The following is an 81,063-nucleotide window of genomic DNA, read 5'->3' as shown; positions in this document are numbered from 1 at the left end:
TTTGTGCAGTCTGACTGCTTGCTTGCGCCGTTCGAATTGGGCTTCGGCTGCAAGTTTTCTTCCGTCTTCTTTTTCCATTGGGGAGAAATGGGGATCAATGTTGAAATTTCAATATTTAATTGCCGAATCTATAGCTTGCCCGACTAATACTCTTTCACTCAGAAAGGATACAAAATGAAAAAATATCTGGCCGAATGTTTCGGCACCTTCTGGCTGGTGTTCGGCGGCTGCGGCAGTGCCGTGCTGGCGGCGGCCTACCCTGAGCTGGGCATCGGCTTTGCCGGGGTGGCACTGGCTTTCGGCCTTACCGTGCTCACCATGGCCTATGCCGTGGGGCATATTTCCGGCGGCCACTTTAATCCGGCGGTATCGGTGGGTTTGTTTATCGGCGGCCGTTTTGAAGGCAAAGAATTGCTGCCTTACATTTTTGCGCAAGTAATCGGTGCCATCTTAGCCGCCGCCGTACTGTATTTCGTGGCCACCGGCAAAGCCGAATTCGACATTGCCGCCAGCGGCTTGGCCAGCAACGGCTATGGCGAGCATTCACCCGGCGGCTACAGCATGGCCGCAGCTTTAACGATTGAAATCGTGTTAACAGCATTTTTCCTGATTATCATCATGGGCAGCACCGATGCACGCGCACCCAAAGGCTTTGCGCCGATTGCCATCGGCTTGGCCTTAACCCTGATTCACTTAATCAGCATTCCGGTGACCAACACCTCCGTTAACCCCGCACGCTCCACCGGCGTGGCCTTGTTCGAAGGCGGCGGTGCGCTGGGCCAATTGTGGCTTTTCTGGCTGGCTCCGCTTATCGGCGGTGCCATCGGTGCCGGCATTTACCGCTGCCTGCTGAGTGGCGACAACAAATAATCTTTTGATACAGCACAGGCCGTCTGAAAGCTTTCAGACGGCCTGTTTATTTGCCCGCCCAATAATGCATATAACAAAATCGCATTTGATGATAACCAAGCATTCTTTCCTTTTTTCAGACGGCCTCTATACAGTATCGCTCATCAAACAACCATCATAAGGACGCGCCATGAGCCACCCTTCCGACCCCCGCGCCAAGCTACCCGATGCGCCGCCGGCCGACAACGAGCGCCTCAAGGGCGAGAGCCATTATCTCGAGGGCAGCATCAGCAACGATCTCGTCGACGGCCTCTCAGGCGGCTTTCGCGGCGACAATTTCCAGCTTATCCGCTTTCACGGCATGTATGAGCAAGACGATCGCGACATCCGCGCCGAGCGTGTGGCGCAAAAGCTCGAGCCGCTCAAAAACGTGATGCTGCGCTGCCGTCTGCCCGGTGGCATTATCCAACCCAAACAATGGCTGGGCATCGACCAATTTGCCGGCGCGCAAACCCTGTATGGCTCCATCCGCCTCACCAACCGCCAAACCTTTCAATTTCACGGCGTGCTCAAAGACCACATCAAGCCCATGCATCAATGGCTCAACGAATTGGGGCTCGATTCCATCGCTACCGCCGGCGATGTCAACCGCAACGTGTTGTGCACCAGCAATCCCGTGGAATCTTCGCTGCACCGCGAAGCTTATGAGTGGGCGAAAAAAATCAGCGAGCATCTGTTGCCCAAAACGCTGGCCTACGCCGAAATCTGGCTCGATGGCGAAAAGCTGCATTCCACCGAGCAATTCGCCGAAGCCGTCCCGCTGAAAGAAAGCGTGAAAAGCGGCGACGCCACCGAGCCTGTGCTCGGCAAAAACTATCTGCCGCGCAAATTCAAAACCACCGTGGTGATTCCGCCGCACAACGATGTGGATTTGCACGCCAACGATTTGAATTTTGTGGCGATTGAAGAACACGGCTGCCTCGCCGGCTTCAACGTGCTGGTGGGCGGCGGCCTCTCGATGGAGCACGGCAACCACGCCACCTACCCCAACACCGCGCGCGAATTCGGCTTTATCGGGCTGGATAAAGTGCTCGATTGCGCCGCCGCCGTGGTTTCCGTGCAGCGCGACTGGGGCGACCGCAGCAACCGCAAAGCCGCCAAAACACGCTACACCCTCGAGCGCGTGGGCACAAAAACCTTTATCGAAGAAGTGGAAAACCGCATGGGCGCCGAATTTCAGCCCATCCGCCCCTATCAATTCACCTCGCGCGGCGACCGCATCGGCTGGGTGCAGGGCGAAGACGGCCGCTGGCACCTCACCCTTTTTATCGAAAACGGCCGCATCCTCGATTATCCCGGCCGCGCGCTCAAAACCGGCATGCGCGAAATCGCCCAAGTGCACCAAGGCGATTTCCGCCTCACCGCCAACCAAAACCTGATTGTCGCCAACGTGCCTGAAGCACAAAAAAGCGAAATCGAGCAAATCGCCCGCGCCCACGGCCTCATCAGCGATGCCGTTTCCCCGCAACGCGAAAACTCGATGGCCTGCGTGTCCTACCCCACCTGCCCCTTGGCCATGGCCGAAGCCGAGCGCTTTTTGCCGCAATTTGCCGACAAAATCGATGCCTTGTTTGCCAAACACAGCCTTGCAGAAGAACACATCGTGCTGCGCATCACCGGCTGCCCCAACGGCTGCGGCCGCGCCATGCTGGCCGAAATCGGCCTGGTGGGCAAAGCGCTGGGACGCTACAACCTGCACACCGGCGGCAACCGCGAAGGCACCCGCATTCCGCGCCTGTTTCAAGAAAACATCACCGAAGCAGAAATCTTGCAGATTCTCGACGGCTGGTTTGCCGATTGGGCGGCACACCGCCAAGCCGGCGAAGGCTTCGGCGATTTTGCCGTGCGCACAGGCATTGTGAAACCTGTGCTGGACGCGCCGAGAGATTTTTGGGTGGCGTAAAAGTCGGATGCATATGGCAAAAATCAAACAGGCCGTCTGAAAAAATTTTCAGACGGCCTGTTTGATTTTGCTTTGTTTAAGATTATTTTTTGGACAAGTATTTGCAGCAACAAGTCCGCATTACCGCGCATTTTTACACAGGCCGTCTGAAGCTTGGTTTCAGACGGCCTCACCAATCACGCGTTAAAAATTCATCCGCCGCCTGCACCAAGGCTTGCGCCACCGGCGCATCAAAAGCCGAATGGCCGCCCTGCACGATGCGCAAATCTGCATCGGGTAAGGCTTGTTTTAACTCCCAAGCGCTTTGGGTGGGCGTGCACATATCGTAGCGGCCTTGCACGATAATGGTGGGAATATGGCGGATTTTGTGGGCATTGGCCAAGAGCGCGCGCTCGCCTTCGAGCCAGCCCGAATGGGTGAAATAATGGTTTTCCAGGCGGGCGATGGCCAGCGCGTCATGGCCGTCGCCATCCACCGGCTGCGGCTCAAACTGAATCAGATAGCTCTCCCAATCCGACCACGCCTTGGCTGCCTGCTCGCGCACGGCATCGTTGTCGCCAAACAATAATTCGTGATAAGCCTGCACCAGCGCGCCGCGCTTTTCGGGCGCGATCGGCGCAATATAGCGCTGCCATTGCTCGGGATACACTTGGCTCACGCCACCCTCTTCGCTCAACCAGCGGATTTCACTCTCACGGCACAGAAAAATGCCGCGCAAAATCAACCCCGCCACGCGCTCGGGGTGGCTTTGGGCGTAAGCCAGCGCCAATGTGCTGCCCCAAGAGCCGCCAAACACCAGCCAGCGCTCGATGCCGAGCATTTCGCGCACGGCTTCGATATCGGCCACCAAATCCCAAGTGCTGTTTTCTTTGACGCAAGCCAGCGGCGTGGAGCGGCCGCAGCCGCGCTGGTCGATGATAATGATGCGGTAGGCTTCGGGGTTGAAAAAGCCGCGGCAGGCCGCCGATGCGCCGGCACCGGGGCCGCCGTGCAGAAAAATCACCGGCCGCCCCTGCGGGTTGCCCGATTCTTCCCAATAAATCCGATGCAGCGGCGACACCGACAACATGCCGCTGCGCGTGGGCTCTGTGATGGGATGCATAATCAATCCTTATTTATTTAAATATTTGAATTTAAAATCATTTTAATAATAAGGCCGTCTGAAAGCCAACTTTCAGACGGCCTCGCTCAAACACACATCGCAGCCTACACCACCGCTGCTTCCGCCATTTTTTTGGCCGCCGGCTTTTTAAACTGCAACACCACTTCTGCGTTTTTCACATCCCAATCGATGCGCACATAGCCGCCATCGGTGAGCCTGCCAAACAGCAATTCATCGGCCAGCGCCTTGCGGATTTGGTCTTGAATCAGGCGGTGCATCGGCCGCGCGCCCATTTGCGGATCGAAACCTTTTTCAGCCAGCCAGGCGCGCAGCGCGGGGGTGAATTCGGCTTCCACTTTTTTCTCCAGCAGCTGCTGCTCGAGCTGCAACAGAAATTTATCCACCACTTTGGCGATAATCGGCGCGGTGAGCGGCGCAAACGGAATCATCGCATCAAGGCGGTTGCGGAATTCAGGCGTGAAAAGCTTGTTGATTGCCTGCATTTCATCACCGCGCTCACGCTTATTGGTAAAGCCCACGGTCGGCCGGCTCAGGCTTTCCGCGCCCGCATTGGTGGTCATGATGATAATCACATTGCGAAAATCCGCACTTTTGCCGTTATTATCGGTGAGCTTGCCGTGATCCATCACTTGCAGCAACACATTGAAAATATCGGGGTGCGCTTTTTCGATTTCATCGAGCAAAAGCACGCAATAAGGCTGCTTGTTCACCGCCTCGGTGAGCAAGCCGCCCTGCTCGAAGCCCACATAGCCCGGCGGCGAGCCGATCAGGCGCGACACGGCATGGCGCTCCATATATTCCGACATATCAAAGCGTTGCAGCGGCACGCCGAGCGAGAAAGCCAATTGCCGCGCCACTTCGGTTTTGCCCACGCCGGTGGGGCCGGAAAAGAGAAAGCTGCCGATGGGTTTGTCGGGCAAACCCAAGCCCGAGCGCGCCATTTTCACGGCGGCCACCAAGGCTTCGATGGCGCCGTCTTGGCCAAACACCATGTTTTTCAGATCGCGGCCGAGATATTGCAGCACTTGCTTGTCGTCGTGCGACACGGTTTTTTCAGGAATGCGCGCCACTTTGGCAATCACCGCCTCGATTTGCGCCTTACCGATCACTTTTTTCTGCTTAGATTTGGGCAAAATGCGCTGCGCCGCGCCGGCTTCATCCATCACATCAATGGCTTTGTCGGGCAAAAAGCGCTCATTGATATAGCGCGCCGACAATTCCGCCGCTGCTTCCAGCGCCGCTTGCGTGTAGCGCACTTCGTGAAAGCTTTCAAACATCGGCTTGAGGCCGCGCAAAATCTGCACCGTTTCGGCCACGCTGGGCTCGGCAATGTCGATTTTCTGAAAACGGCGGCTCAGCGCGTGGTCTTTGTCGAAAATGGTGCGGTATTCATCATAAGTGGTGGCACCGATGCAGCGCAGCTGCCCCTTGGCCAGCGCCGGCTTGAGCAGATTGGAAGCATCCATGGTGCCGCCCGACACGCTGCCCGCGCCGATAATGGTGTGGATTTCGTCCACAAACAACACCGCATTCGGAATGGTGGCCAATTGCTTCAACACCGCTTTCACACGCGCTTCGAAATCGCCGCGGTATTTGGTGCCCGCCAGCAATGCGCCCATGTCGAGCGAAAACACCGCCGCGCCTTTCAAAGTGTCCGGCACTTGGCCGTTGACAATTTGATGTGCCAAGCCCTCGGCCAGCGCGGTTTTGCCCACACCGGCTTCACCCACCAGCAAAGGATTGTTTTTGCGGCGGCGGCACAACACCTGCACCAGCCGCTCCATTTCGTGCTTGCGGCCGATTAAAGGGTCGATACGCCCCGCGAACACTTCGGCATTGAGGTTCACCGTGTAGCTGCCCAGCGCATCATTGGGCTCGGCGTTTTTGTCTTGTGTGCTCTGGTTTTGAAAATCGGCACCTTCGTCACCCTTGCCCTCATCCGGGCCGTGAGCGATGGCGCGCAAAACATCATAACGGCTCACCGATTGCAGGCTGAGAAAATACACCGCCGGGCTATCGGTTTCGCTCATCAGCGCCACCAACACGTCCAAAGGGAACACCTCGCGCTTGTCGGCCTGCTGCACATGCACAATGGCGCGCTGCAACACGCGTTGGAAGCCTATAGTGGGCTGGGTTTCTGTGTCGGCCAGCAAATGATCGGGCAGCAAGGGTGTGTTTTCCACCACGCTGCTGATAAGCTGCTCCGACAAAATATTGCACTCCACTCCGCATTGTTGCAGCAATTCGCGCACGTCATCGCTTTGCTCGAGCAGCACCAGCAATAAGTGCTCCAGCCCGATCAATTCATATTTGCGCGCCCGCGCATCGGCATACACATGCTGCAAAATCCGCTCTAATTCTGCTGAAATCATTTACATCTCCTCTACGGTGCACTGCAAGGGATGCCCTTCGCGCCGGGCGCGCTGCATCACCTGCTGCTGTTTGGTTTGCGCAATATCGCGGGTGTATACGCCGCACAAGCCTTTTTGCTCGTGATGCACCATCAGCATCACCGCCACGGCTTTTTCTTCGGGCAGCAAAAAAATCTCTTCAAGCACAGCCACCACAAAATCCATCGGGGTGTAATCGTCATTCAGTAAAAACACGCCGTATTGCTTGGGCGGCGTGATTTTGCTGCGCCCGGCCTGCTCGGCCGCGCCGGTTTTTCGGGTGGTTTTGATATTGCCCATAATAATTCTTTTTTCGCTTTTGGAAAGGGTTTATGTTGTATTTTGTGCCATTTTAATAAATTTCGAGCTTTTTCTGAAACATTACTTGACTACCAACCTTAACATAGGTAAAAAGCAGATTAGCAAGTTTGGCAGCAGTATAAGCATAATGGTTTGGGAGAAACTCATATCTTTTGGTTTTACCACGTTGCCCTTTTGCTGTTTTGTTTAATTTTTTTAGTATAGGAAGTATCTAATGGCAACCGGTATTGTTAAATGGTTTAACGACGCTAAGGGTTTTGGTTTCATCACTCCGGATGAAGGCGGCGAAGATTTGTTTGCTCACTTCTCTGCAATCAACATGGATGGTTTCAAAACTTTGAAAGAAGGCCAACGCGTGTCTTTTGAAGTAACCACCGGCCCCAAGGGCAAACAAGCTGCTAATATCCAAGCTGCTTAATTAATATTGAGTCGGCTTTGCCGATTGCAATCATCATGGCGGGTTTTTTTTAACCTGCCATTTGTTTTTTCAGACGGCCTATTGCCCGATTACCGAATCCGGCGTAAAAGCAGTCCGCATCAGTTAACACATGAATCCGGCCTATCAACGTGCCTTGGCTCAGCTCGATGAGCTGATGGCCGACATCCGCAAGCAGGCAGCAGCAAGCTGCAGCACCGCCGAGCAGGAAGACCTCACGCTCACCCGCTTGAATGCGCTCAAACACAGCCTGCGCCCCGAGCACAGCCGCGCCATTGCCGATATCGACCGCTACCACCAACGCCATTTCCACACACATGAACACCATTAAACCGGGCATCTACCGCCACTACAAAGGCAAGCTTTACGAAGTGAGCGGCATTGCACGCCACTCCGAAACCGAAGAAGCACTGGTGGTTTACCGCGCGCTTTATGGCGATTACGGCCTATGGGTGCGCCCCTCCGAGATGTTTGCCGAATGCGTGGAAATCAACGGCCAAAGCCTGCCGCGCTTTGAATGCATCAAAGCATTCGAATAAGCTGTTTTATCCGCCATGATGTTTCAGACGGCCTATTCTGTTAGAATGGCCGTCTGAAACTTTACTATCTGCAATATTATGAGCATAGCCAATAATAAAAAAGCCTTTCACGATTATTTTATCGAGGATCAAATCGAAGCCGGTTTGGTGCTTGACGGTTGGGAAGTCAAAGCCATCCGCGCCGGCCGCGTGCAGCTGAAAGAAGCCTATATCCACTGGAAACACGGTGCGTTTTATCTGGTGGGCTGCCACATCACCGCCCTGCCCACCGCCTCCACCCATGTGAAACCCGACCCCATCCGTCCGCGCAAACTTTTGCTGAAAGAAGCCGAAATCAACAAATTAATCGGCAAAACCGAGCGCGCGGGCTACACCATCGTGCCGCTCAATCTGCATTACCACCGCGGCTTTATCAAAATGGACATCGGCCTGGCCAAAGGCAAAAAGCAGCATGACAAACGCCAAAGCCTGAAAGAAGCCGATTGGAAGCGCGAAAAGCAGCGTTTGATAAAAAGTACGCGCTGACTTGATAACGCTTAAAAATAAAGAATTTAAAAATAAAAAATAAAGCGCACAGTCTTTATTCATCCATTATAAAAAGGAAAACCCAATGAAACACCCAATCTTACTCATTACTGCCAGCATCGTATTGTTGGCTGCCTGCCAAAGCAGCCAACCGGCTCTCGGCCCCAATGGCGCAGAACAATTAAGCAGCATTCACCACCTCTGCATCTTGGAAAACGCCAAAAAATCCAATCCAACACTCAACCAGCAAATTGCCCAATCTCTGACAAAATACGGCATCAGCAGCGAAACCGTAGATGTAACATCCAACCGCAAACGCCTGTACGAGCCGGAGTGTCGTTATAATCTGCGCTACAACACTCAAGGCAGCAAGGACAACATCAATTACATTTCATTGCTCATCCGCACGCCCGAGCACCCGGTTGCCAGCCTTCGTGCCAACCCGAATTTTCAACGTGCTCAAAGCCAACAAGCAGAAATCGACCGTATCATCGCTCAATTGCTGAATAAATAAACACGCCGATTCAGACGGCCTCTGCATCATCAGGCCGTCTGAACAGATAATCACTAAAGCACACTACTGTTTATCCGGTCGACAACAAAGTAAAATATAATTGAATCAGCGCGACTTCCTTGCGTAAAAACATGCAACAATCGTGCGCCCGCCCTTTTCAGACGGCCTTGTCATCCCAATAATGAGGCCGTCTGAAACCATTTGGAAGCCTCATGCCCCAACCCTCTCTTTTTCTGCCGCTGTTTTTAATTATCGCCGGCGCCGTGTGGTTTCTCAAAACCACCGGCATTCTGCCCGCCACCGCCACTTTGGTGTCGATTGCCTTGGCCGTAGCCGGCATTGTGGTGTTGGTGATGGACGGCATCAACAAGCAATCGGTGGTGGCCGGCCCTTTGCTGGTTTACATCGGCGCGGCGGTGTATTTGAAAAGCCAATATCTGCTCGGCTATTCTCCTTTAGTGGCGCTGGGCATGATGGTGCTCGGCTGCCTGCTGCTGCTCTCGCGCAGCAGCCTTGTGCCTTATAAAATGCCCAAGCTGCCCGAAGGCTGAGTATCGTTTCCCCGCCATCATCAGGCCGTCTGAAACACCTTTCAGACGGCCTTTTATGATACAATTGCGCCCTTATCCGATTCCTTCTTTTGCGCAAAGAAACCATCATGACCCAAGACAAAATCCTGATTCTCGACTTCGGCTCGCAAGTTACCCAGCTCATCGCCCGGCGCGTGCGCGAAGCCCACGTTTATTGCGAGCTGCATTCCTACGATATGCCGCTGGAAGACATCAAAGCTTTCAACCCCAAAGGCATTATCCTTTCCGGCGGCCCCAATTCCGTGTATGAATCCGATTATCAGGCCGACACCGGCATTTTTGATTTGGGCATTCCCGTGCTCGGCATCTGCTACGGCATGCAGTTTATGGCTTATCACCTCAATGGCGAAGTGTCGCCCGGCGACCAGCGCGAATTCGGCTATGCGCAAGTGAAAACCATCGACAGCGAGCTCACCCGCGATATTCACGACGGCGCGCCCAATGTGCTGGATGTGTGGATGAGCCACGGCGATAAAGTGTCTAAGCTGCCCGAAGGTTTTGTGGTAATCGGCGACACCCCGAGCTGCCCCGTGGCGATGATGGAGCACGCTGAAAAACAATTCTACGGCATTCAATTCCACCCCGAAGTCACCCACACCAAGCAAGGCAAAGCCCTGCTCAACCGCTTTGTGCTCGATATTTGCGCCGCCGCACCGAGCTGGACCATGCCCAACTATATCGACGAAGCGGTGGAAAAAATCCGTGCCCAAGTGGGCAGCGACGAAGTGATTTTGGGTTTGTCCGGCGGTGTGGATTCATCCGTGGCCGCCGCGCTGATCCACCGCGCCATCGGCGACCAACTCACCTGCGTGTTTGTCGATCACGGCCTGTTGCGCTTGAATGAAGGCAAAATGGTGATGGATATGTTTGCCCGCAATTTGGGCGTAAACGTTGTGCATGTGGATGCCGAAGCACAGTTCATGGATAAGCTCACCGGCGAGACCGATCCTGAGAAAAAACGCAAAATCATCGGCGGCGAATTTATCGAAGTATTTGATGCCGAAGAGAAAAAACTCACCAATGCCAAATGGCTGGCACAAGGCACCATCTACCCCGATGTGATTGAAAGCGCCGGCGCGAAAACCAAAAAAGCCCACGCCATCAAAAGCCACCACAATGTCGGCGGCCTGCCTGAAAACATGAAACTCAAGCTGCTTGAGCCTTTGCGCGATTTGTTTAAAGACGAAGTGCGCGAATTGGGCGTGGCGCTCGGCCTGCCGCGTGAAATGGTTTACCGCCACCCCTTCCCCGGCCCGGGCTTGGGCGTGCGCATCTTGGGCGAAGTGAAAAAAGAATATGCCGATCTTCTGCGCCGCGCCGACGATATTTTCATCGAAGAATTGCGCAACACTTTTGATGAAAACGGCACTTCGTGGTATGACCTCACCAGCCAGGCTTTTGCCGTGTTTTTGCCGGTGAAATCCGTGGGCGTGATGGGCGACGGGCGCACTTATGAATATGTGGTGGCGCTGCGCGCCGTGGTAACCAGCGACTTTATGACTGCCCACTGGGCCGAGCTGCCCTACAGTCTGTTGGGCAAAGTGTCCAACCGCATCATCAACGAAGTGCGCGGCATCAACCGCGTGGTGTATGACGTGAGCGGCAAACCCCCGGCTACGATTGAGTGGGAATAAACCTTCAGGCCGTCTGAAAACTTTTCAGACGGCCTGTTTGCAAGCTACATTTTGTTTCACATTCCATTTTCTCCACACGGCGCTTTCATCTTATGAACACCCCCACCCTGCAACCCGGCCTCACCGTGGCGCTGATCACCAAAAATGAAGCCGATAATTTAGAAGCCTGCCTGCAAAGCCTGGCCGGCCTGAATGCCGAAATCGTGATTATCGATTCGGGCAGCACCGATGCCACCGCCGAGATTGCCGCGCGCCACCGTGCCCGTTTTTATGTGCATGCCGACTGGCCGGGCTTCGGCCCGCAGCGCAACAGGGCGCACCAATATATCCGCACCGAATGGGTGCTGTGGCTCGATGCCGACGAGCGCCTGAGCGACGCGCTCAAGCAAAGCATCCAAACCGCCTTGCGCACTACGCCCGCCGATGCGCGCACGGTGTTTGCATTCAACCGCTTAAGCAACACTTTTGGTGCGTTTATCCGCCATTGCGGTTGGTATCCCGATTGGGTGGTGCGTCTTTATCCCACCGCATTTACCCGCTACAGCGATGATTTGGTGCACGAAAAAGTGCTGCTGCCGGCCGGCACAAGCGTGGAAAAGCTGGCAGGCGATGCGCTGCACTACACTTATGCCAACATGTCGCAATTTCTCGCCAAGCAAAATCTCTACAGCAATATCTGGGCCGAGCAGCGCGCCGCCGAGGGCAAAAGCGCCGGCTTGGGCGATGCGCTTTTGCACGGCATCAGCAGCTTTGTGAAAATGTATGTGCTCAAAGCGGGCTTCCTCGACGGCAAACACGGCTTGCTGCTGTCGGTGCTTTCCGCACAATCGGCTTTCAACAAGTATGCCGCGCTGTGGCTTTTGGGCAAGAAAAAGCCATAAGCGCCTATTATTAAAAGAGAGGCCGTCTGAAAGATTTCTTTCAGACGGCCTCTTTTTTTAATGCCCGACATCAACGCTTGTCAAAGCTCCAGCGCGGCCGGCACAGCAATAAATGCCACAACACCAGCGCCCAATACACATAAGCTTTATCCCACGCTTTATTGGGCTGCTTCCAGAAAGTCAGCAGAGCCGTAAGGGTTTGCACCACGGCATTCACCAGCGTGCGCAGCAGCGTGCCGGCAAACAATAAAGCCACGGCCGCAGCGCCGTAATGTTTGGCAAAATATTTGTAGCGCGATTCTTGAAACTGCACGCGTGCGCCCACCGGGCGCTTATTCGCACTCTCACCCTGCAAATGCATCAAATGCGCTTGCGGCTGATACACAATTTTGCCGCCCGCCTGAATGATGCGGCGGCAGAAATCGGTTTCCTCGAAAAAGAAGAAAAAACGCTGATCGAAAAAAAAGCCGTCTGCGCCCAAGCCCAAGGCCTTGAGCTTTTCGATATCCACCGCCATGCAAGGCCCGACTATGCTGTTAACCAACGAAGGCGCTGTGCGGTTGTAATCGAGCAGGCGCCGCGCCACGCTGCGGTTGGTGAGCTCGGTGGCCAGCGTCGGCTCGGGCACCACCGCCGCCTGCAACGAGCCGTCGGGACGGCGCAATTCGGGGCAGGCCAGCGCGGCATCAAAGCTTTGCAGCGCCTCAATCAGCAAGGCCGGCACATCGTTTTGAAACTCGATATCGGTGTTCAAAATCAAGGCATAGCGCCCCTCTGCCGCATTCAGGCCGGCATTCACCGCCGTGGCAAAGCCTGAGTTGTAGCCCATTTCAATCAGCCGCGCATCCGGCAGACGCGCGCGGATTTGTGCGCAGGAATCATCGGCCGAGCCATTATCCACCACGCAAATGCGGTAAGGCATTTTCGTTTGATCCAGCGTGGCGGCCGCGGCAAACAGCAAATCGGCGGAATTCCAGTTGATAAAAATCAGTTCGACCGGGTGCATATCGATATCCTCGGGCTTTCAGACGGCCTTTTTCAAAAAGGCCGTCTGAAAGACGTGATGTGGATGAAAAACAGCTTGAGCAGCATGCAAACAAATGCCGGATTCAAAGCCCGGCCTTGACCGCTGATTATTTGCGGCGGCGCTCGCCCGGCAGCGGCATATCCGCCCATTTCACGATATTGGCCACTTCGGCAGGGTTAAGCTCGTAAAACTGGCCGCGTTTCAAGCGGTTGGGCAGGCCGATGGGGCCGAAGCCCACGCGCACCAAGCGGCTCACGGTGAGGTCGAGGCTCTCGAAAATACGTCGCACTTCGCGGTTGCGCCCTTCTTTAATCACCACGTTATACCATTTGTTGGCGCCCTCGCCGCCCTGCTCGTAAATGCGCTCCACCTTGGCCAGGCCGTCTTCCAGCATCACGCCCTCTTCGGTGAGCATTTTCATTTGCTCGGTGCTCATCTCGCCCAACACGCGCACGGCGTATTCGCGCTCCACTTCAAAGCTCGGGTGGGCGAAACGCTGCACCAATTCGCCCGAAGTGGTGAGAATAAGCAAGCCGCTGGTGTTGATGTCGAGGCGGCCGATGGCCACCCAGCGGCTGCTGGCCGCTTGCGGCAGGCGGTCGAAAATGCTCACACGCCCTTGCGGGTCGTCGCGCGACACAATTTCACCCTCTTGTTTGTAATAGAGAATAATGCGCGGCAGGCGGTCGGCCCATTTAAGGTTGATGTTTTGCCCTTTTACCTGCACATGGTCGCCCGGTGCCACTTTGTCGCCCAGCTGTGCCACGCGGCCGTTCAGCTTCACCATGCCTTGGCTGATCCATTCTTCCATTTCGCGGCGCGAGCCCACGCCCGATGCGGCCAACACTTTTTGCAGGCGCTCGGGCTCGATGTTTTCGCTGCCCACGCGTTTTTCTTTCAAATCGCGCGCGCGCTCTTGAATTTTTTGGTTCGGCGCCCGCACAATCAGCTTTTTGGCGCGGGTGGCGCGGGTTTTCGGCGCAGCTTCTTGCTGTTTATCAGCGGCTTGCGCTTTGGGTTTGAAACCGGTTTGAGTGTTTTTGCCGGCTTTGAGGCCGTCTGAACGCTTATTCTGCGTTTTGGGCGCAGCGGCTTTTGGCGCTGCTGTTTTTTGGGCGGCGGGCTTTTTCGCGGCGGGCTTTTTGCTGCTGCCGCCGTCGCGGAATTCGCGTTTGCTGGTGGGCTGTTTGCTTTTCATGTGGATTCTCCTAACACGTTTCCAAAGTGGAACGGTTCTTCTGCGGCTTCTGCGGCAGGATGGTTAATGTGGCGCGGCAAGGGCTGCCTGCGCCGGCTTTCAGACGGCCTCAGTTTAACAAAGGTGGGCTGTTTTCTGCATGGTTTTCTTTTTCGGCCGGGTTTTCTATTGCTTCTGCCTCGGCTTCTTCTTCCGCTTCAGACGGCATTTCCATCAAATCGGGCAACACCAATTCGCCCAATTCGGTGAGCGGCGGCAGCTCGGTGAGATCGCCCAGCTGCAAATCGGTGAGAAAGGCTTCGGTGGTGGCCCACAAGGCGGGGCGGCCGATGCTGTCGCGATGGCCGATGGCTTCAATCCAGCCCCTGTCTTGCAGCGTTTGCATCACATTACTCGAAACCGCCACCCCGCGTATGCCCTCGATATCGCCGCGCGTCACCGGCTGCTGATAAGCGATAATCGCCAGCGTTTCCATCACCGCGCGTGAATAGCGCGGCGCGCGCTGCTCTTGCAGGCTGCCCAGCCGCTCAAACGCGCGCGCATCAATTTGGAAGCGCCAGCCTTCATGGGTGTGCACCAATTGCAGCGCGCGGTTGTGCCAGCGGGCTTTGAGCGTGGAGAGCACGTCGATCAGCTTGTCGGGCGATAAAGGCGGCACGCACAATTCGCGCATCGTCCGCTCGCTCAAAGGCTCGATTTGCGTGAGCAGGGCGGCTTCAATCAGCGCATCGGGGGCGAGTTTGTCGTTCATATCGGTTTAAGGTTTAAGGCAAGCGCTCAGCGCTCATTCTGCGGCAACAGGGCAAAGCCGCGCGCCTGTGCTTGTTTCACATCAGCTTTAGCAATGGTGTAAACATTGATGCTGCCGGTGCCGCCGCCGCACACGGCGGGAAACATCACGTCTTGCAGCGCACTTTTTTCAGCGCCATACACGCGGATGCCGGAGAGCTCTTTTTGCATTTCTTGCACAGAAATGCCCGCGCCTTCGCATTGGCGCGCGCCGTCGAGTTTGTAAACTTGGATGGTTTGGCCGTCTGAAACAGCGGCGCAGGCGGCGAGTGTGGCGGATAGAATAAGTGCAATCAGTTTGTTCATCATTTTCTCCTATGCTTTTCAGACGGCATGGCAAACAAGGCCGTCTGAAAACGGTTTAATCTTTGTGCGCTGCGTGCGCGCCTTTTTTGGGCAGTAGCAGGTCAGATTTTCAAATCCGGCATTTGCCACGAAAACCAAGCACATGGTTGTCTTGTTCTTCGAATAAGCATCGGATTTAAGAATCCTACCTACGCGTGATGCGTTGTAAAAGGCATTGCAAATCAGGCCGTCTGAAAACGGCTCAACCTTTGCGCGCGGCTTTTTTGGCTTCGCGTTCGGCTTTTAATGCGGCTTCGTTTTGACGTGCTTTTTTCAGCCAGGCTTCCCATTGGTGCGGGGTTTCCAGCGTGATGCGGCCGATTTGGCCGTCGCGAAAATCGGTGAGCGTGTTTTCGGCGGCTTTTTGGTGGTTGATGCGGCCGCCGGGCAATAGTGCGCCGCGCTTTCTGCCTATCCAGTCTAGCCATTCATCGTCGCGCCAATGGCTGCTGGCATCTTTGTCGGCCTGATAGCGCGCCTGTAAAAGCGGCAGGTAATGGCGGCGCAGATAGTCGAGCAACTCAAGCGCCACCACTTCTTCATCAAGCGCGTTGCGCCCGACTGCGCCGCTGGCGGCCAAATTATAGCCGCTTTCTTCAACGATGATTTTCGGCCACAGCATGCCGGGGGTGTCGTAAAGCCAAAAGTCGTCGGCGAGAAACAGGCGCTGCTCGGCTTTGGTGATGCCGGGCTCGTTGCCGGTTTTGGCGCTTTTTTTGCCGAGCATGCCGTTAATCAGGGTGGATTTGCCCACGTTGGGAATGCCGCAAATCAGCACGCGTAAGGGTTTGTCGATGCCTTTTCGGTGTGGCACGAGCTTGCGGCAGGCTGCTATCATTTTGGCGGCGGCGCTGCGGTCGGACGCATCGAGCGCAATGGCGTTGGTGTGGGGGCGGCTTTGGAATTCGGCCAGCCAGATATCGGTGCGCTCGGGGTCGGCCAAATCTTGCTTGTTTAATATTTTCAGCTTGGGCTTGTCGGCCGAGAGCTTGGCCAAAAGCGGGTTTTCACTCGATGCGGGCAGGCGCGCGTCGAGCACTTCTATCACCATATCCACGCTTTTCAAGCGCTCGATAATGGCTTTTTTGGCCTTGTGCATGTGGCCGGGATACCATTGGATTGCCATATTGTCTCTTGGGTTTGCCAAAGCGGCAGAGGCCGTCTGATACCCTTTCGAAAAAATAACCTAACTGAATTGACCCGCCTAGCCGTACTGTCTTCGGCTCGCCGCCTTATTATACCAATCCAAAAAAATAACCTAACTTCGTTGTCTCGCCTAGCCGTACTAGGTGTACTGTCTTCGGCTCGCCGCCTTGTTAGCTTACTTTTTTGAATTGGTATTAGCTTATTTTTTCGAATGGGTATAAAAACGGTTTCGGAATAGTAATCAGGCAGCCGGTAAAAGGCTGCCTGAACAGAATGCCGCATTATAGCAGATTGTTTTCTTTTAAGCTTTTAAAGTTTCAGACGGCCTTTTAAGACTCATGCCGTCTGAAAACGCTCAGCGCCCGGCCAAATTGTGCACTTGGCGGTGGCGCACCAGCAATTGATATTTCCCTTTTAAGCGCGCCGCGAGCTGCTCCACCACATAAACCGAGCGGTGCTGGCCGCCGGTGCAGCCTATGCCCACAGTAACATAGCTGCGGCTTTCCAACTGCATGCACGGCAGCCAATTGCTGAGAAAGCCGTCAATATCATCAATCATTTTCTGCACCAGCGGCTGGCCGTCGAGATAATCCTGAATTTCTTTGTCCATACCGTTAAACGGGCGCAGCTGCGGATCGTAATACGGATTGGGCAGGCTGCGCATGTCAAACAGAAAATCCACATTGGTGGGCACGCCGTATTTGAAGCCGAACGATTCCAAAATCACCAGCAGGCCTTTGTTTTCCAGCTTCAGCCATTGCTGCACGCTGTAGCGCAGCTGCTGGGCGTTCATTTTCGAGGTGTCGATGCAATAGGCGATTTCGCGCAACGGCGAGAGCCAGGCGCGCTCTTGTTGCAGGCTTTCCAGCAAGGTCAAGCTCTGCCCCGACAAAGGGTGGCCGCGGCGGGTTTCGGAAAAGCGGCGCACCAACACGCCCTCTTCGGCCTCGAGAAACAACACATCAATCTCGTGCCCCTCGGCGCGCAGCGCGGCAATCTGTTTTTCGGCTTCGTGAATATCGATGCGCGAGCGAATATCCACGCTGATGCCGAGCTGCTCAATTTCATCTTGGCCGATGTGGTGCATCACCAGCGAGGGCAGCAGGCTCATCGGCAAATTATCGACACAATAATAGCCCAAGTCTTCCAAAAGCTTGAGGGCCACTGATTTCCCCGAGCCGGAAAGGCCGCTAATCAGCACTATTTTCATGATTAAATTCGTCTTCTTTCAGCATGGTTTGATGGCGTTCGAGAAATTCTTTGGTGCTGTCTTTTCCGCGCAACTGCAAAATATAGTTGCGCACCGCAGCTTCAACCAACACGGCCAAGTTGCGGCCCACCGCCACCGGCAGGCTCACCGAGCGGATGTTGACATTAAGAATGGATTCGGTTTCGGTGCGTATGCTCAGGCGGTCGAGCTGCTTCATGTATTCATCATCAGCCGGCACCAGGTTGATAATCAATTGCAGAATTTTTTTCGGGCGGATAGAGGTTTCGCCGAAGATGTGGCGCACATTGAGCACACCCAAGCCGCGCACTTCCAGAAAATCACGCAGCATCGGCGGGCAGCGGCCGTCGAGCGTTTCGGGGCCGGTGCGGTAGATTTCCACCGCGTCATCCGCCACCAGGCTGTGGCCGCGCGAAATCAGCTCCAGCGCCAATTCGCTTTTGCCCAAGCCCGATTGGCCGGTAATCAGCACGCCGATTTCAAACACATCGAGAAACACGCCGTGTTTCACGGTAGACACCGCCAGCGTGCGTTGCAGATAGATGCGCAACACATCCATCAGATAAGGGCTTTCCAGCTTGGAAGTGAGCAGGGGCACATTATGCGTGTGGCAATAATCGCGCAATATCGGCAGCACCGGCAAGCCGTTGGCCACAATCACCAGCGCCATATCCAATTCAAACATTTCGCCGAAACTGTGGCCGATTTCACCGCTCTCGATGCGCCTGAGGTATTCCACCTCGGCCACGCCGATCACCTGCACCTGATTGGGGTGGATAAAATTCAAATGGCCGACAAGCGCCAATACGGGCTTGTCGGCCTCCACACCGATGCGGTTGTCGGCACCCGCCGTGCCGGCCGCCCACGCCAATTGCAGCTTGTGCTGGTTGTCTTGATACAGGCGGCGCACCGATACACTGGGCATGGCTTTACTCTTCGGTTAGAATGCGCCGCACCTCTTGGGCATCGGCGCTCATTAAAGCTTCGCGCACGGCTTTTTGCGAAAACCGCCCCGCAAGCTTCGACAACACTTCCAAATGCTCGCCGGTAGCATTTTCAGGCACCAGCAGCACAAAAATCAACGACACCGGCTTGCCGTCGGGCGCATCAAACGCCACCGGCTCCTGCGTGCGGATAAACGCGCCCACGGCTTTTTTTACCGAAGCATGGCGCCCGTGCGGAATGGCCACGCCCTGCCCCAAGCCGGTGGTGCCGAGCTTTTCGCGGGCAAACAGGCAGTCGAACACATCGGCGCGCGCCAGGCCGGCTTCATTTTCAAGCAGCAAACCTGCCTGCTCGAATACACGCTTTTTGCTGCTGACTTCCAAATCCAGCACAATGTGCGACAAAGGTAAGATTTCGCCGATCAGGCTCATAAATTTCTCTTAAACTGGGTAAGCAAAACAGTTGCCGATTGTACCGACTGTTGTTTTAAATCTCAATCGCCCGCGCGCATTTTACATTTCAGACGGCCTGGCAAAACATTAATAAAAACTAAATAATCAAATACTTGCTATCAAATACCTGAGATACAGAAAGCAGCTTGTTATCGGCCGGGCCGTCTGAAAAAGTTCCGTTTGCACCTGAAAAAATCTGCCGTCATACAACCCCGCCTACATTCAAGCCACAAAACAGCAAGGCAGCGCAAAGCTTTAGATTATTTACTTTAAGTTATTAACAGATTCAACATCAAAAACCGCGCCAAGCCAGCCACGCATAATGGCCGACAATGCCGGCAAACCAAGCCAGACCGATGCGGTTATTCTCCAGAAAAGTGCGGAAACACGCCCAGCGCTCGCGCGTTTTAATCACTTGATATTGCTGCCATTGCCAATACACCACCAGCGGCAACACCAGCCAATAAGGCCAGCTCGCGCCAATCTGCACGCCCAGCACCACCATCAGCACGGTAAACCAGAAATGGCACAACATCACCGCTTCCACATCGTGGCTGCCGAAAGTGATGGCCGAAGTTTTGATGCCGATTTTCAAATCATCTTCTTTATCGGCCATGGCGTAAATAGTGTCGTAAGCCAGCGTCCACAGCACATTGGCGGCAAAAATCAGCCAAGCCAGCGGTGGCACGCTCTCGGTAACGGCGGCAAACGCCATCGGTATGCCGAACGAAAATGCCAGCCCCAAATAAAATTGCGGCAAGGGGAAAAAACGCTTGGTAAAAGGATAAGTAATGGCCAAAAACAAAGCCGGCAGGCTCATCAGCCAGGTGAGGCGGTTGAGCGGCAGCAAGCACAAAGCCGCCAGCAGGCACAAAATCAGCAGCAAAAGCATAGCTTCTGATTTGCTCACCAGCCCTTGCGCAAACGGGCGCTGATTGGTGCGCGCCACCGCGCCATCAATATCGCGGTCGGCAAAATCATTCACCACGCAGCCGGCGCTGCGCATCAAAAACGTGCCCAGCATAAAAGCCAGCAAAATCACAAAATCGGGCACACCTTCCGATGCAATCCACAAAGCCCACAAAGTCGGCCACAACAGCAGCAAAGTGCCGATGGGCTTTTCCACCCGCATCAAGCGGCCATACACACACAGCCGCCCCACCGCATAACGCGGCAGACACTTGAGCAATAATCGTTTGATATTCCGCATGAATAAAGATTCCATCAAAAAAAGGCCGTCTGAATCGTTCAGACGGCCTCGAATTATAATCTAATTTTATGGAACTTTATCAAGCCATATATTTTTATGTGATGCAGATAACCCTGCCCAAGCATCAATCTGCCGCTCAACGCGCAGCCAAAGCCTGATCCAACGCCGGCAAAAAGCATTCCACCAGCCCCAGCGTTTCGCCCTGCATCGTAAAAAACGAGCGCCGCGCCGGCAAGCGCTCGGCCGCCCCGCTGCCGGGCACAGCCTTATCCAGCAAGGCAAACTCAAACGGCGAGCGCTGCACCGGCAACGAGCCGTCAAACAAGCGCTCGCCCAAAGGGCGCGTGCCGCAATCGAGCAGCAAACGCCATTGTTGCGACGCCGCCGCACACATGCTGCGCGCCCACACCACCGGCACATCGTTCAAACACAGCAACACATCGCGGGCAAACCAGCCCGGCGCATCCGCCGGCAAGCCGCCGGCAAACAAAGCATCAAACGGCGCCGCGCCCAAATAAAGCAGCCGCACCGAAAAGCGCGCATCCGCCGCACGCAGCGTTTGCGTGAGCGATTGCGCCGTTAAAACAGGCGCTGCGTGCGCGCCGATGGCTGCCAGCGCCTGCGCAGGCAGCGCCGCCTGCCAGTTGTATTGATTTTCCATGCGCGGCATTATATAGCAAAACCAGCGCCGGCAAGCGCAACATCACGCCACCCGCCATGCCGGATAAAAAGGCCGTCTGAAAGCGGCCGCAGTCGCAGAAAACCATTCTTTAAATATCCATTCAAAAAATATCCATTCAAAAAAGCAACCCGACAAGATGCGATTCGCTAACAACGAGGCAATGCAGCAACGCGGAACAAGGCTGCACCGGCTTGAATCGTGCCACGATAAAACCATTTTCTTATACCCATTCAAAAAAGTAAGCTAACAAGGCGGCGAGCCGCAGAAAGTACGGCAAGGCGAGACAACGAAGTTAGGTTATTTTTTTGGATTGGTATTATTCACGCATCCCGCCTTCAGGCTATAATTCCCGAGCTGAAATGCTTAACACGCCGCCCGATTGCCACCCATATATAAGGATACCGTTGTGAACATTATTCTCTGGCGCCACGCTGAAGCCGAATACGGCCCGCCCGACCTTGAGCGCGCGCTCACCGAAAACGGCCGCCGCCAAGCCAGCACCATCGCCGCCTGGCTGCGCCGCCATCTGCCGCAAGATGCGCAAGTGTGGGCATCAGAAGCCGCGCGCAGCCGCCAAACCGCCGATTATCTCACCCAAGATTACGCCGTGTTGTCTGCACTCAATCCCGACATCAATGCCCGCACCCTGCCGCGCCTCTTCGAGCGCCTTTCCGGCAACGACACCGTGGTGCTGGTCGGCCACCAACCGTGGCTGGGCGAATTGAGCCGCTTTTTGCTCAACGGGCATTGGCAGGGCGAGGCTTATTGGTCGTATAAAAAAGGCGGCTTTTGGTGGCTGCAGGTCAAACACGACAGCAACGGCTATCACGCCAAGCTCAAAGCCGCGCTCACACCCGCTATTTTGCTGGGCGAAAGCTGAGCGATTGTTTTCATGATTCCCGCTTTTTTAATCGGCACAACTTGTCGGCAAACAGGCCGTCTGAAAATGTTTCAGACGGCCTGTTTTTTATAAAGTTGATAACCGCTATCAAATATTATATAATGTTATACCATAACAAACCAACTTTAAAAGGCTATTTGCATTACATGGTTGAAATTGGTTTCTCATCCAAATCGTCATTATCACTGTATAACTCAACCAAGGTTGGAATATAAGCGCCATATTCCAACTTAGTTTTCTCTTGCTTGGTTGGAAATGCAGTTAAACCCTCATAACCTTTGGTTGATTTTAATGAAGATGATGGAGTCTTCAAAGTTGTAATAGATCGAGCCACTTTGTTATATAACATCTTTGCTCGAAGCACCTCAAAGGTATATCCTCGTCCCATTCGATTTGCGACCCTTGTAATACCATTATGCCCCTCAGTATAAGCATTGGTAATTCTTATTGGCGCATCCCAATAGGTGAATATATCCTCAAAGTTATTATTCACAGTTTTAGCAACGTCACGGAAAGACTTTAAATATTTGGGAATACTGCTTTCCCATTCATGAAACCTTTGTATGGCATCGTCTTTGGTTGTTGCTTCATAAATATTATAAAACTGCTCTTTGAGGTCATAAGCTTCCTTAAATTCAGGATGCCATTTTTCTAAATTTCCTAAAATTCTTTGTTGATCTTCGGTCAATGAATTTGGTCGTCTAAGCAGTATCCATCGCAAATGTTTTTTCATATTCAGTCGGGCATCGCGATCCAAGCTACTTTGTAATGTTTTACGTTCAGTGTCTAAAGCTTCACTTGCCATTCTCACTACATGAAACTTATCAATAACCAACTTGGCATTTGGTAGGTGCAGACGGAATGACTTTTTGAAGGGTCGCCACATATCACTACAAATCCATTCTACTTTTTCTGCATCAGGCAGTTTGGCGAAGTATGGTATCAATGTATCTTGAGTTCTTTCAGGCAACATATCATATAAGCTGTTCATAGCAAGGTTGGTGATGACACAGCGATATGTTCCCATCAATTTAAGTTCATCAATACCCATAATCGTTGGAGTTTCAAACTTAATATCTCGTTCTAATTCCTCCACGAAATCGAGCGTAATGTTTTTAATGGTGTTCACGACTACACCCGTATCTTCGGCAAGCTGCGTAAATGTTCGATCTAAGCAACGCTTGCGTACTTGCTGAATCAGCCGATGGGTCGCTCTACGCTTTTCATCTAAGAAGCTGAGTTGAGGGGTAATCATGCTTTTGCATCCAGAACAGCGATAGCGTGTCCGTACCACCTCAATTTTTACAGCCTGCATCTGTAAGGGGGTATCGGCAAAATGATTGATACGCTGACCGTGTTTGTATAAACGTCCGCCGCATTCAGGGCATGTTTCCAAATGCTCACCGCTTGGCTGTACGGTAATCATAATACAGCCATCTTCATTACGGTAATCTATCGGCTGTACACCTTCCAGTTGCAGAATATCAATCATTCTAATACTCCGTTATGTTAGACGATGCACATCAATGGTTTCACCATCTTTAAGCAATTTATACAGCACCTTGATCACATTCTGCATCGCTTGTGCATCGGTCTTGAGCAACAATGCTGATAAGTCTTGATGTGAGGTCAGTGCTTGAATAATTGCGCCTTTCGTTGCCGATGGCAAATTACCTTGCAAGGCTGTGGATTCAGGATTATTTTCAATCTGAGCCATAACTACATCGTTATTTCGTAGAATGGTTACTAAATGATTGATGTATACCACCTGTTCTTCACGGGTGGAAATATCGCCAAAAGTCTGAGCAATAAGATCAATGACTTCTTTCAGATAAGTCATTTTGGTTGGCTGTAAATCACCATTGGCTGTGCCTTGGATGGGGGCTAATGGTTGAGGTTCATCCGCTTCGGGATGATCGGTATCATCGGTTTTAAGTTTCTTTTTAAAGATGCCAAAGCCAGTCAGTACCAAGCCTGAAATATCAATTTCTTTAGCAGACATACCATTTAATCGTTTGGATAAGAGCTTGGTAAATGCCGAGAAGTTTTCAAGTTCAGGATCGCCAAAGTCAATAAGCTGTGCCACATAGGAATAAATACGGCTAAACTTATCCAAATTGCCCTTAAAGCGCATCAAGGTTTGTAATTCTACGTCTAACTGCTTGCGCTCAAATTCCGCTTTTTCTGCGCCTTCATCATTGCCGTCTGCTTTGGCTTGATCAAATGCGGTTTCCTGTAGCTCAATCGCCTGTTTGAGCATTTTCAGTTTTTGGTTAAACAGGCGGGCGACACGATCGGTTGCTTTAAACAGGTCGGGATGTGTGGTTTCTTTGAAATCATGATTACTAATATCACGGATGGTTTTAAAACGAGCTGCTTTAAACTCCTCCAAATCATCTTCGGTAATCAGATCAAGTTCTTCAATATTGTCTTTGATGGTATAAACCACATTCGGGTCTTGTACATCCACCATTTTTACCCCGTTGTCGTACTTTTTGAAGCACTTTAAAATCCATTCAGGGTCATTTACAAAGTCAATTACAAAGGTTTGATCTTTGCCTGTGGTGGTACGGTTTAAGCGTGACAAGGTTTGTACCACTTCAACTTCATTGGCAATGACTTTATCAAGGTACATGGCGCAGAGTTTGGGTTGGTCAAAGCCTGTTTGGAATTTATTCGCCACTACCATTAAGCGATATTCAGGGCGGTCAAATGCGATGCGTAAATCAGAATTAGGTGCATCGGCATTCATATTGGCTTCGGTAAATTCAGCATCTTCACCAACTTGAAATAGCGCCCCGTTTTCGCTATCACCATCTGCTTCATGGCTAATCTGTTTGCCCGTGAGCTTACCCGAAAATGCCACCAAGACACGATAAGCACTGTATTCAGGGTTATCTTCAATATACTTTTCTAAGGCAATTTTATAACGTGCTGCCGCAGGGCGTGAACTGGTCACGATCATGGCTTTGGCTTGACCATTAAGCAAATTGGCAACATTGTGGTGAAAGTGTTGAATAATAAACTGCACCTTTTGCGTGACATTGGTCGCGTGTAAAGCCATCCAACGGGCTAAGGCTTTTTTGGCTGCTTTAGAGTTGACTCGTTTATCATCATCAACTGCATCACCACCGAGCTTAAAAGCTGTCTTGTACGGCACATAGCCTTGCAATACATCTAAAATGAAGCCTTCTTCAATCGCTTGACGTTGCGGATACAAATGAAAGGATTCAGGTAAATTGTCATCACTGGCAGGCTCACCATTTTTAGTACGCCCAAACAGCATTTTAGTCGAGTGTTTTGGGGTTGCAGTAAAGGCAAAATGGCTGATGTTTTTAGACTGTACACGGGCTTTTTGAATCTGCTCCAGTAACTCCTCAACAGTCAGGCTTGCCATCGCTTCACCTGACTGCAATGCCAATGTCGCTTGCAGTTTAGATGCCGTTGAGCCTGTTTGCGAGGTATGTGCTTCATCAATCACAATACCGTAGTTACGGTCGCTTAAACTGGTATTGGTCAGAATCGCTTCCATCACATGCGGGAAAGTCTGAATGGTCACAATAATGATCTGTTTATTGGACAACAGTGCATCTTCAAGCTGTTTGCTTTTCGATTTGCCTGCATGTTCTTTGTCATCACGGTTAATTGCAGCAATTAAGCCTTTTTGATGGTCGAGTTGTTGAATCGCTTCCTGTAACTGATCATCCAGTACCGTTCGGTCTGTCACCACAATGACGGAGTTATAAAACGGTGTACCGTCATTGTGACGCAAACGTACCAGTGAATGACACACCCAAGAAATCGTAGAGGTTTTACCTGAGCCTGCACTATGCTCACATAGATAATTCAGTCCCACGCCTTTTTCTTGCACATCGGCAATGATTTTATTCACCGCATCAAACTGATGGTAACGCGGGAAGATCAAGCGTTCCTGTACCGTCCAGTTGCCATATAGATCGACTTTGTTTTTCTTTTCCACATAGACAAAGTTATGGAATATTTTCAGCCAATTATCACGTTGGCAGACATAATCCCAAAAGTAAGCCACTGGATAATCTTCACCTTTAGCCACATCCGCAGGAGGATTGCCTGCATGTCCCTCATTACCTTTATTAAATGGCAAGAAATAGGTGTTTTCACCATCTAAAGCGGTGGTCATGGCAATTTCAGATTCAGACAAGGCAAAATGCACAATTGCACCACGCTTAGGTGTCAGCAATGGCTCTTTACGTCTTGTTTTAGGGTCTATCGGCTTACGGTCATTTTTATACTGCTCAATGGCATCTTCTAAAGACTGGTTAAACTCGGTCTTAATTTCCACCGTTGCCATTGGCAAGCCGTTAATAAAGAACACAAGGTCCAAAATGCCTGCATCTTTAGAAGGGTGGTATTTAAGTTGTGGAACAACACGTAGGATATTGGCGTTGTAGCGGTCAATGACAGCTTGATTGCGTCCATCTTCGGGTGCGCTTTCACTGAGGTCGATTGTGCCTGCGCCCGCCATGCTAAAGCCATTACGAAAGATATGGATTGTGCCTTTCTTATTCAGTTCATCATCCAAGCGGTCGATGATGCGTTTTTCGGTATTATTGCCATTCAAGGCTTGCAGTTTTTCCCACTTTTCAGGCTGCGTGGCTTGAATCCATGTGATTAAATCTTCGGGGTAGAGTGCATATTCGGTATGATAATTTTTACTTTGCCCAACCACCCAACCTTGCGCTTGCAGTTTTTGCACAATATAGGCTTCTAAGTGACTTTCGTAATGGGCTTTGTCTGCCAAAATATTCATGCGATTCCCCTTATTCTTCATTTTGTCGTAATGCGTGTTGCCAAAACGGGTCTTGATGCCATAACTCAGGCATTTCCATATTGGCTTTAGATAGTGTTTGTTAAAAAAATCATGCGCCAAACTCCCTTACGTCAATTTTACCTGTAACCGCATGGGAGATAATCGAAGTACGGTATTCTTTAAGTTTTTCGATTAAAGATTTTTGTTTGGAAATGAGGTTGTCAATTCGGGCAGTTTCGGTGTCGAGGAATGCAACGATTTTTTGTTGTTCATCTAAAGAAGGAAGCAATAAGTCAATATGGGTAAATGCTTCGCTCTCCAAATCCCATTGATTAACTCGTATCCCTTTTGAATAGTTTTTATAACTTTGAATGTAATACGCAGAACGAATCAGAAAATGAATATATTTTGAGTGATATTCAGCTTTAGGTTGGTAAATATAATATGCAGGGCTAACAATACCTCTTAACTCAGAGATAGCAATAGAGCCTTGCCATGCTTTCATTTTATTGATGACAAGATCATTTGCACATACAAGCTGATAAGGAGTTAAATCTTCTGATGCTCTATTATGATTATCATCCCTACTATCTTTAGGAATAACACCATAATCACGGTAAACAGAAAGTAAGCGTTCAGTTGGAAAGTTAGTCCTTTTAATACGCTTAAATAAACTCCAAATAGGTTTTTGTTGCCAATGCTCAGGCACTTCCCCCAACCATTCAACACCACTGTCTTTCATTGGTGCATTTGGGTTTAAACCTTTAGTCACAGCATGAGAAATAATCGACTTACGCTGTTCTTCTAAAAGTTCGATTAACTTTTCTTGCTTGGCAATTAAGTTGTCGATACGGAAGGTTTCGTAGTCGAGGAAGGATGCGATTTGGGTTTGTTCACAAGCACTAGGAATTGCTACATCACACACAGCCATATCCCTAAATGTGAGTGTTTGACGTATCCCCGCACCCAAGGTTTTCATTTTCCTAATATCAAATATATAAAGCAGATACTCTAAATATCTTTTATTAAAAGTATTGTTTTTTAACTTTAGAACGAAATAACCTGAGCTAACAACTACATCTATTTTAGATAAAGCTGTTCGCAGACTTTTTAAGTCATAATTTAGATTTAACGGGTTTACTAAAAACTCACCCTGTAATACCTCTTGATAATTTTCTTTCAATTCATCTGTTAAGTTTGCTTTATCTTCTTTATAAACAACCGAACCAAAGCTAATAGCCCCAAATGGAAGGTTCATGTTTTTTGTGTGTTGTTTCTCTTGAAATATATACTTAAATTTAGAGCCAACCCAATGTTCAGGCACTCCCCCTAACCATTCCACACCGCTATTTTTATAACTTGGGTATTGTTTAAATTCCATTTTTAAACCTCCCCAAGCAATTGCGCCACTTCGGCAGACAGCTCTTTAATCTCAGCCATAATCTCATTCGGGTGGCGTGGCTGCTCAAACACATAAAAATAACGGTTAAAGTTAATTTCATAACCCACCACACCCACTTGACCGTCTTTGGCATCGGTATAACTGGTATCAATTACCGCATCAGGCGCATGAGGAAGTACCTCTTTCGCCATATAGTCCTCAATATTTTGATTTAAAGGAATATTTTCATAGTCGGTGAGGTCACTGTCCATTTGTACTTCACCATTAATTTCTACGGCTTCGGCATCAGGATTTTGCACCCCAAACGCAGCGATCAAAGCATTTTTTAAGCCTTTGCTGACTTTGCTGAGTGGTAGTTTTTTCAGGAATGTATTCTCAAACCAAGCATAGTCTTTGCTGTCACCAAACTGCTGTTCAATATAAGCTGATACCGTGTTTTGGTCGCTGTCGGATAACTTGCCAAACTCTTTCGATGCTTTAAACGATTCCAGTTTTTCCGCATCAAATTGAAGATCAATCCGTAGAGGGCGCAAGACTTTTACTCGGCGATAGCCAAAGTCAGTGTAATCAAAAATCTTACTGACCGAACTTTCTTCAAAGTCGGCATAAATACGGCTAATTTCATCAATCGAGTTTTGGTCAATAAACTTGCGCTTGTTGCCCTCATTTTTGCGCATAGATGAACCCATACCTGTTGCATCAATGAGCTGTACTTTGCCTTTGCGCTGTTCAGGTTTACGGTTTGAAATCAACCAAATATACGTTCCAATGCCTGTACGGAAGAAAATATCAGTCGGCAATGCCACAATTGCTTCGAGATAATCATTTTCTAAAATAAAGCGTCTAATTTCTGACTCGCCTGAGCCTGCACCACCGTTAAACAATGGTGAGCCTGATAGTACAATCGCACCACGACCACCACCATTTTCAGGTAGTTCTAGTTTGGAAATTAGGTTTTGTAAAAACAGCATTGAGCCGTCACTGGCTTTAGGCAAACCCGCACCAAAACGCCCATTTAAGCCTTTTTCTTTATGCTCTAATTGAACCGCACTGGCATCCTTCGCCCATGACATACCGAAAGGTGGGTTAGAGCATTGATAGTGGAAACGCTGCCCTGCAAATAAGTCATTACTGAGGGTACTGCCCAATTTAATATTTTGTGATAAATCACGGCTTGGGTCAGATTCCAGTTTTTTGAGCAACATTGAACCCAATGCGACCGCATGAGTTTCAGGCTGCAATTCCTGTCCGTGGGGTACAAGTACAGGGGCAATTTTATAGCGGTCCTTAAAACCGTCTACATAGTTCATCATGTCGGTTAGGAAGCCCGATGTACCACAGGTTTGATCATAAATAGTGCGGATTAAACCATTCTTTTGTTCAAACAGCTCATTATCAGGCTCAAGCAATAAAATCGCTGCCAAATGTACAATATCACGCGGGGTCATAAAGTCCTCTGACCCCGTACCGACTTCTGCACCAAATCGAGCGATTAAATGTTCATAGACATTACTCATGGTGCGGTCAGGAACAACATTCGGATGTAAGTCGATGGCAGCGAAATTATTGCAAATGCGTAGCAGTAAATTCGCTTTAGAAAGCTTATTAATTGTTGTATTGAAATCAAACTGTTCAAAGATTACACGCACGTTTTCAGAAAAATTAGAAATGTAATCTTCAAGGTTGGCTTTGGTTTTTGTACCGCCTAAATTGGAAAGGTTATAAGTCGATTTGTTATAAAATGGATTGCCGCTTACGTTAGTAAGAATATCGTCAAGCGCCATGCCTTGATCTTTGAATTGCTCATAAGTATTGAGAACAGCATCTTTCGTTGGCTCAAGCACACATTCCAAACGTCTTAATACCGTAAAGGGCAAAATGATTTTACCGAACTCTGTATGCGGAAAATCCCCCCAAAGATCATTCGCATTGTTCCAAATAAAACTTGCCAGTGTAGATTCAGTATTGTTTGGTGCAGAAGCCATTTTTTTCAACCTTATTTTGCAATAGTTAAATATTATGCAATTAATGCAGATTTTTCAACCTTGAAATGCAAATTTTAAAATTGAACGATTTAAATAGTTTCAACCTTAGATTGCAAATTTAGAATTTGTTGAGTTAAAAGAATAAGGTGAGATTTATAAAAATCCCACCTTAAAATGCAAATAGCCCTTTAAAAGTAAAAGGAAGCCGGCAATGAAACCGAATACCCATCCCGAAACCTATCGCACCGTTTTGTTTTTCGACAGCAGCGCCAACGAAGGCTGGCTGATCCGCTCCTGCACCGACACCCACGGCAAAACCATGCTGTGGCACGATGGCCGCGAATATCCCGTGTTTATGCTCGACACCTCTTCCGCCTCGCATCCGGTCTACACCGGCAAGCAGCGCGAACACAACACCGAAGGGCGCGCCAGCAAATTCAACCAGCGCTATCAAGCCATGCTCGGCTCATTCAGAAAGGAAAAATAATGCAGGTGTTGTCTTCACTGAAAAGCGCAAAGGCGCGCCACCGCGATTGCCAAATGGTGCGCCGCAAGGGCAAGGTTTATGTGATTTGCAAAAGCAATCCGCGCTTTAAAGCCCGCCAACGCTGATGCTTTTATTATGATGTCAAACTCATCAACGAGGCCGTCTGAAACTTTTCAGACGGCCTCTCTTTTTATTCGATTTTCAAATATTGCACCGACAAAATCTCTATCGTTTCGCGCCCTTCGGGCCCGTGCAACACCACTTCGTCGCCCTCGCGCGCTTTAATCAGGCAACGCGCCAGCGGCGACACCCACGAAATTTTGTTGGCCGCGGTGTCGATTTCGTCCACACCTACGATTTTCACCGTCTGCTCGCTGCCGTCGCCGCGCAGCAATGCCACCGTGGCGCTGAAAAACACCTGATCTGTGGGCTCGCGCGTTTCCGGATCCACCACCACCGCCGCTTCCAGCCGCTTGGTTAAAAAGCGGATGCGCCGGTCGATTTCGCGCATGCGCCGCTTGCCGTAAAGATAATCGCCGTTTTCACTGCGGTCGCCATTGCTTGCGGCCCAATTCACCACTTGCACGATTTCGGGGCGCTCTTTGTGCACCAATTGGTAAAGCTCGTCTTTCAGCGCCTGCCAGCCTGTGGGGGTGATGTAGTTTTTCGGGGGGGATGCGGGGGCGTCGTTCATCATAAAGGCCGTCTGAAAAGAAAGCGCTTATTCTAACGCTTTTTTGCCTTCGCAAACCAATCCGCTTGCATAGGTGGATTTCATCGGTTCGGCTTGACACCTTGGCCATCTGAAAAACTTTCAGACGGCCTTGTTGTTTTTATCTGGGCCTCAATTCAATCATATATAACTGAATTGAATAAATTAACAGTAATTCATTCTTTTGATTTCACCTCCTGTTTGATTATAGTTTTCCCATCAACACTCAATAAAACAAGGAAAGCATTATGGCTGCCACTTTAAACCTTACGCCGATTCAAGCCACTATCGGCGCAGTGATTCATAATATTGACTTGAACCGCACTGATTCTGAAACCACTGCTCTGATTCAGCAGGCATTACTTGACTACCAGGTGATTTTCTTCCGCAGGCAGCAATTGACGCCACAAGCCCAAGTGACGCTGGCGCACGGCTTCGGCTCACTGCATATCCACCCGATTTATCCTGCCGCGGCGGATGCGCCCGAAGTGATGGTGCTCGACAGCCTGCAACAGGATTTGCGCGATAACGAGCTTTGGCACACCGATGTCACTTTCCGCGAAACACCACCGCTGGGTTGCGTGCTGCGGGCTGTGAAAATTCCACCTGCGGGCGGCGACACTTTATGGGCCAGCGGCACCGCGGCGTTTGCCGCGCTCGACACCGATTTGCAGCAACAACTAACCACGCTCACTGCTCTGCACGATATCCGCCGATCTTTTCCACCCGAACGCTTTGCCCGTGATGAGGCCGAACGGCAAAAGCTGGAGTATATTTTTGCCGCCAATCCGCCTATCAGCCATCCGGTGGTGCGCACTCACCCGCTTACCGGGCAGCCGATATTGTTTGTCAGCGAAGGCTTTACCACCCGAATCAATGAATTGAGCGAGCAAGAAAGTGACCGTTTGTTAGCCGCTTTGTGTCGACATGCCACGCAACCCGAATTTTCCCTGCGCTGGCAATGGCAGGAAGGCGATGTGGCGATTTGGGACAACCGCAGCACTCAACACAAAGCACTGTTTGATTACGGCAATGCCCATCGGATTATGCACCGCGTCACCATCAACGGCGACCGCCCGTTTTACCGCCCGCCACAAACCCAAGCCGCATAACACATCAACACGCATCATCAATCCGTGAGGAAAACATCATGAACCTTAAAAACAAACGTAAACACACACCTTTATGGATTACCGCACTGACTGTGCTGGCCATCGGCGGCTTTGTTTGGTATCAGGCTACACCGGCAGACACGGCCGGCCAACCCGTGGTCATCGCCTACCAAACCGGTGTCGACCCCGGCAAACTTGCCCAAGCCGATGGCGATTATGAGCGCAACAGCAATCGCGCCATTGAATGGAAAAAATTCGATTCAGGCTCCGATGTGGTCAATGCACTGGCTTCGGGCAACGTGGTTATCGGCAATATCGGCTCCAGCCCGTTTGCCGCTGCCGCCAGCCGTAATTTACCCATCGACACATTTTTAATCACCTCGCGTTTGGGCGACTCTGAAGCACTGGTGGTCAGCAACCGCTCAGGCATCAAAGAGCCGCGCGATTTAATCGGCAAAACCATCGCCGTGCCGTTTGTGTCCACCACCCATTACAGCCTGCTCTGCGCATTGAAAAATTGGGGCATCAGTGAAGACCAAACCAAAATCATCAACCTGAGGCCGCCTGAAATTGCAGCAGCCTGGGCGCGTGGCGACATTGACGCCACTTATGTATGGGAGCCGGTATTGGGTAAAGTAAAAGCCGACGGCACCGTGCTCACCGATTCGGGCAAGCTCGCCGAGCAAGGCGCGGCCACTTATGATTTGTGGGTGGTGCGTCGCGATTTTGCTGAAAATAATCCTGATTTTCTGAAATCATTCGTGCAAACCACGCTGAAATCGATTAGCGATTACCATCAAAATCCCAAAGCCTTCGCCGACAATGCCGAACACGCCCGGAAAATTGCCGCACTCACTGGCTCAAACACAAACGATATCCCACTGCTGCTCACCGGCAACACTTATCTGAACGAATTCCAGCAGCGTGAAGTGTTGCAAGGCGAGTTTGCCCAAAATATTGCCGATACTGCCAATTTTTTGAAATCACAAGGCAAAGTAGATCAGGTGAAGCCGGATTATCACGACCACATCAACGTGCGTTTTTTACAACCCTGAGGAATCCGCCATGCATACTTTAAGCGCCGAACACATCAGCCTGACTTTCCCCGGCCAGCCGCACACCGTATTGCAAAACATCAACCTCAACCTAAATGAAGGCTCACTCACCGTCATTCTGGGCGAATCAGGCTGCGGTAAAACCACATTGCTGAATATCTTGGCCGGATTCCAACAACCTGATTCCGGCAGCATTAAAGTCAACGGCAAAGCCGCTGTCCACCCCGATGCCCGCCGCGCGGTGGTGTTTCAAGACCATGCCTTGATGCCGTGGCTGAATGTGGCTGAAAACGTTGGTTTCGCGCTGAAGCTGCAAGGCGTCAACGAGCCGAAAGCTTGGGAAGCCGTGGCGGATATTCTGCAAACCATCGGCCTCGACCACGTGGCCGAAGCCAATATTTGGGCACTTTCAGGCGGCATGAAGCAACGGGTGGGCATTGCACGCGCCTTAATCAGCCGTGCGCCGTTTATTCTGCTCGACGAGCCTTTTGCCGCGCTGGATGCCTTTACGCGTGAAAACATGCAGCAATTGGTGCTGGATTTGTGGGCGCAGCAAAACAAAGCCTTTTTTCTGATAACCCATGATATCGAAGAAGCCCTGTTGCTCAGCGAGCGCCTGATATTGATGGCCGCTCGCCCGGGCAGAATCGTACAAACACTGCAACCGGGTTTTGCCGTCCGCTACCGCAACGGCGAGCCGGTGCGCGCGATTAAATCCGACCCTGAATTCATCCGCCTGCGCGAACAGTTGTTTGAAAACTTGCGCAACCAGAAAAAACCAACCGCAGATGAGGCCGCATAATGAATACCGACAAACCCACCACTTATTCAGATGGCAACACGTCCGCCTTTATCCCGCACGCGCCACTTCAGACGGCAACGCTGCCTGCCAAATTGATAACCAAATTGCAACGGCGCAGCACATTGGCGCTCAGCACCGCCAGCGTGTTGGGTTTGCTGTTGCTTTGGTATGCCATCACGGCACTCCATATCGTGCCTACCCTGTTTTTGCCCGCTCCGCAAGCCGTGTGGCAGAAATTTATCGAAGTCAGTCAACAAGGTTTTATGAAAGCCACCTTATGGCAGCATCTGGCCGCCAGTATCGGCCGCGTATTACCGGCACTATTAGCCGCCATTATGATCGGCATTCCGTTGGGCTTGTGGATGGGCATGAATAAATGGGTGCGCGCCGTCGTCGATCCGCTGATTGAATTACTGCGGCCGATTCCGCCGTTGGCCTACCTGCCTTTGCTGGTGATTTGGTTCGGCATCGGCGAAACCACTAAAATATTGCTGATTTTCTTTTCGGTGCTGGCGCCGGTGATTATCAGCAGCGCCCACGGCGTCAGCAGCCACCAGCTCAACCGCGAGCGTGCCGCATTGGCTTTGGGCGCAAGCCGCATGCAGGTGTTCAGGCACGTGATTCTGCCCACCGCATTACCGCACATCATCACCGGCATCCGCATCGGTTTGGGCGTGGGCTGGTCGACATTGGTGGCCGCCGAGCTGGTGGCTGCCGACCGGGGCATCGGCTTTATGGTGCAATCGGCCGCCCAGTTTCTAATCACCGATACGGTCATTCTCGGCATTATCGTGATTGCCGTGGTGGCGGTGGCACTAGAACTATTATTGCGCAATCTGCAAAAACAACTTTCACCGTGGTATGGGCAGCAACTGTAAAGAAGCGCCAAAAACCTGTTTACGATCTTTTTTCGCCGCTTCGAGCACATAAACAGTTGCTAAAAAATAAAGGCCGTCTGAAAAGTTTTCAGACGGCCTGCTTGCCCGCACCATCAATGCTCTAATTCATCGCTCAAATACACCACTTTTTCATTCGCGTCTTGCGGCAGAATCAGGTTGAGCACCACCGCCACAATGCCGCCGGCGGAAATCGAATTTTGAAACAGCACCGGTAGGTTTTTAAACACTTCCGGCTCAAACGCCACGCCCAAGCCCAGCCCCACCGAAGTGGCGGCAATCACCGCCTCGCGGCGGCGGATACCGTTGCTCACCAAAATGCGCACGCCGGCAATCGCAATCAGGCCGAACATCAACACCATCGCGCCGCCGAGCACCGGGCTGGGAATGGTGGTAAACGCGCGCCCCACCACGGGAAAAAGGCCGAGCAGCACCAAAATCGCGGCAATATATTTGCCCACATGGCGCGAAGCCACGCCCGTCATCTGAATCACGCCGTTGTTTTGCGCAAACGTGGTCAAAGGCAGCGAGCCCAGCGCGGTGGCAATCACCGACACCAAGCCATCGGCCATCACGCCGCCGCGCAAACGTTTGGTGTATTCCTCACCCTCGATCGGCTGATCCGACACCATCGCCGTGGCGGTGAGATCGCCCACCGCTTCAAACACGCTCAGCAAATAAATGGTGCCGGCCACGATAAACGCATGCCAGTCAAACGCAAAGCCGTATTTAAACGGCACCGGCACGGTAATCAGCGGCAGATTCTGCAACGGCGAGAAATCCACCTTGCCCATAAACAAAGCCACAATATAGCCCGCCAATAAGCCGATGGCGATGCCGCTCATGCGCAGAAGCGGGTTTTTCATGCAGTTGAAGAGCAGCACAATCACCAACACCAGCGAGGCCAAGCCCAAGTTTTCCACCGAGCCGAAGGTGCCGTCCGCCTTTGCACCGAAGCCGCCGCCGAAATCGGTGATGCCCACATGCACCAGACTCAAACCGATCATCATCACCACCACACCGCTCACCGTGGGCGTGATCACTTTTTTCAGATAAGGCAAAAGCCAAGCCGAGAAACACACCAAAAAAGCGCCCACAAACGACACGCCGAGCAAGGTGGAAATCATCGCATTTTCATCCATGCCGCCCTCTTTCATGCCCAGTCCCAGCGCAATCATCACGGTAACGAATGAAAAATTCACCGATTGAATCGACAACATGCCCGAGCCGACAGGGCCGAAACGGTGCACCTGCAAATAAGTGCCGATGCCCGAGGCCACCATCGCCATCGACACCAAATAAGCCGTCATTTCCACCGGCAATTGCAGCGCGCCGCCCACAATCAGCGCCGGCGTAATCATCGGCACAAAAATCGCCAGCAAATGCGTGATCGCGCTCAAAAGCGCATTCATAAACGGCGGTTTGTCTTCCAGCCGATACACCAAATCGGGGGAATCGGCAGGCTTTTGCGCGGGAGCGGCCATGATAGTCCTTTAAAATATGCTAAGAAATGTAAGCGCATTATTGTATACAATCTCAGCCGCCAACTCAATTTTCAGACGGCCTTTAAACCCTTGCGCCGAAAACCCGCCACACTTTCCTCGCAAACCGGCTCCAAAACCTTTGCAAACCTTTGCAGGCCGTCTGAAAGCAATGTTTCACACATGCTGCAAAGTAAGCTACAATCGCAAAAATATTCAGCAAACGTTTCGAGAAATAAAGGTTTAAGCATGTTAAAAGGCAGCTTGGTCGCCCTGATTACCCCGATGCATTCCGACGGCAGCGTTCATTTCGAGCAACTCAAATCCCTCATCGATTGGCACATCGAAAGCGGCACCGACGGCATCGTAGCCGTGGGCACCACCGGCGAGAGCGCCACTTTGGCGGTGGACGAGCATTTGGCCGTGATCGAAGCCACGGTAAAACACGTCAACAAGCGCGTGCCCGTGATTGCCGGCACCGGTGCCAACAACACCGCCGAAGCCATCACACTCTCCCAAGCCGCCGAGCGCTTGGGCGCGGATTACACCTTATCCGTGGTGCCCTACTACAATAAGCCTTCGCAAGAAGGCATCTACCGCCATTTCAAAGCCATCGCCGAAGCCACCACCATTCCGATGATTGTGTATAACGTGCCCGGCCGCACCGTGGTCAACGTCAACAACGACACCATCTTGCGCCTGGCCGAAATCCCCAACATCATCGGCGTGAAAGAAGCCAGCGGCGACATCGGCCGCGAAATCGACCTCATCAACCGCGCGCCCGAAGGCTTCGCCGTGTATTCCGGCGACGATCCCACCGGCATGGCCTTTATGTTTTGCGGCGGCCACGGCGTAATCACCGTAGCCGCCAATGCCGCGCCCAAGCTTTTTGCCGACATGTGCCGCGCGGCGCTCGCCGGCCGCCTCGAAGAAGCGCGCGCCCTCAATGCGCAGCTGGTGCCGCTTTACGACGTGATGTTTTGCGAGCCCAGCCCCGCCGCCCCCAAATGGGCCGCAGCCGCACTGGGCAAATGCGAAGCCCATGTGCGCCTGCCGATTATTGAACTTTCCGCCGAGGGCCAAGCCAAAGTACGCAGTGCCCTGGCCGCAGCCAAATTGATTTAACCACAGGAAACCCCATGAAAGCACAGATGAAACCGGCCATCGCCGCCATCGCCCTGATCGGCTTGGCCGCCTGCTCCGGCAACAAAGAGCAGCCCAAGCTCGATTATCAAACGCAAAACCGCAAAATTGTCAATTTGGAAGTGCCGCCCGATTTAACCAACCCCAATCAAGGCGACCGCTATCAAATTCCCGCCGGCTCCGGCGCCGTGCGCGCCAGCGACATCAACCGCACCCCCGCCGTGCAGCAAGCCGCTAATCAGGCCGTGCTGCAAAGTGTGAAAGGCGTGCACATGGAGCGCGAAGGCAGCCAGCGCTGGCTTGTGGTCGACGGCAAAACCCCGGCCGAAATCTGGCCGTTGTTGAAAGTATTCTGGCAGGAAAACGGTTTCGACATTCGCTCTGAAGAGCCGGCCATCGGCCAAATGGAAACCGACTGGGCGGAAAACCGCGCCAAAATCCCGCAAGACGGCCTGCGCAGCATCTTTGAAAAAGTAGGCCTCGGCGGCGTGTATTCCACCAGCGAGCGCGATAAATTCATCACCCGCATCGAAGCGGGCAAAAACGGCACCACCGATATCTTTATCAGCCATCGCGGCATGCAGGAAGTGTATGCAGACCGCAATAAAGACACCACCATGTGGCAGCCGCGCCCCAACGATCCCAATCTGGAAGCCGCTTTCCTCGGCCGCGTGATGCAATACTTGGGCGCCGATGCCAAGCAGATTGAAAGCGAATTAGGCAAGAGCGCACCGGCACGCAGCGGCAGCGCCGAATTGGCCAAGCTTGAGGGCGACACCCTGCTGCTCAGCGGCGATTTCGAGCGCAATTGGCGCCGCACCGCGCTGGCGCTCGACCGCGTAGGCTTAACCGTGATCGGCCAAAATGCCGAGCGTCACGCTTATTTGGTGCAGCCCGCGCCGCAAGAAGGCCAAGCCGTGGCCACGAAAAAACCGGGCTTTTTCAGCCGCATGATGGGCAAAAAAACCGTTGAGCCCACCGTGTATCCCGAGATGATTGTGTATGCCGAGCCGGTAAACGGCGGCACGCGCTTAAGCCTGCTCAATAAAGACGGCAGCGCCTACCGCGGCAGCGATGCCTCCACTTGGCTCTCGCGCCTGCACACCGAATTGCGTTAAGCGATAGCTGCCCGCACCCACACAGGCCGTCTGAAACATTTCAGACGGCCTTTCGTATAAACGCTATAATGCAAGCCATTTCACCAACCGATATCGAGATATGCGCGCACGGAAAACCTATTTAATCGGCATTGCCCTGTTTACCTTATTGTTTATGGCGCTGGTGCTGCTGGGCAGCTGGCTGCTCTCGATTGAAAGCCGCCAATTTGCAGTGGCCAGCTTTTTGTTTGCCTTTGGTGCCGTGTTCGGCCAAATCGGCTGCTTGGCGCTTTATGCCCGCCAAAGCGCGCGCGACAAAGCCATCGCTGCCGCACGCCGCGCACAGGAGCAGCAAAATGTTTGACGAAATCGTGTTGGCCAGCGGCAACGGGGGCAAGCTCAAAGAATTCGGCCGCTGGTTCGGCAGCCGAGGCATCCGCGTGTTGCCGCAAGCTGAATTCAACGTACCCGAATGCCCCGAGCCGCATGCCACCTTTATTGAAAACGCCATTGCCAAAGCCCGCCACGCGGCCAAACACAGCGGCCGGCCGGCGCTGGCCGATGATTCCGGCATCTGCGCCGACGCGCTGGGCGGCGCGCCCGGCATTCACTCTGCCCGCTTTGCCGGCAGCGCACCCAAATCCGATGCCGCCAACAATGCCAAAATGTCGGCCGAGCTGGCGCATCAAGCCGACAAACGCTGCTATTACGTGTGTGTGCTGGTGCTGGTGCGCCACGAAAACGACCCGCAGCCGATTATCGCCGAGGGCATTTGGCGCGGCCAATGGCAGGCCGAAGCAGCCGGCAGCAACGGCTTTGGCTACGACCCGCATTTCTACCTGCCCGAACAAGGCTGCACCGCCGCCGAGTTATCGCCCGAAGTAAAAAACCAAATCAGCCACCGCGGCCTGGCTTTGGCAGAATTGAAAAAGAAAATCGACCTGCTTTACCCGCAGGCATAAAAATAAGTCAAAGGCCGTCTGAAAGCTTTCAGACGGCCAAAAATATTGCAGGCCGGATGCCGGTAGCCTACACGCTACTCATCCATTATAAAAATCAAAACATACACAATGAAATGAATAATTGAATGGTGTCACTCAGCCAGCCTCAAACAGCACGACAAGGCGCAGTAAGGCCGTAGCACATTTTTATTCATTTCACTATAATAAGCGCCATTTCACCAGAAAGCCACCATGCCCCCGAGCGCCCCAGCCACCTTGCCCGCCGACACCTCGCCGCACACCGAATTCCGTCGCGGCGTGAAAGAAAGCCTGCCCATGTTGATAGGCTTGCTTCCTTTGGCGCTGATTTTAGGCGTGCAAGGCGCGCAAAAAGGCATGAGTGTGCTGGAAATGCCGCTGATGACGGGGCTGAATTTTGCCGGCGGCTCCGAATTTGCCGCCGTGGGTTTGTGGGGCGACCCGCTGCCCTCTTTACTGATTATCGCCGTTACCCTGATGATCAACACCCGCCATATTCTGATGGGCGCGGCGCTCACGCCTTATATGCGCCAAATGCCGCTAAAAAAAGCCCTGCCGGCGCTTTTTTTCATGACCGATGAAAGCTGGGCCATGAGCATCACCGATGCCAACAAACGCAAAGCGCGCGGCCTGCCCGCCTTCAGCCTGGCTTATTATATGGGCGTGAGCCTCACGCTTTATGTAATGTGGATTTTTTTCACCACACTGGGCACCGCCATCGGCCCCACGCTGGGCAATGTGGAGGCGTTGGGCTTCGGCATGGCTTTTCCGGCGGTGTTTTTAGTGCTGCTACGCAGCATGTGGAAAGGTTTTGCCGCCGCACGCCCTTGGTTGGTTAGCCTTTTGGTGGCCGCGCCGGTGTATTTATTCACCGAGGGCGCTTGGTATGTGCCGGCCGGCGCGCTGGCCGGCTTGCTGGCTGCTTATTTTTGGAGCGCCGAAGCATGATCAGCTGGGCTTCTTTCCTCACCATTTTGGGCATGCTCGCCGCCACTTACTCCACCCGCCTGATCGGCTTTCTCGCGCTGCGCCACCGCACCCTCAGCCCGCGCGCGGCGGCGGTGATGGAAGCGGCGCCCGGCTGCGTGCTGATTGCCGTGATTACCCCACATTTTGTGTCGGACAAGCCGCATGAATTGCTGGCATTGGTGATCACACTTATCGCCGCCAGCCGTTTTTCCATGCTGCCCACGGTGCTGATTGCGGTGGCGTCCAGCGGGCTTCTGGGCTATTGGATGAATTAATGGCCGGTAAAACAAAGACCGTCTGAAAAGGTTTCAGACGGCCTGTTTGATGTATGCACAATGGCTTAATCGGGCTGCCCGAACAAGCCGGTCGACAAATAGCGGTCTCCCCGGTCGCAAATAATGCACACCACCACCGCGCCCGGATTTTGCGCGGCCACATCCGCCGCCACCATCGCCGCCGCACCCGACGACACGCCGGCAAACACGCCCTCTTCGCGCGCCATTTTGCGCATAAAGCGCTCGGCATCTTTTTGGTTCACATCCCGCACTTCATCCACCAAGTCCGCCTCAAAAATGCCCGGCATATATTCGGCCGGCCAGCGGCGTATGCCGGCAATCGCCGATTCGGCATCGGGCTGCAAACCGATGATTTTCACATGCGGGTTTTGCGCCTTCAAATATTTGGCCACACCGGTGATGGTGCCGGTGGTGCCCATGGCGCTCACGAAATGGGTGATCTTGCTTTCGGTTTGTGCCCAGATTTCGGGGCCGGTGGTGAGATAGTGCGCCTGCTTGTTGTCGGGATTGTTGAACTGATCGAGCACCAAGCCCTCACCCGCCGCCTGCATCGCCAGCGCCTGATCGCGCGCGGCTTCCATGCTGTCGGTTTCAATCAGCTCGGCGCCATAAGCGGCCATCGCGTCTTTGCGCTCCTGCGTGGCATTTTTCGGCATCAGCAAAATCAGCCGATAGCCGCGCATGGCCGCCACCATGGCCAGCGCAATGCCGGTGTTGCCGCTGGTGGCTTCAATCAAGGTGTCGCCCGGGCGGATTCGGCCGCGCTTTTCGGCCTGCATAATCATATTAAAAGCGGGGCGGTCTTTCACCGAGCCGGCCGGATTGTCGCCCTCAAGCTTGGCCCACACTTGCGCCTGCGTGTGCGCGGCCACGCGCTGCAAGCGGATAAGCGGGGTGTGGCCGACGCAATCGGCCAAGGTTTGAATGGATTGGGTCATGTGGTGTGCCGTGTGAATGTCAAACAGGCGCAAGTTATCACAAAACCGCCGGCGCGAATATAGCCCGAGGCCGTCTGAAAAGCTTATTACAAGCTGTTGACAAGGCCATTATGCAGGCATAAGATAAGCGCCAGACATCACGAGTTGGGAAACCATGCCAACCTGCCCATGCCGGCAAGGTGGAATGCACGCGCAGATGTGGCTCCGCAGGAGCAAACACGGCAAAACACCCTTCTTCCAACTGCTCTTGATGCAATGTGAAAGATAAGGGTGTTTTTTACTATCGGGCAGGCTTCCCATGCCCGACAACGCACACAACCGCAGGAAGAATATGAGCACCGCTTGCACCATTGAGAATATCGAATGTTTTACCCAAGTTGAAGCCCAAAGCGGCAGCATGGTGTTTGTGCTGCACGATGCGGCCGGTAAGGCGCACACTTTGGGCATGTTTCACCGCAGCGAGCAGCGTTGGTATGCCCCTTTGAGCTACCCCAACCGCACCGCTTCGCCGCTGGTGCCGGATGTGGATTTATCGGCATTGCGCACGATTTTGTTTTTAAACGGTGCCGCCGATATTGCCGCCTGCATCGCCGCGCTGCAAGCATTCGCATGCAAGCCCGGTGCGCAGCAGCGCCATGCCGCCTGAAGGTTTCAAACGGCATCGTATCATCTCCCACCACCGGCAAGGCCGTCTGAAACGCTTTATGCAAAGCTTCAGACGGCCTCTCTTTAGCCATCACACCTGCCTTCAGACATTATTGTTGCCCCGATTACACACATCAGCTTGTAATCCGCCGTAATCCGCGCCGAAAAAAAGTTTTGTATTGCCCCTCAAAGCCGCGGCCGAATATAATCACGGGTTTGCAGTAAAAATACCGATTTGTGCCGAATGCGCGCTTTTTTCAGACGGCCTCATCCCACCCGCTTTTATTCATTGGAGCATTGACCATGACCGCCAACGCTGCACCTTCAGCCAAGCCTTATCTGCAAATTCAGGGGCTGGTGAAAAAATTTGGTGACAATTATGCTGTCGACCATATCGACCTCGATATCGAGCAGCACGAAATCTTCGCCCTTTTGGGCAGCTCGGGCAGCGGCAAATCCACGCTGCTGCGCATGCTCGCCGGCATGGAAACGCCCAATCAGGGCAAAATCATTCTCGACGGCCAAGACATCACCGGCTTAGCGCCTTATGAGCGCCCCATCAATATGATGTTTCAAAGCTATGCATTGTTTCCGCACATGACGGTGGAGCAAAACATTGCCTTCGGCCTCAAACAAGACAAAATGGCCAAAGGCGAAATCAATGCGCGCGTGGAAGAAATGCTGCGCTTGGTGCAGATGAGCAAATTTGCCAAACGCAAGCCGCACCAGCTCTCCGGCGGCCAACAACAGCGCGTGGCGCTGGCGCGCAGCTTGGCCAAGCGCCCGAAAATTTTGTTGCTCGACGAGCCTTTGGGCGCGCTCGATAAAAAATTGCGCCAGCAAACCCAACTCGAATTGGTCAACACGCTCGAGCAAGTGGGCGTTACCTGCATTATGGTCACGCACGATCAGGAAGAAGCCATGACCATGGCCACCCGTGTGGCGATTATGTCGGAAGGCCAGTTGCAGCAAGTGGGCACGCCCAGCGATGTGTACGACTTCCCCAACAGCCGCTTTACCGCCGAATTTATCGGCGAAACCAATATTTTCGAAGGCACGGTGGTGGACGACCACGCCGATTATGCCATCATCCAATGCCCCGAATTGGATGTGCCGGTGCGCATCGATCACGGTTTGGGCGGCCCCACCGAGCAAAATTTATGGCTCAGCATCCGCCCGGAAGATATCGATTTATACAAAGAAAAACCCGAAAGCATGGGCGATTACAACTGGGCGCAAGGCACGGTGGAAGAAATCGCCTATTTGGGCAGCTTCGCGATTTATCACGTGAAGCTTGCCAACGGCCGCATTGTGAAAAGCCAAGTGCCTGCCCCTTATTGGTATGTGCGCAACATCACGCCGCCCACTTGGGAAGAAACCGTGTATATCAATTGGCCGGAAAACCAGCCCACCCCGCTGCTGCGCTAAGCCTTAGGAAGCCGCCATGACCTTAACCCAACTCAAACGCACGTTTTCCGCCAAGCCGCGCAAAGGGCTGGTGGTGGGCATACCTTATGCCTGGCTGCTGGTTTTGTTTCTGATTCCTTTTGTGATTGTGTTCAAAATCAGCTTTGCCGAGCAAGAGCTGGCTATTCCGCCCTACTCGCCGCTGTTTACCGCCGATACCGATATGGGGCGGCTGAACATCGCCCTGAGCTATCAGAATTATGCCGATATTTTCCAGAATTTCTGGTCCACACTCGGCCAAATGCTGAATCCGTTTGCCGAGGGGCGCGGCAACAATATTTATTTGCTCACCTATTGGCTCTCAATTAAAACCGCGCTCACCACCACGGTGATCTGCCTGCTGTTGGGCTATCCGATTGCCTATGCCATTTCGCGCGCCCACCCTTCCATCCGCAACGGCTTGCTGCTGGCGATTATGCTGCCTTTTTGGACCTCATTCCTGCTGCGCGTGTATGCCTGGATGGGCTTGCTCGGCCACAACGGCATCATCAATAATTTTCTGATGAAGTACGGCATCATCAACCAACCGCTGGATTTGTTTTACAACGCTTTTTCGCTGAATTTAGTGATGGTGTATGCCTATCTGCCCTTTATGATTCTGCCGCTCTACACCCAATTGGTGAAGCTCGATGGCCGCCTGCTCGAAGCAGCTTCCGATTTGGGCGCAGGCCCGATCAAAGCTTTTCTCACCATCACCCTGCCCTTATCGAAAACCGGCATTATCGCAGGCTCGATGCTCGTGTTTGTGCCGGCGGTGGGCGAATTTGTGATTCCCGAATTGGTGGGCGGCCCGGAAAACCTGATGATCGGCAAAGTGTTGTGGCAGGCATTCTTCGACCAAAACAACTGGCCGCTCGCTTCTGCCGTGGCTGTGATTATGGTGGCGCTTTTGGTGATTCCGATTGCCTTGTTCCACCGCTATGAAAACCGCGAAATCACCGAAGGGAGCCGCTAAATGTCGCAACACAAGCTTTCCTGGTTTCTCAAGCTGATGCTGTTTATCGGTCTGGCCTTTTTGTATATCCCCTTATTTGTGCTGGTGATTTATTCGTTTAACGAATCGAAGCTGGTGACGGTGTGGGGCGGCTTTTCCACCAAATGGTATGGCCAATTGCTGCAAAACAGCACCATACTCGAAGCGGCGTGGCTCTCGCTGCGCATCGCACTGGTATCGTCGTTTGCCGCCGTGGTGCTGGGCACGCTGGCAGGCTACGCGCTGGCGCGCATCAAGCGCTTTCGCGGCAGCACGCTTTTTGCTGGCATGGTGTCTGCGCCCATGGTGATGCCCGATGTGATCACCGGCCTTTCCATGCTATTGCTGATTATCCAGGTGCAGATGTTTTTGCAAAGCAGCGAGCTTTTGAGCTGGCTTTATTTCGACCGCGGCTTTTTCACCATTTTTCTCGGCCATACCACTTTATGCATGGCCTACATCACCGTGGTGATACGCTCGCGCCTGAGCGAGCTGGATCAATCGCTGGAAGAAGCAGCGATGGATTTGGGCGCTCGGCCGCTGAAAATCTTTTTCGTGATCACGCTGCCCCTGATTGCGCCGGCGATTGCTTCGGGCTTTTTGCTCGGCATCACCCTCTCGCTCGATGACTTGGTGATCACCTCATTCCTCTCCGGCCCCGGCTCATCCACGCTGCCGCAGGTGATTTTCTCGAAAATCAAGCTCGGCCTGGATCCGCAGATGAATGTGTTGGCCACAATTTTGATTGCCATTGTGGGCACCTTGGTGATCATCATCAATTACTACATGATGCGCCAAGCCACCCGCCGTGAGCGCGAAGCCGCCGAAGCCTACCGCCAGGAAAAGCTGGCGCTGGAAAATGCCGGTCAATCCTGATGGTTTATCCATAAAAAAGACTGTTTACAGCCATTCAAATAAACCATCATTGCACAGCACGCAAAGGCCGTCTGAAAACTTTTCAGACGGCCTTTGCACAAGCTAGCGTTTGATTTGAAGCAAAATCAGCCTGCATCTAAGCGCTAATAAGATTTTGGGCAAGCGCCCATGCAACAAGCGTATAATAAGGCCGTCTGAAAATCATTTGCCTTTTTATGCAAAATCCCTCTTTTCAAAACCGAATCGCTTCTTATTACCACAGCAGCATCAATTCCGGCGATGCCTATCCCAAGCTCAAAGGCCGTCTGAAAACCGACACCTGCATTATCGGCGGCGGCTTATCAGGCTTATGCACCGCCCTGCCGCTGGCCGAAGCCGGCCACGATGTTGCCCTGATTGAAGCGGCCCGCATCGGCTATGGCGCTTCCGGCCGCAGCGGCGGCCAGATTATCAGCGACTATGCCTGCGGCATTCCCGAAATCGAGCAGCAGCTGGGTGAAGTGCAGGCGCAATGGTTTTGGCAGCAATCGCTCGATGCGGTGGAATTGGTAGACGCACGCGTGCGTCAACACAATATCCAATGCGACTGGACACGCGGCTATGCCACCGTGGCCATCCGCCCCAAGCATTTCGATGCCTTGATGCAATGGCAGCAACACGCCCAACAGCGCTACGGTGCCCATCATTTCGAACTGTGGGACGCCAACCGCCTGCAACAACACCTTGCCAGCGAGCGCTACCGCGGTGCACTTTACGATCCATTATCCGGCCACCTGCATCCGCTCAACTACACGCTGGGCATCGCCCGCGCCGCTGCGGCTGCCGGCGCGCACATCTACGAGCAAACCCCGTTTGTGCGCCTCAGCCCCAAAGGCAGCGAAGGTTACATTGTGCACACACCCGAAGCGAGCATCGAATGCCGGCAAGTGGTGTTTGCCATCAACACCTTTGCCGGTCTCAACAACAGCCGTGCCGTGCGCCCGCTCACCCGCAAAGCCATGCCGGTGAGCACATTTATCATCGCCACCGAGCCCTTGGGCGAAGCGGCGCGCGATCTAATCCGCAACAATATGGCCGTGTGCGACAACCGCCACATTCTCGATTACTACCGCCTCAGCGCCGATGGCCGCCTGCTTTTCGGCGGCAAAGACAGCGAATGGATACACGACGCCCGCCGCATGGCCAAAGCCGTGCGCCGCGACATGCTCAAAGTGTTTCCGCAGCTCGAAAGCGCCCGCATCGAATATGCTTGGGGCGGCGATTGCGACATCACCCTCAACCTCGCGCCGCATTTCGGCCGCCTCAACAAACAGCTTTACTTTATGCAAGGCTATTCCGGCCACGGCATGGCGCTCACCGGCATAGCCGGGCTGGCCGCCGCCGAAGCCATTATGGGTGACGGCAACCGCCTGGCCCATTTCGAACACCTGCACCACCGCAACATCATCGGCGGACGCTACTTGCGCATTCCCGCCTCGATGATAGGCTCCACCTACTACCGCCTCAAAGACGCCCGCTGATGACCGATTATTCCGCCGAACTCGCCCGCATTTTGCCCGGCCAAACCCACACCATCGCACGCCACAACCTGCCCAACGGCCAAATCGTGTGGGTGCGCCAAACCGGCAAAACCATACCGCAATGGCGCTACAGCCTGCTCGGTTTTGTTGCCCGCCACCTGCGCCTGGGTGCCTTGCAGCCCGTGCCCAATGCCGGCGGCAGCGAAGCCATCGCCACCGAAGCCGCGCGCCTGCGGGCGCTGGCCGCGCACGATATCCGCGCCCCGCGCCTTTTGGCCGAATCGGCCGGCGGCCTGATGTTTACCCATATCGGCGAACACACCTTGCTGCACCACATCGAAAACAGCCCCGAGCGCCTCGACTACTGGCAGCAAGGCCTCGCCGCCATCGAGCGGGTGCACCGCAGCGGCCAATACCTGAGCCAAGCCTTTGCCCGCAACATCATCGTGTGCAACGACAGCCAAATCGGCTTTATCGACTTTGAAGACGATCCCGGCCGATACATGCCGCTTGAGCGCTGCCAAAGCCGCGATTATCTTTGCTATCTGCAATCTTCCGCCGTGTGGCTGCAAAAACACGGCCTGCTCGATCAAGCTGCCGCCATCTGGCGGCAACATGCCGCCGGCCTGCCCGCCGCCCTGCGCACGCCCATAGAAAGCGCCATCCGCCCGATTGGCTGGATGCGCCATCTGCAAGCCGGCTTTTGGGGCAACGACACCTTGCGCCTGGCCGCACTCGCCGCCTTATTCGAGCAGGAAAAATAGCGGCGCTATGCCGCACAAGCACGGTTAGCGAGAAACGGCGTTGGCGTGTGTTTGAAATATTCATGCCGTCTGAATCATCTGTTTCAGACGGCATTGTTTTGTTTTATACCCATTCAAAAAAAGTAAGCTTATACCCATTCTAAAAAAATAACCTTACCAAATAAAAGCAGTTTGACAGCACCATCCGCGTAGGTCGGATTCTTGAATCCGACGTTTGGCCAACGGCCAAAGCAATGTGCATGCCTTGCTCTGCAAACAAGTGTCGGATTCGAGAATCCGACCTACAGGCTACGCGCTATCACGGCGTAGGTTGGGTTGCCAAACCCAACGTTTCAGACGGCCTGTGGGCTTGTTGGGTTTTCAACCCAAGCTACCCGTTGTGCCACTTTTTCGTGCATTCCACTATAGTACGGCAAGGCGAGACAACGAAGTTAGGTTATTTTTTTGAATGGGTATAAGCTTATTTTTTAGAAAGGGTAGCAGCCAACCTACGTCTGCTGTATCAGTGGCGCGGTGCAGCCAAAGCGCAATCAATAAAAACTTGAGGTCATTTAATGGATGGACATTTGCAAAAACAGCGGCATTTTTTATAAACAGATATTGATTCAAAATACAGGCCGTCTGAAAACTTTCAGACGGCCTGATATTATTTTTACCGTAGCTACGTACGCCGAGCGGAGAAACCATGTTGCACAGCAAGGCCGTCTGAAAAAACTTTCAGACGGCCTGTGGTTTTATTTCATATCGGCTTAACGGATATCGGCGTAGCGGGCGCGGAAGTTATCGGTGGGATAAAGATTGTAGGCAGCACCGTCGGTGTCGCCGATGTAGGCAAATTTCACGCTGTCGTCGCTTTTAGCAGGGCGGTGCGGCACGGCGCGGGGTTGCTCTTTGGTCACGGCAGACAAATCGCCGTGCGGCTGGTAGCCGTAAGGATAGCTGTCGGTGGGTGCGCCGCTGGCCATGGCAGAAGCAGCGATCAGGCTCATTACGGTGGCGAGTGCGAATTTTTTCATGATGTTTGTCCTTTTCAAAAAAGTGGTTGATGTGTTGTTGAATCGATGAGTGCATTGTAGGCGGCCGACCGGGTGAAATATAGCTACATTTTGTTGAAGCTTGGTTTCCTCATGGGAAATGTAATGGAATATGTGCATGTAAATTTATCATTTAAAGAAAGTTAACGGTTTGCAGGATTTTTTACACCACGCGCCGGGTATGCGACGGCTTTAGCGGTTAAGAAAAGTGAATGGCCGACTTTTTTCTTTACGTTTATTGGAAAAAGGCGATAACGGCAACGTGAAGATTTTGGTTTGAATGGAATTTTGATATACTGCGCGGTTGGATTTTTTATCGGATAATGTTTCAGACGGCCTCTGCAGATTGAGCGGCCGTCTGAAAAATGGAATGCTTATGTTGCTGGATTTAAATGCTTATTCTTGGCCGGTGTTCAAGAAAGAAATCAATAAGCTCGCTGTGCTGGCGCTGCCGATGCTGGTGGCGCAGGTGGCGCAGGTGGGCATCGGCTTTGTCGACACGGTGATGGCCGGCGGCGCGGGCAAAGATGATTTGGCGGCAGTGGCGCTGGGCAGCAGCGTGTTTGCCACGATTTACATTACCTTTATGGGGGTGATGACGGCGCTCAATCCGATGATTGCCCAACTTTTCGGCGCGGGCAAGGCCGATGAAGTGGGCGAAACGGGTCGGCAAGGGATTTGGTTCGGCGTGATGCTGGGCATTATCGGTATGCTGCTGATGTGGCTTTTGGTGTGGCCGTTTCAGGCTTGGCTGAGCTTGAGCGACAAGGTTGAAAATATGATGGCCTTGTATATGTTTTTCACCGGCCTGGCCATGCCGGCGGCGATGGTGCATCGCGCGCTGCATGCTTATGCTTCGAGCCTGAACCGGCCGCGGGTGATTATGATTGTGAGCTTTTTGGCATTTTTGCTGAATATTCCGCTCAATTATGCCTTTGTTTACGGCAAATTCGGCATGCCGGCGCTGGGTGGCGCGGGCTGCGGCGTGGCCACGGCGGTTGTGTTTTGGTTTAATGCGCTGGTGCTGTGGCTTTATGTGGCCAAGCAGCAGTATTTCCGCAAATTCAAGCTGATGGATAAATTCAGCAAGCCCGACGGCCGCGCATTCAAGCAAATTTGGAAGCTGGGCATGCCGATTGGTTTGTCGTTTTTCTTAGAAGTGAGCCTGTTTTCGTGCATCGTGTTTTTGGTGGCGCGCTTGGGCGAGGATTATGTGGCGGCGCAGCAAGTGGTGATCAGCCTCACCGGTGTGATTTATATGATTCCGCAAAGCGTGGGCGCGGCAGGCACGGTGCGGGTGGGCTATTCGCTCGGCCGCGGCGAATATGTGCGCGCGCGTTATGTGGCCGGGGTGTCGCTGGTGTTGGGACTGGTGCTGGCGGTGCTCACGGCCTTGCTGTTGGTGTTGTTCCGCCACCCGCTGGCAGGCATGTATACGGATGACGCGGGCGTGTTGGCGATTGCGGCCACGGTGCTTTTGTTTGCGGCGGTGTTTCAATTGGCCGATGCCACTCAATGTGTGGCTTCTTATGCGCTGCGCGGCTATAAAATCACCCGCGTGCCGATGCTGATTCATGCGGTGGCGTTTTGGGGCTTCGGCCTGCTGCCGGGCTATTGGCTCGCTTATGGGCGCGATATGGGCATTTACGGCTTTTGGATGGCGTTGGTGCTCTCGCTCACGGTGGCGGCGGTGTGGCTGGTGTGGTATTTGGAAATCAGCAGCCGCGCAATGGCTTCGCGAAAAAGGATGTTGTGATGCAGCTTGAAGAATATGTGGATTTAACCGCGCTCAACACATTCGGCTTGCGCGCCCGCGCCCGCTATTTCGCGGCGCTGGCCGATGCGGCTGATTTGCCGGCGCTGGTGCAGCGGCCCGAATTCGACCGCCGCACGGTGCTGTGGCTGGGCGGCGGCAGCAATGTATTGTTGATGCAGGATTATCCCGCGCTTGTGGTGCACATGGAAAACAAAGGCGTGCGCGAAACGCACCGTTCAGACGGCCTTGTGTATATCGAAGCGCAAGCCGGTGAAGTTTGGCATGATTTTGTGTTGCACACGCTGGATATGGGCTTGTGCGGGTTGGAAAATCTGAGCCTGATTCCGGGCACGGTGGGCGCGGCACCGGTGCAGAATATCGGCGCCTACGGCGTGGAAGTGAAAGACCTTATCCATTCGGTGCGCTGCTTTGATTTGGACACGCTCGATTTTGTGGTGTTGGGCAATGCCGATTGCCGCTTTGCTTATCGCGACAGCTTGTTTAAACACTCAGGCAAAGGGCGCTATGTGATTTGCGCGGTGACTTTTGCGCTGAAAACGCATTTCAGCGCCAATGCGCGCTATGGCGATTTGGCGGCGGTGCTGGCTGAGCGCTGCGCGGGCAGAGCAGCCACGGCCAAAGATGTGTCGGCCGCCGTGTGTGCCATCCGCTCGGAAAAGCTGCCCGACCCGGCTTTGCTCGGCAATGTGGGCAGCTTTTTCAAAAATCCGATTGTGAGCGCGGCGCAAGCAGCGGCGTTGCAGGCACAATATCCGGACATGCCGCATTATCCGCAGGCCGACGGCACGGTGAAGCTGGCGGCGGGCTGGCTGATCGACCAATGCCGTCTGAAAGGTTTTCAAATCGGCGGCGCAGCGGTGCATGAGCGCCAGGCGCTGGTGTTGGTAAACAAAGCGCAGGCCGCCGCGGCAGATGTGCGCGCGCTGGCCGATCATGTGCGTGAGCGTGTAGAGGCGCGCTTTGGCGTGATTTTGTTTGCCGAGCCCGATTGGTTGCCGCCCTCTTTTGGTATATGATAGCGAATCCGGCTTCGGTTGACAGTTAACCATGTAGGCATTTTCTGCCCAAAATAAACGATGCCCATAAAATGCCGATGCCCGGTTTAAAAAACAAAAAGCCTGCAAATTATGCTGTAAGGTTTGTTCGAAGGCTTTGAATACACCGTTTGCAAAGAAATCGCTTGAAAGCCGAATGCGGCGGCATGGTGCGCCCACTTTTTAAACAAAGCCGCCATTGCTTGAGGAGAAATATACATGACCAAAGATACACGGCCCAACACCTATAGCCGTATTGTCGAAGCCAGCCTGATGCTGTTTAACGAAGAGGGCGAGCGCAATATCAGCACCAACCACATCGCCGCGCATTTGGGCATCAGCCCGGGCAATCTTTATTATCATTTTCGCAATAAAGATGAAATCATCGTGCAGCTTTTCAAACGCTACAGTGAAGATTTGCTGCACTATCTGCGCCGGGTGGTGCTGCCCAAAAATGTGTGCGATGCCATCCGCTATATGGCCGGCATTTATGATGTGATGTGGCGCTACCGCTTTTTATTCAGCGATGTCAACGCTTTGCTGGCCCGCAGCGCCGAGCTTCTGGGCGAACACAATAATTTTACCCATGCCAAAGTGTCGCCGCTGCTGGTGGAATTGCTCACGCAGCTCAATAAAGAGGGCATTATCCGCGCCGATGCCACCGCCATGAACGATTTGGCGCTCAATATCTGGATGATCACCAAATATTGGTTCGATTTCGACGGCTCGCTGCGCGGCCGGGCGAAGCTGACGGAAGATTCCAAAGTGCGCGGCGTGCAGCGCACCCTCAGCCTGCTGCGCCCTTATCTGATAGAAAACCAAGTGGGCGAATTCGACCAAACGCTCGCCGCATTGAGCCTGACTTCCGATTGCATGACGCAAAACGAAATGAGTTGAGCAGGCTCCTATACACGCCACAGAAAAAGCCTATTCCTGCTTTTTTCTGTGGCTTTTTTGTGGCCGTCTGAAAGCAAAATGATTGAATAAGCAATTGAAAATAAGCAGAATAATAAATTATACCGTTCATATATTTGATAATGAAAATCAGTAAATATCTGAATTCAATAAAATTTTTAGACTATTTGCGTGTAATGAATTACAATTTATTACAAAAAGGTGTCGTGAAGCAATATATAAATGATTTCGACGGGCCTAGCCCGCATGCACACACCGGCACCCCCCCCAAAGGCCGTCTGAAAAGCGGCGGCAGGCAAGCAGGAACATTACCATGAATCTAAACAGACGGCAGTTTTTCAAAGTCACCGCTGCGGGTGCCGGCGCATCCGGCTTGGCGGTAATGGGCATGATGCCCACCAACGCCTGGGCCGAAGTGCGCCAATACAAATTATTGCGCGCCTCGGAAACCCGCAACAACTGCACCTATTGCTCGGTGGGCTGCGGCACCATTCTTTATAGTTTGGGCGACGGCTCCAAAAATGCCAAAAAATCCATCTTCCACATCGAGGGCGACCCCGATCATCCGGTGAGCCGCGGCTCTTTGTGCCCAAAAGGCGCTTCGCTGCTGGATTTTATCCACAGTAAAAACCGCCTGCATTTTCCCGAAGTGCGCGAGCCGGGCAGCAATGAATGGAAGCGCATTTCCTGGCACGAAGCACTCAGCCGCATCGCCCGCCACATCAAAACCGACCGCGATGCCAACCTGATTGTGCAAAATGAAAACGGCGTGCCGGTGCACCGCCTGCCCACCTTGGGCATGCTCACTGCTTCCGCCTCATCGAATGAAACCGGTATTCTCACCCAAAAATGGATGCGCTCGCTCGGCATCGTGGCCACCGATGCGCAGGCGCGCGTGTGCCACGGCCCCACCGTGTCGGCACTGGCCTCCACCTTCGGCCGCGGCGCGATGACCAACACCTTTGTCGACATCCAACATGCCGACATGATTATGGTGATGGGCGGCAACGCTGCCGAAGCGCACCCGGTGGGCTTTAAATGGGTGATTGAAGCGAAAAAGAAAAAAGGCACCAAATTATATGTGGTCGACCCGCGTTTCAACCGCACCGCCGCCGTGGCCGATTTTTATGCCCCTTTGCGTTCGGGCAGCGACATCGCCTTTTTGGGCGCGCTGATCAATTGGCTGATTGAAAACGACAAAATCCAGTGGGAATATGTCAAAGCCTACACCAACGCCAGCTTTATCGTGGCCGAAGGTTTTGATTTTGACGAGGGCATGTTCAGCGGCTACGACGACGGCAAAAAACAATACAACAGCGACAGCTGGTTTTACGAGCTGGATACTAACGGCTACGCCAAAACCGACCCCACCTTGCAACACCCGCGCAGCGTTTGGCAGCTGCTCAAGCAGCATTATTCGCGTTACACGCTGGATATGATGAGCACGCTGTGCGGCACCAGCAAAGAAGATTTCCTCACCATCGCCAAAGCCTGGGGCGAAACCGCCGTGCCCAACAAAACCGGCACTATTCTTTATGCCTTGGGCTGGACCCAGCACACCACCGGCACGCAAATGATCCGCACCATGGCAATGGTGCAGCTTCTGCTCGGCAATATCGGCATGTCCGGCGGCGGCGTGAACGCTTTGCGCGGCCACTCCAATATTCAGGGCTTGTCGGATTTGGGCTTGCTCTCCACCATGCTGCCGGCTTATTTGGTGCTGCCCAACGAATTCCGCCACCCCACTTTTGCCGATTATCTGGAAAAGCAAACCCCCAAAGCCTTGCAGCCGGGGCAGCTCAATTATTGGAGCAACACGCCCGCCTTTTTTGTCAGCTTTCTGAAATGGATGTATGGCGAAAACGCCACCAAAGAAAACAATTGGGGCTACGATTGGCTGCCCAAATGGGACAAGATGTATGACGTGCTGCAAATGACCGAGCTGATGCATCAGGGCAAGGTAAACGGCTTGCTGGTGCAAGGCTTTAATGCGCAAGGCTCATTCCCCGATGCCAACCGCGTAACCGAGGCTTTTTCCAAGCTGAAATTTATGGTGGTGATGGATCCGCTCGACACCGAAACCGCCACTTTCTGGCAAAACCACGGCGATGCCCACGATGTGGACACAGCCAGTATCCAAACCGAAGTGTTCCGCCTGCCCACGCCTTGTTTTGCCGAAGAGGCCGGCTCGATTGTGAATTCTTCGCGCTGGCTGCAATGGCACCACCCCGGTGCCAAACCGCCCAGCGAAGCGCTGCCCGATTTGGAAATTTTGGGCGAATTGCACATGCTCTTGAAAGAGATGTATGAAAAAGAGGGCGGCACTGCACCAGAGCCGATTACCAAGCTGCACTGGCGCTATGAAAACCCCTACGGCCCCACGCCGGAAGAAATGGCGAGAGAATCCAACGGCTACGCGTTGGCCGACATTAAAGACGCCGATGGCAATATTGTGCGCAAAAAAGGCGAGCTGCTCGACGGCTTTGCCCAACTGCGCGACGACGGCAGCACCGAATGCGCCACTTGGATTTTTTTCCGGCTCGTGGACGCAGCAGGGCAACCAGATGGATCGGCGCGACAACACCGACAGCGGCTTGGGCAACACACCCAAATGGGCATGGGCATGGCCGGCCAACCGCCGCATTCTCTACAACCGTGCCTCGTGCGACCCCAGCGGCAAGCCGTGGGATCCCAACCGCGTGCTGATTCATTGGGACGGTAAAAAATGGGTTGGTGCCGATGTGCCCGACTTCAAGGCCGATGCCGCCCCCGATTCGGGTATGAACCCGTTTATCATGAACGAAGAAGGCGTAGGCCGCCTGTTTTGCGCGCGCAAATTGGTAGACGGCCCCTTCCCCGAGCATTACGAGCCGCTCGAATCGCCCATCGGCACCAACCCGCTGCACCCGAAAGTGGTGCAATCGCCCGCCATGCGCCTGTTTGACAGCGTGAAAGAGCGCATCGGCACACACGAAGAATTTCCGCATGTGGGCACCACTTACCGGCTCACCGAGCATTTCCAATTTTGGACTAAATCGGTGAAATTGCTGATGATTGCGCAGCCGCAGCAATTTATCGAAATCGGCGAAGAGCTGGCCAAAGAAAAAGGCATAGCAAAAGGCGATTGGGTGAAAGTGAGCTCCAAGCGCGGCTGGATTAAGGCTAAGGCCGTGGTCACCAAGCGCATGATGCCTTTGCAGATTAACGGCAAAACCGTGCATCAAATCGGCATTCCGCTGCATGGCGGTTGGGTAAACGTATCCGGTGAGAAGCAGTTTATTGTGAACACGCTCACCCCGTTTGTGGGCGACTGCAACACCCAAACGCCGGAATACAAAACCTTTTTGGTCAACATCGAGAAAGCATAAGGAGCGCACACATGGCATTGCAATCATTAGACATCAAACGCCGCTCCGCCACCGCCGGCATCACCCCGCCGCCGGGCGTGCGCCAGCCGATGGAAGTGGCCAAGCTGATCGATGTCACCACCTGCATCGGCTGCAAAGCCTGCCAGGTGGCTTGCTCGGAATGGAACGACATCCGCGACGAAATCGGCACCAACCACGGCGTGTACGACAACCCGATGGACATGACGTCCAAAAGCTGGACGGTGATGCGCTTTAGCGAAGTGGAAGAAAACGGCAAGCTCGAATGGCTGATCCGCAAAGACGGCTGCATGCACTGCGCCGACCCGGGCTGCCTGAAAGCCTGCCCCTCGCCCGGCGCAATTATCCAATATCACAACGGCATCGTGGATTTTCATGAAGAAAACTGCATCGGCTGCGGCTATTGCATTTCCGGCTGCCCGTTCAACGTGCCGCGCATCGACAAAAAAGACCATCGCGCCTATAAATGCACGCTGTGCTCCGACCGCGTGGCGGTTGGCCAAGAGCCGGCCTGTGTGAAAACCTGCCCCACCGGCGCCATTCAGTTCGGCACCAAGGAAGACATGAAGCAGGTGGCGGCCGAGCGCATTGTCGATTTGAACCAGCGCGGTTATGAAAAAGCCGGCCTTTACGACCCCGAAGGCGTGGGCGGCACCCATGTGATGTATGTGCTGCACCATGCCGACAAGCCAGGGCTCTATCACGGCTTGCCGGAAAACCCCAGCATCAGCCCCACGGTGAAGCTGTGGAAAGGCTTTTTGAAGCCGTTGGCCACCATCGGCATTGCCGCGGCCACGCTCACCGGCTTCTTCCATTACATCACCGTAGGCCCCAGCACGGCCGAACCGGAAGAAGATGAGCCTGAAGTAATCGGTTTGGACGGCAAAAACCTGAAGGGTGAGGAGGACGCATAATGAAAGAAAAACTGATTCAGCGCTATAAGCGCAGCGAGCGCATCAACCACTGGATTGTGGCGGTGTGTTTTATGTTGCTGGCCATTTCCGGCCTGGCGTTTTTCTATCCGGCCTTTTTCTGGCTCACCGGCGTGTTTGGCACGCCGCAGCTGGCGCGCATCATCCATCCCTTTGTGGGCGTGGTGATGTTTATCGGCTTTACGGTGCAGTTTTTCCGCTATTGGAAATACAATTTCATCGATAAAGAAGACATCAAATGGATGAAATCGGTGAAAACCGTGCTCAAAGGCCACGAAACCGGCGATATAGGCAAGTATAATGGCGGCCAAAAAGGCATGTTTTGGCTGATGACCGCCTGCATGGCGGTGCTGCTGTGCACCGGCTTTATCGCTTGGCGGCCTTATTTTGCCGAGATGTTCCCGATTCCCGTAATCCGCCTGGCCTTGCTGTTTCACGCTTGGGCCGCGCTGATTCTGATTGCCGGCATCATCGTGCATGTGTATGCGGCGTTTTGGGTGAAAGGCACCATCCGCGCCATGGTGGAAGGTGTGGTCACGCAAAACTGGGCGAAAAAACACCACCCGCGCTGGTATCGCGAAATGATGGCGAAAAATGCCGAAGCCGAACGTGAAAAAGGCAATAAATCATCGTGATGTGCGAGCGCAGGCAATAATGATATGAGGCCGTCTGAAACCTTTCAGACGGCCTTTGGGTTGCTTTTTTTCCAGGTGTTTTTCCCGACCAGCCCATCGCTTGATTTCTATAGATTAGGCCGTCTGAAACGTTGGGTTTGACAACCCAGCCTACCTCGTTGTGGTGCGTCGTTTTGTATCACTTTTTCTTGCATTCACCTATAAAATACCGGCAAAACCGCCGGTAGGGCTAGCGGAGTGTAAGCATGCGCATGCACCTGAGCTTATCATCTAAAACGCGGATAAGCAGTAATTTAACAATTTAACTATTTGTTTGATTTTGCATTATCTTATTTTAAGCATGGCCGTTTCAGGCCGTCTGAATACAAACGTTTCATGAACACAGAAATCTTCACTCCGCACCATCTGCACCGTATCAATGGCGGCGGCATTCGCGAAGCCGACGATATGCTGGCCGAAGAAGCGCCGGTGGCGCTGGTGTATAACGGCATCGCCCATGTGGTGCTGATGGCCACACCCGCCGATTTACCTGAGCTGGCATTGGGCTTCAGCCTGAGCGAAGGCATTTTGCAGCAAGCACGCGAAGCTTACGATATCGAAGTGCAACAAGGCTGCAACGGCATCGAAGTGCATTTGGAAATTGCTTCCGAGCGCTTTCAAGCTTTGAAAGCGCGCCGCCGCAGCATGAGCGGGCGCAGCGGCTGCGGGCTGTGCGGCATCGACAGCCTCGCCGCCGTGCAAACCGCTTTGCCCAAGGTGATGCGCGGCAGCGTTATTCAGGCAGCCGATATTCAAACGGCTCTAGCCGATCTGCACAAGCACCAGCATTTGCGCAGCCAAACCGGCGCCGCACACGGCGCGGCTTGGGTGGAGCAAGGCATTATCCGCCATGCGTTTGAAGACATCGGCCGCCACAATGCGCTCGACAAGCTGCTGGGCTTCGGTGCGCGCGGGCAAATCGATTGGCAGCAAGGCTTTGTGTTAATTTCCAGCCGCGCCAGCTATGAAATGGTGGCCAAAGCGGCCATGCTCGGCATCGGTTGCGTGGTGGCCGTGTCTGCGCCCACTGCACTGGCCGTGCGCATGGCCGAAGCGGCCGGCATCACCTTGGCGGGTTTTGCCCGGCCGCAGCAATTCGGCGTGTATAGCCATCCGCAGTTTATTGCTGCATAGTTTTTAATTTAAAGTAAAGCTTAAAGCGGTTGGATTGCTTGGCTGCCTATTGAATTGGGCCGTATAAGGACAACCCGCTCAGCGTGCCCACAATTTTGCTTGCTTGTTTGAATAGGTTTCAGACGGCCTCAAGCCCCGTTTTATTCACAGAAAGAAATCATGACCACTCCCATCAAACCGATTGAAAAAGGCCTGTTTCACACCCCGTTTTGGCTGGCGCCCGCTGCCGATGTGTTTGCACAGCGCAGCGTGCGCTTTCAAGAATTGGCCGAAGCCGAGGGCAGCCAATGGCGCGACTATCTCGCTTTGTTGGGCAAGCTCGCGGCGGCGCAGCAGGCCGTAGCAGCCAAACATGCGTTTGCCCTCCCGCCCACGCATCAGGGGCGCACCGTGCTGCCGGAAGCCGCATTGGGCGATGTGCCCGTCGATTTTTACCCGGTGTTGACCGACTTATTGGCCGAAATCGGCACACAGGCGCCCGCAAACGTGCAGGCTGAATTAAACACGCTGGCCGCCTTGCCGCGCGAAGCCGCCGAAGCGCTGGCCTCGCGCGTGCTCACCGGCAACAGCGCGCCTGAAGAGCAAACGGCCGTGGTGTGGGTGCAGGCAGCGCTGCAAATTATCTGGACGGCATGGGCGGCGCAGCTGATTGAAGACGCGGTGCCGCCGGTGCAAGAGCGCACACATTGCCCTTGCTGCGGCACCGAAGCCGTAGGCAGCGTGGTGCTGGCCAAAGGCGACACCGCCGGTTTCCGCTATATGCATTGCCCGCATTGCAACAGCCGCTGGAATGTCTTACGCGCCAAATGCCCCACTTGCGGCGACAGCAGCGGCGTGGGCATACAAGAGCTGGAAACCGATGCCAGCCCCGCCCAAACCGCGCCTTTGCTGGCTGCCAAAGCCGAAAGCTGCGAAGTGTGCCGCAGCTACCGCAAGCTCTACCGCCTCGATAAGCAGCAATATGCCGACCCCGTGGCCGATGATTTGGCCTCATTGGCGCTGGATATTTTGGTGGGTGAAGCAGGCTATGCGCGCGCGGGGCATAATCCGTTTTTGCTGCTGACAGAATAAACAAACGATGCACTGCAAACCAAGGCCGTCTGAAAGCTTTTCTTTTCAGACGGCCTTGGCTTTTATAAGTCGAGCGGCCTTGGCTTGCGGCGCAATGTTGGTTAAGCTGTCATCATCAGGCCGCGCCCTGCCGGCAGTCAAACCCGTTGAACGATATAGTGGAATGTAAGAAAAAGTGATACAAAACTACGCACTATAATGGAGTAAGTTGGCTTGTCAAACCCAACGTTTCAGACGGCCTGTGGGCTTGTTGGGTTTTCAACCCAACCTACCTGTTGTGTCACTTTTTTATGCATTCCACTCTAAGTAAAAAAGGAGAACATCATGGACATCACCCAAACCCGTAACACCCCCGCCGAGCGCATCAGCAAGAAAACCTATTTCCGCGAGCTGAAACATTTGCAGGCCGAATTGGTGGCCTTGCAGCGCTGGGTGGTGGAAAAAGGCATGAAAGTCTGCATTATTTTCGAAGGCCGCGACGGCGCAGGCAAAGGCGGCGTGATCAAAGCCATCACCGAGCGCACCAATCCGCGCATATTCCGAGTGGAAGCGCTGCCGGCACCCACCGAGCGTGAAAAAAGCCAGCTTTATCTGCAACGTTATTTCTCAAAGCTGCCCGCCGCCGGCGAAATCGTAATTTTCGACCGCAGCTGGTATAACCGCGCCGGCGTGGAGCGGGTGATGGGTTTTTGCACCGAAGAAGAGGCGAAAAAATTTTTAGACACGGTGCCGTTTTTGGAAAAAGCCTTGGTGGAAAACGACATTATCTTGTTGAAATACTGGTTGGAAGTGGACATGGAAGAGCAGGAGCGCCGCCTCAAAGGGCGCATCAGCGACGGGCGCAAAGTGTGGAAGCTCTCGCCGATGGATTTGGAATCTTACCACCGCTGGTATGATTACTCACGCGCCCGCGATGCCATGCTGCAAGCATCCGACACGGCTTGGGCGCCTTGGTTTGTGGTGGATTCCAACGACAAGAAAAAAGCACGCCTCAATATCATCGCCCATTTGCTTTCCTATATTCCCTACGAGCATCTGGCGCTGCCCAAAGTGGATTTCCCGGCGCGGCAAAAGCCAAACGGCTACACCGTGCCGCGCCGCGTTTATCATTATGTGGAAGACCGTTACGGCAAAGCAGATTGATGTTTCAGCAATGAATAAGGCATATTGATGCTTAAACACGGGGCCGTCTGAAACCTTTCAGACGGCCCCGTGTTTAATACCCATTCAAAATAAGCTTACAGGGCGGCACAACACAGTAAGGTCATTTTTTTGAACGGGTATAACCATTTAATTCAATACGCAGCGCCCTATTCTTTACATAATTTCAATCTCTGCTAAATCATACCTAAATCTGGCCGCCTACAATGCAAGGCATCAGGCAGCGCCTCACCAAGCTGCTCCGACCGCAACCCAAACCTGGAGACACACCATGAAAACCCGCAACCACACCGTTACCGCCATCATCGCCGCTTTCGTATTGGCCGCCACAGGCGGTGCCGCCCTTGCCGCCACCGGCAGCGATACATCCTCGGAAGCCGGCCGCGCCGCCCTTGCCGTGGCACAAGCCAAAATCTCACCGGCGCAAGCCATTGCCGCAGCCGAAGCCAAAGCAGGCGGCAAAGCCACCGGCATAGATTTGAAACACAAAAACGGAGCGACTTACTATAAAGTGGAAACCCGCCAAGGCAACCAAGAGCACAAATTGGAAATCGACGCACAAAGCGGCCAAGTGTTAAACAGCAAAACCAAAACCGAAAAAGATGCGCCGCCCCAAGCCAAGATTTCCTTGCAGCAAGCCATCGCTGCGGCCGAAGCCAAAGTGGGCGGCAAAGCCATCGAAGCCGATTTAGAGCATGAAAAAGGCAGCGTTGTTTACGATGTCGAGGTATTGGCAGCCAACGGCACCAAACACGATGTCAAAGTCAACGCCGACAACGGCCAGGTGATTTCCTCAAAAGTCGATCACCCCGATTGATACACACCGCACCGCCAGCCCATCCGGCTGGCGGTTTGGCGGCAGAGCAGGCATACTGGGCTTGATGCAGCAAAAGTGCACTTTGCTGCCGGCATTTTTTTGCCTGCCCCTTTGCCGATTATTGCGATTATTGATTGAAAGCACCTTTGCCTGCAAAGCTTTCAGACGGCCTCTGATACAGGATTTCCCCATGCGCGTATTACTGGTAGAAGACGACAACATGATAGGCGAAGCCCTTGCCGCCGGCCTGAAAGATGCCCGCTATGCGGCAGATTGGGTGAAAAACGGCCGCACCGCGCTCGATGCCTTGGCCGCACAGGCTTACGATTTGGTGCTGCTGGATTTGGGCTTGCCGCAAAAAGACGGCTTGGCCGTGTTGGCCGAAATCCGCAACAGCGGCAAGCCTGTGCCGGTGTTGATTGTCACCGCCCGCGACGATATCCACAGCCGCCTGAGCGGCCTCGACGGCGGCGCAGACGACTACATCATCAAGCCTTTCGACATGGCCGAATTATTGGCGCGCATGCGTGCGGTTTTGCGCCGCCACAACCATTGCGCCTCACCGCTGCTCGACAACGGCATCTTGTCGCTCGATCCCGCAAACTACACCGTTTTTCGCTACGCCCACAACGAAACCCTGATTTTATCCGGCCGTGAATTTTCCATTCTGCAAGCGCTGATGCTGCGTCCGGGCATTATTTTGTCGCGCGCCGAGCTGGAAGACAAAGTGTATGGCTGGGGTGAAGAAGTGGAAAGCAGCGCCATTGATTATCTGATTCATTCCTTGCGCAAAAAGCTCGGTGCCGACAGCATCAAAAACATTCGCGGCGTCGGCTGGATGGTGCCCAAAGCCGGTGAAAGCACACCATGAGCCGCCCCGCCGCTTCCATGCAATTAAACCTGTCGCTGTGGCTGAGCGCCGCCGTGCTGCTGGCAGCGGCTGCGGCCGGCATTTTGTCGTTTATCTCGATGTATCGCGAAGCCAACGACCTGCAAGACCAAATGCTGCAACAAACCGCCGCGCTCATCAACCCTGCCGCCCTGCCGCCGCGCGCCGACAACACCGACAGCGATGTGCGCATCCACATTCAGCCGCTCGAGAGCAGCGCCCCACAGCACTATGCCCTGCCCGCCCGCCTCTCAGACGGCCTGCACACCATCAGCCACGATGGCGACCGCTATCGGGTTTATGTTAAAACCTACCCGCAAGGGCAGCGGCTCGCCTTCATACAGGAAACCGAATTTCGCGATGAAGCCGCATACAACAGCGCCTGGCATGCTGTGGCACCATTATTGCTACTGCTTCCCGTGCTGACCCTGCTGAGCATCTTCACCATACGCCACATGCTCAGGCCGATGCGGCAATTATCCGAAACGCTGGAGCACCGCCCCAGCAGCGACCTCACGCCCTTGCCCGAAGCCCGGCTGCCGCGTGAAGTGTATGGCTTTGTTACCGCCATCAACCGCCTGCTCGGCCGCATCAACGAACACATGCAGCAGCAGCAGCGCTTTATCGCCGATGCCGCTCATGAGCTGCGCTCACCGCTCACCGCCCTATCGCTGCAAGCCGAGCGGCTGGCGCAAACCGACATGCCGGCCGCAGCCGCCGAGCGCCTGCATATTCTCAGCCAAGGCATTTTGCGCAGCCGCAAGCTGTTGGCGCAATTATTGGCGCTGGCCAAAGTGCAAAATCCCAGCGGGCAAGATAAGCAAACCCTTTCGCTGCACACCCTTTACCGACACACCATTCAAGATTTACTGCCCTTGGCCGAAGCCAAAAACATCGACTTAGGCATCGACGGCAGCCAAGATATTGTTTTGCACGCCCATGAGGCAGACATCCAATTATTGGTCAACACGCTGACCGACAACGCCATTCAATACACCCCGCCCGGCGGCCGCATCGATTTGCGTGCTGCACAGCAGGCCGGCAGCATCACGATTGAAATCGAAGACAACGGCCCGGGCATTCCCGCCGCCGAGCGCGCGCGCGTGTTCGACCCGTTTTACCGCATTTTGGGCAACGAAAGCGAAGGCACCGGCTTAGGGCTGTCTATCGCCAAAACCATCGTTGAGCGCAACCACGGCCACATCAGCCTGAATGATGCCGATGCTTTCGAACACGGCCTGAAAGTGACAGCCACTTTTCCGGCCCCGCCGGACAATGAAACGCATTCAAAAAAACAACCCGTTTGAGAATCTGCCCATAAAACCACAGGCCGTCTGAAAGCTTTCAGACGGCCTGTGGCGTGTTTGATACAAAACGTTTACATCAAACCTTTTTATACCAATTCAAAAAAGTAAGCTAACAAGGCGGCGAGCCGCAGACAGTACAACTAGTACGGCAAGGCGAGACAACGAAGTTAGGTTATTTTTTTGGATTGGTATTATAGTGGAATGCATAAAAAAAGTGATGCGTCGGGTAGGTTGGGTTGCAAACCCAACAAATCCAAAGGCCGTCTGAAACCTTGGGTTTATCAACCCACCCTACGCTGTTGCTGCCCATAAAACCGCAGGCCGTCTGAAAGCTTTCAGACGGCCTGCGGTGTGTTTGATGCAAAACGTTTACATCAAACCTTATTCCTTTATTTACTGCGCTTTGGCCACACGGCGCCAATGGTGCAGCAGCGGCTCGGTGTAGCCGCTGGGCTGCGTGGTGCCTTTAAACACCAAGTCGCAAGCCGCCAAAAATGCAGGCGAAGTGTCGAAGCGGCCGACCATGGGCGTGTAGAACGGGTCGCCGGCATTTTGGCCGTCCACCACCGCGGCCATGCGCGCCAGCGTTTCGCGCACCTGCGCTTCGCTCACCACGCCGTGCAGCAGCCAGTTGGCAATGTGTTGGCTGGAAATGCGCAAGGTGGCGCGGTCTTCCATCAAGCCCACATTGTGGATGTCGGGCACTTTCGAGCAACCCACGCCCTGCTCGATCCAGCGCACCACATAGCCCAAAATGCCTTGGCAATTGTTGTCGAGCTCTTGCTGAATCTCTTCTGCCGACCAATTGCGCGCCGCATCCACCGGAATGGTGAGTAAATCATCCAGATAAGCTTTCGGCTCTTGCGCAAGCAATTCTTTTTGCACATCAAACACATTCACCTGATGATAATGCAGCGCATGCAGCGTGGCGCCGGTGGGCGAGGGCACCCAAGCGGTGGTGGCGCCCGATTTGGGGTGGCCGATTTTTTGCTTGAGCATTTCGGCCATCAAATCGGGCATGGCCCACATGCCTTTGCCGATTTGCGCTTTGCCCGGCAGGCCGCATTGCAGGCCGACCTGCACATTGTTCAATTCATAAGCCTGAATCCATTTGCTCGCTTTCATGTCGCCCTTGCGCACCATCGCGCCGGCCAGCATGGAAGTGTGCATTTCATCTCCGGTGCGGTCGAGAAAGCCGGTGTTGATAAACACCACACGCTCGCGCGCTTCGTAAATGCAGGCGGCCAAATTCACCGAAGTGCGGCGCTCTTCATCCATAATGCCCATTTTGAGGGTGTTTTCCGGCAGCTTGGCCAGCGTTTCAATCGCGGCAAACAAATTATTGGCAAAGCGCACTTCTTCGGGGCCGTGCATTTTCGGCTTCACGATATACACCGAGCCTGAGCGGCTGTTGGTGTTTTCGCTGCGGTTGAGGTCGAATGGCGCAATCAGCGCGGTCATCACGCCGTCGAGTATGCCCTCGGGAATTTCATTGCCGTGTTTGTCGAGCACCGCCGGCGTGGTCATCAAATGGCCGACATTGCGGATAAACAGCAGCGAGCGGCCGGGCAGCTTGAATGTGCCGCTGCCGTCGGGTGTGGTGTATTCGCGGTCGGGATTGAGCGTGCGGGTGAAGGTTTGGCCGCCTTTGTGCACTTCTTCCACCAGCGTGCCGTTCATCAAACCGAGCCAGTTGGCATACACCAGCGCTTTGTCTTCGCCATCCACCGCCGTTACCGAATCTTCGCAATCCATAATGGTGGAGAGCGCGGCTTCGAGAATGACATCTTTCACACCTGCCGGATCTTGCGCGCCGATAGGGCTACTTTTGTCGATTAAAATATCGATGTGCAGGCCGTTGTGCAAAAACAATAACGATGTGGGCGCATCGGCGCTGCCGTTGTAGCCCGCGAATAATTCGGGCGCAGCCAAGCCGCTTTCGCTGCCGTCGTTCAATTTGGCATTCAGACGGCCTGCTTTCACCTGATAAGCCACCACGTCTTTATGGCTGCCGGCCGCCAAGGGAATGCTGCTGTCGAGCACATCGCGGGCAAACGCAATCACCGCATCGCCGCGCACCGGATTATAGCCCTTGCCCAGCGCCAAATCGCCGCTTTGATCGATGGCATCGGTGCCGTAGAGCGCGTCATACAGGCTGCCCCAGCGCGCATTGGCGGCATTTAAGGCATAGCGGGCATTGTTAATCGGCACCACCAGCTGCGGCCCCGCCTGCTCGGCCAATTCGCGGTCGACATTTTCCGTGGCGATTTTAAAATCCAACGGCGTGTCGACCAGATATTCCTGCTCGTTCAAAAAAGTTTTATAAGCCGCCAAATCGGCCACCGGGCCCGGATTGTTGCGGTGCCATTGGTCGATCTGCAGCTGGATGCGGTCGCGCTTTTCGAGCAAATCGCGGTTGAGCGGCGCAAATTTATGCACCAAATCGGAAAAGCCTTGCCAAAATGCCACGGCTTCTACGGCCGGATGCTTGGCTAACACTTCTTTTTCGATAAATTGATACAGATTTTTGTCTACCTGCAAATCGGCGGCGGGGATATAGCTATATGCCATTTGAATTCTCCTAATGTTCTTTTTCTGATGTGGGCTTATCCATCAAAGCTTATCGGCAAAATACCACTAATCTGAAGAATAATCCATAGCTTGCCCGCTTCTGTAGTGGAGTGAAAGCTCTTGTTTCAGACGGCCTTTTCAAAGGTTCAGGCCGTCTGAAAGCCATATGGTTCAGACGGCCTTTTGATTTGCGCCTTACTGCATCTGCTCATCCAAATATTCAATCCAATGCATCACCGGCGTAGCCGTGCCGCCCGCCAGATGGCCGATGCAGCCGATATTGGCCGATAAAACCACATCGGGTTTGAGCGCGTTTAAGCGGCTTAATTTGTTGTCGCGCAATTGTTGCGACAATTCGGGTTGGAAAAAAGAATAAGTGCCGGCCGAGCCGCAGCACAAATGCGCGTCTTGCGGCAGCAGCACAGTAATGCCCAATTCGGCAAACAGGCTTTCCACGCTGCCTTTGAGCTTTTGGCCGTGTTGCAGCGTGCAGGGCGGGTGGTAGGCGATGGTGTGCGCGGGCAGATTTGCCGGCAGCTTGGCTTGGATATTTTCGGTTTCGGCGGCCAATATTTCCACAATATCTTTGGCCGCGGCGCTGATGGCTGCGGCTTTTTCGGCATATTGTGCATCGTGTTGCAGATGATAGCCGTATTCTTTCACCGTTGCGCCGCAGCCTGAGGCGTTGATTAACAAGGCTTCTGCGCCCTGCTCCAGCAACGGCCACCAAGCATCGATGTTGCGGCGCATGTCGTTGAGGCTTTGGGCTTCGGCGCCCATGTGCAGATTAATCGCGCCGCAGCAGCCTGCGTTTTGCGGGCGCTGCAATTGGATGCCGAGCTTATCGAGCACGCGCAAGGTGGCGGCGTTGATATTGGGCGACATGCCCGGCTGCACGCAGCCTTCGAGCATAATCATTTTGCGCGGCCGGGCGTTTTGCGGAATGATGCCGGCGGCTTTTTCGGCCATCACTTTGCCGCGCAGCTTTTGCGGCAGCCACGGCCGCAGGGTTTGCGCCACGCGGTAAGTGCTTTCAAACGCAGTTCGGTTGAGCATCAGCCTGCGCAAGGCTTCGCGCCGGGCTTTTTCCGGCAGCGGGCGGCCGATCTGCTTTTCCACTTCGCTGCGGCCGATGTCGAGCAAATGGCCGTATTCCACGCCCGAAGGGCAGGTGGTTTCACAATTGCGGCAGGTGAGGCAGCGGTCGAGGTGGGTTTGAATCTGCACCGTGGCGCTCATGCCTTCGAGCACTTGCTTGATTTGATAGATGCGCCCGCGCGGGCCGTCGAGCTCGTCGCCGGTGAGCTGGTAGGTAGGGCATGTGGCGTTGCAAAAGCCGCAATGCACGCAGGTTTGCAGAATTTTGTCGGCAATTTTACCGCGCGGCGTGTGTTTGATGAAATCAGCCAGATGGGTTTGCATGGTGGTTGTTTCCGTTTTTTTGTTTTCAGACGGCCTGAGCATGTTTCAAACAACCATTCTGAAGGCCGTCTGAAAGCTTTTATACCAATCCAAAAAAATAACCTAACTTCGTTGGCTCGCCTAGCCGTACTAGGTGTACTGTCTTCGGCTCGCCGCCTTGTTAGCTTACTTTTTTGAATTGGTATTATGCCTGTTTTTTCAACATTGGATTTGCTGCATCAAGCCGGGAAAAACATGGTTAAAGCTTGGGGTAAAGCCGCCCCGGGTTGAAAATGCCGCTCGGGTCGAAGCTTTGCTTCAGGCGCTGGTTGATGGCCAGCAAGGCTTCGGGCAGCGGTGTGAACACGGTTTCGCCCACCGCCGCTGCGCCGCGAAACAGGGTGGCATGGCCGCCGGCATTTTGCGCGAGCGCGCGCATTTCCCGCGCGGCAGCACCGGTGCGGTACCAGCGCAGGCCGCCGCCCCACTCTATTGACGAGAGGCCGTCTGAATCGGCCACGGGCGCGGTGTCGGGCACGGATATGCGCCACAAGCGCTCGCCTTCGTTCAAATCAAATTCAGGCCGCGCCTGCTCGCGCACGGTTTGCCACCAGCTGCGCGAAGCGGCTTCGTTCATGCGCTCGCCGCCCAAAAGCTCAACGGCGGTTTTCACCCCCGCCTCCGTGCCGCACAGGCGCAGGCTCAACACACCGTCTGCCCAATAGCTTGCAGTGAGCGGCAGCGGCTGCCCCATCAGCGCATTGAGCGTGGGCACGGCTTCGGCGGCGCGGCTTTCAAATTGCAGCGTGGCTTCGGCAAAAGGCTGCGGCAACACTTTGAGCGATAGCTCGGTGATCACGCCCAGCGTGCCGAGCGAGCCGGCCAAAAGCCGCGCCACATCGTAGCCGGCCACGTTTTTCACCACCGTGCCGCCGAAATGCAGGTGCTCGCCGCGGCCATTGAGCAGGCGCGCACCGAGCACGAAATCTTTCACCGCGCCCGCATGTGCCCTTCTGGGGCCGGCCAAACCGGCGGCCACCGCGCCGCCTATGGTTGCACCGTCTCCGAAATGCGGCGGCTCAAACGGCAGGTTTTGGCGGCTTTCAGACAAGGCCGCTTCGATTTCCGCCAACGGCGTGCCGGCGCGCGCAGTGAGCACCAATTCGGCGGGATCGTAGGCCACGATGCCGCTGTGTTCGCGTGTGTCCAACACATCGGCATTTTCGGGCCGCGTTTGTTCGCCATAAAAATCTTTTGTGCCGCCGCCCTTGATAATCAGCGGAATGTGGCGGTGGGTGGCATGCAGAATCTGCTCGCGCATTCGGATAAAGGTTTGTTCCATAATTATTTTTCTTTCAGACGGCCTTAATCTTTCGACACCGCAATGGTGTGTTTGATGTGTTTTAAATTCGCCACAATCACAAATGTCATCATCACCAGCATGGCCCATGAGCTCCACTTGCTGATGTGCACCAACGACCATGCGCCGATTTGATTGGGATACTGCCAAATGCCGGCAAACGTGCTGATGTTTTCCGCCAGCCAGATAAAAAAGCCGATCAGCACAAAAGCCAGCAAAAGCGGCATTTTGCGTGTGCGGTCATAAGGCGTGAAATACACCGTGGTGCGCGCATAAAGCCCTAATGCAAATGCCGCCAAATACCAGCGGTAATCGCCGATATAGTGATGGCTGAAAAAATTCACATAAATAGCCGCGGCGGTGAGCGCGGCCAGCCAATAAGGCGGGTGGCTTTTAATCCGCAAATCCAGCAGCCGCCAAGCCTGGATGATATAGCTGCCCACCGCCGCATACATAAAGCCGGTGAAAAGCGGCACGCCCCACAATTTGCTGTAGGCAAAATCGGGATAAGCCCACGATTGGATGCTGCCCGAGGTTTTGAACACTTCCAGCGCAAAGCCCACCACATGAAACAGCGTGATTGCTTTCATTTCATCCCAGGTTTCCAGCCGAAAATAAAGCATCGCCGCCTGCACCGCCAACGCAAACACCAGCAGCAAATCATAGCGCGGCACGCCCAGCCAACCGCCGCGCGGAACGGCAAACATGGCGATAAAAAACAAGCCGGCAAACAGGCAGGCGCGCGCTTCTTTCAGCCCGAAAAACCAAAATTCCACGCAAAAGCGCCGAGCGCCGCGCAAATCAGGGCGCGGCGGATGCTGCATCAGCCAGCGGTCGAGCTTATTGATCATCTGCTGCCTTTTTGCTTCCAGACGGCCTGAATTCAACAGGCCGTCTGAAACCTAAAACCTTTCCAAATCGGGAAACTTCATCGCCCCGCGCGGAATGTGCATCCGCCCGTATTCGGCGCAACGGTTTTTGGTGGGAATGGCTTTATCGGCGTTGAGCAAGCCGCTGGGGTCGAAAGCGAATTTCACGCCCCAAAAGGCGGCGCGTTCGGCTTCGGAAAACTGCACGCACATGCCGTTGATTTTTTCGATGCCCACGCCGTGCTCGCCGGTAATCGTGCCGCCCAAGCGCACACATTCTTCCAAAATATCCGCGCCAAAGGCTTCGGCTTGCGGCCATTGCCCCTGCGCGGAATCAAACAAAATCAGCGGGTGCATATTGCCATCGCCTGCGTGAAACACATTAATGCATTGCAGCCCGTATTTCTCCTCCATGGCGGCAATGCTGCGCAACAGCGTGCTGATGTAGCGGCGCGGCACGGTGCCGTCCATGCAGTAATAATCGGGTGCCATTTGCGCGGCGGCGGGAAAGGCGTTTTTGCGCCCCGACCAAAACGCCAGCCGCTCGATTTCGTTGCGCGACACCTGTATGCGAATCGCCCCACTTTGCTCAAACACGGCAATCATGCGCGCGATTTCTTCGGCCACTTCTTCGGCCGTGCCGTCAGACTCGCACAGCAAAATCGCTTCGGCGCGGGTGTCGTAGCCGATATTCAAATAGCGGTCGATGGCGCGGGTGGCGGGGCCGTCCATCATTTCCAGCCCGGCGGGAATAATGCCGGCGGCAATCACGGCGGCCACGGCATCGCCCGCTTTGCCCATATCGTCGAAGCTCGCCATAATCACCTGCGCCGTGCGCGGCTTGGGCACAAGCTTCACCACCACTTCGGTTACCACGGCAAACATGCCCTCGCTGCCGATAAACACGGTGAGCAAATCCAGCCCCGGCGCATCGTAGCCTTCACCGCCCAATTCAATCACGCCGCCATCGATGGTAACAGCGCGGATTTTCAACACATTGTTCACCGTGAGGCCGTATTTCAAGCAATGCACGCCGCCGGAATTTTCGGCCACATTGCCGCCGATGCTGCACGCCAATTGGCTCGACGGGTCGGGCGCGTAATACAAACCATGCGGCGCGGCGGCATCGGAAACGGCCAGATTGCGAACGCCCGGCTGCACCGTGGCCGTGCGCGCCTGCGGATTCACGTTCACAATCTTATTGAGCTTGGCGGTGGAGAGCACAATCCCATCGGGGGTGGGCATGGCGCTGCCGGCCAGCCCCGTGCCCGCCCCGCGCGGCACCACCGCAATGCCCAGCCGCATACAGGTTTTCAACACCATTTGCACTTGAGCTTCGTTTTCCGGCAGCACCACGCCCAGCGGCAATTGCGTAAACGCCGCCAGCGCATCGCATTCATAAGGCGTGATTTCGGACAATTCAGTGAGAAAATGCAGCTGCCGCCATTCCTGCTTCAGCGTGTCGAGCAGGCTTTGGCGCCCGGCTTCAGAAAGCGGCGTGCGCGGTTGCGGTTCCATAGTATTCAGTATTCCTTGTTTATTGGATGCAGCCGCTGGAAACTTTCAGACGGCCTCTTGAAACTGATGGCAATCATAACAGCTTTCAACAAACGCGTGCAGCCCGAAAAATGCCGTCTGAAAGCCGATTGCGGCTTGAACGCAGCCAAAATTCAAGCGATAATCAGCGCTTCCACCTCAAACGAAAAAAGGTATTCCCAATGGCTTCTCAACTGGCAAACGCCATCCGCTTCCTCTCTGCCGACGCAGTGCAAAAAGCCAATTCCGGCCACCCCGGTGCGCCGATGGGCATGGCCGACATGGCCGAAGTGTTGTGGACACAATTTTTAAACCACAACCCCGCCAACCCCAAATTCTACAACCGCGACCGTTTTGTATTGTCCAACGGCCACGCTTCGATGATTTTGTATAGCCTGCTCCACCTCACCGGCTACAACGTTTCCATCGATGATTTGAAAAACTTCCGCCAGCTGCACAGCAACACCCCCGGCCACCCCGAATATGGCTACACCGACGGCGTGGAAACCACCACCGGCCCGCTCGGCCAAGGCATTGCCAATGCCGTGGGCTTCGCGTTGGCAGAAAAACTGCTGGCCGAAGAGTTTAATAAAGACGGTCTCAATATTGTCGACCACCACACTTATGTTTTCTTGGGCGACGGCTGCCTGATGGAAGGCGTGTCGCACGAAGCCTGCTCGCTCGCCGGCACCTTAGGCTTGGGCAAATTGGTGGTGCTTTATGACGACAACAATATTTCCATCGACGGCAAAGTAGACGGCTGGTTTACCGAAAACATCCCCGAGCGTTTCGCCGCCTACGGCTGGCATGTGGTGCCCAATGTCAACGGCCACGACACCGCCGCGCTCAAAGCCGCCATCGAAGAAGCGCGCGCCGAAACCGGCAAACCCAGTATCATCTGCTGCAAAACGCTGATCGGCAAAGGCGCCGCCACCAAAGAAGGCAGCCACAAAACCCACGGCGCGCCCTTGGGCGCGGAAGAGCTGGAAGCCACGCGCAAACATTTGGGCTGGAATTACGGCCCGTTTGAAGTGCCGCAAGAAATTTACGATGCGTGGAACGCCAAAGAAAAAGGCGCCAAGCTGGAAAACGAGTGGAATAATTTATTTGCGCAATACCAAGCCAAATTCCCCGCCGAAGCCGCCGAATTTATCCGCCGCATGGATAAAAAGCTGCCCGAAAATTTCGACGCTTATGTTCAGACGGCCTTACAAGAAGTGTGTACCAAAGCCGAAAAAATCGCCACCCGCAAAGCCAGCCAAAACAGCATCGAAATTTTGGCCGAAGTGTTGCCCGAATTTGTCGGCGGCTCGGCCGACCTCACCCCCTCCAACCTCACCGATTGGTCAAAAAGCGTATCGGTCAAACCGCACAGCGGCGGCAACTATATCCACTACGGTGTGCGCGAATTCGGCATGAGCGCCATCATGAACGGCTTGGCACTGCACGGCGGCGTAAAGCCTTTCGGCGCAACATTCCTGATGTTTAGCGAATACGCCCGCAACGCCCTGCGCATGGCCGCGCTGATGAAAATCAACCCGATATTCGTTTACACCCACGATTCTATCGGCCTCGGTGAAGACGGCCCCACGCATCAACCGGTGGAGCAAACCGCCAGCCTGCGCCTGATTCCCAATATGGCCGTTTGGCGCCCGTGCGACACCGCCGAATCGCTGGTGGCCTGGGCCGAAGCCGTAAAAGCCGCCGATCACCCGAGCTGCCTGATTTTCAGCCGCCAAAACCTGCCCTTTATCAGCCGCAGCGCGCAGCAGCTGGCCGACATCCAACGCGGCGGCTATGTGATCCGCGCCGCAGAAGAAGGCGCGGCGCAAGCGGTGATTATCGCCACCGGCTCCGAAGTGGAATTGGCGCTCAACGCACAAACCGTGCTGGCCGAACAGGGCGTGTTTGTCAACGTGGTGTCTATGCCCTCCACCAATGTGTTCGACAAACAAGATGCCCAATACCAAGCAAGCGTGCTGCCGCAAGGCCTGCCGCGCATCGCCGTGGAAGCCGGCGTGAGCGACGGCTGGTATAAATATGTGGGCTTGAACGGCGCGGTTATCGGGCTCGACCGCTTCGGCGAATCCGCGCCGGCCGAATTGCTGTTTAAAGAATTCGGCTTCACTGTGGATCATGTGGTAGAAGTAGTGAAAAACGTATTGTCTGCCTGATAAGCCGGAGCAACAAAAGGCCGTCTGAAGCTTTGCTTTCAGACGGCCTTTTGTTTCAACCCAACACCACCGTTTACAACACAATGCCTTTCAATAAAATCAGCCGCAAACCTTGCTCCAGCCTACCTTGCATTGCCGCACCCAAGCCGGCAAAAAATGTAGAACCTACCCTAAATGCAGAACAAAACCGATATTCAATCAAAATTGCCACTCAAAGCAAAAGCGCTTGAAATCGTTGATTTCAAGCGCTTTTTATATTTGGTGCCCAGGGTCGGACTCGAACCGACACACCTTTCGGCGGGGGATTTTGAGTCCCCTGCGTCTACCAATTTCGCCACCTGGGCGGTGAAGAAGACGCTATTATAGCGGCAATTTTTTTCTTGTAAAGCGCCGGCTGCGAATTTTTCCGTGCTTTTTATTAATTTATTGAAAAAAATAGACATTTAAGTTATTTTATTTCCGCCCCGAACATGGCATATCGCCGCATCAAGCCTTTCTCGACAAACAATAAGCTTTGCCTGCATCAAAACTCTGTGAAAAAAAGCGGTTTTTGCCTATATTGAAGCGGATAAACGCGCTAAGATTGATAATTGCCAACGCGTTAGGATTTACTCGCATTTCATCACACCGCGCTATCGGCTCAAAATCTTGCCGGCAAGTGAAATGCAAACAAGCCCTAAGCTGCTCTGGCTATTCGTTTATAAAGGGTTTCTCCCCTGAAAATGCAGACAACGCAGCATGTTTTTTCAAAAGCAAAAAGCACCCGTAAATCGAATGGCAGAATACCTTAACAACACAGGAACATCAAAAATGAATAAAAAATGGATTGCCCTCAGCCTCAGCGCCGGCCTGTTTGCTTTAGCAGGCTGTCAGCCGCAACAAGCGGCGCAAGCGCCTGCCCCGGCAGAACAGGCAGCCTCAACCGCTGCCGCAGCCGGCGGCAGCTTTCACGGCACCGATATGCGCAAAGAAGATATCGGCGGCGACTTCACCATGACCGATGGCGACGGTAAGCCGTTTACCCTCAGCAGCCTCAAAGGCAAAGCGGTGATTTTGGCTTTCGGCTACACCCACTGCCCCGATATCTGCCCCACCGAGCTGCTCACTTATAGCGATGCCCTCAAGCAATTGGGCGAGCAGGCCAAAGATGTGGCGGTGATTTTCGCCAGCGTAGATCCCGAGCGCGACACGCCGGAATTAATCGGCAAATATGTGCGCCAATTCAACCCGGCCTTTATCGGCCTCACCGTTACCGGCGATCAGAGCCTGCCCATTATCAAGCAGCAATACCGCGTGGTATCGGCCAAGGCCGGCCAGCAATCCGAGCAGGTTTATCTGGTGGATCATTCGGCCGGCACTTATTTGCTCGATAAAGAGGGCGAGGTGGCGGTGTTTGCGCCTTACGGCACCACGGCCACACAAATCGCCGATGACCTCAAGATTTTGCTAAAATAAGCGCTTTGCCGCCACAGGCCGTCTGAAAGCAAGGTTTCAGACGGCCTCATCAAGAAAGCCATCATGTCTGACAACAATCTGACCATCGCCCTTTCCAAAGGCCGTATTTTCGACGAAACCCTGCCCCTCTTGGCCGCCGCCGGCATCACGCCGGCGGAAGATCCGGAAAAATCGCGCAAGCTGATTATTCAAACCAACCGGCCCGACATCCGCCTGGTGATTGTGCGTGCCAGCGATGTGCCCACTTATGTGCAATATGGCGCGGCCGATTTCGGCATTGCCGGCAAAGATGTGTTGATTGAGCATGGCGGCAGCGGCCTTTATCAGCCGCTGGATTTGCAAATCGCCAAATGCCGCATGATGGTGGCGGTGAAAAAAGGTTTTGACTATGCCGCCGCCTCGCAACCGGGCTGCCGCTTGCGCGTGGCCACCAAATATCCCGATATTGCCGCCGAACATTTCGCCGGCAAAGGCGTGCATGTGGACATTATCAAGCTCTACGGCTCGATGGAGCTGGCGCCCTTGGTGGGCTTGAGCGATGCGATTGTGGATTTAGTGTCTACCGGCAACACGCTCAAAGCCAACCACCTCGAAGCGGTAGAACACATTATCGACATTTCCAGCCGCCTTGTGGTAAACAAAGCCGCGCTGAAAGTGAAATATGCCGCCATCCAGCCGATTATCGATGCCTTTGCCGGCGCCATCGGCAAGCAAACGCCACAGGCCGTCTGAAATGAACAAACCCGATTATTCCGCCAAGCTCGCCGTGTTGATCGATGCCGACAACGCCCCGGCCGACATTATCGACGCCCTGCTCGAAGAAATCGCCAAATACGGCATCGCCAGCGTCAAACGCATCTACGGCGACTGGAGCAGCGGCCTGAACAAATGGAAAACCGCGCTTTTGCCGCACGCCATCACGCCGGTGCAGCAATTTGCCTACACCAAAGGCAAAAACGCCACCGATATGGCGCTGGTGATTGATGCGATGGATTTGCTTTATAGCAACACGTTCGACGGGTTTTGCATTGTATCGAGCGACAGCGATTTCACCCGCTTAGCCAGCCGCATCCGCGAAAACGGCCTCACCGTGTACGGCTTTGGCGAGAAAAAAACACCCGAATCATTCCGCAAAGCCTGCGATAAATTCATCTACACCGAAATTTTCCGCCCCGGCCACGGCAAGCCCGAGAATGCCGCCGCCAAAACCACCAATGCCCCGAAAGCCAGCGATGAAAGCGGCAACCTCGCCGCCATCGACAAAGCGCTGATTAATCTGCTCTACAAAGCCCTGAAAGAGAGCGCCGACGACAGCGGCTGGGCGGGCTTGGGCGCAGTCGGCAGCTATGTCAACAAGGTTAATTCCGATTTCGATGCCCGCAACTACGGCTTCTCCAAGCTCTCCGACCTCATCAAATCGCTGGATATTTTCGAAACCCAAACCGATGGCAGCAACCAGCTCAAATTGCGCAAACGCGCCAAAAGCAGCGACAAAGCCGCCGACAGCGCCCCCGCCGCCAAAACATCCGCCACCAAGGCCGGCACCACGGCCAAACCCGCGCCCCGCGCCGCCGCTAAAAAAGCCGATGCCCCGCCCAAGCCCTCTTTCAGCAAACTGATTCCCGTCGCCCAAAGCGCCGTTGATGCCTGCGCCAATGCCGAGGGCTGGGCGAATATTTTGAGCGTGGCCAAAAAAATCAAACAGCTCGAGCCCGCCTTCGACCCCAAACACTACGGCCACGACACCGCCAAAGCCGTGCTGCATGCGGTATACAGCGATTGGCTCGAATTCGAGAAAAAAGGCCGCAGCGAATTTGTGCGCAATGTCGGCCGCTTCGTCAGAAAACAGGCCGTCTGAACGCACCGCTTACCTTATTGAACATCCACAGAGAAAAACATGAAACTGCTCAACACCCAATCTGCCGACTTCCAAAGCGCGCTCCAAGCCCTGCTGGCTTTTGAAACCGCGCAAGACCCGAAAATCGATCAAATCGTGGCCGATATCTGCGCCGATGTGCAAAAGCGCGGCGATGCGGCCGTGATCGAATACAGCAATCGCTTTGACGGCACCTCGGCGCAAAGCATGGCCGACCTCACGCTTACCCAAGCCGATTTGCAGGCCGCTTTCGAGCGCCTGCCCGCAAACGTTCAGACGGCCTTACAACAATCCGCCGCCCGCGTGGAAAGCTACCACCAGCGCCAAAAAATGCAATCGTGGCACTACACCGATGAAGACGGCACCCTGCTCGGCCAACAAATCAGCGCGCTCGACCGCGTCGGCATTTATGTGCCCGGCGGTAAAGCCGCTTATCCCAGCTCGGTGATTATGAACGCCATGCCCGCGCATGTGGCCGGCGTGCCCGAAATCATCATGGTAGTGCCCACGCCGGGCGGCGAGCGCAACGATATCGTGCTGGCCGCGGCTTTCGTGGCCGGCGTCACCCGCGTGTTCACCATCGGCGGCGCGCAAGCTGTGGCCGCGCTGGCTTATGGCACCGAAACCGTGCCGCAGGTAGACAAAATCACCGGTCCCGGCAATGCTTTCGTGGCCGCCGCCAAACGCCGCGTGTTCGGCGTGGTGGGCATCGACATGGTGGCAGGGCCGTCTGAAATTCTCGTGATTGCCGATGGCAGCACGCCGGCCGAATGGGTGGCGATGGATTTATTCAGCCAGGCCGAGCACGATGAAATCGCCCAAGCCATTTTAATCGCCACTTCGCAACAATATCTCGATGACGTTCAAGCGGCCATGGATAAATTGATTCAAGAAATGCCCCGCCGCGCCATTATCGAAGCCTCGCTGGGCAACCGCGGCGCGATGATTTTGGCCAAAGATTTGGATGAAGCCTGCGAAATCGCCAACTATATCGCCCCCGAGCATCTGGAATTATCGGTGGAAAACGCGCAAGAATGGGCACCCAAAATCCGCCACGCCGGCGCGATTTTCATGGGCAAATACACCAGCGAGAGCCTTGGCGACTATTGCGCCGGCCCGAACCACGTGTTGCCCACCAGCCGCACCGCCCGCTTCTCTTCCCCGCTGGGCACATACGATTTCCAAAAACGCTCCAGCCTGATTCAAGTATCTGAAGCCGGTGCGCAAAGCCTGGGCAAAATCGCCAGCACCTTGGCACACGGCGAAATGCTCACCGCGCATGCACGCGCAGCGGAATTCCGTTTGAAGGATTGATGATACCGAGCCGCCCGCTCAATGATTATTGGCACAAACAAAAGGCCGTCTGAAAGAAATCTTTCAGACGGCCTTTTGTTATATAGTGGAATGCAGGAAAAAGTGATACAGCGGGTAGGTTGGGTTGAAAACCCAACAAGCCCATAGGCCGTCTGAAACGTTGGGTTTGGCAACCCAACCTACCTATTATAGCGCGTAGTTTTGCATCACTTTTTCTTGCATTTCACTATAAATATTTTCTTTAATTCAAATGCTTAAGGCATCAACATACCACCGTTTACATGCAGGGTTTGGCCGGTGATGTATTTGGCCTGATCGCTGGCGAGAAACAGCACCGTATCGGCAATATCCTGCACATCGCCCAAGCGGCCGAGCGCGGTTTGCGATTCAAAGAAAGCGCGTTGCTCTTCGGGCAAGGCACGCGTCATGTCGGTGTCGATAAAGCCCGGCGCCACGCAATTGACGGTGATGCCGCGGCTGCCCACTTCGCGCGCCAACGATTTGGAAAAACCGATTAAGCCCGCTTTGGCAGCAGCATAATTGGTTTGACCGGGGTTGCCCATCACGCCCACCACCGAAGTGAGGTTGATAATGCGGCCGCCGCGCTGCTTCATCATGCCGCGCAACACGGCTTTGCTGGCGCGGAATACCGATTTAAGGTTGACTTGCATGATGTCGTCCCACTCTTCTTCTTTCATGCGCATCAAGAGATTGTCGCGGGTGATGCCGGCATTGTTCACCAAAATATCCAGCTTGCCATGCTCTTTTTCAATAGCGGAAATCAACGCTTCGATGCTGCCCGCAGCAGCCGAATCCAACACGCGGCCTTCGCCACCCCATTGCGCCAAACGCCCGCCAATCGCGGCCGCACCATTTTCGGAAGTGGCGGTGCCGATCACTTTGGCACCGGCTTGTGCCAAAGTGTCGGCAATGGCCGCACCAATGCCGCGTGATGCGCCGGTAACCAGGGCAATTTTGCCGCTTAAATCTTGTGAACTCATGAAATATCCTTTTTCGTTGAAGTCTGTTTCAGACGGCCTGATAATCCATCAGGCCGTCTGAAACATAGAAAATCAATGCTTGTGCGCTGCGTTCAGACGGCCTTTACCATAAAGGCCGTCTGAACAGCTGAGAAGCAGCCCGCCTTTTACCCGCGCGATGCGGCGTAAACAAGCTTTAATGTGCTTCGATAAACACCGCCACTTGCTCCGCATTGGTCAGCGCCGTGCAGGCCGCTTCTTTGTTGATGCGCTTGGCCAAGCCCGCCAGTACTTTGCCCGGGCCGCATTCGGCCGATTCTGCAATGCCCTCGGCCACCAGCGCATTCACGGTTTCGGTCCAGCGCACGGGGCTGTAAAGCTGGCGCACCAGCGCATCTTTGATTTTATCGGCATCATCGTAAGCGGCCACATCGGCATTGTGGATCACGCGGATTTGCGGCGTGTGGATAACCACATCTTGCAAAGCCTCGGCCAATTTTTCTGCCGCCGGCTTCATCAAGCTGCAATGCGAGGGCACGGAAACGGGCAAGGGCAGCGCGCGCTTGGCGCCGGCTTCTTTGGCGGCGGCCATGGCGCGCTCAACGGCGGCAACATTGCCCGCAATCACCACCTGCCCGGGCGAATTGAAATTCACCGCTTCCACCACTTCGCCTTGTGCGGTTTGGGCGCAAATGGCCTGCACCTGATCATCATCCAAGCCCAACACAGCAGCCATCGCGCCCACGCCCTGCGGCACGGCGCTTTGCATCAGCTCGGCGCGCAAACGCACGAGCTTCACCGCATCGGCAAACGAAAGCGCACCGGCGGCCACCAGCGCGCTATATTCACCCAAGCTGTGGCCGGCCACCACGGCAGGCGTTTTGCCGCCCGCTTCGAGATAAGCACGGTAAGTGGCCACGCCTGCGGCCAGCATCAAGGGTTGGGTGTTGACGGTTTCATTGATGGGCGCGGCATCGCTGCCGTTCATCATCGCCCACAAATCCTGGCCGAGCGCGGCAGAGGCTTCATCAAACGTGGCCTCCACCACCGCGCGGCCTTCAAAACCGTTCATCATGCCTAAGCTTTGCGAGCCTTGGCCGGGAAAGAAAAAGGCAAATTTCATTTCGATATCCTTTAAAACAATTCATTGAGCGCCCGATTATATTTCGTTGTCCGACAAGCATTTTTTGGAATCGGTATTGCCCCAAGATAAAATGTGAACAGACCCTAGGGCGTCCTGACAATTACTTGTCATAAAGGCAGCCATAGCATAATACAAGCTAAAGCAACTACGCTTTCATAATGCCTTTTCAAACGAT

At 53.9% G+C, this 81,063-nt stretch carries 73 protein-coding genes, 1 tRNA gene, 1 pseudogene and 1 riboswitch; of the genes and pseudogenes, 46 read left to right on the top strand and 29 right to left on the bottom strand.

All coding sequences use genetic code 11. The features are described 5' to 3' along the window. The first annotated feature begins 174 nt into the window (after positions 1-174). A complete protein-coding gene (gene aqpZ, locus EV680_RS05240; protein ID WP_132953691.1) occupies positions 175-870 on the top strand; it encodes an aquaporin Z in 696 nt (231 codons plus the stop codon). A 169-nt stretch (positions 871-1,039) separates the two neighbouring features. Next, complete coding sequence (gene cysI / locus EV680_RS05235; RefSeq protein WP_132953690.1) at positions 1,040-2,812, top strand: assimilatory sulfite reductase (NADPH) hemoprotein subunit; 1,773 nt, start codon at positions 1,040-1,042, stop codon at positions 2,810-2,812. A 169-nt stretch (positions 2,813-2,981) separates the two neighbouring features. Here cysI and pip read toward each other — a convergent pair whose 3' ends face one another. The 3 genes from pip to clpS form a co-directional block, all read right to left on the bottom strand. Then, on the bottom strand, positions 2,982-3,914 hold the full coding sequence (gene pip, locus EV680_RS05230) for a prolyl aminopeptidase (protein WP_132953689.1): 933 nt from the start codon (positions 3,912-3,914) through the stop codon (positions 2,982-2,984). Positions 3,915-4,018: 104 nt separating this feature from the next. After that, positions 4,019-6,307: an ATP-dependent Clp protease ATP-binding subunit ClpA gene (clpA, locus tag EV680_RS05225; protein ID WP_132953688.1), complete on the bottom strand. Its 2,289-nt coding sequence runs from the start codon at positions 6,305-6,307 to the stop codon at positions 4,019-4,021. Further along, positions 6,308-6,625 (bottom strand): ATP-dependent Clp protease adapter ClpS, encoded by a 318-nt coding sequence (gene clpS / locus EV680_RS05220; protein WP_132953687.1) that lies wholly within the window; start codon positions 6,623-6,625, stop codon positions 6,308-6,310. 235 nt (positions 6,626-6,860) lie between these two features. Here clpS and EV680_RS05215 point away from each other — a divergent pair, with 235 nt between their 5' ends. The 8 genes from EV680_RS05215 to EV680_RS05180 all read left to right on the top strand — a co-directional run bounded on the left by EV680_RS05215 (position 6,861) and on the right by EV680_RS05180 (position 11,765). Further along, a complete protein-coding gene (locus EV680_RS05215) occupies positions 6,861-7,064 on the top strand; it encodes a cold-shock protein (protein ID WP_016687461.1) in 204 nt (67 codons plus the stop codon). 130 nt (positions 7,065-7,194) lie between these two features. Beyond that, complete coding sequence (locus tag EV680_RS05210; protein ID WP_132953686.1) at positions 7,195-7,413, top strand: branched-chain amino acid ABC transporter; 219 nt, start codon at positions 7,195-7,197, stop codon at positions 7,411-7,413. Beyond that, positions 7,400-7,621 carry a DUF1653 domain-containing protein gene (locus tag EV680_RS05205; RefSeq protein ID WP_132953685.1) on the top strand — a complete coding sequence of 74 codons (222 nt, stop codon included), beginning with the start codon at positions 7,400-7,402 and terminating at the stop codon, positions 7,619-7,621. The genes EV680_RS05210 and EV680_RS05205 overlap by 14 nt, the downstream gene beginning before the upstream one ends. 78 nt (positions 7,622-7,699) lie before the next feature. Continuing rightward, positions 7,700-8,146, top strand: coding sequence for an SsrA-binding protein SmpB (gene smpB / locus EV680_RS05200; protein WP_132953684.1), 447 nt, complete (start codon positions 7,700-7,702; stop codon positions 8,144-8,146). Between the two features lie 85 nt (positions 8,147-8,231). Beyond that, a complete protein-coding gene (locus EV680_RS05195) occupies positions 8,232-8,660 on the top strand; it encodes a hypothetical protein (protein ID WP_132953683.1) in 429 nt (142 codons plus the stop codon). A 212-nt stretch (positions 8,661-8,872) separates the two neighbouring features. Continuing rightward, positions 8,873-9,211 carry a LiaF transmembrane domain-containing protein gene (locus EV680_RS05190; RefSeq protein ID WP_132953682.1) on the top strand — a complete coding sequence of 113 codons (339 nt, stop codon included), beginning with the start codon at positions 8,873-8,875 and terminating at the stop codon, positions 9,209-9,211. 107 nt (positions 9,212-9,318) lie between these two features. After that, positions 9,319-10,884 (top strand): glutamine-hydrolyzing GMP synthase, encoded by a 1,566-nt coding sequence (guaA, locus tag EV680_RS05185; RefSeq protein ID WP_132953681.1) that lies wholly within the window; start codon positions 9,319-9,321, stop codon positions 10,882-10,884. Between the two features lie 92 nt (positions 10,885-10,976). Further along, positions 10,977-11,765, top strand: a complete 789-nt coding sequence (locus EV680_RS05180; protein WP_132953680.1) for a glycosyltransferase family 2 protein — start codon at positions 10,977-10,979, stop codon at positions 11,763-11,765. A 70-nt stretch (positions 11,766-11,835) separates the two neighbouring features. On the opposite strand, the gene EV680_RS05175 is transcribed toward EV680_RS05180, so the two are convergent. The 10 genes from EV680_RS05175 to EV680_RS05130 all read right to left on the bottom strand — a co-directional run bounded on the left by EV680_RS05175 (position 11,836) and on the right by EV680_RS05130 (position 20,766). Next, a complete protein-coding gene (locus EV680_RS05175; protein WP_132953679.1) occupies positions 11,836-12,771 on the bottom strand; it encodes a glycosyltransferase in 936 nt (311 codons plus the stop codon). A 127-nt stretch (positions 12,772-12,898) separates the two neighbouring features. Then, on the bottom strand, positions 12,899-13,990 hold the full coding sequence (locus EV680_RS05170) for a pseudouridine synthase (protein ID WP_132953678.1): 1,092 nt from the start codon (positions 13,988-13,990) through the stop codon (positions 12,899-12,901). Between the two features lie 109 nt (positions 13,991-14,099). Beyond that, positions 14,100-14,741: an SMC-Scp complex subunit ScpB gene (gene scpB / locus EV680_RS05165; protein WP_132953677.1), complete on the bottom strand. Its 642-nt coding sequence runs from the start codon at positions 14,739-14,741 to the stop codon at positions 14,100-14,102. Between the two features lie 26 nt (positions 14,742-14,767). Continuing rightward, on the bottom strand, positions 14,768-15,088 hold the full coding sequence (locus tag EV680_RS05160) for a hypothetical protein (protein ID WP_132953676.1): 321 nt from the start codon (positions 15,086-15,088) through the stop codon (positions 14,768-14,770). Between the two features lie 238 nt (positions 15,089-15,326). Beyond that, on the bottom strand, positions 15,327-16,250 hold the full coding sequence (gene ylqF, locus EV680_RS05155; RefSeq protein WP_132953675.1) for a ribosome biogenesis GTPase YlqF: 924 nt from the start codon (positions 16,248-16,250) through the stop codon (positions 15,327-15,329). Between the two features lie 375 nt (positions 16,251-16,625). Beyond that, positions 16,626-17,480: an RNase adapter RapZ gene (gene rapZ / locus EV680_RS05150; RefSeq protein ID WP_132953674.1), complete on the bottom strand. Its 855-nt coding sequence runs from the start codon at positions 17,478-17,480 to the stop codon at positions 16,626-16,628. After that, entirely contained in the window at positions 17,461-18,423 is a 963-nt protein-coding gene (gene hprK, locus EV680_RS05145) for an HPr(Ser) kinase/phosphatase (protein ID WP_132953673.1), read from the bottom strand. The genes rapZ and hprK overlap by 20 nt, the downstream gene beginning before the upstream one ends. A 4-nt stretch (positions 18,424-18,427) precedes the next feature. Further along, the gene (gene ptsN, locus EV680_RS05140; RefSeq protein WP_132953672.1) at positions 18,428-18,874 is read right to left on the bottom strand and encodes a PTS IIA-like nitrogen regulatory protein PtsN; all 447 of its coding nucleotides are present in this window, start codon (positions 18,872-18,874) and stop codon (positions 18,428-18,430) included. Between the two features lie 313 nt (positions 18,875-19,187). Next, positions 19,188-20,105: a 4-hydroxybenzoate octaprenyltransferase gene (ubiA, locus tag EV680_RS05135; protein WP_132953671.1), complete on the bottom strand. Its 918-nt coding sequence runs from the start codon at positions 20,103-20,105 to the stop codon at positions 19,188-19,190. Positions 20,106-20,241: 136 nt separating this feature from the next. Then, the gene (locus EV680_RS05130) at positions 20,242-20,766 is read right to left on the bottom strand and encodes a chorismate--pyruvate lyase family protein (protein WP_165870911.1); all 525 of its coding nucleotides are present in this window, start codon (positions 20,764-20,766) and stop codon (positions 20,242-20,244) included. A 427-nt stretch (positions 20,767-21,193) separates the two neighbouring features. Here EV680_RS05130 and EV680_RS05125 point away from each other — a divergent pair, with 427 nt between their 5' ends. Beyond that, positions 21,194-21,667, top strand: coding sequence for a SixA phosphatase family protein (locus tag EV680_RS05125; protein WP_132953669.1), 474 nt, complete (start codon positions 21,194-21,196; stop codon positions 21,665-21,667). A gap of 163 nt (positions 21,668-21,830) precedes the next feature. Here EV680_RS05125 and EV680_RS05120 read toward each other — a convergent pair whose 3' ends face one another. From EV680_RS05120 to EV680_RS05105, 4 genes are all read right to left on the bottom strand, one after another. Further along, on the bottom strand, positions 21,831-23,180 hold the full coding sequence (locus EV680_RS05120) for an ISL3 family transposase (RefSeq protein WP_132953668.1): 1,350 nt from the start codon (positions 23,178-23,180) through the stop codon (positions 21,831-21,833). A 12-nt stretch (positions 23,181-23,192) separates the two neighbouring features. After that, positions 23,193-26,477 (bottom strand): type I restriction endonuclease subunit R, encoded by a 3,285-nt coding sequence (locus EV680_RS05115; RefSeq protein ID WP_132953667.1) that lies wholly within the window; start codon positions 26,475-26,477, stop codon positions 23,193-23,195. A 109-nt stretch (positions 26,478-26,586) separates the two neighbouring features. Further along, the gene (locus tag EV680_RS05110; protein ID WP_132953666.1) at positions 26,587-27,858 is read right to left on the bottom strand and encodes a restriction endonuclease subunit S; all 1,272 of its coding nucleotides are present in this window, start codon (positions 27,856-27,858) and stop codon (positions 26,587-26,589) included. A gap of 2 nt (positions 27,859-27,860) precedes the next feature. Beyond that, complete coding sequence (locus tag EV680_RS05105) at positions 27,861-29,864, bottom strand: type I restriction-modification system subunit M (RefSeq protein ID WP_132953665.1); 2,004 nt, start codon at positions 29,862-29,864, stop codon at positions 27,861-27,863. A gap of 211 nt (positions 29,865-30,075) precedes the next feature. On the opposite strand from EV680_RS05105, the gene EV680_RS05100 reads away from it, so the two are divergent. Further along, positions 30,076-30,351 (top strand): type B 50S ribosomal protein L31, encoded by a 276-nt coding sequence (locus tag EV680_RS05100; protein WP_132953664.1) that lies wholly within the window; start codon positions 30,076-30,078, stop codon positions 30,349-30,351. Then, complete coding sequence (gene ykgO / locus EV680_RS05095) at positions 30,351-30,476, top strand: type B 50S ribosomal protein L36 (RefSeq protein WP_132953663.1); 126 nt, start codon at positions 30,351-30,353, stop codon at positions 30,474-30,476. Before EV680_RS05100 ends, ykgO begins: the two co-directional genes overlap by 1 nt. A gap of 65 nt (positions 30,477-30,541) precedes the next feature. On the opposite strand, the gene greB is transcribed toward ykgO, so the two are convergent. After that, entirely contained in the window at positions 30,542-31,045 is a 504-nt protein-coding gene (greB, locus tag EV680_RS05090) for a transcription elongation factor GreB (protein ID WP_132953694.1), read from the bottom strand. Positions 31,046-31,311: 266 nt separating this feature from the next. Here greB and tauD point away from each other — a divergent pair, with 266 nt between their 5' ends. From tauD to tauC, 4 genes are read left to right on the top strand one after another with little or no spacing between them, the layout of a single operon-like run. Further along, entirely contained in the window at positions 31,312-32,175 is an 864-nt protein-coding gene (gene tauD / locus EV680_RS05085; RefSeq protein WP_132953662.1) for a taurine dioxygenase, read from the top strand. 38 nt (positions 32,176-32,213) lie between these two features. Further along, on the top strand, positions 32,214-33,230 hold the full coding sequence (gene tauA, locus EV680_RS05080) for a taurine ABC transporter substrate-binding protein (RefSeq protein WP_132953661.1): 1,017 nt from the start codon (positions 32,214-32,216) through the stop codon (positions 33,228-33,230). Between the two features lie 10 nt (positions 33,231-33,240). Next, entirely contained in the window at positions 33,241-34,032 is a 792-nt protein-coding gene (locus EV680_RS05075) for a taurine ABC transporter ATP-binding protein (RefSeq protein ID WP_132953660.1), read from the top strand. Continuing rightward, positions 34,032-34,910 (top strand): taurine ABC transporter permease TauC, encoded by an 879-nt coding sequence (tauC, locus tag EV680_RS05070; RefSeq protein WP_132953659.1) that lies wholly within the window; start codon positions 34,032-34,034, stop codon positions 34,908-34,910. The genes EV680_RS05075 and tauC overlap by 1 nt, the downstream gene beginning before the upstream one ends. A gap of 113 nt (positions 34,911-35,023) precedes the next feature. Here the strand turns inward: tauC and EV680_RS05065 are convergent, their stop codons facing one another. Further along, positions 35,024-36,412 (bottom strand): nucleobase:cation symporter-2 family protein, encoded by a 1,389-nt coding sequence (locus EV680_RS05065; RefSeq protein ID WP_132953658.1) that lies wholly within the window; start codon positions 36,410-36,412, stop codon positions 35,024-35,026. 246 nt (positions 36,413-36,658) lie between these two features. Here EV680_RS05065 and dapA point away from each other — a divergent pair, with 246 nt between their 5' ends. The 6 genes from dapA (at position 36,659) to EV680_RS05035 (ending at position 40,873) form a co-directional block, all read left to right on the top strand. Beyond that, positions 36,659-37,534 (top strand): 4-hydroxy-tetrahydrodipicolinate synthase, encoded by an 876-nt coding sequence (gene dapA, locus EV680_RS05060; RefSeq protein ID WP_132953657.1) that lies wholly within the window; start codon positions 36,659-36,661, stop codon positions 37,532-37,534. 14 nt (positions 37,535-37,548) lie between these two features. After that, on the top strand, positions 37,549-38,670 hold the full coding sequence (gene bamC / locus EV680_RS05055) for an outer membrane protein assembly factor BamC (RefSeq protein WP_132953656.1): 1,122 nt from the start codon (positions 37,549-37,551) through the stop codon (positions 38,668-38,670). A 100-nt stretch (positions 38,671-38,770) separates the two neighbouring features. Then, on the top strand, positions 38,771-39,013 hold the full coding sequence (locus tag EV680_RS05050) for an NGO_0222 family membrane protein (RefSeq protein ID WP_132953655.1): 243 nt from the start codon (positions 38,771-38,773) through the stop codon (positions 39,011-39,013). Beyond that, positions 39,006-39,611 (top strand): RdgB/HAM1 family non-canonical purine NTP pyrophosphatase, encoded by a 606-nt coding sequence (gene rdgB, locus EV680_RS05045; RefSeq protein WP_132953654.1) that lies wholly within the window; start codon positions 39,006-39,008, stop codon positions 39,609-39,611. The genes EV680_RS05050 and rdgB overlap by 8 nt, the downstream gene beginning before the upstream one ends. A gap of 231 nt (positions 39,612-39,842) precedes the next feature. Then, on the top strand, positions 39,843-40,577 hold the full coding sequence (locus EV680_RS05040) for an AzlC family ABC transporter permease (RefSeq protein ID WP_132953653.1): 735 nt from the start codon (positions 39,843-39,845) through the stop codon (positions 40,575-40,577). Continuing rightward, complete coding sequence (locus EV680_RS05035) at positions 40,574-40,873, top strand: AzlD family protein (RefSeq protein WP_132953652.1); 300 nt, start codon at positions 40,574-40,576, stop codon at positions 40,871-40,873. Before EV680_RS05040 ends, EV680_RS05035 begins: the two co-directional genes overlap by 4 nt. A 65-nt stretch (positions 40,874-40,938) precedes the next feature. Here the strand turns inward: EV680_RS05035 and cysM are convergent, their stop codons facing one another. Then, positions 40,939-41,832, bottom strand: a complete 894-nt coding sequence (gene cysM, locus EV680_RS05030) for a cysteine synthase CysM (RefSeq protein ID WP_132953651.1) — start codon at positions 41,830-41,832, stop codon at positions 40,939-40,941. A 129-nt stretch (positions 41,833-41,961) separates the two neighbouring features. Further along, a riboswitch (SAM-I-IV-variant riboswitch) is annotated at positions 41,962-42,062 on the top strand. Positions 42,063-42,163: 101 nt separating this feature from the next. On the opposite strand from cysM, the gene EV680_RS05025 reads away from it, so the two are divergent. The 6 genes from EV680_RS05025 (at position 42,164) to EV680_RS05000 (ending at position 48,077) form a co-directional block, all read left to right on the top strand. Next, positions 42,164-42,478, top strand: coding sequence for a hypothetical protein (locus EV680_RS05025; protein ID WP_132953650.1), 315 nt, complete (start codon positions 42,164-42,166; stop codon positions 42,476-42,478). Between the two features lie 302 nt (positions 42,479-42,780). Beyond that, positions 42,781-43,905: an ABC transporter ATP-binding protein gene (locus EV680_RS05020; protein WP_132953649.1), complete on the top strand. Its 1,125-nt coding sequence runs from the start codon at positions 42,781-42,783 to the stop codon at positions 43,903-43,905. 16 nt (positions 43,906-43,921) lie between these two features. Further along, the gene (locus tag EV680_RS05015; protein WP_132953648.1) at positions 43,922-44,899 is read left to right on the top strand and encodes an ABC transporter permease subunit; all 978 of its coding nucleotides are present in this window, start codon (positions 43,922-43,924) and stop codon (positions 44,897-44,899) included. Continuing rightward, positions 44,900-45,793 (top strand): ABC transporter permease subunit, encoded by an 894-nt coding sequence (locus EV680_RS05010; protein WP_132953647.1) that lies wholly within the window; start codon positions 44,900-44,902, stop codon positions 45,791-45,793. 215 nt (positions 45,794-46,008) lie between these two features. Next, entirely contained in the window at positions 46,009-47,313 is a 1,305-nt protein-coding gene (locus EV680_RS05005; protein WP_132953646.1) for an NAD(P)/FAD-dependent oxidoreductase, read from the top strand. Then, the gene (locus EV680_RS05000) at positions 47,313-48,077 is read left to right on the top strand and encodes a BUD32 family EKC/KEOPS complex subunit (RefSeq protein ID WP_132953645.1); all 765 of its coding nucleotides are present in this window, start codon (positions 47,313-47,315) and stop codon (positions 48,075-48,077) included. The genes EV680_RS05005 and EV680_RS05000 overlap by 1 nt, the downstream gene beginning before the upstream one ends. 749 nt (positions 48,078-48,826) lie before the next feature. On the opposite strand, the gene EV680_RS04995 is transcribed toward EV680_RS05000, so the two are convergent. Then, positions 48,827-49,093 (bottom strand): hypothetical protein, encoded by a 267-nt coding sequence (locus tag EV680_RS04995; protein ID WP_132953644.1) that lies wholly within the window; start codon positions 49,091-49,093, stop codon positions 48,827-48,829. A gap of 394 nt (positions 49,094-49,487) precedes the next feature. Between EV680_RS04995 and EV680_RS04990 the strand changes: the two genes are divergently transcribed. From EV680_RS04990 to EV680_RS04935, 12 genes and pseudogenes are all read left to right on the top strand, one after another. Further along, a complete protein-coding gene (locus tag EV680_RS04990; protein ID WP_132953643.1) occupies positions 49,488-50,867 on the top strand; it encodes an MATE family efflux transporter in 1,380 nt (459 codons plus the stop codon). Beyond that, complete coding sequence (murB, locus tag EV680_RS04985) at positions 50,867-51,904, top strand: UDP-N-acetylmuramate dehydrogenase (protein WP_132953642.1); 1,038 nt, start codon at positions 50,867-50,869, stop codon at positions 51,902-51,904. The genes EV680_RS04990 and murB overlap by 1 nt, the downstream gene beginning before the upstream one ends. Before the next feature lie 237 nt (positions 51,905-52,141). Then, on the top strand, positions 52,142-52,819 hold the full coding sequence (locus EV680_RS04980) for a TetR/AcrR family transcriptional regulator (RefSeq protein ID WP_165870910.1): 678 nt from the start codon (positions 52,142-52,144) through the stop codon (positions 52,817-52,819). A 331-nt stretch (positions 52,820-53,150) separates the two neighbouring features. Continuing rightward, positions 53,151-56,205 (top strand): annotated as a pseudogene (gene fdnG / locus EV680_RS04975) (formate dehydrogenase-N subunit alpha). Between the two features lie 11 nt (positions 56,206-56,216). Then, positions 56,217-57,137 (top strand): formate dehydrogenase subunit beta, encoded by a 921-nt coding sequence (gene fdxH, locus EV680_RS04970; protein ID WP_165870909.1) that lies wholly within the window; start codon positions 56,217-56,219, stop codon positions 57,135-57,137. Continuing rightward, on the top strand, positions 57,137-57,790 hold the full coding sequence (locus EV680_RS04965; protein ID WP_243650337.1) for a formate dehydrogenase subunit gamma: 654 nt from the start codon (positions 57,137-57,139) through the stop codon (positions 57,788-57,790). The genes fdxH and EV680_RS04965 overlap by 1 nt, the downstream gene beginning before the upstream one ends. A gap of 375 nt (positions 57,791-58,165) precedes the next feature. Further along, positions 58,166-58,963 carry a formate dehydrogenase accessory sulfurtransferase FdhD gene (gene fdhD, locus EV680_RS04960; protein ID WP_132953639.1) on the top strand — a complete coding sequence of 266 codons (798 nt, stop codon included), beginning with the start codon at positions 58,166-58,168 and terminating at the stop codon, positions 58,961-58,963. A 159-nt stretch (positions 58,964-59,122) separates the two neighbouring features. Continuing rightward, complete coding sequence (fdhE, locus tag EV680_RS04955; protein WP_132953638.1) at positions 59,123-60,034, top strand: formate dehydrogenase accessory protein FdhE; 912 nt, start codon at positions 59,123-59,125, stop codon at positions 60,032-60,034. 324 nt (positions 60,035-60,358) lie between these two features. Beyond that, positions 60,359-61,177 (top strand): polyphosphate kinase 2, encoded by an 819-nt coding sequence (ppk2, locus tag EV680_RS04950; protein ID WP_132953637.1) that lies wholly within the window; start codon positions 60,359-60,361, stop codon positions 61,175-61,177. A gap of 289 nt (positions 61,178-61,466) precedes the next feature. After that, positions 61,467-62,012: a PepSY domain-containing protein gene (locus EV680_RS04945; protein ID WP_132953636.1), complete on the top strand. Its 546-nt coding sequence runs from the start codon at positions 61,467-61,469 to the stop codon at positions 62,010-62,012. A 190-nt stretch (positions 62,013-62,202) separates the two neighbouring features. Beyond that, positions 62,203-62,883, top strand: a complete 681-nt coding sequence (locus tag EV680_RS04940; RefSeq protein WP_132953635.1) for a response regulator transcription factor — start codon at positions 62,203-62,205, stop codon at positions 62,881-62,883. Beyond that, a complete protein-coding gene (locus tag EV680_RS04935; protein WP_243650336.1) occupies positions 62,880-64,208 on the top strand; it encodes a sensor histidine kinase in 1,329 nt (442 codons plus the stop codon). Before EV680_RS04940 ends, EV680_RS04935 begins: the two co-directional genes overlap by 4 nt. 393 nt (positions 64,209-64,601) lie before the next feature. Here EV680_RS04935 and EV680_RS04930 read toward each other — a convergent pair whose 3' ends face one another. The 5 genes from EV680_RS04930 to EV680_RS04910 all read right to left on the bottom strand — a co-directional run bounded on the left by EV680_RS04930 (position 64,602) and on the right by EV680_RS04910 (position 71,927). Then, positions 64,602-66,779: a malate synthase G gene (locus EV680_RS04930; protein WP_132953634.1), complete on the bottom strand. Its 2,178-nt coding sequence runs from the start codon at positions 66,777-66,779 to the stop codon at positions 64,602-64,604. A 195-nt stretch (positions 66,780-66,974) separates the two neighbouring features. Further along, on the bottom strand, positions 66,975-68,201 hold the full coding sequence (gene glcF / locus EV680_RS04925) for a glycolate oxidase subunit GlcF (RefSeq protein ID WP_132953633.1): 1,227 nt from the start codon (positions 68,199-68,201) through the stop codon (positions 66,975-66,977). 238 nt (positions 68,202-68,439) lie between these two features. Next, the gene (gene glcE / locus EV680_RS04920; protein WP_132953632.1) at positions 68,440-69,522 is read right to left on the bottom strand and encodes a glycolate oxidase subunit GlcE; all 1,083 of its coding nucleotides are present in this window, start codon (positions 69,520-69,522) and stop codon (positions 68,440-68,442) included. Positions 69,523-69,545: 23 nt separating this feature from the next. Beyond that, positions 69,546-70,391, bottom strand: a complete 846-nt coding sequence (locus tag EV680_RS04915; protein WP_132953631.1) for a DUF817 domain-containing protein — start codon at positions 70,389-70,391, stop codon at positions 69,546-69,548. 51 nt (positions 70,392-70,442) lie between these two features. Continuing rightward, on the bottom strand, positions 70,443-71,927 hold the full coding sequence (locus tag EV680_RS04910; protein WP_132953630.1) for an FAD-linked oxidase C-terminal domain-containing protein: 1,485 nt from the start codon (positions 71,925-71,927) through the stop codon (positions 70,443-70,445). Positions 71,928-72,127: 200 nt separating this feature from the next. On the opposite strand from EV680_RS04910, the gene tkt reads away from it, so the two are divergent. Then, on the top strand, positions 72,128-74,119 hold the full coding sequence (tkt, locus tag EV680_RS04905; protein ID WP_132953629.1) for a transketolase: 1,992 nt from the start codon (positions 72,128-72,130) through the stop codon (positions 74,117-74,119). Between the two features lie 259 nt (positions 74,120-74,378). Here tkt and EV680_RS04900 read toward each other — a convergent pair. After that, a tRNA-Leu gene (locus tag EV680_RS04900) sits at positions 74,379-74,463 on the bottom strand. A gap of 466 nt (positions 74,464-74,929) precedes the next feature. Here EV680_RS04900 and EV680_RS04895 point away from each other — a divergent pair. The 4 genes from EV680_RS04895 (at position 74,930) to hisD (ending at position 78,764) form a co-directional block, all read left to right on the top strand. After that, positions 74,930-75,574: an SCO family protein gene (locus EV680_RS04895; RefSeq protein ID WP_132953628.1), complete on the top strand. Its 645-nt coding sequence runs from the start codon at positions 74,930-74,932 to the stop codon at positions 75,572-75,574. A 63-nt stretch (positions 75,575-75,637) separates the two neighbouring features. Continuing rightward, on the top strand, positions 75,638-76,306 hold the full coding sequence (gene hisG, locus EV680_RS04890; RefSeq protein WP_132953627.1) for an ATP phosphoribosyltransferase: 669 nt from the start codon (positions 75,638-75,640) through the stop codon (positions 76,304-76,306). A gap of 1 nt (position 76,307) precedes the next feature. Beyond that, positions 76,308-77,432: an NYN domain-containing protein gene (locus tag EV680_RS04885; protein WP_207894290.1), complete on the top strand. Its 1,125-nt coding sequence runs from the start codon at positions 76,308-76,310 to the stop codon at positions 77,430-77,432. A 39-nt stretch (positions 77,433-77,471) separates the two neighbouring features. After that, positions 77,472-78,764, top strand: coding sequence for a histidinol dehydrogenase (gene hisD / locus EV680_RS04880; protein WP_132953625.1), 1,293 nt, complete (start codon positions 77,472-77,474; stop codon positions 78,762-78,764). A gap of 254 nt (positions 78,765-79,018) precedes the next feature. Here the strand turns inward: hisD and fabG are convergent, their stop codons facing one another. After that, positions 79,019-79,765, bottom strand: a complete 747-nt coding sequence (gene fabG, locus EV680_RS04875) for a 3-oxoacyl-ACP reductase FabG (RefSeq protein WP_132953624.1) — start codon at positions 79,763-79,765, stop codon at positions 79,019-79,021. Positions 79,766-79,940: 175 nt separating this feature from the next. Then, positions 79,941-80,867, bottom strand: a complete 927-nt coding sequence (fabD, locus tag EV680_RS04870) for an ACP S-malonyltransferase (protein WP_132953623.1) — start codon at positions 80,865-80,867, stop codon at positions 79,941-79,943. Positions 80,868-81,063 lie beyond the last annotated feature (196 nt).

The sequence above is a fragment of the Uruburuella suis genome (assembly GCF_004341385.1).
In the GTDB taxonomy this organism is placed as follows: Bacteria; Pseudomonadota; Gammaproteobacteria; order Burkholderiales; family Neisseriaceae; genus Neisseria; species Neisseria suis.
This window is presented reverse-complemented; position numbering and strand designations above follow the sequence as displayed.

Excerpts from the sequence above, each read along its gene's own strand:
- aqpZ (WP_132953691.1), top strand. The coding sequence starts at position 175 with ATGAAAAAATATCTGGCCGAATGTTTCGGCACCTTCTGGCTGGTGTTC.
- cysI (WP_132953690.1), top strand. The coding sequence starts at position 1,040 with ATGAGCCACCCTTCCGACCCCCGCGCCAAGCTACCCGATGCGCCGCCG.
- pip (WP_132953689.1), bottom strand. The coding sequence starts at position 3,914 with ATGCATCCCATCACAGAGCCCACGCGCAGCGGCATGTTGTCGGTGTCG.
- clpA (WP_132953688.1), bottom strand. The coding sequence starts at position 6,307 with ATGATTTCAGCAGAATTAGAGCGGATTTTGCAGCATGTGTATGCCGAT.
- clpS (WP_132953687.1), bottom strand. The coding sequence starts at position 6,625 with ATGGGCAATATCAAAACCACCCGAAAAACCGGCGCGGCCGAGCAGGCC.
- EV680_RS05215 (WP_016687461.1), top strand. The coding sequence starts at position 6,861 with ATGGCAACCGGTATTGTTAAATGGTTTAACGACGCTAAGGGTTTTGGT.
- EV680_RS05210 (WP_132953686.1), top strand. The coding sequence starts at position 7,195 with ATGAATCCGGCCTATCAACGTGCCTTGGCTCAGCTCGATGAGCTGATG.
- EV680_RS05205 (WP_132953685.1), top strand. The coding sequence starts at position 7,400 with ATGAACACCATTAAACCGGGCATCTACCGCCACTACAAAGGCAAGCTT.
- smpB (WP_132953684.1), top strand. The coding sequence starts at position 7,700 with ATGAGCATAGCCAATAATAAAAAAGCCTTTCACGATTATTTTATCGAG.
- EV680_RS05195 (WP_132953683.1), top strand. The coding sequence starts at position 8,232 with ATGAAACACCCAATCTTACTCATTACTGCCAGCATCGTATTGTTGGCT.
- EV680_RS05190 (WP_132953682.1), top strand. The coding sequence starts at position 8,873 with ATGCCCCAACCCTCTCTTTTTCTGCCGCTGTTTTTAATTATCGCCGGC.
- guaA (WP_132953681.1), top strand. The coding sequence starts at position 9,319 with ATGACCCAAGACAAAATCCTGATTCTCGACTTCGGCTCGCAAGTTACC.
- EV680_RS05180 (WP_132953680.1), top strand. The coding sequence starts at position 10,977 with ATGAACACCCCCACCCTGCAACCCGGCCTCACCGTGGCGCTGATCACC.
- EV680_RS05175 (WP_132953679.1), bottom strand. The coding sequence starts at position 12,771 with ATGCACCCGGTCGAACTGATTTTTATCAACTGGAATTCCGCCGATTTG.
- EV680_RS05170 (WP_132953678.1), bottom strand. The coding sequence starts at position 13,990 with ATGAAAAGCAAACAGCCCACCAGCAAACGCGAATTCCGCGACGGCGGC.
- scpB (WP_132953677.1), bottom strand. The coding sequence starts at position 14,741 with ATGAACGACAAACTCGCCCCCGATGCGCTGATTGAAGCCGCCCTGCTC.
- EV680_RS05160 (WP_132953676.1), bottom strand. The coding sequence starts at position 15,088 with ATGATGAACAAACTGATTGCACTTATTCTATCCGCCACACTCGCCGCC.
- ylqF (WP_132953675.1), bottom strand. The coding sequence starts at position 16,250 with ATGGCAATCCAATGGTATCCCGGCCACATGCACAAGGCCAAAAAAGCC.
- rapZ (WP_132953674.1), bottom strand. The coding sequence starts at position 17,480 with ATGAAAATAGTGCTGATTAGCGGCCTTTCCGGCTCGGGGAAATCAGTG.
- hprK (WP_132953673.1), bottom strand. The coding sequence starts at position 18,423 with ATGCCCAGTGTATCGGTGCGCCGCCTGTATCAAGACAACCAGCACAAG.
- ptsN (WP_132953672.1), bottom strand. The coding sequence starts at position 18,874 with ATGAGCCTGATCGGCGAAATCTTACCTTTGTCGCACATTGTGCTGGAT.
- ubiA (WP_132953671.1), bottom strand. The coding sequence starts at position 20,105 with ATGCGGAATATCAAACGATTATTGCTCAAGTGTCTGCCGCGTTATGCG.
- EV680_RS05130 (WP_165870911.1), bottom strand. The coding sequence starts at position 20,766 with ATGGAAAATCAATACAACTGGCAGGCGGCGCTGCCTGCGCAGGCGCTG.
- EV680_RS05120 (WP_132953668.1), bottom strand. The coding sequence starts at position 23,180 with ATGATTGATATTCTGCAACTGGAAGGTGTACAGCCGATAGATTACCGT.
- EV680_RS05115 (WP_132953667.1), bottom strand. The coding sequence starts at position 26,477 with ATGAATATTTTGGCAGACAAAGCCCATTACGAAAGTCACTTAGAAGCC.
- EV680_RS05110 (WP_132953666.1), bottom strand. The coding sequence starts at position 27,858 with ATGGAATTTAAACAATACCCAAGTTATAAAAATAGCGGTGTGGAATGG.
- EV680_RS05105 (WP_132953665.1), bottom strand. The coding sequence starts at position 29,864 with ATGGCTTCTGCACCAAACAATACTGAATCTACACTGGCAAGTTTTATT.
- EV680_RS05100 (WP_132953664.1), top strand. The coding sequence starts at position 30,076 with ATGAAACCGAATACCCATCCCGAAACCTATCGCACCGTTTTGTTTTTC.
- ykgO (WP_132953663.1), top strand. The coding sequence starts at position 30,351 with ATGCAGGTGTTGTCTTCACTGAAAAGCGCAAAGGCGCGCCACCGCGAT.
- greB (WP_132953694.1), bottom strand. The coding sequence starts at position 31,045 with ATGAACGACGCCCCCGCATCCCCCCCGAAAAACTACATCACCCCCACA.
- tauD (WP_132953662.1), top strand. The coding sequence starts at position 31,312 with ATGGCTGCCACTTTAAACCTTACGCCGATTCAAGCCACTATCGGCGCA.
- tauA (WP_132953661.1), top strand. The coding sequence starts at position 32,214 with ATGAACCTTAAAAACAAACGTAAACACACACCTTTATGGATTACCGCA.
- EV680_RS05075 (WP_132953660.1), top strand. The coding sequence starts at position 33,241 with ATGCATACTTTAAGCGCCGAACACATCAGCCTGACTTTCCCCGGCCAG.
- tauC (WP_132953659.1), top strand. The coding sequence starts at position 34,032 with ATGAATACCGACAAACCCACCACTTATTCAGATGGCAACACGTCCGCC.
- EV680_RS05065 (WP_132953658.1), bottom strand. The coding sequence starts at position 36,412 with ATGGCCGCTCCCGCGCAAAAGCCTGCCGATTCCCCCGATTTGGTGTAT.
- dapA (WP_132953657.1), top strand. The coding sequence starts at position 36,659 with ATGTTAAAAGGCAGCTTGGTCGCCCTGATTACCCCGATGCATTCCGAC.
- bamC (WP_132953656.1), top strand. The coding sequence starts at position 37,549 with ATGAAAGCACAGATGAAACCGGCCATCGCCGCCATCGCCCTGATCGGC.
- EV680_RS05050 (WP_132953655.1), top strand. The coding sequence starts at position 38,771 with ATGCGCGCACGGAAAACCTATTTAATCGGCATTGCCCTGTTTACCTTA.
- rdgB (WP_132953654.1), top strand. The coding sequence starts at position 39,006 with ATGTTTGACGAAATCGTGTTGGCCAGCGGCAACGGGGGCAAGCTCAAA.
- EV680_RS05040 (WP_132953653.1), top strand. The coding sequence starts at position 39,843 with ATGCCCCCGAGCGCCCCAGCCACCTTGCCCGCCGACACCTCGCCGCAC.
- EV680_RS05035 (WP_132953652.1), top strand. The coding sequence starts at position 40,574 with ATGATCAGCTGGGCTTCTTTCCTCACCATTTTGGGCATGCTCGCCGCC.
- cysM (WP_132953651.1), bottom strand. The coding sequence starts at position 41,832 with ATGACCCAATCCATTCAAACCTTGGCCGATTGCGTCGGCCACACCCCG.
- EV680_RS05025 (WP_132953650.1), top strand. The coding sequence starts at position 42,164 with ATGAGCACCGCTTGCACCATTGAGAATATCGAATGTTTTACCCAAGTT.
- EV680_RS05020 (WP_132953649.1), top strand. The coding sequence starts at position 42,781 with ATGACCGCCAACGCTGCACCTTCAGCCAAGCCTTATCTGCAAATTCAG.
- EV680_RS05015 (WP_132953648.1), top strand. The coding sequence starts at position 43,922 with ATGACCTTAACCCAACTCAAACGCACGTTTTCCGCCAAGCCGCGCAAA.
- EV680_RS05010 (WP_132953647.1), top strand. The coding sequence starts at position 44,900 with ATGTCGCAACACAAGCTTTCCTGGTTTCTCAAGCTGATGCTGTTTATC.
- EV680_RS05005 (WP_132953646.1), top strand. The coding sequence starts at position 46,009 with ATGCAAAATCCCTCTTTTCAAAACCGAATCGCTTCTTATTACCACAGC.
- EV680_RS05000 (WP_132953645.1), top strand. The coding sequence starts at position 47,313 with ATGACCGATTATTCCGCCGAACTCGCCCGCATTTTGCCCGGCCAAACC.
- EV680_RS04995 (WP_132953644.1), bottom strand. The coding sequence starts at position 49,093 with ATGAAAAAATTCGCACTCGCCACCGTAATGAGCCTGATCGCTGCTTCT.
- EV680_RS04990 (WP_132953643.1), top strand. The coding sequence starts at position 49,488 with ATGTTGCTGGATTTAAATGCTTATTCTTGGCCGGTGTTCAAGAAAGAA.
- murB (WP_132953642.1), top strand. The coding sequence starts at position 50,867 with ATGCAGCTTGAAGAATATGTGGATTTAACCGCGCTCAACACATTCGGC.
- EV680_RS04980 (WP_165870910.1), top strand. The coding sequence starts at position 52,142 with ATGACCAAAGATACACGGCCCAACACCTATAGCCGTATTGTCGAAGCC.
- fdxH (WP_165870909.1), top strand. The coding sequence starts at position 56,217 with ATGGCATTGCAATCATTAGACATCAAACGCCGCTCCGCCACCGCCGGC.
- EV680_RS04965 (WP_243650337.1), top strand. The coding sequence starts at position 57,137 with ATGAAAGAAAAACTGATTCAGCGCTATAAGCGCAGCGAGCGCATCAAC.
- fdhD (WP_132953639.1), top strand. The coding sequence starts at position 58,166 with ATGAACACAGAAATCTTCACTCCGCACCATCTGCACCGTATCAATGGC.
- fdhE (WP_132953638.1), top strand. The coding sequence starts at position 59,123 with ATGACCACTCCCATCAAACCGATTGAAAAAGGCCTGTTTCACACCCCG.
- ppk2 (WP_132953637.1), top strand. The coding sequence starts at position 60,359 with ATGGACATCACCCAAACCCGTAACACCCCCGCCGAGCGCATCAGCAAG.
- EV680_RS04945 (WP_132953636.1), top strand. The coding sequence starts at position 61,467 with ATGAAAACCCGCAACCACACCGTTACCGCCATCATCGCCGCTTTCGTA.
- EV680_RS04940 (WP_132953635.1), top strand. The coding sequence starts at position 62,203 with ATGCGCGTATTACTGGTAGAAGACGACAACATGATAGGCGAAGCCCTT.
- EV680_RS04935 (WP_243650336.1), top strand. The coding sequence starts at position 62,880 with ATGAGCCGCCCCGCCGCTTCCATGCAATTAAACCTGTCGCTGTGGCTG.
- EV680_RS04930 (WP_132953634.1), bottom strand. The coding sequence starts at position 66,779 with ATGGCATATAGCTATATCCCCGCCGCCGATTTGCAGGTAGACAAAAAT.
- glcF (WP_132953633.1), bottom strand. The coding sequence starts at position 68,201 with ATGCAAACCCATCTGGCTGATTTCATCAAACACACGCCGCGCGGTAAA.
- glcE (WP_132953632.1), bottom strand. The coding sequence starts at position 69,522 with ATGGAACAAACCTTTATCCGAATGCGCGAGCAGATTCTGCATGCCACC.
- EV680_RS04915 (WP_132953631.1), bottom strand. The coding sequence starts at position 70,391 with ATGATCAATAAGCTCGACCGCTGGCTGATGCAGCATCCGCCGCGCCCT.
- EV680_RS04910 (WP_132953630.1), bottom strand. The coding sequence starts at position 71,927 with ATGGAACCGCAACCGCGCACGCCGCTTTCTGAAGCCGGGCGCCAAAGC.
- tkt (WP_132953629.1), top strand. The coding sequence starts at position 72,128 with ATGGCTTCTCAACTGGCAAACGCCATCCGCTTCCTCTCTGCCGACGCA.
- EV680_RS04895 (WP_132953628.1), top strand. The coding sequence starts at position 74,930 with ATGAATAAAAAATGGATTGCCCTCAGCCTCAGCGCCGGCCTGTTTGCT.
- hisG (WP_132953627.1), top strand. The coding sequence starts at position 75,638 with ATGTCTGACAACAATCTGACCATCGCCCTTTCCAAAGGCCGTATTTTC.
- EV680_RS04885 (WP_207894290.1), top strand. The coding sequence starts at position 76,308 with ATGAACAAACCCGATTATTCCGCCAAGCTCGCCGTGTTGATCGATGCC.
- hisD (WP_132953625.1), top strand. The coding sequence starts at position 77,472 with ATGAAACTGCTCAACACCCAATCTGCCGACTTCCAAAGCGCGCTCCAA.
- fabG (WP_132953624.1), bottom strand. The coding sequence starts at position 79,765 with ATGAGTTCACAAGATTTAAGCGGCAAAATTGCCCTGGTTACCGGCGCA.
- fabD (WP_132953623.1), bottom strand. The coding sequence starts at position 80,867 with ATGAAATTTGCCTTTTTCTTTCCCGGCCAAGGCTCGCAAAGCTTAGGC.